At 58.0% G+C, this 112347-nt stretch carries 106 protein-coding genes and 3 tRNA genes; 62 read left to right on the top strand and 47 right to left on the bottom strand.

All coding sequences use genetic code 11. The features are described from left to right. Nucleotides 1-452 precede the first annotated feature (452 nt). Nucleotides 453-2906, top strand: a complete 2454-nt coding sequence (locus tag ACP7AJ_RS01620) for an SBBP repeat-containing protein (RefSeq protein WP_426058437.1) — start codon at nt 453-455, stop codon at nt 2904-2906. A gap of 21 nt (nt 2907-2927) precedes the next feature. Then, nucleotides 2928-3332 carry a hypothetical protein gene (locus tag ACP7AJ_RS01615; RefSeq protein ID WP_426058436.1) on the top strand — a complete coding sequence of 135 codons (405 nt, stop codon included), beginning with the start codon at nt 2928-2930 and terminating at the stop codon, nt 3330-3332. Nucleotides 3333-3668: 336 nt separating this feature from the next. Here the strand turns inward: ACP7AJ_RS01615 and ACP7AJ_RS01610 are convergent, their stop codons facing one another. Beyond that, nucleotides 3669-4493 (bottom strand): PA2169 family four-helix-bundle protein, encoded by an 825-nt coding sequence (locus tag ACP7AJ_RS01610; RefSeq protein WP_426058435.1) that lies wholly within the window; start codon nt 4491-4493, stop codon nt 3669-3671. Nucleotides 4494-4887: 394 nt separating this feature from the next. On the opposite strand from ACP7AJ_RS01610, the gene ACP7AJ_RS01605 reads away from it, so the two are divergent. After that, nucleotides 4888-5307 carry a hypothetical protein gene (locus ACP7AJ_RS01605; RefSeq protein ID WP_426058434.1) on the top strand — a complete coding sequence of 140 codons (420 nt, stop codon included), beginning with the start codon at nt 4888-4890 and terminating at the stop codon, nt 5305-5307. Between the two features lie 243 nt (nt 5308-5550). On the opposite strand, the gene ACP7AJ_RS01600 is transcribed toward ACP7AJ_RS01605, so the two are convergent. Beyond that, nucleotides 5551-5623, bottom strand: a tRNA-Phe gene (locus tag ACP7AJ_RS01600). A gap of 171 nt (nt 5624-5794) precedes the next feature. Between ACP7AJ_RS01600 and ACP7AJ_RS01595 the strand changes: the two genes are divergently transcribed. The 5 genes from ACP7AJ_RS01595 (at nt 5795) to ACP7AJ_RS01575 (ending at nt 12045) form a co-directional block, all read left to right on the top strand. Then, nucleotides 5795-7240, top strand: coding sequence for a 4Fe-4S dicluster domain-containing protein (locus ACP7AJ_RS01595; RefSeq protein WP_426058433.1), 1446 nt, complete (start codon nt 5795-5797; stop codon nt 7238-7240). A gap of 200 nt (nt 7241-7440) precedes the next feature. Continuing rightward, a complete protein-coding gene (locus ACP7AJ_RS01590; RefSeq protein WP_426058894.1) occupies nt 7441-8292 on the top strand; it encodes a (Fe-S)-binding protein in 852 nt (283 codons plus the stop codon). 177 nt (nt 8293-8469) lie between these two features. After that, nucleotides 8470-8982 carry a hypothetical protein gene (locus ACP7AJ_RS01585; protein ID WP_426058432.1) on the top strand — a complete coding sequence of 171 codons (513 nt, stop codon included), beginning with the start codon at nt 8470-8472 and terminating at the stop codon, nt 8980-8982. Between the two features lie 108 nt (nt 8983-9090). Beyond that, nucleotides 9091-11013, top strand: a complete 1923-nt coding sequence (locus ACP7AJ_RS01580) for an OmpA family protein (RefSeq protein WP_426058431.1) — start codon at nt 9091-9093, stop codon at nt 11011-11013. 183 nt (nt 11014-11196) lie between these two features. After that, nucleotides 11197-12045 (top strand): DUF4476 domain-containing protein, encoded by an 849-nt coding sequence (locus ACP7AJ_RS01575; RefSeq protein ID WP_426058430.1) that lies wholly within the window; start codon nt 11197-11199, stop codon nt 12043-12045. A gap of 105 nt (nt 12046-12150) precedes the next feature. Here ACP7AJ_RS01575 and ACP7AJ_RS01570 read toward each other — a convergent pair whose 3' ends face one another. Beyond that, the gene (locus ACP7AJ_RS01570) at nt 12151-12624 is read right to left on the bottom strand and encodes a DUF4293 domain-containing protein (RefSeq protein ID WP_426058429.1); all 474 of its coding nucleotides are present in this window, start codon (nt 12622-12624) and stop codon (nt 12151-12153) included. A gap of 88 nt (nt 12625-12712) precedes the next feature. Between ACP7AJ_RS01570 and ACP7AJ_RS01565 the strand changes: the two genes are divergently transcribed. Genes ACP7AJ_RS01565 through truA form a run of 3 tightly spaced genes read left to right on the top strand, consistent with a single transcriptional unit; the run spans nt 12713 to nt 15234 of the window. Further along, nucleotides 12713-13915, top strand: a complete 1203-nt coding sequence (locus ACP7AJ_RS01565; RefSeq protein WP_426058428.1) for a thiolase family protein — start codon at nt 12713-12715, stop codon at nt 13913-13915. Between the two features lie 23 nt (nt 13916-13938). Beyond that, nucleotides 13939-14466 (top strand): GNAT family N-acetyltransferase, encoded by a 528-nt coding sequence (locus ACP7AJ_RS01560; protein ID WP_426058427.1) that lies wholly within the window; start codon nt 13939-13941, stop codon nt 14464-14466. A gap of 9 nt (nt 14467-14475) precedes the next feature. Then, nucleotides 14476-15234: a tRNA pseudouridine(38-40) synthase TruA gene (truA, locus tag ACP7AJ_RS01555; protein ID WP_426058426.1), complete on the top strand. Its 759-nt coding sequence runs from the start codon at nt 14476-14478 to the stop codon at nt 15232-15234. A gap of 189 nt (nt 15235-15423) precedes the next feature. On the opposite strand, the gene ACP7AJ_RS01550 is transcribed toward truA, so the two are convergent. Beyond that, nucleotides 15424-15657, bottom strand: a complete 234-nt coding sequence (locus ACP7AJ_RS01550) for a hypothetical protein (protein WP_426058425.1) — start codon at nt 15655-15657, stop codon at nt 15424-15426. Between the two features lie 416 nt (nt 15658-16073). Then, nucleotides 16074-16319, bottom strand: coding sequence for a hypothetical protein (locus tag ACP7AJ_RS01545; RefSeq protein WP_426058424.1), 246 nt, complete (start codon nt 16317-16319; stop codon nt 16074-16076). A 191-nt stretch (nt 16320-16510) separates the two neighbouring features. On the opposite strand from ACP7AJ_RS01545, the gene ACP7AJ_RS01540 reads away from it, so the two are divergent. From ACP7AJ_RS01540 to ACP7AJ_RS01520, 5 genes are all read left to right on the top strand, one after another. Further along, nucleotides 16511-17005 (top strand): hypothetical protein, encoded by a 495-nt coding sequence (locus ACP7AJ_RS01540; protein WP_426058423.1) that lies wholly within the window; start codon nt 16511-16513, stop codon nt 17003-17005. 50 nt (nt 17006-17055) lie between these two features. Next, nucleotides 17056-17661 (top strand): DUF4291 domain-containing protein, encoded by a 606-nt coding sequence (locus tag ACP7AJ_RS01535; RefSeq protein ID WP_426058422.1) that lies wholly within the window; start codon nt 17056-17058, stop codon nt 17659-17661. 282 nt (nt 17662-17943) lie between these two features. After that, nucleotides 17944-18498 carry a hypothetical protein gene (locus tag ACP7AJ_RS01530; RefSeq protein WP_426058421.1) on the top strand — a complete coding sequence of 185 codons (555 nt, stop codon included), beginning with the start codon at nt 17944-17946 and terminating at the stop codon, nt 18496-18498. A gap of 316 nt (nt 18499-18814) precedes the next feature. Continuing rightward, on the top strand, nt 18815-20647 hold the full coding sequence (locus ACP7AJ_RS01525) for an ABC transporter ATP-binding protein (RefSeq protein ID WP_426058420.1): 1833 nt from the start codon (nt 18815-18817) through the stop codon (nt 20645-20647). Between the two features lie 39 nt (nt 20648-20686). Next, nucleotides 20687-21214, top strand: a complete 528-nt coding sequence (locus tag ACP7AJ_RS01520; RefSeq protein ID WP_426058419.1) for a hypothetical protein — start codon at nt 20687-20689, stop codon at nt 21212-21214. Nucleotides 21215-21293: 79 nt separating this feature from the next. Here ACP7AJ_RS01520 and ACP7AJ_RS01515 read toward each other — a convergent pair whose 3' ends face one another. Then, on the bottom strand, nt 21294-21683 hold the full coding sequence (locus ACP7AJ_RS01515) for a hypothetical protein (RefSeq protein ID WP_426058418.1): 390 nt from the start codon (nt 21681-21683) through the stop codon (nt 21294-21296). 712 nt (nt 21684-22395) lie between these two features. On the opposite strand from ACP7AJ_RS01515, the gene ACP7AJ_RS01510 reads away from it, so the two are divergent. Together ACP7AJ_RS01510 and ACP7AJ_RS01505 are read left to right on the top strand one after the other, a co-directional pair. Beyond that, on the top strand, nt 22396-23550 hold the full coding sequence (locus ACP7AJ_RS01510) for a zinc-dependent alcohol dehydrogenase (RefSeq protein ID WP_426058417.1): 1155 nt from the start codon (nt 22396-22398) through the stop codon (nt 23548-23550). Between the two features lie 11 nt (nt 23551-23561). After that, complete coding sequence (locus tag ACP7AJ_RS01505) at nt 23562-24083, top strand: hypothetical protein (RefSeq protein WP_426058416.1); 522 nt, start codon at nt 23562-23564, stop codon at nt 24081-24083. An 81-nt stretch (nt 24084-24164) separates the two neighbouring features. On the opposite strand, the gene ACP7AJ_RS01500 is transcribed toward ACP7AJ_RS01505, so the two are convergent. Both ACP7AJ_RS01500 and ACP7AJ_RS01495 read right to left on the bottom strand, forming a co-directional pair. Next, a tRNA-Pro gene (locus ACP7AJ_RS01500) sits at nt 24165-24238 on the bottom strand. A 102-nt stretch (nt 24239-24340) separates the two neighbouring features. Next, nucleotides 24341-24414 (bottom strand) — tRNA-Pro (locus tag ACP7AJ_RS01495). A 189-nt stretch (nt 24415-24603) separates the two neighbouring features. Here ACP7AJ_RS01495 and ACP7AJ_RS01490 point away from each other — a divergent pair. Then, nucleotides 24604-25086, top strand: coding sequence for a T9SS type A sorting domain-containing protein (locus ACP7AJ_RS01490; protein WP_426058415.1), 483 nt, complete (start codon nt 24604-24606; stop codon nt 25084-25086). A gap of 105 nt (nt 25087-25191) precedes the next feature. Here the strand turns inward: ACP7AJ_RS01490 and ACP7AJ_RS01485 are convergent, their stop codons facing one another. Then, on the bottom strand, nt 25192-26976 hold the full coding sequence (locus ACP7AJ_RS01485) for an ABC transporter ATP-binding protein (protein ID WP_426058414.1): 1785 nt from the start codon (nt 26974-26976) through the stop codon (nt 25192-25194). A gap of 214 nt (nt 26977-27190) precedes the next feature. Here ACP7AJ_RS01485 and ACP7AJ_RS01480 point away from each other — a divergent pair, with 214 nt between their 5' ends. From ACP7AJ_RS01480 to coaE, 8 genes are all read left to right on the top strand, one after another. Next, a complete protein-coding gene (locus ACP7AJ_RS01480; RefSeq protein WP_426058413.1) occupies nt 27191-28279 on the top strand; it encodes a Glu/Leu/Phe/Val dehydrogenase dimerization domain-containing protein in 1089 nt (362 codons plus the stop codon). 124 nt (nt 28280-28403) lie between these two features. Further along, complete coding sequence (gene nusB / locus ACP7AJ_RS01475) at nt 28404-29600, top strand: transcription antitermination factor NusB (RefSeq protein ID WP_426058412.1); 1197 nt, start codon at nt 28404-28406, stop codon at nt 29598-29600. Between the two features lie 139 nt (nt 29601-29739). Then, nucleotides 29740-30051, top strand: a complete 312-nt coding sequence (locus tag ACP7AJ_RS01470; RefSeq protein ID WP_426058411.1) for a YtxH domain-containing protein — start codon at nt 29740-29742, stop codon at nt 30049-30051. Nucleotides 30052-30212: 161 nt separating this feature from the next. After that, nucleotides 30213-31211: an isocitrate/isopropylmalate dehydrogenase family protein gene (locus tag ACP7AJ_RS01465; protein ID WP_426058410.1), complete on the top strand. Its 999-nt coding sequence runs from the start codon at nt 30213-30215 to the stop codon at nt 31209-31211. 136 nt (nt 31212-31347) lie between these two features. Beyond that, nucleotides 31348-31869 (top strand): DUF1573 domain-containing protein, encoded by a 522-nt coding sequence (locus ACP7AJ_RS01460; protein WP_426058409.1) that lies wholly within the window; start codon nt 31348-31350, stop codon nt 31867-31869. 54 nt (nt 31870-31923) lie between these two features. Continuing rightward, nucleotides 31924-32217 (top strand): preprotein translocase subunit YajC, encoded by a 294-nt coding sequence (yajC, locus tag ACP7AJ_RS01455; protein WP_426058408.1) that lies wholly within the window; start codon nt 31924-31926, stop codon nt 32215-32217. A 129-nt stretch (nt 32218-32346) separates the two neighbouring features. After that, nucleotides 32347-32952, top strand: coding sequence for a hypothetical protein (locus tag ACP7AJ_RS01450; RefSeq protein ID WP_426058407.1), 606 nt, complete (start codon nt 32347-32349; stop codon nt 32950-32952). 9 nt (nt 32953-32961) lie between these two features. Then, nucleotides 32962-33567: a dephospho-CoA kinase gene (gene coaE, locus ACP7AJ_RS01445; protein WP_426058406.1), complete on the top strand. Its 606-nt coding sequence runs from the start codon at nt 32962-32964 to the stop codon at nt 33565-33567. 57 nt (nt 33568-33624) lie between these two features. On the opposite strand, the gene ACP7AJ_RS01440 is transcribed toward coaE, so the two are convergent. Beyond that, nucleotides 33625-33945, bottom strand: a complete 321-nt coding sequence (locus ACP7AJ_RS01440; protein ID WP_046244304.1) for an ArsR/SmtB family transcription factor — start codon at nt 33943-33945, stop codon at nt 33625-33627. Nucleotides 33946-34218: 273 nt separating this feature from the next. Between ACP7AJ_RS01440 and ACP7AJ_RS01435 the strand changes: the two genes are divergently transcribed. The 3 genes from ACP7AJ_RS01435 to ACP7AJ_RS01425 all read left to right on the top strand — a co-directional run bounded on the left by ACP7AJ_RS01435 (nt 34219) and on the right by ACP7AJ_RS01425 (nt 37819). After that, complete coding sequence (locus ACP7AJ_RS01435; protein WP_426058405.1) at nt 34219-35448, top strand: Glu/Leu/Phe/Val dehydrogenase dimerization domain-containing protein; 1230 nt, start codon at nt 34219-34221, stop codon at nt 35446-35448. A gap of 335 nt (nt 35449-35783) precedes the next feature. Continuing rightward, on the top strand, nt 35784-36527 hold the full coding sequence (locus ACP7AJ_RS01430; protein WP_426058893.1) for a TIGR00730 family Rossman fold protein: 744 nt from the start codon (nt 35784-35786) through the stop codon (nt 36525-36527). A gap of 98 nt (nt 36528-36625) precedes the next feature. Beyond that, a complete protein-coding gene (locus ACP7AJ_RS01425; protein WP_426058404.1) occupies nt 36626-37819 on the top strand; it encodes a lycopene cyclase family protein in 1194 nt (397 codons plus the stop codon). Nucleotides 37820-37838: 19 nt separating this feature from the next. Here ACP7AJ_RS01425 and ACP7AJ_RS01420 read toward each other — a convergent pair whose 3' ends face one another. The 3 genes from ACP7AJ_RS01420 to ACP7AJ_RS01410 form a co-directional block, all read right to left on the bottom strand. After that, on the bottom strand, nt 37839-38510 hold the full coding sequence (locus tag ACP7AJ_RS01420; protein ID WP_426058403.1) for an ABC transporter ATP-binding protein: 672 nt from the start codon (nt 38508-38510) through the stop codon (nt 37839-37841). A 156-nt stretch (nt 38511-38666) separates the two neighbouring features. Then, nucleotides 38667-38888 (bottom strand): DUF2795 domain-containing protein, encoded by a 222-nt coding sequence (locus ACP7AJ_RS01415; RefSeq protein WP_035561220.1) that lies wholly within the window; start codon nt 38886-38888, stop codon nt 38667-38669. Nucleotides 38889-38990: 102 nt separating this feature from the next. Then, entirely contained in the window at nt 38991-40307 is a 1317-nt protein-coding gene (locus ACP7AJ_RS01410; protein WP_426058402.1) for a DUF349 domain-containing protein, read from the bottom strand. 338 nt (nt 40308-40645) lie between these two features. Here ACP7AJ_RS01410 and ettA point away from each other — a divergent pair, with 338 nt between their 5' ends. Next, a complete protein-coding gene (gene ettA, locus ACP7AJ_RS01405) occupies nt 40646-42310 on the top strand; it encodes an energy-dependent translational throttle protein EttA (protein ID WP_426058401.1) in 1665 nt (554 codons plus the stop codon). Nucleotides 42311-42495: 185 nt separating this feature from the next. Here the strand turns inward: ettA and ACP7AJ_RS01400 are convergent, their stop codons facing one another. From ACP7AJ_RS01400 to panC, 6 genes are all read right to left on the bottom strand, one after another. Next, a complete protein-coding gene (locus ACP7AJ_RS01400) occupies nt 42496-43350 on the bottom strand; it encodes an SMP-30/gluconolactonase/LRE family protein (protein WP_426058400.1) in 855 nt (284 codons plus the stop codon). 420 nt (nt 43351-43770) lie between these two features. Beyond that, the gene (locus ACP7AJ_RS01395) at nt 43771-44394 is read right to left on the bottom strand and encodes a DNA-binding response regulator (RefSeq protein WP_426058399.1); all 624 of its coding nucleotides are present in this window, start codon (nt 44392-44394) and stop codon (nt 43771-43773) included. Nucleotides 44395-44598: 204 nt separating this feature from the next. Beyond that, entirely contained in the window at nt 44599-45276 is a 678-nt protein-coding gene (locus ACP7AJ_RS01390; RefSeq protein ID WP_426058398.1) for a zinc metallopeptidase, read from the bottom strand. An 81-nt stretch (nt 45277-45357) separates the two neighbouring features. Continuing rightward, nucleotides 45358-45843, bottom strand: coding sequence for a D-glycero-beta-D-manno-heptose 1-phosphate adenylyltransferase (rfaE2, locus tag ACP7AJ_RS01385; protein ID WP_426058397.1), 486 nt, complete (start codon nt 45841-45843; stop codon nt 45358-45360). 81 nt (nt 45844-45924) lie between these two features. Further along, nucleotides 45925-46950 carry a lysylphosphatidylglycerol synthase transmembrane domain-containing protein gene (locus ACP7AJ_RS01380; RefSeq protein WP_426058396.1) on the bottom strand — a complete coding sequence of 342 codons (1026 nt, stop codon included), beginning with the start codon at nt 46948-46950 and terminating at the stop codon, nt 45925-45927. Nucleotides 46951-47000: 50 nt separating this feature from the next. Continuing rightward, entirely contained in the window at nt 47001-47855 is an 855-nt protein-coding gene (gene panC, locus ACP7AJ_RS01375; RefSeq protein ID WP_426058395.1) for a pantoate--beta-alanine ligase, read from the bottom strand. Nucleotides 47856-47973: 118 nt separating this feature from the next. On the opposite strand from panC, the gene ACP7AJ_RS01370 reads away from it, so the two are divergent. The 3 genes from ACP7AJ_RS01370 (at nt 47974) to glmS (ending at nt 52207) form a co-directional block, all read left to right on the top strand. Then, nucleotides 47974-48786: a glycogen/starch synthase gene (locus ACP7AJ_RS01370; RefSeq protein WP_092671354.1), complete on the top strand. Its 813-nt coding sequence runs from the start codon at nt 47974-47976 to the stop codon at nt 48784-48786. Then, nucleotides 48770-50293 carry a DUF4270 family protein gene (locus tag ACP7AJ_RS01365; RefSeq protein WP_426058394.1) on the top strand — a complete coding sequence of 508 codons (1524 nt, stop codon included), beginning with the start codon at nt 48770-48772 and terminating at the stop codon, nt 50291-50293. Before ACP7AJ_RS01370 ends, ACP7AJ_RS01365 begins: the two co-directional genes overlap by 17 nt. A 78-nt stretch (nt 50294-50371) precedes the next feature. After that, entirely contained in the window at nt 50372-52207 is a 1836-nt protein-coding gene (gene glmS / locus ACP7AJ_RS01360; RefSeq protein ID WP_426058393.1) for a glutamine--fructose-6-phosphate transaminase (isomerizing), read from the top strand. Nucleotides 52208-52354: 147 nt separating this feature from the next. On the opposite strand, the gene ACP7AJ_RS01355 is transcribed toward glmS, so the two are convergent. Further along, nucleotides 52355-53059, bottom strand: coding sequence for a 3-hydroxyacyl-CoA dehydrogenase family protein (locus ACP7AJ_RS01355; protein ID WP_426058392.1), 705 nt, complete (start codon nt 53057-53059; stop codon nt 52355-52357). Between the two features lie 48 nt (nt 53060-53107). On the opposite strand from ACP7AJ_RS01355, the gene ACP7AJ_RS01350 reads away from it, so the two are divergent. From ACP7AJ_RS01350 to ACP7AJ_RS01330, 5 genes are all read left to right on the top strand, one after another. Continuing rightward, complete coding sequence (locus ACP7AJ_RS01350; protein ID WP_426058391.1) at nt 53108-53491, top strand: Rid family detoxifying hydrolase; 384 nt, start codon at nt 53108-53110, stop codon at nt 53489-53491. Nucleotides 53492-53551: 60 nt separating this feature from the next. Then, nucleotides 53552-53743: a hypothetical protein gene (locus ACP7AJ_RS01345; RefSeq protein ID WP_426058390.1), complete on the top strand. Its 192-nt coding sequence runs from the start codon at nt 53552-53554 to the stop codon at nt 53741-53743. A 153-nt stretch (nt 53744-53896) separates the two neighbouring features. Further along, the gene (locus ACP7AJ_RS01340) at nt 53897-55192 is read left to right on the top strand and encodes an erythromycin esterase family protein (protein WP_426058389.1); all 1296 of its coding nucleotides are present in this window, start codon (nt 53897-53899) and stop codon (nt 55190-55192) included. Nucleotides 55193-55279: 87 nt separating this feature from the next. Continuing rightward, entirely contained in the window at nt 55280-56827 is a 1548-nt protein-coding gene (gene gltX, locus ACP7AJ_RS01335) for a glutamate--tRNA ligase (protein WP_426058388.1), read from the top strand. Between the two features lie 143 nt (nt 56828-56970). Continuing rightward, nucleotides 56971-57369, top strand: coding sequence for a hypothetical protein (locus tag ACP7AJ_RS01330; RefSeq protein ID WP_426058387.1), 399 nt, complete (start codon nt 56971-56973; stop codon nt 57367-57369). Nucleotides 57370-57393: 24 nt separating this feature from the next. On the opposite strand, the gene ACP7AJ_RS01325 is transcribed toward ACP7AJ_RS01330, so the two are convergent. Continuing rightward, on the bottom strand, nt 57394-57948 hold the full coding sequence (locus tag ACP7AJ_RS01325; RefSeq protein WP_426058386.1) for a hypothetical protein: 555 nt from the start codon (nt 57946-57948) through the stop codon (nt 57394-57396). Nucleotides 57949-58128: 180 nt separating this feature from the next. Between ACP7AJ_RS01325 and ACP7AJ_RS01320 the strand changes: the two genes are divergently transcribed. Next, a complete protein-coding gene (locus ACP7AJ_RS01320) occupies nt 58129-58911 on the top strand; it encodes a TIGR00266 family protein (protein ID WP_426058385.1) in 783 nt (260 codons plus the stop codon). A gap of 35 nt (nt 58912-58946) precedes the next feature. On the opposite strand, the gene ACP7AJ_RS01315 is transcribed toward ACP7AJ_RS01320, so the two are convergent. From ACP7AJ_RS01315 to lptB, 3 genes are all read right to left on the bottom strand, one after another. Next, a complete protein-coding gene (locus tag ACP7AJ_RS01315) occupies nt 58947-59159 on the bottom strand; it encodes a hypothetical protein (protein WP_426058384.1) in 213 nt (70 codons plus the stop codon). A 167-nt stretch (nt 59160-59326) separates the two neighbouring features. Continuing rightward, nucleotides 59327-60877, bottom strand: coding sequence for a GH3 auxin-responsive promoter family protein (locus ACP7AJ_RS01310; RefSeq protein ID WP_426058383.1), 1551 nt, complete (start codon nt 60875-60877; stop codon nt 59327-59329). Between the two features lie 168 nt (nt 60878-61045). Beyond that, nucleotides 61046-61777, bottom strand: a complete 732-nt coding sequence (gene lptB / locus ACP7AJ_RS01305) for an LPS export ABC transporter ATP-binding protein (RefSeq protein ID WP_426058382.1) — start codon at nt 61775-61777, stop codon at nt 61046-61048. Between the two features lie 151 nt (nt 61778-61928). On the opposite strand from lptB, the gene ACP7AJ_RS01300 reads away from it, so the two are divergent. Next, nucleotides 61929-63197, top strand: a complete 1269-nt coding sequence (locus ACP7AJ_RS01300; RefSeq protein ID WP_426058381.1) for an OmpP1/FadL family transporter — start codon at nt 61929-61931, stop codon at nt 63195-63197. Nucleotides 63198-63224: 27 nt separating this feature from the next. Then, nucleotides 63225-64703, top strand: a complete 1479-nt coding sequence (locus tag ACP7AJ_RS01295; RefSeq protein WP_426058380.1) for an SGNH/GDSL hydrolase family protein — start codon at nt 63225-63227, stop codon at nt 64701-64703. Nucleotides 64704-64781: 78 nt separating this feature from the next. Here the strand turns inward: ACP7AJ_RS01295 and ACP7AJ_RS01290 are convergent, their stop codons facing one another. Next, nucleotides 64782-65804 carry a YpdA family putative bacillithiol disulfide reductase gene (locus ACP7AJ_RS01290; protein ID WP_426058379.1) on the bottom strand — a complete coding sequence of 341 codons (1023 nt, stop codon included), beginning with the start codon at nt 65802-65804 and terminating at the stop codon, nt 64782-64784. Nucleotides 65805-65925: 121 nt separating this feature from the next. Between ACP7AJ_RS01290 and ACP7AJ_RS01285 the strand changes: the two genes are divergently transcribed. Next, on the top strand, nt 65926-66840 hold the full coding sequence (locus ACP7AJ_RS01285) for a class I SAM-dependent methyltransferase (RefSeq protein ID WP_426058378.1): 915 nt from the start codon (nt 65926-65928) through the stop codon (nt 66838-66840). A gap of 126 nt (nt 66841-66966) precedes the next feature. On the opposite strand, the gene htpG is transcribed toward ACP7AJ_RS01285, so the two are convergent. Both htpG and ACP7AJ_RS01275 read right to left on the bottom strand, forming a co-directional pair. Continuing rightward, entirely contained in the window at nt 66967-68790 is a 1824-nt protein-coding gene (gene htpG, locus ACP7AJ_RS01280) for a molecular chaperone HtpG (RefSeq protein WP_426058377.1), read from the bottom strand. A gap of 139 nt (nt 68791-68929) precedes the next feature. Further along, entirely contained in the window at nt 68930-69409 is a 480-nt protein-coding gene (locus ACP7AJ_RS01275) for a hypothetical protein (RefSeq protein WP_426058376.1), read from the bottom strand. Between the two features lie 119 nt (nt 69410-69528). Here ACP7AJ_RS01275 and ACP7AJ_RS01270 point away from each other — a divergent pair, with 119 nt between their 5' ends. The 7 genes from ACP7AJ_RS01270 to ACP7AJ_RS01240 all read left to right on the top strand — a co-directional run bounded on the left by ACP7AJ_RS01270 (nt 69529) and on the right by ACP7AJ_RS01240 (nt 77806). Further along, nucleotides 69529-69927 (top strand): hypothetical protein, encoded by a 399-nt coding sequence (locus tag ACP7AJ_RS01270; protein ID WP_426058375.1) that lies wholly within the window; start codon nt 69529-69531, stop codon nt 69925-69927. Nucleotides 69928-70133: 206 nt separating this feature from the next. Next, nucleotides 70134-72458 carry a TonB-dependent receptor gene (locus ACP7AJ_RS01265; RefSeq protein ID WP_426058374.1) on the top strand — a complete coding sequence of 775 codons (2325 nt, stop codon included), beginning with the start codon at nt 70134-70136 and terminating at the stop codon, nt 72456-72458. Between the two features lie 46 nt (nt 72459-72504). Then, complete coding sequence (locus ACP7AJ_RS01260) at nt 72505-73062, top strand: hypothetical protein (RefSeq protein WP_426058373.1); 558 nt, start codon at nt 72505-72507, stop codon at nt 73060-73062. Nucleotides 73063-73207: 145 nt separating this feature from the next. Further along, nucleotides 73208-74143 (top strand): NAD(P)/FAD-dependent oxidoreductase, encoded by a 936-nt coding sequence (locus tag ACP7AJ_RS01255; protein ID WP_426058372.1) that lies wholly within the window; start codon nt 73208-73210, stop codon nt 74141-74143. A gap of 509 nt (nt 74144-74652) precedes the next feature. Continuing rightward, the gene (locus tag ACP7AJ_RS01250) at nt 74653-75591 is read left to right on the top strand and encodes a cation diffusion facilitator family transporter (RefSeq protein ID WP_426058371.1); all 939 of its coding nucleotides are present in this window, start codon (nt 74653-74655) and stop codon (nt 75589-75591) included. A 135-nt stretch (nt 75592-75726) separates the two neighbouring features. Then, entirely contained in the window at nt 75727-76326 is a 600-nt protein-coding gene (locus ACP7AJ_RS01245) for a DUF4269 domain-containing protein (RefSeq protein ID WP_426058370.1), read from the top strand. Nucleotides 76327-76570: 244 nt separating this feature from the next. Beyond that, nucleotides 76571-77806, top strand: coding sequence for an MFS transporter (locus tag ACP7AJ_RS01240; protein ID WP_426058369.1), 1236 nt, complete (start codon nt 76571-76573; stop codon nt 77804-77806). A gap of 27 nt (nt 77807-77833) precedes the next feature. On the opposite strand, the gene ACP7AJ_RS01235 is transcribed toward ACP7AJ_RS01240, so the two are convergent. Then, nucleotides 77834-78295, bottom strand: a complete 462-nt coding sequence (locus ACP7AJ_RS01235; RefSeq protein ID WP_426058368.1) for a GNAT family N-acetyltransferase — start codon at nt 78293-78295, stop codon at nt 77834-77836. A 218-nt stretch (nt 78296-78513) separates the two neighbouring features. On the opposite strand from ACP7AJ_RS01235, the gene ACP7AJ_RS01230 reads away from it, so the two are divergent. From ACP7AJ_RS01230 to ACP7AJ_RS01215, 4 genes are all read left to right on the top strand, one after another. After that, nucleotides 78514-78861, top strand: a complete 348-nt coding sequence (locus tag ACP7AJ_RS01230; RefSeq protein ID WP_426058367.1) for a hypothetical protein — start codon at nt 78514-78516, stop codon at nt 78859-78861. A gap of 105 nt (nt 78862-78966) precedes the next feature. Beyond that, nucleotides 78967-79413, top strand: coding sequence for a DUF6526 family protein (locus ACP7AJ_RS01225; RefSeq protein WP_426058366.1), 447 nt, complete (start codon nt 78967-78969; stop codon nt 79411-79413). 124 nt (nt 79414-79537) lie between these two features. Continuing rightward, a complete protein-coding gene (locus tag ACP7AJ_RS01220; RefSeq protein ID WP_426058365.1) occupies nt 79538-79840 on the top strand; it encodes a DUF4286 family protein in 303 nt (100 codons plus the stop codon). A gap of 129 nt (nt 79841-79969) precedes the next feature. Continuing rightward, the gene (locus tag ACP7AJ_RS01215; protein ID WP_426058364.1) at nt 79970-80578 is read left to right on the top strand and encodes an arylesterase; all 609 of its coding nucleotides are present in this window, start codon (nt 79970-79972) and stop codon (nt 80576-80578) included. Here the strand turns inward: ACP7AJ_RS01215 and ACP7AJ_RS01210 are convergent. Continuing rightward, nucleotides 80541-81458 (bottom strand): DUF72 domain-containing protein, encoded by a 918-nt coding sequence (locus tag ACP7AJ_RS01210; RefSeq protein WP_426058363.1) that lies wholly within the window; start codon nt 81456-81458, stop codon nt 80541-80543. The two genes, ACP7AJ_RS01215 and ACP7AJ_RS01210, sit on opposite strands and share 38 nt — an antisense overlap. Before the next feature lie 345 nt (nt 81459-81803). Here ACP7AJ_RS01210 and ACP7AJ_RS01205 point away from each other — a divergent pair, with 345 nt between their 5' ends. The 3 genes from ACP7AJ_RS01205 to ACP7AJ_RS01195 all read left to right on the top strand — a co-directional run bounded on the left by ACP7AJ_RS01205 (nt 81804) and on the right by ACP7AJ_RS01195 (nt 86503). Continuing rightward, nucleotides 81804-82682, top strand: coding sequence for a septal ring lytic transglycosylase RlpA family protein (locus ACP7AJ_RS01205; protein ID WP_426058362.1), 879 nt, complete (start codon nt 81804-81806; stop codon nt 82680-82682). Nucleotides 82683-82820: 138 nt separating this feature from the next. Then, nucleotides 82821-85253 carry a penicillin acylase family protein gene (locus ACP7AJ_RS01200; RefSeq protein WP_426058361.1) on the top strand — a complete coding sequence of 811 codons (2433 nt, stop codon included), beginning with the start codon at nt 82821-82823 and terminating at the stop codon, nt 85251-85253. Nucleotides 85254-85435: 182 nt separating this feature from the next. Then, nucleotides 85436-86503 (top strand): energy transducer TonB, encoded by a 1068-nt coding sequence (locus tag ACP7AJ_RS01195; RefSeq protein ID WP_426058360.1) that lies wholly within the window; start codon nt 85436-85438, stop codon nt 86501-86503. A gap of 69 nt (nt 86504-86572) precedes the next feature. On the opposite strand, the gene ACP7AJ_RS01190 is transcribed toward ACP7AJ_RS01195, so the two are convergent. Both ACP7AJ_RS01190 and ACP7AJ_RS01185 read right to left on the bottom strand, forming a co-directional pair. Beyond that, on the bottom strand, nt 86573-86905 hold the full coding sequence (locus tag ACP7AJ_RS01190) for a hypothetical protein (RefSeq protein WP_426058359.1): 333 nt from the start codon (nt 86903-86905) through the stop codon (nt 86573-86575). Between the two features lie 377 nt (nt 86906-87282). Next, nucleotides 87283-87999 carry a C40 family peptidase gene (locus tag ACP7AJ_RS01185; RefSeq protein ID WP_426058358.1) on the bottom strand — a complete coding sequence of 239 codons (717 nt, stop codon included), beginning with the start codon at nt 87997-87999 and terminating at the stop codon, nt 87283-87285. A 329-nt stretch (nt 88000-88328) separates the two neighbouring features. Between ACP7AJ_RS01185 and ACP7AJ_RS01180 the strand changes: the two genes are divergently transcribed. Together ACP7AJ_RS01180 and ACP7AJ_RS01175 are read left to right on the top strand one after the other, a co-directional pair. Beyond that, a complete protein-coding gene (locus ACP7AJ_RS01180; RefSeq protein ID WP_426058357.1) occupies nt 88329-88691 on the top strand; it encodes an eCIS core domain-containing protein in 363 nt (120 codons plus the stop codon). Between the two features lie 443 nt (nt 88692-89134). Then, the gene (locus ACP7AJ_RS01175) at nt 89135-89887 is read left to right on the top strand and encodes a hypothetical protein (RefSeq protein WP_426058356.1); all 753 of its coding nucleotides are present in this window, start codon (nt 89135-89137) and stop codon (nt 89885-89887) included. A gap of 125 nt (nt 89888-90012) precedes the next feature. Here the strand turns inward: ACP7AJ_RS01175 and ACP7AJ_RS01170 are convergent, their stop codons facing one another. Next, complete coding sequence (locus tag ACP7AJ_RS01170; RefSeq protein WP_426058355.1) at nt 90013-90939, bottom strand: helix-turn-helix domain-containing protein; 927 nt, start codon at nt 90937-90939, stop codon at nt 90013-90015. A gap of 159 nt (nt 90940-91098) precedes the next feature. Further along, the gene (locus ACP7AJ_RS01165; protein ID WP_426058354.1) at nt 91099-92259 is read right to left on the bottom strand and encodes an acyl-CoA dehydrogenase; all 1161 of its coding nucleotides are present in this window, start codon (nt 92257-92259) and stop codon (nt 91099-91101) included. A gap of 210 nt (nt 92260-92469) precedes the next feature. On the opposite strand from ACP7AJ_RS01165, the gene ACP7AJ_RS01160 reads away from it, so the two are divergent. Continuing rightward, nucleotides 92470-92847 (top strand): DoxX family protein, encoded by a 378-nt coding sequence (locus tag ACP7AJ_RS01160; protein WP_426058353.1) that lies wholly within the window; start codon nt 92470-92472, stop codon nt 92845-92847. A 666-nt stretch (nt 92848-93513) separates the two neighbouring features. On the opposite strand, the gene recJ is transcribed toward ACP7AJ_RS01160, so the two are convergent. The 12 genes from recJ to pdhA form a co-directional block, all read right to left on the bottom strand. After that, nucleotides 93514-95253 carry a single-stranded-DNA-specific exonuclease RecJ gene (recJ, locus tag ACP7AJ_RS01155; RefSeq protein ID WP_426058352.1) on the bottom strand — a complete coding sequence of 580 codons (1740 nt, stop codon included), beginning with the start codon at nt 95251-95253 and terminating at the stop codon, nt 93514-93516. Between the two features lie 370 nt (nt 95254-95623). Beyond that, nucleotides 95624-97450 (bottom strand): tetratricopeptide repeat protein, encoded by a 1827-nt coding sequence (locus ACP7AJ_RS01150; RefSeq protein WP_426058351.1) that lies wholly within the window; start codon nt 97448-97450, stop codon nt 95624-95626. A gap of 301 nt (nt 97451-97751) precedes the next feature. Continuing rightward, nucleotides 97752-99878: a peptidylprolyl isomerase gene (locus ACP7AJ_RS01145; protein ID WP_426058350.1), complete on the bottom strand. Its 2127-nt coding sequence runs from the start codon at nt 99876-99878 to the stop codon at nt 97752-97754. 262 nt (nt 99879-100140) lie between these two features. Beyond that, on the bottom strand, nt 100141-100404 hold the full coding sequence (locus ACP7AJ_RS01140) for a hypothetical protein (RefSeq protein ID WP_426058349.1): 264 nt from the start codon (nt 100402-100404) through the stop codon (nt 100141-100143). A gap of 183 nt (nt 100405-100587) precedes the next feature. Continuing rightward, entirely contained in the window at nt 100588-101154 is a 567-nt protein-coding gene (gene lptC, locus ACP7AJ_RS01135) for an LPS export ABC transporter periplasmic protein LptC (protein WP_426058348.1), read from the bottom strand. 26 nt (nt 101155-101180) lie between these two features. Beyond that, nucleotides 101181-102518 (bottom strand): hypothetical protein, encoded by a 1338-nt coding sequence (locus ACP7AJ_RS01130; RefSeq protein WP_426058347.1) that lies wholly within the window; start codon nt 102516-102518, stop codon nt 101181-101183. Continuing rightward, on the bottom strand, nt 102505-103245 hold the full coding sequence (locus tag ACP7AJ_RS01125) for a type III pantothenate kinase (protein WP_426058346.1): 741 nt from the start codon (nt 103243-103245) through the stop codon (nt 102505-102507). Before ACP7AJ_RS01125 ends, ACP7AJ_RS01130 begins: the two co-directional genes overlap by 14 nt. Before the next feature lie 172 nt (nt 103246-103417). Next, the gene (locus ACP7AJ_RS01120) at nt 103418-105412 is read right to left on the bottom strand and encodes a pseudouridine synthase (protein WP_426058345.1); all 1995 of its coding nucleotides are present in this window, start codon (nt 105410-105412) and stop codon (nt 103418-103420) included. Nucleotides 105413-105609: 197 nt separating this feature from the next. Further along, nucleotides 105610-105993, bottom strand: coding sequence for a TraR/DksA family transcriptional regulator (locus tag ACP7AJ_RS01115; RefSeq protein WP_092671198.1), 384 nt, complete (start codon nt 105991-105993; stop codon nt 105610-105612). A gap of 183 nt (nt 105994-106176) precedes the next feature. After that, the gene (ribH, locus tag ACP7AJ_RS01110; protein WP_426058344.1) at nt 106177-106653 is read right to left on the bottom strand and encodes a 6,7-dimethyl-8-ribityllumazine synthase; all 477 of its coding nucleotides are present in this window, start codon (nt 106651-106653) and stop codon (nt 106177-106179) included. Nucleotides 106654-106772: 119 nt separating this feature from the next. Next, the gene (locus ACP7AJ_RS01105; protein ID WP_426058343.1) at nt 106773-107561 is read right to left on the bottom strand and encodes a tetratricopeptide repeat protein; all 789 of its coding nucleotides are present in this window, start codon (nt 107559-107561) and stop codon (nt 106773-106775) included. Nucleotides 107562-107624: 63 nt separating this feature from the next. Further along, nucleotides 107625-108656 carry a pyruvate dehydrogenase (acetyl-transferring) E1 component subunit alpha gene (gene pdhA, locus ACP7AJ_RS01100; RefSeq protein ID WP_426058892.1) on the bottom strand — a complete coding sequence of 344 codons (1032 nt, stop codon included), beginning with the start codon at nt 108654-108656 and terminating at the stop codon, nt 107625-107627. 209 nt (nt 108657-108865) lie between these two features. Here pdhA and recF point away from each other — a divergent pair, with 209 nt between their 5' ends. Together recF and ACP7AJ_RS01090 are read left to right on the top strand one after the other, a co-directional pair. After that, nucleotides 108866-109978, top strand: a complete 1113-nt coding sequence (gene recF, locus ACP7AJ_RS01095) for a DNA replication/repair protein RecF (protein WP_426058342.1) — start codon at nt 108866-108868, stop codon at nt 109976-109978. 71 nt (nt 109979-110049) lie between these two features. Next, entirely contained in the window at nt 110050-110358 is a 309-nt protein-coding gene (locus tag ACP7AJ_RS01090) for a DUF721 domain-containing protein (RefSeq protein ID WP_426058341.1), read from the top strand. A gap of 429 nt (nt 110359-110787) precedes the next feature. Here the strand turns inward: ACP7AJ_RS01090 and ACP7AJ_RS01085 are convergent, their stop codons facing one another. Together ACP7AJ_RS01085 and ACP7AJ_RS01080 are read right to left on the bottom strand one after the other, a co-directional pair. Then, complete coding sequence (locus tag ACP7AJ_RS01085) at nt 110788-111174, bottom strand: helix-turn-helix domain-containing protein (protein WP_426058340.1); 387 nt, start codon at nt 111172-111174, stop codon at nt 110788-110790. A 274-nt stretch (nt 111175-111448) separates the two neighbouring features. Then, a complete protein-coding gene (locus ACP7AJ_RS01080; RefSeq protein WP_426058339.1) occupies nt 111449-112318 on the bottom strand; it encodes a glycerophosphodiester phosphodiesterase family protein in 870 nt (289 codons plus the stop codon). Nucleotides 112319-112347 lie beyond the last annotated feature (29 nt).

Genomic DNA, 112347 nt, shown 5'->3' with positions numbered 1-112347 from the left:
TGAATTCGCACAGAAAAGCCTGACAGTTAGCCAACTGTCCAGGCAGCTACACCATTCTAATATACAAGTCTTTTCAACGATTAACAAGGGATATGACCCCAGGAGCACGGAAGCACTTCAGCTGACACTGGTTTAACGCAACGCAATTTCCCCGTTGCTGGCGCGCGTCTGCGACACACGCCAACAACGCCCCACGTAACAGCAGTTACTTAACTGTACTCATCAAACAAACATTTTACCTAAAAATACTATTAGATAAAGCTAAAAATTTATTAGATATGTAATGAATATCGGGATATATTTCGTTAGCTTTGATTGTCACTCTTGTACGGCTCAGGTTACCCCAATGACCCAGTGCAGCAGCGGATTGCATCTCCAGCCCAATATCTCTCGGACGGCACTACCATGCCGCCGGAAGACCTCTTATTCCTCCTTTCATTATCCGTCTGCGCATGAAAAAAATAACTACGCCCGCCCTGCTCACAGCAGCTGCTTTTCTAACCCTGAGTGCCCCGGTGGCCGGGCAGTCCCCATCGGCCCCGGCTGAGAGTGTGCGGCAAGAATGGGTCGCCAACTTCAATCTTGGTTTCGCGAGAAGGGTGGAAGCCCTGAAAGTCGGCACCGATGCCGCCGGAAACGTCTATACGTTGGGCAAGGAACAAGGCGGCCGATTGAACCGAACCACTTATTTGGTCACCAAATATTCGTCCGCTGGTCAGCAGCTCTGGCAAGAAAGCAATGGCTTCGGGGATTTCAGTGGCACCATCCCTACCGACATGGCCGTTGATGCGGCCGGTGATGTGTACATAACAGGGTGGTCTAATTTTTTTAGCTTTTTTGGCTACAACCATTCCGACTACACCACGGTCAAAATTTCCTCCGCTGGGCATCAGGTATGGGTATCCCGTTACGATGGTCCTCAATTCCTTAATCAACCGGCCGATGATTATGCCTCGGCCGTCGCCGTCGACGGGGCCGGCAACGTGTATGTTACTGGCACTTCCAATGGCGCTTACGCAACCGTGAAATACAACGCGGCGGGCCAGCAAGTGTGGGCCCGTCGCTACAACGGCGAGGGCAGCAACGCCACCGACGTGGCTGTGGACGCCGCCGGCAACGTGGCCGTAACGGGTGGCTCGGTCTACGACTTCGCCACACTGAAGTATTCGCCCACCGGGCAGCAGCTGTGGGCCGCTATGTATAACAGCCCTACCAACGGCGTCGACGTGGCCACCACCGTGGCCTTTGGCCCCACCGGCAACGTGGTAGTCGCGGGCAGCTCCGCCTCGGACTACGCCACGGTGAGCTACGCACCCGATGGCCAGCAGCAGTGGGCGAGGCGCTACAACGGGCCCGGCAATGGCGACGACGCGGCACGGGACCTGCAGATTGATGCGGCTGGCAATGTCTTCGTCACGGGGACATCGGAGGGCCTGGCCAGCGGCCAAGACTATGCTACCCTGAAGTATGCCCCAAGTGGGCAATTGCTCTGGGAAGCTCGCTACACCAGCGCGGGCGCCAACCCGGACCAGGCCAATGCCCTTGCGCTGGACGCCGCGGGCAACGTCTACGTCACGGGGGCGGCCAATGGAGTTTATGCAACCCTCAAGTACAATGCGGCCGGCCAGCAGCGCTGGTTCGCGACGTATCAAAACCCCGACAACGCCGGCGGCCCGGCTAGTGCGGCCGATATTGCCATCGACCCGAGCGGCAACGTGGTGGTGACCGGCAACGCGAACGGCAACCTCGGTTTGACGAATATTGCGACGGTCAAATACAAGCAAGAAGGCGGGCCTACTTCGCCCGCGTGCGCTCCCCTGCAGACGGAACCCCGCACCCGCCCCGACCAACTATCAACCAACGTTGGAACGGCGCTCACCTTCAGTTCGGCCGCGCTGGTGGCGAACGACACCGACCCGCTGGGCCGCGCGCTCCAGGTCGCCAGCATTGAGCCGCCCCGGGTGGGCACCCTGGCCCAGAACGCAAACGGCACATTCACTTACACGCCCCCCGCGGGCTTCCGCGGCCAAGTGGAGCTGACATATTTTGTGCAGGAAAGCGGCCCGGCCCTCGCCTCCCGCCGCACGGGGCATTACTACGAGTTTGTGAGTGCGCCCGGCATCTGCTGGTCGGCGGCCCAGGCGGAAGCAGCCGGGCGCACCTACCGCGGCATGCAGGGCTACCTCGCCACCATCACCTTCCAGGAGGAGCAGAATTTTCTGAAGGGGCGGCAAAATGGCGCGTACTGGTTCGGGGCCTCCGATAAGGACGTGGAAGGCGAATGGCGCTGGAAGACGGGCCCGGAAGCCGGCCAACTCCTGTGGAAAGGCGACGGCGCCACCGGCTACGGCCTGGCCTACACCAATTGGCTCACCGGCCAGCCCGATGACTACCGCAACGCGTGGCGGCCGCAGGGCGAGGACTACGCCATGCTGTACGGCCAGTCGGGGCTGTGGAATGACGTGGACGCGTGCGCCACGGGGGCTAGCATCGCCGGCTACGTGGTCGAATACGGCGGCCTGGAGCCCTGCCTGCCCACCTTGTATTCCTTGGGCACGGTCACGATTACCGTGGGGTCGCCTACGGAACAGCTGGCAACCATGTCTTCGGCCACGGCTGGCCGTGTGGGAGGTTCGGTGGAACCAGGCGGCTACGTCCTGGAAGCCTATCCAAACCCGAGCAATGGCACGTTTCAGGTGCGCCTGGCCGCGCCCGCCGATGGCCCGACGGAGGTAGCCATCTTCGACTTGCAGGGCCGTCGGGTCCGGACTGTGTTCGAGGGAACATTAGAAGCCGGCGCGCCCCGGGAAGTAACAGTGAAGGGCCTCGAGCTGGCCCCCGGCCTGTATCAACTGCGCATGCTGAGCGGCGGGCACCAGCAGTGGCAGCGCCTGATTATCCAGTAATCAGCACAGCTGCATCCGGCCATGAAGATTCTTCTTCCGTGCCTGCTTATGGCGAGTAGCTCTGCCTGGGCCCAGCCGGTGGCACCTACCTCGCCCCGGGAAGCCCTGCTCCTGAAAAGCCACAACCAGCGCACTGCCGCCCGGGTGCTGCTTATCGGCGGGGCGGTGGTGGCCGGCACGGTCATCTACGCCACGGCACCGGGCAAGTCCGTCTCTTTTGATGCCCTGCCGCTGGTAGGCGGTCTGGGGGTGGCAGGCGGTGCAGCAGTGCTCAGCAGCATTCCGCTGTTCGTGGCCAGTGCCCGCAACAAGCGTAAAGCCCAAGCCGCCATTTCGCTGCAGCTCCAGGCCTTGCCGGCCCCGCAGTGGGCCACGGCGCGGCGCGGGAGTATGTGTCCGGCACTAGGCCTTTGCCTGCCTTTGTAATCTACCGCAGCACCCGAGTTTAAAAATAATTTACTCCGGCCAAAAAGTGCAGTTCAAAACTGGCTGGCACGGTGTAGAGACGCGACACTTGGCTACGCCGACCTACGGTTCGCGTCTCGGCGTTGAACGGTGGTTGGAACGATGCCCAAACGGCGCGGACGACAAAACGCGAACCGTAGGTCGGCGTAGCCAAGTGTCGCGTCTCTACACCGTTCTTATACCTCCCCCGCAAATGGCGCTGCGCTAAACTCTCATCAGCCAGAGCTAGATACCAGAACGCCCCGCTTCCGGACCGGAAGCGGGGCGTTGAAGAGAAGGCATCGGGAGCTGCCCAGGCTACTCCTGCTGCTTGCGCTGCAGGTCCTGCAGGCGCTCGTAGGTTTTTTGCGACTGCGTGTACTGGCGCTGGATTTCGCTGCGCAGGGCCCAGTTGAGGCTTTTGTTTTGCAGGGCTTCCTCGTAAGCTTTCAGGGCCCACTCTTCGCCGTACACGTTGGAACCCAGGATGGCAGTCTCGCTGTAGCCGGTGATGGCCGCTTTCGAGTCCATCCAGGCCCGGTAGAACTTGCCTTTGAGGGTGGTGCTGGTTTCGGAACCGCCGTCCTGCTCGCCCAGGTAGAGGTTCAGCTTGCGCGAAAAGTCTTTGCTCTGCTGCATCAGGTGCTTGTAGTAGCTCTGCAACTCAGCGTCTTTGCTTTCGTCGGCGGCGCGCTGGTAGCCAGCCACCCGGTCGTTGACGAAAAGCAACAGCTCATGCAGGGCATCGGCCTGAGCCTGGGCAGTGCGCCGACGCTTGGTGGGTTTGGCGCCAGTGCCACTCAGCAGATACCAGCCGCCAGCGGCCAGCAGGGCACCGCCCAACACTTTTTGCGTGGTTGACAGCTGGCGCCAGCGGCTGCCCGCCTGGCTGGCCAGGTGCTTTAGCGGAGCGGGCACTTCGGAGAGGGTGGTTTTCAGGCCGCTATCCTGCAGCCAGCGCTGGGCCTGGGAGAGGAGCTGCGCGGCACCACCGGCTGGGGCAGCAGGCGCGTCAGTGGCGGAGCTGGCAGTTGCGCCGGCATCGGCGGTGCCGGTTGCCTGGGCTTGGTCGTCGCCAGCGTGGGAGAGAACTTGCGAAGCAGCAGAATCGGTGCTGACGCGGGGGGTGTTGGGATGACTCATAGGAAGTAGCTAGTATGAAAGCACATGGACATCGGAGAGCCACAAGCGGCCTCCGGTAGCTATCTCTTTCGCGGAAGCAGCCCGAAAGGTTACGAACGGCCCACATCGACAGTGCCGCGGCGCCTGATTGCCTCTGATGTACTACCCCTGACAAGTAAGTGCCGACTACTCCTGTTGGGCCAGAAAGCTTCCTTTTCATGTCTTTGCAGCCCAGGTCGGGGCCACCTTTCCTGAATAATTTCTCAACTCTCCTCGCCGCATGAAACATCCCATAGCGGCTCAGCGTCTTGCGAAGGCCTCTAACTCGTTAGATTAGCAATCAAATAGTCAGCCTGTTCCTCATCTCGCCGAAGCCGTGACCTGCGCTGTCCCAGGCGCGCTACTAACTTGTGTTATGCGTCTGTTGCTTTGCCTGTTGTTTTTGATAGGCTTTGGCCCGCCGGCCACGGCCCAAACGGCTGGGCCCATTTCTTCGCTCGCCCGGCACGACTACCTACTCAAGAGCTATAGCCAGCGCCGCGCCGCCAACGTTATGCTGGTAATGGGCAGCTCGGTGGCGCTCACCGCGGCCATAGGCATAGCCAGCTCCTTGCAAAATAGAAGAGTCAACCCCTCCTCCCTGGTTTGGGAGCAGCTGATGGTTGCCGGCATGGGCGTTGCGGTCGTGAGCGTGCCGCTGTATGTAGCCGCCCAACACAACCGGCGGCAAGCAGCTATCGCCCATAGCCTGCAGCTGGAAGCACACCCCGTAGTTCCTGTAGCGACGGGAAGGCGGGGCACCTTCCCCGCCGTAGGGCTGCGCCTTCGCTTTTAGAGCGGTCTCGCCATCAGTGTATCGTTTCAGCAGGGAACTAAAGTGGGAACCGTTTCAGGCCCCGACTGAATCCGAACGAGCTTTTTTATTCCACCAGACTTTAGCTAGACCGCCTCGGGAATCCAGTTCCAAGCCTAGTCAATGAGCGGCTTGACAACTACTCATTGCCCCGAACGCCGCCCCTCGATTTGGCTCCCTCCAAAAGCAAAAAACCCGTTTGCAGCGCGCAAACGGGTTTTTCTGTGGCAACAGTTGGAATCGAACCAACGACACCAGCATTTTCAGTGCTGTGCTCTACCAACTGAGCTATGTTGCCGTTTCCCCATTGCCGAAATGCGCTTTGGGGACCGCAAAGGTACGAAACCAAAACAATGCCGCAAGAATTATAGTAAAAAAAGTATTGGGCGCCGGGTCTTTCCTGGAAAAGTGTTCGGCATGCCGAGTATATTGCAGCCGCAAACGTTCCCACCTCCTTACCTTTACCCGCATGTTGGAGCAAATCGTTTTCTTCCTGCTGCTAGTGGCAGCATCCGGCCTATTCGTATGGCAAATCCGAAAAATCCGCGCTAATATCTTCGTTGGGCGCAGCCGCGATATGAGCGGCAACGCCGGCGAGCGGTTCAAAAAAATGGTGCTGGTTGCTTTTGGCCAGCAAAAGATGTTCAAGCGCCTCACGCCCGCCCTGCTGCACCTTATTGTGTACGTGGGCTTTCTGGTAATTAATGTGGAGGTACTGGAGATTGTGGTCGACGGCCTCACCGGCACCCACCGCTTTCTGCGCTTCCTGGGCCCGGGCTACGACGTGCTGATGGCCACCAACGAAATTCTTGGGGCGCTGGTGATTCTGGCCGTGGTCGCGTTTTGGTGGCGCCGCAACCGCGCCCAGCCTGTGCGCCGCCTCACCGGCGTGGAGTTGCGCGCCTGGCCCAAGCTCGACGCCAACATCATTCTCTACGTCGAAGTAGTGCTGATGGCCGCGCTGTTCACGATGAACGCCGCCGACCTCAAGCTGCACCAGCTGCGCGGCGAGGACTTGCCCGGCACCTTCCCCATCAGCGGCCTGCTCACGGGTTTGTTTCCGGCCAACGAAAGCGCCCTGCACGTGCTGGAGCGTGTGGGCTGGTGGGCTCATATCATCGGCATCTTCCTGTTTCTGAACTACCTGCCCAGCTCCAAGCACTTCCACATCATCATCACCTTCCCCAACGTGTGGTTTTCGCGGCTGGTACCCCAGGGCCAGTTCAGCAACGTGGAAAGCATCACCCACGAGGTGAAGGCCATGATGGACCCCAGCTACGTGGTGCCGCCCCCCGCCGTGGGCCCCGACGGCTCGGCCCTGGCGCCCACCTCCTTCGGTGCTAAAGACGTGGAAGACCTGCCCTGGACCGCCCTGATGAATGCCTATTCCTGCACGGAGTGCGGGCGCTGCACCTCGGTGTGCCCCGCCAACCTCACGGGCAAGCTGCTCTCGCCGCGTAAAATCATCATGGACACCCGCGACCGGATGGAGGAGAAGTACGAGTCGCCGCTTATTTTCCGGCCTAACATGTACGGCCCCGAGGCCAAGCACGAGCCCGTGACGGCTGGTGCTCATCAACGGGCTGTTTATGGCGAGGACACAGAAGAAAAATATAAAGGCCCAAACGAGGTCACCCTGCTCCGTGGCAAAGTGACGCCTGAGGAGCTCTGGGCCTGCACCACCTGCAACGCCTGCGTGGAGAGCTGCCCCGTGAACATTAACCCGCTCGAAAGCATTATCGAAATGCGCCGCTTCCTGGTGCTGGAAGAGTCGGCGGCACCCAACTCGCTCAACGTCATGTTCTCCAACATCGAGAACAACGGCGCGCCTTGGGCTTTCTCGCCCTCCGACCGGTTCAACTGGGCCGACGACTTGTTTGCAACGGAGAAGCAAGCCGCTGCTACGGTTGCTTAAATCAGTGAGTAGAAAATACGGTCATGCTGAGCTTGTCGAAGCATCTCTACCGTGTAAGTAATCCAATCGAATGAGTTAGTACTGAGGTAGAGATGCTTCGACCAGCTCAGCATGACGTTCTAGCTAGGGCGTTCTAACTATCCCCCATGTCCCCAACCACTCCCGCTGCCGGCGAAAAGCGCCAAATCAACGTTCCCGTCATGGCCGATTTGGCGGCCCGCAACGAGTCGCCCGAAATCCTGTTTTGGGTGGGCTGCGCCGGTGCTTTCGATGACCGCTATAAGCGCGTAACCCGCGCCTTTGTGCGCATTCTCGAGCACGTGGGCACCAAGTATGCCGTGCTCGGCCTGGAAGAAAGCTGCACCGGCGACCCCGCCAAGCGCGCCGGCAACGAATTCCTGTTTCAGATGCAGGCCATGCAGAACATCTCGACGCTGAACGGCTACGGCATCAAGAAAATCGTGACGGCCTGCCCCCACTGCTTCAACACCATCAAAAACGAGTACCCCGCGCTGGGAGGCGACTACGAAGTCATTCACCACAGCACCTACCTGCAGCAGCTCATCAACGAAGGCAAAGTGGGCGTGACCGGGGGCGAGAGCTTCAAGGGCCGCCGCATCACCTTCCACGACCCCTGCTACCTGGGCCGCGCCAACAACATTTACGAGGCCCCGCGCGACGTCCTGGCCGCCCTCGACGCCGACTTGGTGGAGATGAAGCGCAGCCGCGCCAACGGCCTCTGCTGCGGTGCCGGCGGCGCCCAAATGTGGAAAGAGCCCGAGCCCGGCAAAAAGGACATCAACGTGGAACGCACCCAGGAAGCCTTGGCCACCCTGAGCGGCGCAGCCGAGGCGCTGGCCAACCTGGGCGGCGTCGAAACCGAAAAGAGCGCGCCCAGCCGGCACGAGCTTGACAGCAGCATCATTGCCGTAAGCTGCCCGTTCTGCATGACCATGATGAGCGACGGCGTGAAGCACGAGGAACAAGAGAGCCGCGTGCAGGTGTTTGACATAGCAGAGCTAGTCGCTTCGGCCGAAGGCATCAACGCCTAAGAAATAGCAAAACATATTCGAGGGGTAATCCCCGCTCGAAATACAAGAACGTCATGCTGAGCTGGTCGAAGCATCTCGCCCGCAGTAGTAATCATTTACTCACGCGTAGAGATGCTTCGACCAGCTCAGCATGACGTTCTTGCGTTTCAAAACTCCAACCGCCAAAACTGCTGACTCATGTACGTTGCTTTCGACCAGCTGCCCCCCGAAACCCGGGTCTGGATTTATCAGGCCTCGCGCCAGCTCAGCGCGCAGGAAATTGTGGCCGTGCTGCCGTCTTTGGCGCGCTTTGCCGAGGAGTGGACCAGCCACGGCCGCAGCCTGCACGCCTCGGCCCAGTTTCTGCACCAGCAGTTCCTGATTATTGGCCTTGACGAAGGCATTGCCGGCGCCAGCGGCTGCTCCATCGATGCGTCGGTGCGATTTGTGGCGCAGCTCGAGCAGCACCTTGGCGTAGAGCTGCTGGATAAATCCCGGCTTGCCTTTTTGCAGGAAGGAACAGTGACTTTGCTAAAGCGCAGCGAGCTGAAGGCAGCGGTGGCCGCTGGCACCGTTGGCCCCGAAACTTTTTATTTCGACAACACCTTAGCTACTAAAGCGCAACTCGATACCCACTGGCCCCGCCCAGCTGCCGAAACCTGGTTGGCCCGCTACTTCGGGCAGGAAGAGAAAAGCCACCTGCCTGCCTGAGACGGCCTTGCCGTTCGAATGCTGCTTAAACCGTAGTATTATTGCTAACCCAAAAGTGCTTAATCGGAGATTCATTCCGGTCCCTTCCCTACCACCACCATTCGACCCATGAGGAACCTACTATTGGTCTGTGCCGCAGCTGGCTCTACCGCACTGCTAAGCAGTTGTGCTACTTCGGGCAGCGCAAGCAAGGGCGATAAACAGTTTGCCCGGGGCCAGTACGAGCTGGCCATCCCTCTCTATCAGGCCGACGTGGCCAAGGGCCGGAACGCCGCCCTGGCCAACTTCCGCATTGGCGAGTCCTACCGCCTCTCCAACCGGGTCGAGATGGCCGAGCCATTCTACAAGGCAGCACTGGATGGCGGGATAAAGAACGCCGAGGTGGGCTTCCGCTACGCCGAGGCCATGCGGGCCAACGGCAAATACGACGATGCAGCGGCCCAGTTTACCTCCTACGCCAACAGCGGCGGCAACCGCACCCTGGCCGCGCGTGCCGAAACAGAAGCCAAAAACGCCCTGGCTAGCAAAGAAGTAGCAGCCATCAAGAACAAGTACGAGGTGGCACCCATAGATGCGCTGAACTCGCCAGCATCTGATTTTGGCGGCACCTTGGTGGCCAGCACCGGTGACCTAGTATTTACCTCCGGCCGCGACGGCAAAAAGTACCTCGGCAACGGCGAAAATTTCAATAGCCTCTACGCCATCAAGTTCGATAATGCCGCGACCATGACCGGCGGCACTGCTCGCAAGTTGGAGGGTCCCTTCAACTCTGAAAACAAGCACGAGGCCAGCGCCACCTACACCCCCGACGGCAAGACCATGGTGTTTGCCCGCTCAAACGACGGCAGCAAAAAAGGCTACCTGAGCGTGGACCTCTGGATTTCCTACAACAAGGGCGGCGAATGGAGCGAGCCCATCCTGGCCAACATCAACGACCGTACCGCCGACGACTTCTCGCCGGCCTTCGGCCCCGACGGCACTACGCTGTACTTCGCGTCGGGCCGCAAGGGCGGTCAGGGCGGCAACGACCTCTACAAAGCCACGCTGGGCTCCAACGGCCGCTTCTCCCCTGCCGAAAACCTGGGCGAATCCGTCAACACGGCCGGCAACGAGAACTTTCCGGGCATAGCGCCGGATGGCACTCTGTATTTTGCATCCGACGGCCGCCCCGGCTTGGGCAAGCTCGACCTCTTTATGATGCAGGACGGAAAGGCAGTAAACATGGGCGCCGATGTCAACAGCATTGCTGATGATTTTGCGCCCATGCCCATGGGCAAAGACATGGGCCTGTTCAGCTCAAACCGCGCCGGTGGCAAAGGTTCGGACGACATGTACACGTTCAAGAAGAAGGCACCGAAGCTGGTGACGTTCTATGTTGATGGCACCGTGCTGGAACGCGACGACAAAGCCAAAACCACCGTCCCCCTGGCCAGCGCCCAGGTTACCATCATCGGCCCGAACAACCAGCGCCAGACCCTGACCAGCGGTCCCGACGGCAAGTTCTCAGCCCGGCTGGACTCGGTATCGAACTACACCATCCTCGCCGAGCGGCCCGGCGACTTCGCCGCCCGCACCACCTTGAGCACCGTGGGCCGCAAGCCCAGCCAGGACCAGCTTCCCAACCCGACCAACGACATTCGGCTGCCGGTGACCCTGACGCTGAACAAGATTATCCTAGCCCGGGCCATTGAAGTCAAAGACATTTTCTACGACTACAACAAGTTCGACATCCGCCCGGACGCGGCCATCCACCTCGACACCCTGGTGCAGACCTTGGTCGACAACCCCAAAATCTCCATTGAGCTGAGCTCGCACACCGACCAGCGCGGCAAGGACGCCTACAACCTGAAGCTCTCGCAGCAGCGGGCCCAGGCCGCCGTCGACTACATAGTGAGCAAAGGCATCGACAAGTCTCGCATCACGGCCAAAGGCTACGGCGAAACCCGCCCGATTATAGCAGCCCCCAAGTCGGAGGAAGAATACCAGCGCAACCGCCGCACCGAGTTCAAAGTGACCCGAGTGGCGCAATAACCGAGACAATTTTTCTCTGCCAAAGGCCCCGCAACTTGTGTTGCGGGGCCTTTTTCGTGGCGCTTATTTGTACCGAACGGGCGCGAATAGCCCTCGGCTGCCGAGGCTTCTAAACATGGCATAAGTTTTGAAAATAGCGAATCACCAACCCGCCCCTGTGGTTGGCTCTCACCTTTCTGCGCCATGAAAAAGGCTCTACTCCTTGCCCTGGTTGGCTTGTTTGCCACCGTGGCCCCTGCGCTGGCTTATCTGCCTCCGCCTGCCAATGTCAACTTTTCTTCGGAGCGCGGCGCGCCTTTTGGCCTCGTGCTCGACGGGCGCCCCCTCACCCGGGGCATGGCCCGGCAAGTGCGCGTCGACCAACTGGTGCCCGGCCTGCACTGGGCTGATTTTACCGTGCCCACGGCTTATGGTGGGGCCGTGCGGTTCCGAAGCCGCGTGTGGTTGGAGCCCGGCTTGGAAACTTCATTTGTATTGATTGCCCGCCCCGGGCGGCCCTTGGGCCTGCGGCAAGTAGCAGCCGTGCCATTATATGGCCCAAACCGGGGCCGAGCCAATGATTATTATGACAACGGTTATGGCCGCCAAGGCAACTACAACAGCCCCTTGCCCTATGGCCAGAACGGCAATGCACCCCACTACGGCGGCAACAACGGGTACGGGAACAGCAACAACGGCCCCGGCTACGGCAACACACCCAACGGCGGGGGCTACTACCCCGGCTCGGCCGCTAGCAGCTACCGCATTATGGCTCCGCAAGATGTTGACGCCTTAATACAAGCTGTGCAGCAGCGCCCCTTTGAGGCCAGCAAACTAAGCATTGCCAAAGAAGCCCTGGCCCAAAGCAGCCTGCAAACCGACGACTTGAAGCGCCTGCTCCGCACCATGGAATTTGAGGCTTCGCGCATTGAGCTCGCCAAGTACGCGCACTCACACCTCACCGACCCGCAAAATTTTTACCGGATTTATGAAGCGTTCGAGTACGATGCTAGCGTGCAGGAAGTGCAGCAGGCCGTGCGTGCTGACCAATAGAATGTGAGGCTCCTCTTGAACGGTGCTGCTTGAACAAGAAAAGGCCGCTGTAGATACTACAGCGGCCTTTTTTTTTGTATGCTTGCTTCTCTACTTAGCTCTCGTTTACCGCAAGCGGTCCATGCTGCGCACCAGCTGCTCATCGCGCCGGATGAAGCGGTTGGCCAGCAGGTTCAGCATCAAAGCCAGGGTTGGCAGGTAAAATCCGGCCATGTACTGGCCTGCCAGCTTTACGTTGAGCATCTGTTCGCCTTGGCTGGAGAAATAAAAGCCCGCTCCAATGGTGGCCGTAATCAGAAGCAGGTTGACGGTGCCGAGCAGCAGCTGTTTGCCGCGGTTGCGAAACTGAAAAATCTCGAAGATGGCCACTGCTGCGGAGCCCCCAGCCAGCAAGCCGATAAGCCAAACAGGGCCCGTAGAAGCCGGCAATTGCATGCCTTTGGGGGTGAAGCCGAAGGCCGTGAGGGTCAGCTCCTGATTGGTAAGGCCGTCAATTTTGTGCCATAGGGGCAACGCTAACATGCTGAGCATAGCCAGGGCCAGCAACAGTAAAAACACGCTTTGGATTCTTTGTATCATCTTTGCTGTTAGTAAAAAATGCCCCGCATCCGTGTCGGGGCCACAAATTTAGTCCCATCCGGCGTTTACGCCGCTATTGATAATTCGAATGCCAACTGCTTATATCGTGGACGCCGTGCGTACCCCGATTGGAAAATTTGCCGGCGCGCTCAGCAGCGTCCGCCCCGATGATTTGGCCGCCCACGTACTTCGTGAGCTTATGCGCCGCAATCCTTCCGTTGATAAAGCCGCCATTGAGGACGTCATCCTCGGAGCTGCCAACCAAGCCGGTGAAGACAACCGCAACGTGGCCCGCATGGCCGCGCTGCTGGCGGGCCTGCCCATCACCGTGCCCGGCAACACCGTAAACCGACTCTGTGCCTCGGGCCTGCAAAGCATCATGGACGCCGCCCGGGCCATCAAGTCCGGGGAGGGCGACGTGTACCTGGCCGGCGGCAGCGAAAGCATGACCCGCGCGCCGTTTGTCATGGCCAAGTCGGAGTCGGCTTTCGGCCGCGAGCTGACCGCCCACGACACCACGCTGGGCTGGCGCTTTATCAACCCGCGCCTCACCAAGCTGCACTACCCCTTTGCCATGGGTCAGACGGCCGAGAACGTGGCCAAGCAGTTCAACGTCACCCGCCAGGAGCAGGACGCCTTTGCCTTCGAAAGCCAGCGCAAGTATGCTCGGGCCCTGGAGAAAGGACGTTTCCGCAAGGAAATTGTGCCCGTGTTCATTCCGCAGCCCAAAGGCGACACGGCGTTGTTTGACACCGACGAGCAGCCCCGCTTCTCTTCGCTGGAAAAGCTGGCCACTCTCAAGCCCGCGTTCCAGCCCGAAGGCGGCACCGTGACGGCCGGCAACTCCGCGGGCATCAACGACGGCGCGGCTGCTGTGCTGCTCGTGAGCGAAGAGGCCCTCAAGCGCTACGACCTCAAGCCCATGGCCCGGGTAGTAGCCTCAGCGGTGGCGGGCGTCGACCCATCGGTGATGGGCCTGGGCCCGATTCCGGCCACTCAAAAAGTGCTGCAGCGGGCCGGTCTCACCATAAACGACATCGACTTAATAGAGCTGAACGAAGCGTTCGCAGCCCAAAGTATTGCCTGCGTTCGCGAGCTAGGCCTCGACATGGACAAAGTGAACGTGAACGGCGGCTCCATTGCCCTAGGCCACCCGCTGGGAAGCGCGGGCGCCCGCATCACGGCCACGTTGCTGCACGAGATGCACCGCCGCGACGGCGTGCGTTACGGCTTGGCCACCATGTGCGTGGGCGTAGGCCAGGGCGCTTCTGTGATTTACGAGAAGCTGTAGTTGCAGCTTTTTTCTCTGCCGCCATGCCAGTGCTGCCACTGCCCGAAGCGGGCGCGTTGCTTCGACCCTTCGCGCCCGCCGATGCGCCCAGCCTGGCAATGCATGCCAACGACCGCGGCATCTGGCTAAACCTGCGCGACCGGTTTCCGCATCCGTATTCCTTGGCAGATGCCGAAGCCTACATCGCCATGGTGAACAGCGAGGAAGGCCAGCGCGGCCTGCACTTGTGCGTGGAAGTAGCCGGCGAGGCCGTGGGCAGCATAAGCTTATTGTTTAAGCACGACGTGAGCCGGCGCTCGGCCGAAATTGGCTACTGGCTGGGCCGGGCGCACTGGGGCCGGGGCATTGCCACGGCTGCGGTGCGGGCGCTGGCAGACTACGGCTTTGCTCACCACGATTTGGCTCGGATTTATGCCGTAGTTTTTGCCCATAATGCTACCTCCGGGCGGGTGCTCGAAAAAGCTGGCTTTACCCTGGAGGCGTGCCTGCGGCACGCCGTCACCAAAGACGGGCACACCATGGACGGCATGCTATTCGCGCTGGTGCGCTAGTTTATTTTAATGCGTTACTTCCTCCATTTCGCCTACGACGGCACGCGCTACCACGGCTGGCAGGTGCAGCCCAATACCCTCACCGTGCAGGCCGAAGTCGACCGTTGTCTTTCGCAGGTGTTGCGGCAGCCCATCCACAGCCTGGGCAGCGGGCGCACTGACACCGGCGTGCACGCCAGCCATCAGGTAGCGCACTTCGATGCCGAACTGCCCGAAAACCTCACGCTGGACCTTCTGCTCTACCGCCTGCGCCGCGCCCTGCCCACCGACATTGCTGCCCTGCGCCTGCACCCCGTGGCCGGCAGCGACCACGCTCGCTTCTCGGCCGAAGAGCGCACCTACGACTACTTTGTGCTCACGCCGCAGCCCGACCCCTTCCGGCGCGACCACGCCCTGCACCTCGACCGCACGCCCGACGTAGCGGCCATGAACGAAGCCGCTGCTTGTATGATTGGGCAGTTCGATTTCACCTCCTTTTCCAAAGTAAAGGGCGGCGTCGACCACTACGTGTGCTACTGCTACGAAGCCGCGTGGCACCCCGCTCCTGGCGGGCTGGTGTTCCGTATTCGGGCCAACCGCTTCGTGCGGGGCATGGTGCGGCTGGTGGTGGGCACCCTGCTCGACGTGGGCCGGGGCAAGATGACGCCGCAGCAGTTTCAGGAGTTGCTCTGGGCTCAGCGGCGGGTAGATGCAGGCGGTGCGGCCCCGGCACGAGGGCTGTTTCTGAGCAAGGTGGCGTACGGGCCGGGAATTGTGCCAACGGAGTAAAACAAAAGGACCGTGGCTGTTGCAGAACTCTAAAGCGGGTTCAAAACTAGGTGGCAAGGGTTGCAGCGACGTGCAGAAATGCGCTTTACAGCCGGTTTGCGGCGAGACGCTTGCCGTAACAACCGCACTGGGTGTCCGGAACCGAGTTCTGCAACAGCCACGGTCGGAAAGGTAAAGGAGTGTTTAAGCTTATGCCCGACGCCTCAGCCACTCCAGCTCCTCCTGGGCGACCTTCGGGTCAATCGTGCTGGTAGCATGGCGCTCAATCGTTTCCATGCACAGCTGCCGGGTTGGTCCATCCGGGTAATGATGCTCCACGAGCAGGTGAGCGGCCCATAGATTGATGTAGTACTGGTATTCCTGTAGCAACCCGACAAATGCCTCCCCTTGATTGGCCCCGATAAATCGGGTGTATAATGCCACCAGTTTTTGTGGGCCGGGTTCTGCGCGTTGCGTAAGGTTGGCGGGGGTGACCCCTAGGAAAAAGTTCTCCCGGCACTGCCCCATAAACAAATACGTCAAGTTTTCCATGTTTTTTAGAGAGGAAACAAAGCTGAAATGCCGGCTGCTGTTGTCGAGGTGCCTACGACTACAGGCTCTGACCCGCAATGCTGTTCACGAAAACGGTCCGAATAGCAAAACGAGGATTATGTCAGCCGACTGGTCGCGCTAAGGCTACCTTCGCGCTGGCCTCTACGGGGAGGGTAACAAGCTCTTTGCTGGTAATAAACGGCCCCTAGTGCCTCATTTTGGGGAGTTTATGAAAATAAATACCCGCCAAAAAGCCGCTACGGCCCGGCAGGTGCAGCGGCTTTTTGGCGGGAGGCAATCCCTGGGGCTTACCCGGCGTCGCCGGACCTGGAAACGGTGGGCGCCGGGGCTTGGCGGGCCCGGGCCGAAGCCCGCAGCCGGCAAGCGTCGCGGTGTAACGCCGTGGCCGCGCGGGCCACCTGCTCGTTCAGTTCCACGCCCGGCAGGGCCCCACCCAGCACGCTGATGACCGCGAGGCAGGCCAGGGCGAGCCCCGCCGCGAGCAGCGCGGCCGCCCGGAACAACAGATGAGCATAGAACTGGAGCAGGGGCATAAGGCGGGGCAGCAAAAGCAGAAAGGGGAGTCCTTCCGGCGGGCTAATATATAGAAGAAAAATAGGCCAGCACCCGGGTGCGGGTGGCCTTATCCACCTGGCTGGTCGGCCTAGCAGAACTTGCGTTCAGGAAAACGGTCGGAATCGCAAAACGAGCGTAAGTTTATTAATTACCCACTTGAAGACATGTCATGGATTGTCCCTTATTAGCCGCTTACGAGGCGACGGGCCAGCTTTCGGAGCAGGCCTTAGCGGAACTGACGGATGAGGACGGGACGGGGGCTGGCCTACGCCTCTACCACGGGTACCGGCAACGCCCCAACGTTGCGTTTGCCCGTGCCCTGCTTGCCGAGCTGAGCGCCCGGTATATGCACGCGTATGCCCATGGGGGACCGGCCACGATGGAGGGGCTGCTCTTGGCGGGCTACCTCATCGGCCTGCATGGTGACGTGGGCGACGCGCTGGTGCTCTGGCGCACAAAGCAACTCACCTTTGATACCTACTGCGGGTTTGACATTCAACTCGTTGCCTTTGCCGGAATCGACCCCACCATGGCCTACCTCCAGGGGTTGCCTGACCCCGACGCCGCGGCGGCCGTGGCTTATCTTCAGCAATGCAAGGAAGCAGGGGATTTTGACCAGCTGGCGGACTATTTCTCCCCGGACCACCTGCCGTACTGGATTTGAGGGCCCGGGTGCGTAGGTTGACGATACCCTTCTACCCTGATTCTTCGCCTATGTTGATTCGCGCCGCCTACGACGAACACACGCTCACCGTGTACCAAGCCTACCACCCGCGGATTGCCCTTCCGGCAGTTGCCGAGCAGCGCTTGGCCCTGCCCGGGTTCAAGGTGGAGCGCATGACGTGGATTAAGCCCTCGTTCCTGTGGATGATGTACCGCTCGGGCTGGGCCACGAAGGAAAACCAGGAACGGGTGCTGGCCCTGAAAATCAAGCGCACCGGCCTGGACTGGGCCCTGCAGCATGCCTGTTTATCTCACTTCAATGCCACGGCCCACCCGAGCTCGACCGAGTGGAAAGAACACCTGCAGGCGGCTCCGGTGCGCATTCAATGGGACCCCGAGCGGGATGTGCAGTTGAACCCGCTGCCGCAGCGCGCCATTCAAATCGGGCTGTCCGGTGAAGCCGTGGCCCGGTACGTGCACGAGTGGGTGGAGGAGATAACCGACGTAACGGCGCTGGCCCACGAAATCCAGACCTTGGTGCAAGCCCGTCAAATACAAGCCGCCGTGGACCGATTGCCGAAGGAAACCGTGTACCCCACCCGGGCCATGCCACACTTGCTATTGGAACACTTGCTATTGGAACAGACCGCAAGCTGAGACAGCCTCTCTAAATAGCATATTGACCCGTTCAGGCAAACGGTCGTGGCTGTTGCAGAACTCCTCAAACGGGCAAATAGCTGCCTAGCTGATGAGTATCAACAGCTCACTCATCTTCTAAAGAGCCCTTTATAGCTAGGTGCGCTTTTTGGTGCTCGGTTGGTGATGGCCGATGGCAAGTTCTGCAACAGCCACGGTCCGAATCGCTTAAACGAGCCATAAAATGTCCTTACTTCGTCTCGGCGACGCCCGGTGGCGTCCTGCTGCTTTTGCCCACCTGCTATGAAGAACCTTCTCCACCGAACGCTACTGCTGGGGGGCCTGCTGCTTTTGCATAGTATGCACCCCCTGCGCTTGGTTGCCTTACCCCAGCCAGATGCCATCCAGCGGCCCGTAACCAGGGGCGCGGGTGTTGGCGGTCAGGAAACCGCCTCCGGAAGGGCAACCGCCAAGGGGGATAGCTGCATCACAATAGTCAATGAATTATCAACGATTCAGGTCGGATACAACGACCCGTTGAAGGTCCGGAACAGTTGCAACAGGCCTTTCTATGGCAAAATACGATTGGAGGTCTTTGACCCGAAAACGTCACGTTGGGAACGGCTATTATACGATGCCTCGGAGCGCGTACAGCCGCCACCCATGGAAGAGTATGGCTACGTGCGTATTGACGCGCAGGCGAGTAGAGTATTTGCTTTGTATGTGCCCCCAACGGTGGTCAAGCGGCATAAGAAAGGACGATTTCGTTTACGGGTAGACGGAACAGATGGGTCAGACAATAAATTGAGCGCTCTTTTTATCTCACCAAGTTTTGCCATTGCGGCAAGTAGCAAGTAAGGTGGGTTGACCGGTCGCTAAAAAGCCGTCCGGCCGTTCAAGAAAAGGGTCGTGGCTGTTGCAGAACCCTCCGCTAGGCCTGCTCAACGGGTCTATTGCGGCTGCAACGGCCGGAAAATGTCGTTTTCTTGGTCTTTTTAGGTGCTGAACACCTGCTATAGCGGCTTCTCAGTTCCTCGACAGAGTTCTGCAACAGCCACGACCCTCATGCTTCGACTCCGCTCAGCATGAGGGTCCTTTTGTTTTTGCATCAGCTTCGCACGGTCTGCACACTTTTCGGCCGCTCCGCTGTTTACTTCCGACCTTTGCCCTACTTATGGACCCTACCACTTCCGCTACCAAAACTGGTCAGGTATTCGACTGGACGGTGCTGCGCCGCCTGCTGTCCTATGTGCGGCCCTACCGGCGCGTGTTTATCGGCTTGATTTTTCTAACCGTGGCCACGGCCGTGCTCGGTACGCTCCGGCCTTTTCTTATCCAGCGCATGGTCGATGTTAGCATCGAACAGGGCGACACCCGCAGCCTGAACGCCATGTTTGGGCTGCTGCTGGTGCTACTGGTGGGCCACGCTGGCGTAAGCTACCTGCAGACGTACTACGGCGGCTGGCTGGGCCAGTACATCGTGCGCGACATCCGCACCGACCTCTACCAGCACCTGCTGAACCTGAAGCTCAGCTTCTTCGACCGCACGCCCATTGGCGTGCTGGTCACGCGTAATATCTCGGATGTGGAAACGCTGTCTGACGTGTTCAGCGAAGGCCTCGCGGCTATGGCGGGTGACATTCTGCAGTTGCTCTTCATCATGGCGTTCATGTTCTACATCGACTGGCGCCTTACGCTCATCAGCCTGTCGGTGATTCCGCCGTTGCTCTTCTCGACTTATGTGTTTAAGGAGAAAATCAAGAAGTCGTTTCAAGACGTGCGCAACGCCGTGGCCAAGCTCAACTCCTTCGTGCAGGAACACCTCACGGGCATGAACGTTGTGCAGATTTTCAACAACGAAGAGCGGGAGTTCCGCAAGTTCGAAGCCATCAACAAGGAGCACACCGACGCCCACATTCGCTCGGTGCTTTACTATAGCATCTACTTCCCGGTGGCCGAGGTGCTGGGCGCAATCGGGGTGGGTTTGCTGGTGTGGTACGCGGCCCAGGGCCAGATTGAGGGTACCATCTCAAAGGGTGCGCTCATCGCCTTCATCATGTACAACGCCCTGTTCTTCCGGCCCATCCGCCAGATTGCCGACCGGTTCAATACCCTGCAGCTGGGCTTGGTGAGCACCGAGCGCCTCCTGAAATTGCTCGACAACAAAGACTTGGTGGCTACCAGCGGCACCTATGCTCCCACCGAACTGCGCGGCGATGTAGAGTTCAAAAACGTCAAGTTCGCTTATAACGAGCCCGAGTGGGTGCTCAAGGACATCAGCTTCCACGTCAAGCCCGGCCAAACCATTGCCTTTGTGGGCGCCACCGGGGCCGGCAAAACCAGCATCATCAACCTGCTTAGTCGGTTCTACGACATTCAGGAAGGCAGCATTTGCATCGACGGCCGTGACCTGCGCGAGTACGACCTCAGTTTGCTGCGCCGGCAAATCGGCGTGGTGCTGCAGGACGTTTTCCTCTTCGCCGGCAGCATCCGCGACAACATCACCCTCGGCAACAAAACCATCACCGACGCTCAAATCTGGGAAGCTGCGGACCTTGTGGGCGCCCGCCGTTTCATCGAGCGCCTGCCAAACGCCCTCAATTACCCCGTGATGGAGCGCGGCGCAACACTCTCGGTGGGCCAGCGCCAGCTCATCAGTTTCGTGCGGGCCATGGTATACCAGCCCCGCGTCATCGTGCTCGACGAAGCCACGTCGTCGGTCGACTCCGAGACCGAGGAGCTGATTCAATCGGCCATCGAAAAGCTCATGCAAGGCCGCACCTCTCTGGTTATTGCCCACCGCCTGAGCACGATTCAGAAAGCCGACAAAATCATTGTCCTCGACAAAGGCGAAATCAAGGAAACCGGCACCCACGAAGAGCTGCTGCGCATCGAAGGAGGTTACTATGCCCAGCTCTACCGTATGCAGTACGTGGTGAGTGAGCAGTTACCAGCTGGTAACGAGGAAATAATTGTTGGCAAGAACCAACTGCCTAACGTATCCTAACCTGCCTCCGACTTTACCTGTTACCTGCCACCCGCCCGCATGACTCGTTACCTCTTTCTCGCCGTTATTCTGCTCACCCTGGTCGCGGCGGGCACCTACGTGTACCTGGGCGGTACCCACGACCCCAAGGTCACGCTAGAGACTACCGCCGCTCCGCTTTACCTGGCCGGCCAGCCCTACGATGGGTCGGTGAAGGGCGATGCCTTCGGGCAGCTTTTTCGCCAAGCCAAAGACGTGCAGACCAAGCAGCAATTTGGCGGCGACTTGACGAACCTATATTTCAACGACCCCGAAACGGCTCACGACACCATTAAAGCCTTCATTGGCCTCACCGTGGCCGACACCACGCGCAAGCTGCCGGCTGGCTTCCGTTACCGTTTTGTGCCCGCCGGACAGCGCGTGGTGGCCGCCCGCCTCACCGGCGTGAGCTACCTGCTGGCCCCTAACAAGCTTTATCCCGCCGCCCTGGAAGCCGTGAAAAAGCAGAACCTCACCCAACGGGGCGATTTTTACTTAGAGCGTTTTGGTGCCGATGATGCTTCCGAAGTGTGGGTCGGCGTGAAATAGCGTTAGCACTATAAACCATACGAACGCAAAAAGCCCCGGCTAACTACTGACTGAGGCTTTTTGTGAAAACAATTGAGCCTTAGCGGCCGAAATAGTACGTGCCGCCGAACTGCAACTCGTTGAGCCCAAAGTTTGCCCCGAAGGTGCTTGAAGAGTGCTTGTATCCACTTGGCACCGAATTGCCCGGCGACTCCGAGTATTCATTGCTGAGGTGATTATAACCGAGCGACCCAATGGAGGCACTGATGCCAAGCTTAGAAACAGGAAAAAAGACCATGCCCGGGGTCAGGGAGGCGTAGTAGCCTGAAGCCTTAAAGCCGGCCCCAATAGTGCTAGGGCCGTTGGTGCGCAAAGCTTGGTAGCCGCCGCTCAGCATGCCGGTCACTCCAAACTGCTCCACAAACATCTTGTAGTAACGACTGAAGGCTCCTACTCGCAGGTTGGTAACGACGTCGGTTCCGAGTTGCACGGCACTTGGTGAGGGCGTGCTGGGGTATGGCGTAATCGGAACAGGAAAGATTGTATATGGTCGGTAGGAAGCAGTATAGCTCAAGTGGACTCCCAATTCCAGGTTATCGACCACAAAATACCCCACTGCCGGCGAAAAGCTAAATTGGCTGTTTGTAGTGGCAATGATTGACGCGTGACTCGGGGGTAGGCTGGTTTCGCTGGTGGAACGGCTGTAGCCTATGCCGCCTCCGAGCGAAATTGTGCTGGCCGCAATGCTTTGGGCATTCCCAACTTGAGTACTGACGGCGAACAACGCGACAAGGCAAATTTTCTTCATTCAACTACTCTTTCTATATGATTATTCAAATATAATTTCCATTACTATAAACCAAATAAGTACGGCAGCAATAGGGCACTCAAATCGGTCCGCTTGCCTAACCTAGGCCCGAAGCAATGTGAAACAGTTGCTTTGGGCTCCGCCAACTTCCCGGCTTCCTCCAAACCCTAATATCGGTACTTTATATAATTCCCTACAGCAACTTGATAACCCGTATTTATACTTGTGAATAGTCGAAACAGGAGTGTATAACTACGTAATTAATATTTATACATCACCCAATTGCCAACCTTAGCCAACTCGACAAGTACAGCTAGAAGCTATGTCGACTACTACCAAAATGCCCTCATAGCAAGAGCAAGTTTCTTCCTTTCCACATCAAAGCAGGATTTATATGCTAGCTATGAATTACCGGGGCCCGAAGCGGGTTCGAGTCAGTCAAAAACCCATGCCCGAAATCAAGCATCCTGAGGATGCGATTGTGCGGGTGACTCGCTCCTGTATTTGCGGCTCCGACCTGCACCTGTACAACGGCAACGTGCCCGACACGCGCGTCGGAACCACTTTCGGGCATGAATTCACTGGCATAGTGGAAGAAATCGGCTCGGAGGTAACCAAGGTAAAAGTGGGCGACCACGTGCTGGTGCCCTTCAACATTGCCTGTGGCCGCTGCGTCTTTTGCAAGCAGGGCATGTTCGGCAACTGCCACGAGTCCAACTCACAGGCGACGGCCGTGGGGGGCATTTTTGGCTATTCGCATACCGCCGGTGGACACGAAGGCGGCCAGGCCGAATACGCCCGCGTGCCTTATGCCAACGTAGGTCCCACCGTAATTCCGCCCGGCATGGACCCCGACGATGCTGTGATGCTCACCGACGTAACCCCCACTGGCTACCAGGCCGCCGAGATGGGCGGCATTCAGCCCGGCGACACGGTGGTAGTATTTGGCGCTGGCCCGGTGGGCATCATGGCCGCTAAATGCTGCTGGCTGTTCGGTGCCGGCCGCGTCATAATTATCGACCAAGAAGAATACCGCTTGGAGTTCGCTCGCAACTACGCCAATTGCGAGGCATATAACTTCAGAGAGATGAACGACCCGGTGGTGTTCATCAAAAAAGCCACTGACTGGCTGGGCGCCGATGTTTGCATCGATGCCGTAGGCGCCGAAGCTGCCGGCAACACCATGCAAACCATCACCGGCCGCAAGCTGCTGCTGCAGGCCGGGTCAGCTACGGCGCTGCACTGGGCCATTAATTCCGTAAAAAAAGGCGGCGTGGTTTCCATTGTTGGCATTTACGGCCCCACCGATAACCTCGTACCCATTGGCAACGTGGTTAACAAAGGCATCACCATTCGGGCCAACCAAGCCTCGGTAAAACGTCTGCTGCCGCGGCTTATCGAGCACGTTCAGAACGGGGTGCTGAACCCCAAAGGACTCATTACGCACCGCATTCCTTTGGAAGAAGTGGCCGACGGCTACCGGATTTTTTCTGCCAAGCTCGATAACTGCATCAAGCCTGTGCTCATTCCCCCATCCGCCAGAATGTAAAGCCCAACCTCATGGAAAACACCTTGCAAGACCCAAAGCAGATAAAAGGCTGGGGCATCGATGCTGACCCCAAGAACGACCCTACTTACCCGATGCGGCATCGGGAAAATGAAGACACTAAAAGCTACGACTGGGAGCGCCCACCTCAGCAGCCTATTGACCAGGAAGTGCTGCATTCCATTGAGCGGCCGAACGTATCGGCCGTTTTCGGCACGGCCTCGCCTCCTAGCGGTCTCAGCGGCATGATTCGCCGCGTTGCGTTTAAGTACAGTGAGAACCATTATGGCCACTGGCTGCCTTTGATTTTAGCCGACCGGGTGAACGTGGTTGAAGGCATTATCGACGACCTGGCCCACGGGCATTTCCCCAACATTTTCGCTGAAAAGGGCTACCCAGCCGAGTGGAAGCACAGTAAGACTAGCCTGATTTTAAAGATGGCCACGCTGGCGGCCGTTGTTGGCGGAGCAGTCGTGCTTTTGAGCAAGAGCGGCGACAGTAAGCGTTTGCCTTCCCGCAAGGGCCGCTACCGGTAGCCCACAGGGCCAGCGCCCATCAAATAAAAAGCCCGCTGAACAGCTGTTCAGCGGGCTTTTTATTTGATTTTGATGCTAATGTCGGGGTGGCAGGATTCGAACCTACGGCCTCGTCGTCCCGAACGACGCGCGCTACCGGGCTGCGCTACACCCCGAAAGCAGGCCGATGGGGCGACCTGTTTCTATTTCCAATATTACGGCCGAAAAAAGCCTCCGAACCGTTAAGTTCGGAGGCTTTAAGAGCGGCTGCTCTTCCGTCGGAGTGGCAGGATTCGAACCTACGACCTCCAGCACCCCATGCTGGCGCGATACCAGGCTACGCTACACCCCGATTGGTATTAGAGTGACAAAGGTAAGGGCTTTTTCTTACTTGGTGCAACCAGAAAGCAAATAAAGTTTAACTAATTACCAATGAACACTAGCGCTGGCACGCGACTTGCAGAACCGCAGGCACTAGCGAGCCTCAGAATTTATTAGCTTTACGCTACCAATTTTAACCTCGGCAATTCGTATTCCCTTTATGAAGCATCTATTACTACTAGCCTTGGCCTGCATTTTGGCCCCCGCGGCCGCTTACGCTCAAGGTACCCCGGCGCCCGCAACCACTCCTGCCGCTACGCCTGCGCCCACCGTTCCGGAGTCCGCCCAAGAAGCCATCTTGCCCAGCGGCGTAATTGCTGCGCCCGCTAAGGCCCCTGCGGTAACTTCCGCTGCTAATGCTACCCTTATTGCACCAGCACCAGAAACCCCTGCGGCCGACCCCAACGCCATCAAAGTGAAGGCAGAGTCTGCAGCGGGCCGCCTCACCGTGAAAACTGATAATCCTGGCCCTACCCGGGTCGAAGTGACTGATGTGGGCGGACGCCCCGTGCTCACCCATACTATGATGAATGGCCAGACGCCTCTGGTTCTCAACGTGAGCAAGCTGCCTGCCGGTGCTTACATCGTGCGCTGCACGGCCTATGAGAAGACAGGTATGCGCCGGGTGAAAATCGGGATGTAGCCGTCCCTTCTGGTTTACAAGGACTTCTGTCACAAGAAAGCGCCGGCAAGTGGCCGTTTTTCGTAAGACGAACAGCTACCTGCCGGCGCTTTCTTGCATTGTGCTTTATGCTTCCTCGGTCTGCAGCTGGCGTTCGTAGAGGGCCCGGTACAGGCCGCTGGTGTCGCTCATCAGGTTTTCGTGAGTGCCGTGCTGCACAATCACGCCATCGTCGAGCACCAGGATTTCGTCGGCTAGCTTCACCGAGCTCACGCGGTGCGAGATGATGAGACTGGTGCGGTGCGCCATAATGCGCTGCAAGCTGCCCAGAATGGCATTTTCCGTTTTGGTGTCCACGGCCGAGAGGGAGTCGTCCAGAATCAGAATTTTAGGTTCCTTTACCAAGGCGCGGGCCATGCTCACGCGCTGCTTCTGGCCACCGGAAAGGGTGATGCCCCGCTCCCCCACTTTGGTATCGAAGCCTTCGGGGAAGGCCAGAATGTTTTCGTAGACATCCGCATCCTTAGCTGCCTGCAGCATCCGGGTTTCATCCGGCTCGTCGAGCCCGAAGTTAATATTGTTCCGAATAGAGTCAGAGAACAGGAACACGTCCTGCGGTACGTAGCCGATTTGGCCGCGCAAGGCACGCAACGAGTAGTCACGCACGTCGGTGCCATCGATGCTAATGCTCCCGGCCGTGACGTCATATAGACGGCAGAGCAGCGCGGCAATGGTGCTTTTGCCCGAGCCCGTGTTGCCGATAACCGCCAGTGTCTGGCCAGGCCGCACCCGAAAGCTTACGTCGCGTAGGGCCTGGATGCCGGTATCGGGATAGGTGAAGGAGACGTTTTCGAACGCAATGTCGCCTACCAACTCGCGCTGCACGTTCTGGCGGGAAACGATTTCTGTCTTCTGGTCCAGAAACTCATTGATACGGGCCTGCGAAGCTTCAGCTCGCTGCACCAGCGACGACGTCCAACCCAGGGCCGTAACCGGCCAGGTCAGCAGGTTCACGTAAATCAGGAACTCGGCAATGGTGCCCGTGGTGATGGTGCCGCGAATTACTTCCTGCCCCCCTACCCACACCGTGATGAGCGTGCTCAGACCAATGAGGAAGAGGATGAGCGGAAAGAACAGCGAGTTAACGAAGTTCAAGCTCAGTGATTTTTCCTTGTACTCGTTGCTGGCTTTGGCAAACTGCTCGTGTGAATTGGCTTCGCGCACGAAGGATTTCAGCACCCGAATGCCCGAAAAGGCTTCCTGCACGAAGGTCGTCATGCCCGACAGGGCCTTTTGTATTTCGTCGGACTTGCGCTCTATCAGATTGTTAACGTAAAAAATACTAACCGACAGCACCGGTAGCGGCAGCAGCGTGTACAGCGTCAGCTTCACGTTCACCATGAGCATGAGCGGCACAATGAGCAGAAACAGCAGCACCAACTGCAGGAAATACATGATGGCCGGCCCGAGGTACATGCGCACCCGGCTTACGTCCTCGGAAATGCGCGACATCAAATCGCCGGTGCTGTGGCGGCGGTAAAAGCTGAGCGGCAGCGACTGGTAGTGCTGATAAATCTGGTTTTTCTGGTCGTTTTCGATGTGCCGCGACATCACAATGAGGGTCTGGCGCATGAAAAACAAAAAGATGCCGCGCAGCAGGGCAAGCGCAATGATGAGCATACCATAGAATAGCACATTACGCCCAAACAGCTGATACACGCTGCTCTGGGCCTGCGTGCCGGCATAGAGGTGGTATAGGTCGATGCCCTCGTTCACCAAATCGAAGGCGTAGCGCACCAATTGGGCTGGAAAAATGGCCAGCAAAGTGCTCAGCGCCACAAACAGCACACCAGCTAGGAAGTGCCATTTATAGCGAAAAATAAAGGGATTAACAGCGTTTAGGGCGCGCACAGGCTGGGTGGAAAAGAGGCCGGTATAAGAAAATAGGGGTACTTTTGTGGCCTGAAACGGAAGGTCATCTTCAAACTATAACGTCGTGCGGCGGCTGACAGACGCCGGATTAAGCATGACGTTCCGGGTTTCCGTGCAGCCTTCGTATAGAATACAACAAAGTTACGCCACACTCTTCCCAACCCTAAATTCCCACCACTCTCAATCTCCTCCCATGATTGAAACCCAAACCCTGGCCCCAGAGGTCATCTTCGGTCAAATTGCCGAACACCAGCACGAGCAAGTAGTGTTCTGCCACGACCACGAAACCGGTCTGAAAGCCATCATCGGCATTCACAACACCGTGCTCGGCCCAGCGCTGGGCGGCACCCGCATGTGGCACTATGCCAGCGACATGGAAGCCCTGAACGACGTGCTGCGTCTCTCGCGCGGCATGACCTACAAGGCGGCCATTTCGGGCCTGAACCTGGGCGGTGGCAAAGCCGTCATTATCGGCGATGTGAAGATGAAGACCGAAGCCCTGCTGCGTAAGTTTGGCCGCTTCGTGAAGAACCTCAACGGCAAGTACATCACGGCCGAGGACGTGAACATGACCACCAAGGACATGGAGTACATCCGCATGGAAACCTCCCACGTAGCCGGCCTTCCCGAGAGCATGGGCGGCTCCGGCGACCCCTCACCCGTGACGGCCTATGGCACCTATATGGGCATGAAGGCCGCCGCCAAAAAAGCATTCGGCTCCGAAAGCCTAACCGGCAAGCGCATCGGCGTGCAAGGAGTAGGCCACGTAGGCACTTACCTGCTCGAGCACCTGCAGAAAGAAGGCGCCAAGCTCATCGTGACGGACTACTACGAAGACCGCGCCCTGGAAGCAGCCGCCCGCTTTGGCGCTACCGCCGTGGGCCTGGAAGATATTTACGACCAGCAGATGGACATCTATTCGCCCTGCGCCTTGGGTGCTACGCTGAATGACGAGACCATTGCGCGCCTGAAGTGCCAGGTGGTGGCCGGCTGCGCCAACAACCAGCTCAAGGTAGAAAACCAGCATGGCCCTGAGCTGGTGCGTCGCGGCATTGTGTATGCTCCCGACTTCCTCATCAACGCCGGCGGCCTCATCAACGTGTATTCCGAAGTGGTGGGCTCCAGCCGCCAAGGCGCCCTCACCCAGACCGAAAAAATTTACGACTTCACCCTTCAGGTTTTGGCCAAGGCCGAAGAAGAAGGCACGCACCCCCAGGCTGCCGCTATCAAGCAAGCCAAGGAGCGCATTGCCCACGTAGGCAAGGTGAAGTCGACCTACTAAGGAGTCATGAGTTAAAAGTTTTGAGTTATGAGTTGGTTGGGACGTTGGCTTGACCAGCTCATTCCCGACCGACTCATACTCCCAGCTCCTAACTTTTAACTCATAATATTTATAACTCAACTCAATGCTGAATCGCCGCCTTCTCCGTATCAAAGTCATGCAGTCGCTCTACTCCTACCACCAGGCGGTAGGGGCCGATTTGATGCTGGCCCAGGACCGCATCGCGGCTGCTTTTGAGCCCGACCTCACGGCCAAAGAGGCCCCCGACCGCCGCCAGCTCGAAGGCCAGCGCAAGCTGGGCGAAGCCCAGCTGCGCGAGTGGTACAAAACTGGCGTCCTGCCCGAAAAGACCGATGACAAAGCTGTGGACGCGGCTTTGTCGGATGCCATCAGCTTCTTTGAGGCCCAGGTAAAAAAGGACGCCACCTTCTTCGGTGGGCAGCTGCTGGCCGGTGCCGAAAGCATTCACGACCAGTACCTGCACCTGCTCAACCTGCCGGCTGCCCTGCAGGGAGTGTTGGAAGAGGAACAGAGCCGCGAGGAGCGCCGCCGCCTCGGCCCCAGCGAGAATGCGCTGAACGCTGACCGCCTGCATCAGAACCAGGCCATTGCCAAAATTATGGCCAACGAGCAGCTTCAGGACCTGACTATCCGCCGCAAGCTGGCTTGGGACAGCGCCGAGGAGATTGAAGCCCTTCGTGCCGCTTGGCAAGAAATGAAGGCCGACGGCCCGCTGCGCGAGTACTTGGCTGGCCAGCCCACTGGCATTGCCGAGGCCGACTACGAGGCAGACATGGAAATCCTGCGGCTTATCTACAAGGACTACGTGTTTAAGGGCGAAGCGCTGCCGCGCCAGCTGGAAGCCGACGACCTGAATTGGGAGGAGAATCGCCCCATCGTGCGCAACCTGGTGCTGAAGACCCTGAAGATGCTGCCCTTCGGCGCCGACGAAAAGCAGGAACTGATGAACCTCTCTGCTAACTGGGCCGACGACCGCGAATTTGCCGAAACGCTCTATAAGCAGACGCTCATCGAAGACGACAAGATGGAAAAGCTCATTGCCGGCTCGGTGCAAAACTGGGACGTGGAACGGGTTGCTCTGCTCGACAAAATTATTCTGAAAATGGCCCTCACCGAAATGCAGCTTTTCCGCGGCATTCCGGTAAAAGTCACCATCAACGAGTATATCGAAATCAGCAAACTGTACAGCACACCCAAGAGCAAGCAGTTTGTAAACGGCATTCTGGATAAACTGGCGCAGGATTTGGCCGCCAGTGGCGACATCCGCAAATCTGGCCGCGGACTACTCGACAACCAGTAGAGGCACGGCCCTGCAGTGCACGGCCCGATTGGTCAAATTTGGTGAATCCATCACTTTGGCCACCTTTGTATCTACTGCTGCGTTTCTCCGTACCATAAGTTCGAATCTTCTCCCACCTTACCTCCTCACCCCGACGACCATGGCCAGCAAAACCACCACCGGCATCTTGTGCTTCGCGGGCGGCGCCCTCACCGGCGCAGCCCTTGGCTTGCTTTATGCCCCTGAAACCGGTACCGAAACTCGCTCCTGGCTCAGCTACCAGTTGGAGAAGTACCGTTCCGTACTGGCCGACCTTACTGACAGCCTGGTAACCAGCCGCGACATGGCCGGTCCGTCCTCGGCCAAAACCGAAGGCCAGCGCGTGATTTCCGACGCCAAATCCAAAGCCGAGCAGCTGCTGGGCGATGTAGACCAACTCATCAATCAAATCAATTCCCGCAAGGGCGCATAGGTGAACTGGTGAGTTCATGAAATGATGAGTAGAAAACGCTTTGGTAAGCACGGCAGCTTCTCTTTTGGATTGAGAGCGGTTGTCGAGCGTTACCACTCATCATTACTTGTTGCACCCGTTGCCCGAACTCACCACTCCACCATTTTACTATTTCACCACATATGCACCTAGTAACCCTTATTCCCGGCGACGGTATTGGTCCCGAAATCACCAAGGCCGTAACCGACATTTTTGCCGCGGCACAAGTGCCCGTGCAGTGGGAAGAGCAGAACGCTGGCCAAACCACGTTCGACCAATCGGGCGAATTGATTCCGACTTCGCTACTCAAATCTCTGGAAAAGAATAAGGTGGCCCTGAAGGGCCCGATTACCACTCCTGTAGGCAAGGGCTTCCGCAGCATCAACGTGACGCTGCGCCAGAAGTACGACCTCTACCAGAACGTGCGCCCTAGCAAAACCACGGCCGGCATCAAAACTCGCTACGAAGGCATCGACCTGGTGCTGTTTCGCGAAAACACCGAAGGCCTGTACTCGGGCCTGGAGGTATACGACGAGCGCCTGGGCATTGCCGACTCCTTCAACCGCATCACGGTAGAAGGTTCGCGCAAAATCTGCCGTGCCGCCTTTTCCTACGCTGCCAAGCACGGCCGCAAAAAGGTGACCCTGGCCCACAAAGCCAACATTATCAAAATGGCGGGCACCTTGATGCTCAACGCCTGCAAAGAGGCTGCCACCGAGTTTCCGCAAATTGTGTTCGAGGATAAAATCATCGACAACATGTGCATGCAGCTCGTGAACAAGCCCGAGCAATTCGACGTGGTAGTAACCACCAACCTGTTTGGCGACATTCTCTCTGACCTATGCGCCGGGCTCGTGGGCGGCCTGGGCGTGGTGGCCGGCGCCAACATCGGCGACGAGATGGCCGTGTTTGAAGCCGTGCACGGCTCGGCTCCCGACATTGCCGGCCAAGGCAAGGCCAATCCCACTGCTCTGCTTCGCTCGGCCCTGATGATGCTGCATTACCTCGGCGAGCATGCCAAGGCCGACCAAATTGAGAAAGCTTTGGAAGCTACCCTCATGCACCAGGAGGAGTGCACAGGCGACCTTGGCGGCCAGGCCAGCACCAGCCAGTTTGCTCAAAACATCATCGCCAAGCTCTAATTGCGCAAAAGGAAGTTGCCCGCAGCCCCCTGCAAAGGAATGGCTGCGGGCACTCTCCTTTGCAAGGTCTTGTTGCTGAAGGCACCTAGTCACTACTGAGCCCTTATTGAAACGTGCGCCGCGCGTTTTCACTTGTATGAAATACCAGATTCTCCTTGCTGCAGCTTTGCTGTTCAGCGCCTGCAACCGCGACAAATCGGGTGAGGTGGGCACCGAAGGCATGAACGCCGCCGCTACCGACGCAGCCTCCGACGCCGCGGCCAACCCCACCGTGGACAACCCCAACGTGGTGAGCGAAGACGAAGCTCCCAACCCCAATGCGCCGGTGATGAAATTCACTGAAAGTGAGTTTGACTTCGGCGACATCAAAGCCGACAGCAAGGTGCGTCATACCTTCACCTTCACCAACACCGGCAAGTCGCCGCTGCTGATTCAGGATGCCATTGTGTCCTGTGGCTGCACCACCCCTAGCTGGACCAAAGCCCCCGTTCTTCCCGGCGCCCAGGGCACCATGGAAGTTCAGTTTGACAGCCGCGGCAAGCAGGGCATCATCAGTAAGCAGATTGCGGTGCGGGCCAACACCCAACCCAACATTACCACCATTCTCATCAAAGGCAACGTGTTGACTGTCGGCGCCGCAGCCCCCAGCCCGCTCTAAGCCATTAATTTCAGCACCATGTATTTGACCCTACTCTTGCAAGCTTCCGGAGGAATGGATTACACGCAGCTCTTCTTCCCGATAGCCATCGGTCTGGTGGTGTATTTCTTCATGATTCGGCCCCAGCAGAAGCGGGCGTCCGACGCCAAAGCTTTCCGCCAGTCGTTGGCCAAGGGCTCGCGCATTGTCACCATCGGAGGCCTGCATGGCCTCGTGGTCGACCTCACCGAAGACACTGTGGTGGTGGAAGTAGACCGTGGCACCAAGCTGCGGTTCGACCGCTCGGCCATCGCCCGCGAAGTGAGCAACAAGGCGAGCGCCGGCACCGACGGCATTGCCTCCGCTTAAAAGATGGACGGGCCGCTGAACCGGGCCAGCCGGCTGGTTAGCTGGTTTGTGCGGCCCTTCGCAGGCCAAGAGCCCAGTTTTTACCGGGCCATTACCGCTTGCTTGCTCGCGGCTGGTTTTTTCTGGCAAATGAACGCTCTGAACAAAACCTACACCACTCGCTTAAATTACCCCCTGACGTGGCGCTACGACTCAGTCCGATACGTGCCGATGCGCCCCCTGCCCAACGCCCTGCCGGTAACGGTGACGGGCCAGGGCTGGCGCTTGCTGCGGGCCAATCTGGGCTGGGGCACCCGCCCTGCCGTGCTGCGCCCGGTGCCCTTGCCCGGCACCCGCTACCTCCCCGCCGATGCCTGGCGCATCGGCCTGCAAAGCGCCTTGGAGGGCGTTCAGGTCACCGAATGGGCCGGCGACACCCTGCGCCTTACGTTTGACCGCTACGCCAGCCGGCAGCTTCGCTTGGCCCTGCCCCGCGATTCGGCGCGGCTCTACACCGCCCGCTTCTCCCCGGCTGTGGTCACCTTTCGCGGGCCGGCCAGCCTGATTGCTGCGCTGCCCGACCCCTACCCCGTGATGGTGCCCCATGCCGCCGACAAACGTGACGAGGAAGTGGAGGTAGCCTTGGAGCCCCCCACCCGCGTGCGTGCTTCGGTACCGAGCGTGCGCATGCACTGGAAGCCCCGCTTCGAACAAAGCCGCAACTCCCTGCGGCGCACTTCCCAACCCAATCAATAGTCAACTCTTATGCTGCGCATTGGCATCACTGGCGGAATAGGTTCGGGCAAGAGCATTGTCAGCCGCTTGTTTCACGCGCTGGGCGTGCCCATATATGACGCCGACACCCGCGCCCGCTGGGTGATGGAAAACGACGCGAAGCTACGCCAGCAGCTGACTGATGCCTTCGGCCCAACTACCTATGATGCCGCTGGCCGGTTGAACCGGCCGGTGCTGGCGGGCACAGTATTCAACAACCCTGCCTTGCTGACACAGCTCAACTCGCTGGTGCATCCACACGTGGGCACCGATTTTGAACGCTGGGCAAAGGCGCAGCAACAAGCCGGGCACCCGTATGTGCTGAAAGAAGCGGCACTGCTTTTTGAAGCAGGCTCTTACCGGCAGCTCGACCGCATTATTACTGTATTTGCCCCGGTAGCGGTGCGCGAGGCCCGCGTGCTGCGCCGCGACCTGCACCGCTCGCCGGCCGACGTGCAGGCCATCATGGCTAAGCAGCTGAGCGAGGAAGAGAAGGTGCACCGCGCCGACTACGTCCTGACCAACGACGAGGTACTTCCGCTCCTGCCTCAGGTGCTGGCCCTGCACACTACCCTCAGCGCTGGGTTGAGGGCATAAAAAAAGCCGTTTTTCGCAAAACAGCTTCTTTCACCATGTTTTAGCTCGTCGCTACGACTACAGCTTGCCCGAATAATCTTCGAGGGTATCAATCACCTTCAGCAGCTGAGGAACTGCCAGGGAATAGTAAATCTTCGTGCCAATTTTGCTGGATTTCAGCACACCGCGGTCCTTGAGAGTGATGAGGTGCTGCGAAGCAATGGCCTGGGGGAGGTCGAGGGCTTGGTAAATGTCGGTAACGGACATTTGGCTGTCTTTGCCTTTAGTCTTGCCTAATAAGTCAACGATAGCCAACCGCTTGGGATGGGAGAGAACCTTGAGCATAGCCGCGGCACGGTCCAACTGTTGCGCTTCTACACGCGAATGCAATGGTTTCATGAGTCGATAAAAAGTAAAATGGAAAAGGAAGAGTAGAATCTAAGGGCAGAAAATGGAAGAGTAGAATAACCGCAATACATCGGTGCTCCATGGGTAGTTCCGAGGGTTGATGTAAAATAGTTGGAAAGAAACCGATTACTTCTACAATACATGAGTATTCAAACCTCTTTATTTCTACGTTAAATGCAATTTTTGTGTTTCAGCGGCTTAAGGGTTGCGGTCTAACTTTGTACTCCTGTATATTATTCTGCATCCTTTCAGTAGCCCCACCCCATGCTCGACCTGCTTACCAAATTTGAAAACAAACGCCCCGAAATCGTCTTCGAATGGAAAGACTCGGAAACTGATGCCGAGGGGTGGGTGGTAATCAACTCTTTGCGCGGCGGTGCTGCCGGGGGCGGCACCCGCATGCGCAAGGGGCTGGATAAGCGCGAAGTGGAGAGCTTGGCAAAAACAATGGAAGTGAAGTTCACGGTGTCGGGCCCGGCAATCGGGGGCGCAAAGTCGGGTATCAATTTCGACCCCCAGGACCCGCGCAAGCGAGGAGTATTGGAGCGCTGGTACCGCGCAGTCATTCCATTATTGAAAAACTACTACGGCACCGGCGGTGACCTTAACGTTGATGAGATACATGAGGTTATACCTATTACTGAAGAATATGGTCTTTGGCACCCGCAGGAGGGCGTTGTAACTGGACATTACCACGCCACGGAACCCCAAAAAATCCAGAAACTTGGTCAGCTTCGGCAAGGGGTAATAAAAGTGGTAGAAGACGCTACTTTTTCCCCCAACTTAGCCCGCAAATACACCGTGGCCGACCTCATCACCGGCTACGGTGTAGCCGAGGCCGTGCGACACTACTACCGCCTCTGGCCCCAAACGGACTTGCGCGGGCAGCGCGCCATCATTCAGGGCTGGGGCAATGTGGGAGCCGCCGCCGCTTACTACTTGGCGGGGCAGGGCGTGCGCATCGTGGGCATTATCGACCGGGCCGGGGGCTTATTGAATCCCGAAGGCTTAGGTTTGGAAGAAATCCGGGCGCTGTTGTTGGCACGCCAGGGTAATGCCTTAACGGCCGGCAACCTCCTTTCGTTCAATGAGGTGAACGAGAAGGTCTGGTCCATGGGCGCCGACATTTTTATACCGGCCGCTTCCTCGCGCCTCGTGGCCCGGGAACAGGTAGAGCAGCTACTGGCCGGCGGCCTGAAAGTAATTAGCTGCGGCGCCAACGTGCCTTTTTCCGACCCGGAAATATTCTTTGGCCCCACCGGAGAGTTTGCCGACCGGCACACGGCCGTCATTCCCGACTTCATTGCCAACTGCGGCATGGCCCGCGTGTTTGCCTACCTCATGGAAACCGGCGCCGAAATTACCGACCAAGCCATTTTCGCCGACACCTCGCGCATTATTGGGGCCGCGCTGGAACGCACACACCAGGAAAACGCTCATCCCACGGGCATTGCTCAGCGCTCATTCGAGATGGCTCTGCGGCAATTGGTCTGAAGCATCAGCCCGCAAACCATTCATTTATCACATCTTACTGTAATCAAAAGCCGAAGTTGGGAATCTGTTCCGGCTTTGAACTAGTTCAGATGCAGTAATACATCAAGACATCACTGTTTTATCATAACAATTTGGTAACTTTGACGCCCTACTTTTAATCGCCCCTTTTTCGGGGCGATTTTGTTTTGGCAGGAATTCCCACAGCAACTATGTCTACAATCAAAAGAGAAAAAACCAGCAAGACCAAGATGTCGGACGACATGTTGAACGCTGGCAGCGGCAAAACCATCAAGCAGCCCAACGTCAACGACGACAAGCTGACTTCCATCAGCGAGATGCGGGAGCAGGGCGGCGGCCACCCGGCCTTGGCCAGCGAAGACGAGCAGCGCCTGCGCCGCGCCTTTGTGGATAAGGACTGGAACGAAATCAAAATCGCCGACAGCTGGCAGATTTTCAAAGTGATGGCCGAGTTCGTGGAAGGCTTCGAGAAGATGTCCAAAATCGGCCCTTGCGTCAGCATCTTCGGTTCGGCCCGCACCAAGCCCGACAACCCCTACTACCAGATGGCCGAAGAAATTGCGGCCAAGCTGGTGCGCCACGGCTACGGTGTTATCACGGGCGGTGGCCCCGGCATCATGGAAGCCGGCAACAAGGGTGCCCGCTCCGAGGGTGGCAAGTCGGTGGGTCTTAACATTGAGTTGCCCTTCGAGCAAACCCACAACATCTACATCGACCAAGACAAGTGCATCGATTTCGATTACTTCTTCGTGCGGAAAGTGATGTTTGTAAAGTACGCGCAAGCCTTCGTGGGCATGCCCGGCGGCTTTGGCACCCTCGACGAACTGTTTGAGGCCATGACGCTGATTCAAACCAAGAAAATCAGCCGCTTCCCCATCGTGTTGGTAGGTTCAGCTTATTGGAGCGGCCTGTTTAAATGGGTAGAGGAAGTGATGCTGCACGAGGAGCACAACATATCGCCCGAAGACATGAACCTGGTGCAGATAGTGGACGATGCCAGCGAGGCAGTAAAAATCATTGATGACTTCTATCACAAGTACCTGCTGTCGCCGAACTTCTAAGAAGCCCGCCAGTTTACCGGTAACAAAATCAGCCGAGCCGCGAGGTCCGGCTTTTTTTTGCGCCTGTGTGTGCCACTTTTGTAGCCTGCTCCTGCTCCATGCCTACTGCCGACGCCCGCTTCGATTATGACTACCTCCTCGTGGGCGGCGGAGCGGCGGGCCTCAGCTTGGCTTACTACATGGCCCAGGAGCCGCGCTTAGCCGGCAAGAAGGTCCTGATTATTGAGCCAGAAGCTAAGAACCAGAACGACCGCACCTGGTCGTACTGGGCCGATAAACCGATGGTATTTGATGGCCTCGCAGCTCACGATTGGGGGCAGATTGCTTTCCGCAGCCCCGACTTTGAGAAGGTGATAGACCTTGGTGCCTACCGCTACCGCATGATTCGAGGGCTGGAATATTACGACTTTGTCCGCCGGGCGCTTACTGCCAACGCTCAGTTCACACTCGTAAAAGGCACCGTTGAGCAGCTGCACAACACTGCCACCGGTGTGGAAGCCCATAGCAGCGCCGGCCAGTTCACAGCTCGCTACGCATTCGACAGCCGCCCGCCTGACCTCCGGCAACTGCAGCAGCCGCAGAAGCATCGTTACTTGTTGCAGCACTTCGTGGGCTGGGAAGTAGCCACCGATACCGACGTATTTGACCCGGCCGTGGTGGAGTTCATGGACTTCCGGGGCGAGCAGCACCACGAGGCGAGGTTTATTTATGTGTTGCCTTTTTCCAAGCGCAAAGCGCTGGTAGAATACACATTATTTTCAGAGACGCCTCTGGCGAAAGCCGAGTATGAAGCGGCTATCCGGGAATACCTAGAAGCAACGTTGGGAGTTAAGGATTACCGCATTGAGGCGGAAGAAATTGGGGCTATTCCCATGACTGACCACCCGCTGCCGGCCCGAGTTGGCGCCCGTATCATTAACATAGGCACTCGGGGCGGCAGGGCCAAGCCCAGCACGGGATACGCGTTCAAACGCATTCAGCAGCAGTCTGAGCGGCTGGTGGCGGCCTTGGCTGCTACAGGCCGGCCCCCAGCCGACCCCACGGGCGACAAGTGGCAATTTCATTTATTCGATACCCTCCTGCTCGACATTATGAAGCGGCGCGGCGAAACCACGCGCGACATCTTCCGGGAGCTGTTCGAGCGCAATCCCGTCGAGCGCATCTTCCGCTTTCTGGACGAAACCACTTCCTGGGCCGATAACCTCCGGGTGATGAACTCTGTGTCGCCGGGGCCATTTATGCGCTCTATTGCGCAAGTACTGCGCGGCAAGCCGGGCAGCCGGGCTCTTTAATTGGCAGCTACTGCCCACTTCACTCCTTTCTATGCGAAGCGTACGAGGGTGCTTGTTCCAGCACCTCACGAGCAGCCTGCACGGTGGCGGAGGACAGCACTCGCAGCTGCGGCTGCGGTTCAGATAGGTTAAGCAAATAACCTTTTAGCGCAGGCAGATTATCTAGGTCGTGCGTGCTGCAGAGCACGGTTTTCTTTTTTTCCGTCACCCAATCGTGCACGAGGCTAAAGACCTGACGGCGGTAGTACACATCGAGTTGCTGCGTAGGCTCATCGAGCAAGTACACTTGGGCATCTTGCAAGCTGAGCTGAGCCAGCCACACCAATTGCTGCTCGCCCCCGGAAAGCTCCGTGAAGTCACGCATTGCCAGGTGCCCCACGCCTACACGCAGCAAAGCAGCGTCGGCCAAGGCATAGTCGACGGGAGAATAAGCACTAAGCAGGCCGTGGTGCCGATAGCGGCCCATTACCACCAGCTCACGCACTGCGATGGAAAAACCTATGCTGCCGCGCTGGGGCAAGTAGCCCAGCAAGCCCGCCGCTGCCGCTCGGCGCAGCCCCCGCACCTCCTGGCCCAGCAGTTGCGCGCTGCCCTCATATGGCAACTGGCCCGTGAGCACCCGAAACAAGGTGGTTTTGCCACTGCCGTTGTGGCCTACAAGGGCCACAAAAGCCGGCTCTGGCAGGCACAAAAAAAGGTTGCGGACTAGTACCCTTCCGGGGTAGCCCGCAACCAGATTCTTTGCGCAAAGCGCAGGAGTTATGAGTTGTGAATTATGAGTTGTAAGTCCCTGTGATAAATCATCAATAGACTCATAATCCATAATTTACAACTCATAATTTAAAACCTAATACTCGTCCTCGTTGAACATGAAGTCCTCTTTGGTCGGGTAGTCGGGCCATACTTCCTCGATGTTTTCGTAGGGCTGGCCGTCGTCTTCCAGGGCTTGCAAGTTCTCAACCACTTCCATGGGCGCACCCGAGCGGATAGAAAAGTCAATCAGTTCGTCTTTGGTGGCGGGCCAGGGAGCATCTTCCAGGTAGGAAGCGAGTTCGAGTGTCCAATACATAGTGAGAAGGATAAAAAAAGGTTGGCGAAGGTAACGGTTTCCAGTTAAAACGCAAGCCAGAAAATACGTTGAAATTCGACAACGCAATAAGTGGGCGCAATGTTAGCCCGCGGTCTGGGCTTGCTGGCTGAATAAAGCAATTAAGTCGTTTTTCGTGCGGATTTTGCGCTCGAATGAACGGATTTTGGTTTGAAGCATCTGGCGGAAAGCGTCATTGGCGCTGCTGGGGCTGAGCTTGTCGAGGTTGTCGCGCAGCACTTCCAACTCCTGGTGGTCGTCTTTGAGCAGCTCCCGCAGGGTGTTGGCGCGAAACCGGGCGCGCTCAGCGGGTGAGCCGGTGGGCTCCCCGCCCACACGCTTGCGCAGGTGATACTCGAGGGCGCTCAGCTCAAAAATCTTATCACAAGCCACCATAAAGCGCTGCCAGATGCGGTCCGATTCCTCGCCTCGCACAGTGCCTACCTGTTTCCATTCGGCCTGCAGGGCTTTGGCCTGGTGAATGGCTTCCTGGGGCGGCACGCTCATCAAGGCCTCGGCACGGTCGGCCAGGGCGCGCTTGCGGGCCAGCAGCTCATCGGGAGAAGCCGGCGAACCTGGGCTACTGCTGGCCTGCTGGGTAGCAATGTGCACCTTGAGGCGCTCGAAGAAGTGGTTGTTGGCCGCCCGGAAGCGAGTCCATAGTTCCGAAGCCTGTTTTTTGGGCAGAGAGCCGTTCACTTCGCGCCACGCTTGCTGCAGCTGCTTGAGCTGGCGCGAAGTGGTTTCGAACTGGTCGGAGTTTTTGAGGTTTTCGGCTTGCTGAATGAGCTCACGGTAGCGGTTTTGCACCCGCGAAGTCATAGCTTTTTTATCGGATTGGAAAGCTTTGCGCCGGTCGAAAAACACTTGAATCGCCGTCTGGAAGCGGTGTTCCAGCTCATCGGTCATCTCCTTATCCACGGGGCCGGTTTTAAGCCATCCCTGGCGCAGGTCCTTCACCTTTTCGCTGGCCGATATCCATTCCACGCTGTCGCGCAGAGCCTCGGCTTCGTGAATGAAGCCGATTTTCGTGGCCAGGTTTTTCTCGCGGTTTCGGGCCACGGTCACGGCTATAGACTGCTCGGCTTCGATGAGGCGGCGTTGCAAGCCGGTGAAGTCGCCGAGGCCATCGTAGCTCAGCAGCTGCTCTTTGAGGTGCAGTGCCTTCATCAGAAACGAGCCTTTGTTCTCGCTGGCTTCCATTCGGGCAAGCAGCGTGTCAACTTTGGCGCGTAGGGCTTCAAAACGTTGCCCGAAATAAAGCAGCGCGGCATCGTCCGATTCTTTGACCAGGCCTATCTGGCGGGCGGGCTGGCCCAACACCGGGCGCAGCCATACACCGCCGGCTTCCACGTAGCCATAGCGCTTGGCTTCGGCCAGCAAGGGGTCGGTTGGTTCCATACAAAAATTAAGCTCGTGGGTAGGAGTGTGGAATAGGTATACGGCTGAAACGTGGAATGGGGAAAGGATTACAAGTTTACGGTAAAAACGCGATGAATTGCTGTGTTCTTTCAGTAATGAGGTGGTGCAGCAAAGAAGTTAAACAAAAACGAGCCCGCGAGGTGGCAAGGCCATAAGGGAGCCGGACGAGAAAAGGTGTGGTTTACCAAGGCGCCCCTGCCGTACTTTGCCCTTCAGCTGCTGTAGCAGGCAGTGCCCTGTTACAAGGCCTGGGTTTATTTACCTTCTGGTATTCATCTCATTCCCTTATCCTTTCCTTACCCCAACACCCAACCTCCATGAGCGACCAGACCATCATTTTCAGCATGGCCGGCGTGAGTAAGATTTACCCACCCCAGAAGCAAGTTCTCAAAAATATTTATCTCTCGTTTTTCTACGGTGCCAAAATCGGTGTGCTCGGCCTCAACGGCTCGGGCAAGTCGAGCTTGCTGAAAATTATTGCCGGCGTCGACAAGCAATTTCAGGGCGAAGTAGTGTTTTCGCCGGGCTACTCGGTGGGCTACCTGGAACAGGAGCCCCAGCTCGACCCCACCAAAACGGTGCGCGAAGTAGTAGAAGAAGGCGTGGCCGAAACGGTGGCCATGCTGAAGGAGTTTGACGAAATCAACGAAGCCTTTGGCGCCGAAGACGCCGACTTCGACAAGCTGCTTGACCGCCAGGGCAAGGTGCAGGAACGCCTCGACCAGCTCGACGCCTGGAACCTGGACTCGAAGCTGGAGCGCGCCATGGATGCTTTGCGCACCCCGGCCCATGAGGCCATTATCGGCAACCTTTCGGGCGGTGAAAAGCGCCGCGTGGCCCTCTGCCGCCTGCTGCTGCAAGAGCCTGATGTGCTGCTGCTGGACGAACCCACCAACCACCTTGACGCCGAAAGCGTGCTGTGGCTGGAGCAGCACCTGCAGCAATACAAGGGAACCGTCATTGCCGTGACCCACGACCGGTACTTCCTCGACAACGTAGCCGGCTGGATTCTAGAGCTGGACCGTGGTTCGGGCATACCGTGGAAGGGCAACTACAGCAGCTGGCTGGAGCAGAAAACCACCCGCATGGCCCAAGAAGAGAACACCGAAAGCAAGCGCATGAAAACCCTGCAGCGTGAGCTGGATTGGGTGCGTATGTCGCCGAAAGCGCGTCAGAGCAAAGGCAAAGCCCGCCTGGCCAACTACGACAAGCTGGCCAGCGAGGAAGCCAAGGACAAGGAGCAGAAGCTGGAACTGTTCATCCCCGACGGCCCGCGTCTGGGAGCCCAGGTTATTGAGGCCGAAGGACTGACGAAGGCGTTTGGCGACAAGCTGCTGTTTGAGAACCTAAGCTTCTCGCTGCCGCAGGGCGGCATTGTAGGCATCATTGGGCCGAACGGCGCGGGCAAAACCACGCTTTTCCGAATGATAACCGACCAGATGAAGCCCGACGCGGGCACGTTTGAAGTTGGTCCTACTGTGCAGACCGCCTACATCGACCAGCAGCACGACACGCTGGACCCTACCAAGTCGGTGTTCGACACCATCACGGGTGGCACCGAAACCATGCTGCTGGCCGGCCGGCCCGTGAACTCCCGCGCTTACGTGAGCAAATTTAACTTCGGCGGTGGCGACCAGGAGAAGAAGGTGGGCATGCTTTCGGGCGGTGAGAAAAACCGCGTGCACCTGGCCATGACGCTCAAGCAGGGCGCCAACCTATTGCTGCTCGATGAGCCTACCAACGACTTGGACGTAAACGCCATTCGGGCGCTGGAAGACGCGCTGGAAAACTTTGCTGGCTGCGCTGTTATCATCAGCCACGACCGGTGGTTCCTGGACCGGTTGGCTACGCACATCCTGGCCTTTGAGGGCGACTCGGAGGTGGTGTGGTTCGAGGGCAACTTCACGGACTACGAGGAGGCCAAGCGCAAGCGGCTGGGCGATGTTGAGCCCAAGCGCGTGCGGTATAAGAAGCTGGGCTAAGCCAGCCGTGCCCACAGCTTCATTGGAAGGCCTGCGCCAATAAGGCGTGGGCCTTTTTTGTGCCTATTCGGTGCAACAACATTATGGTTTCGCTGATAATCTTAATGTGCGAACCGAAATGGCTCCACTCAGGAAGTGGCTCAGCTGGATAGATAATAGGGCAGGCTCCTAGCGTTCAGCTTGCCTTACTGCACGCCTTTCACCCGCATGGGCAGGATAAACGCTGCCTCAGAGGCAGTGATAAACAACGTCTTCCGCTCTTTGCCACCAAAGCAGAGGTTGGCAGTCCAGCCGGCTGGCACGTCGATTTGTTGGATTTGCTGGCCCGCCGAACTGTAAACTGTGACGCCCTTGCCGGTGAGGTACACATTGCCTTCGTTGTCGATGGTCATACCATCAGAACCTTGTGCGACGAACAGTTGGCGGTTGGTGAGTTTGCCATCCGCGCTTATTTCATAACGGTAGGTCTTGTTGGCTTTGATGTCGGCCACGTAAAGCAGACGGCCATCCGGCGTGCCAACAATGCCATTGGGCTGCTGCAACTGGTCGTCGGCTACCACGGGCTGCGTCTGGCCTTTGGGTAGAAAGTATAGCTTTTGGCCACCCAGATTCGGGTCGGGCTCGGTGCGGGTCCAGTAGGGTCGCTGGTAGTAAGGATCTGTGAAGTAAATGCCGCCGTTGCGCGGGTGCGGCCAGAGGTCGTTGGGGCCATTAAGGCGGTGACCTTGCACGTTGTCTAGCAAAACGGTGACGTTGCCATCCGGCGAAATGGACCAAAGTTGGTTTTGCTCATCGGCACAGGCCAACAGGTTTCCTTGCTTATCAAAATAGAGTCCGTTTGAGCGGCCCGTCTTTTCGAGGAAGACGCTGAGTTTGCCGCTGGTGTCGAACTTCCAGATTTTATCGTTGGGCTGGTCAGTGAAGAATATATTGCCAGCCTTGTCAACAGCTGGGCCTTCAGTGAATTTGAACTGGCGCGCCACGAGTTGCGGCGTGGCCGAACCAGCGAGAATAGAATTGGATTTAGTGCTTTGAGCCATGACTATATCCATAACGCCGACACTGCCAACTAGGTATAGAAGTACAAAGCAGGGAGCAAACTTAAAATAGGACATTGTAGAGGAGGGAATTAAGGCAGCTCTTGAAAGGCCAGACTGGTATAGCGCCAAAAGGCAGTTAGAGGTTGAATTGGTTCTAAACCTCCAAACCGGTCGGCAGGAAGCCCTTTATCAATGGGCACTTTATTCCTCAGCATACGCAATAGTCCACCAGCATTGCCAATTGCGGGCGACTCAGTCATAAAAAAGACTGAACAACGCACGGACAAAACGTTAGCCATTGGTGAGTTTTCAACCCCTAAGCATAACCAGCCCCGTTCCTTATGCGCAACAGCATAAACGGGAGTACCTCAATGTTGCCAATGACTGTTTGTTATTCAAATCAATTTTAGCACTGAACTTTCAAGCAACCCATCCCTCCCGCACGGCTCGTGCCGCCAGCCCCACAAGCGTCTTGGTCCCAGCCTTTTGCAGCAGCATCCGGCGGTGGCTTTCTACTGTGCGAACACTTAGGCAGAGCTTATCTGCGATTTCCGCGTTGCAGTAGTCCGCCACTACCAAGCTGAGCACCTGTAGCTCGCGCGGGCTGAAGCCATTGCCCAGGCCGCCCGTGCCGCGCCAAGAAGATTTAGCCAGTGCAGGAGCCGGCTGGTCGCTGAGCCACGACTCCAATGCCGAAACCAATGCTTCTGCCAGCGCCTGCCGCGACACCAGCAACCTTGTATCGGACCATGGCAAGGGGGCTGCGGAGGTGCAGGTCTCCGGGCTGGTGAGCAACAGCACCCGCTGCCTTGGGCTGGCCCGGTGCAGCTGCGTCAGCAAAGGCACTAACTGCAAACCAGGCAGCAAGTCATCGAGAATGAGCAGCCCGTAGGGCTGACTGCAAACCAAGTAAGCAACTTGGGTGACGTCGGCGGTGAGGGAAAGCCGCTGGTGGGGCCATTGCTCGTGGAGCAATGCTACCAGGCCCTCGCGATACAGCGTAGGCGCGGCAGCCACCAAGACAGTCGGGGTAGACGTTGTCATGGAGGAAAGCAGAAAAAGATGAAAAGGACAATCTATGTAACCACCCGCGCTGACAGCAATTGATGTTGAGGTTCACAGGGCGGATAGCATCACCAATTTAGAATTTTAAATCAAGTATTCAATATTTCAATAAAAATTTGAATAAAATAAAAAAGCCGCCGCCCTGCAAGCAGGACGGCGGCTAAGCTAGGTGTGGTGACAGCCTTAGTTGCGGCGGCTACCGCTCATGAAAATAGAAACGTAGTACAGGAGCGTAGCCAGGGAGCTAATAGCGGCAACTACATACGTCATAGCGGCCCACCACAGCGCATCTTTGGCCATGCCGTGCTCTTGGGTGGTTACCACCCCACGCTTATCCATCCAGGCCAGGGCCCGGCGTGAGGCATCAAATTCCACGGGCAGCGTCACGAAGGAGAACAGCGTGGTAAGGGAGAAAAGCGCAATGCCTACACCAAGCGGAATCATGCTGCGATTAATCATGAAGACACCTGCTAGTAGTATCCACGGCATGTAAGTAGACACGGCACTGAGCGCCGGCACCATGGCCGAGCGGAACTGCAGCATGGAATAAGCCGTGGCGTGCTGCACTGCGTGGCCGCACTCATGCGCCGCAATGGCTGCCGCTGCCGCACTGCGCTCGGCATATACGCCTTCGCTCAGGTTCACGGTTTTATCGGTGGGGTTGTAGTGGTCGGTGAGGCTGCCTGCGGTGCTGATGATGCGTACATCGGTAATGCCGTGGTCGGCGAGCATCAGCTCAGCAACTTGCGCGCCCGACAAATTCGCTTTGAGGCCAACCTGAGAGTACTCTTTGAATTTGCTCCGCAGGCGCCATTGAATGCCGAAGCTGACCAACATGAGCAGAATGAGAATAAGATACATAGTTCTGGTGAAGTTACTGGTGGTAAATTCTCGTTTTTCAGCAATGCCCCAACTGCCCATATGGCAACCGGAAAACAACCACTAAAAACGCGAGACACTCTTTATACGCTCGACAATGCGTGAAGTGCTGTAGCCTGGCACTAATGGCACCGTACGCACCTCTCCGCCCCTATTTAACACCAATTCGTGGCCTACAATTCCGTCAATTGTGTAATCATCGCCCTTTACCAATACGTCGGGTTGTACCAGTTCGATTAGGGCTAAGGGGGTAGTCTCGCCGAACAAGACTACTGCATCTACGAATGACAACGACGCGAGGATGCGCGCACGGGCCTCTTCGTCCTGCACGGGGCGGCCAGGCTTCAGGGCTCCTACCGAAGCATCCGTGTTCAGGCCCACTACCAAGGCACCGCCCAGGTGCCGGGCCTGCTCGAGGTAATCGACGTGGCCTAGGTGCAGCAAGTCGAAGCAGCCATTGGTAAACACCACCTTTCGGCCCTGCGTCCGCCAGCCAGCCACGGTAGCAGGCAGCTGCTCCCAAGTCAAAATTTTATCCTTTGTCCACATGGCTTTACTTATTAGGCCCCTTAGGTATCCACTATTTGAAAGCACCGCTCCTGAGTTGATGCGGTCCGTTAGTTATCGGCCTTAACGGCTAACGGACATCTGTTTTTGAGCAGCCGGCTTGCCAGAGTGAATAGCGCTGACAATAAAGCTGATACCACCCATCAACACCACCAGCATTGTTTGGGCACCATGCACAACCAGCGCGTAAGCAATGCCGGCTTCTTTGCTGATTCCATACACCAGCAAGGTGCTCTGAACCAGCACGTGAAATACCCCGATGCCGCCCGAAACCGGTGCAGCCATGCCAAAAGCACCAAAGGTGAGCACCGCCAAGCCGGCTTTCATATCTAGGCTGTAGGTTTCCGGGAAACACATAAAAGCTAGGTAATCCATCAAGTAATATACCAGCCAAGTGAAGCCAGTATGAAACAGAAACAGGCTCTTATTCTCCATTTTGCGAATACTGAACACCCCTGCCAGAAGTCCCTTCACAAAGGCTATTACCTTAACAAATAAGGCGTTCTCACGTAGCTTGTCTAAATTGCGCAAGAGCAGATAGCCAAACACAAAAGCCAGCAGCACCGCGATGCCTGCCACCGACAGCAGCACGTCGCGGTTAGCGGCCAAGGAATCGTATTTATCGACGAATAAGCTCTCAATAAACGCCCAGAACTTGTTGAATTCCAGCATCAACACTACTCCCAGTAGCAAAGCCAGTACCAGCACATCAATCACCCGCTCAGTGATGACCGTACCCAACGATACTTCTACCGGAACGCCACTGGTGCGCCGCAGCACTGAGCAGCGAATGACTTCGCCCATGCGCGGCAGCACAATGTTGGCCAAGTAGCCCACCATCATGGCGTGGTACACATTCCAATAGGACACGGTTTGGTGCGAGGCCGTGAGTTGCATCTTCCAGCGGTAGGCACGGCTGAAGTAACCCAGCACCGACAAAAACATGGTGATGCCCAACCAGAAATAATTAGCCGAACGGATGTAATGACCAATGGTCGACAAGTCCTGCCCGCGCACGGCATACCACATCAGCACCCCCGAGAGGGCCAGCAAAAGCGCATACTTAAAGATAGTGAGAAGATGTTTCAACCAGCTACTGTTGATTAGTGAATAGATAAGGAGGGCAAAGGTAAACCTGACTAGGCACCAGCCCCTACCATCACGTTATCAATCAACCGCACGCCGCCCAGATGCGCGGCCAAGCACAAGACCACGGCACGGCCCGTCACGTACTTCTCGAGAGGTTGCAAGGTCTGTGCATCAGCCACCTCAAAGTACTCAGGCGTCACCAGGGGTTCGTGGGCAAGCGTCCGCTCGGCATCAGCCCGCACTTGAGCCGGCAACACACCTTGTCGCACGTGCTCAGCGGCTGCTTCCAGCACCTGGTGCAGGAGCGGCGCAGCGGCGCGGGCGTCGGCCCCTAGCCGGAGGTTGCGCGAGGACATGGCCAGCCCGTCGGCTTCGCGGATGGTGGGGCAGGCCACTATTTCCAGGTCAAACGATAAGTCTGCCACCAGTTGGCGAATCACGGCCACCTGTTGCCAGTCTTTCTGGCCAAAGTAGGCCCGGTGCGGGCGCGCCAAATGAAAAAGTTTGCTCACTACCGTGGCTACACCGTTGAAATGACCAGGCCGGTGGGCTCCTTCCATCACCTGCTCCAAAGCACCAAAATCGAACCGGAGCACCGTTGGTTGGGGGTACATTTCGGGCACCGACGGCACAAAAAGAGCCGTGCAGCCCGCCGGCGCCAGCAGGGCCGCATCAGCCTCGGGAAGGCGTGGATAGAGCCGAAAGTCTTCGGCGTTGTTGAACTGCGTAGGGTTTACGAACAGGCTGGCTATCACTTCATCACAATCAGCACGAGCAGCTTGCACAAGTTGAAGGTGGCCGGCGTGCAACGCACCCATTGTGGGAACCAAGCCCACCCGTTTGCCGGCTCGACGAGCCTGTTCGGTGTAGGCTTGCAACCCGGCGGCAGTAGTAAGTATCTGCATAGAAGAGGAAGGCAATTGAGGTAGCCTCCAAAGTAGCTTTTATTGATTTTCCGCTCAAAATTGTTTAATTTTGTGCACCCATAGCATGGCCTTGTCCCATTCTCTTCAATAATCCCTTATGTCGAAGCTACGAATCCTCTACGCGGCCACCGAAATTGACCCATTCCTACAGACTACGAAAGTAGCTGAAATGCTGCGTCGGCTGCCCGCCAGCATGCAGGAAATGGGATGCGAAATTCGCATTTTCGTGCCACGTTTTGGCATTATCAATGAGCGCAAGAACCGGTTGCACGAAGTAGTGCGCCTTTCTGGCATCAATATCGCCGTGGGAGATGATGAAAAGCCCTTGGTTATCAAGGTTGCTTCGATTCCGACGGCAAAGTTGCAAGTTTATTTTATTGATAACGAAGATTATTTCCACCGCAAGTCGGCTTTGGTCGACAAAAACGATAAGTTTTACGCCGACAACGACGAGCGCGCCATCTTCTTTTGCAAAGGTGTTCTCGAAACCGTAAAGAAACTCGGCTGGTCACCCAACATCGTGCATTGCAGCGACTGGATGACGGGCCTGATTCCGTTGTACCTGAAAACGACCTACAAAAAAGACCCGGTTTTCAAGGATGCCAAGTCGGTGTTTTCGATTTACAATAACGAGTTTGCCGACAAATTTGAGGGCAATATCCTGGAGAAAGCCAAAATGCTCGACATCGACGACGCCATGCTGGCCTCGCTGAAAACGGCGGACTTCAGCGGTTTCATCAAAATGGGCATGGAATATGCCGACACCGTGGTGCGGTCCGACGAGGACTTCAGCGACAACATGAACGGCATGTTCACGGAGTACGCGCTGCATCACCGGCTCAGCCAGGTTGCCACCGACGAAAACCTGCACTCTTCCTACCTAGCGCTCTACAATGAATTGGCTAACTAGCCGCTGTGCTCCCGTAGTGGCCTTGTCGGCGCTGGCCCTGGCCAGCTGCGATAAGGGCACCGATTTGAACGTTGACCTGCCCAATACCACGACCATCAGCACTGAGTACACGGAGTATAAAACTCCGCTGCTCGACGTGGCCACAGTACGCACCGCCTCGGTGCAAAGCCTGAAAACAGACCATTATTTAGTGGGCCGGCTGACCGATAACGTAGCCGGAACCACTGAAGCGCGCGCCTACCTGAACGTCGTAACCGCCAGTTCAAACGATTCGCTGCCTTCCAAACTAGGCCAGCCCGTTCTCGACTCGGTGGTGCTGGTGATGGGGTTCGATAAGGTGAATGGCAGCAGTGCAACGCCCGTGCGTTTCGACGTTTCTAACCTGCAAGCTCCATTAGATGAGCGGCAGCCTTACAACAGTGCCTCGGCTACGGCCAAGGGCGCTCTGTTGGGCCAAAACCTGATGAGCCGGCTCGACCGCACCACTGTGGTGGCGACGGACACCAGCACCCGACCGGTAACCACTTCCAAAGTAGCCGACCCAACGATACGTTTGGTATTGCAACGCAGCGGTGCCGTAGCATCCCCGTTTGCACCCGCACCCGCAGTATCCTCTGCCTTTTTCAGTAATTTATTTTCCACTCTGAAGGGCAGTGGCATGGCCTTTACCCAGGCACAACTCGACCGTGAACTGAAAGGCTTGGCTATTGAGCCCAGCCAGGGCTTTTCCTCGGCCATTGTCAGCTTCGGGCGGTCTTACAATGGCCGTCTCGCGTTCTTCTTTCATGATGCCGCCGTAGCTGCTCCTGTGGCACCGGCCCGCCGTCGGTGGCGCTCGTACTCGGTATTCCTTGGACCGATATACAGCAGTGGCGGAGCAGCCCCGGCACGGGACCCGCGCTACTACACTCAAATGAGCAGCAATCTGGCAGGCACTGATTTGAGCCGCTTGTCCGATGTGACGCAAGCGGTTGCATCTATAACCCTGAACGGGACCAGCTATGTACAAGAAGGCGTTGGGCTGAGCACCCGCGTTACGTTGAAAGGTCTGGAAACCCTCATGAACACGCCCGGCCTCATCATCAACCGCGCTGAGTTGCGAGTGCCAGTGAAGCCGTTCAGCAACGCACTGTTTCCAAATCCCCGCTACATCTACGCAGTAGAAGCCGATGCTAATAATAAGGTCTTGCAGCGTGTCGTAAATTTCCTTCCTACTGACCGCATTGTTCAAGCCGATGGCAGAAATCAGCTCCTGGTAGGCAGCAGAGCCCTGGGTGAACTGGAGGGGCCTTCCTCCCAGCAGTACTATACTTTAGTTATCACCAACTACTTACAGGCTTACCTTAACGATAAGTTAGGCGGCAATCCGGCTTCGTTGCTACTAGTGCCAGATAGTAGCCCCCTGCTTGCGAGCAGCACAGAACCTTCTACCTTGACCTTAGGACTAAACCGGGCAGTTATCGATGCTGCCAACGTGAGTTTGCGGGTTTATTACTCCAAACGATAAATTGCTAAGGGGCGGTATTTACTAGGTCCGCATATTCCCTTACCCTCAATTCTTTCAATTACTTAACCCCTTTCTGCCATGTGCGGCATTGTTGCTTATTTAGGTCACCGCGAGGCCTGTCCCATCATTCTCAAAGGCTTGCGCCGCCTCGAATACCGTGGCTATGACTCAGCCGGTGTTGCATTGCTTAATGGTGAGCTAAACGTCTATAAGAAAAAAGGCAAGGTTGCTGACTTAGAGAAATTTATTCTCGAGAAAGACACGCATGCCAACGTAGGCATGGGCCACACGCGCTGGGCAACCCACGGCGAGCCCAACGACGAGAACGCCCACCCCCACTACTCTACCTCGGAGCGGATTGCTATCATTCACAACGGCATTATTGAAAACTATGCTGCTTTGAAAACACACTTGCTGAAGCAGGGGCACACGTTTCAGTCGGATACGGACACGGAGGTATTCGTGAACCTGATTGAGGAAATAAAAAAGCAAAACTCCTGCTCGCTGGAAGAAGCAGTGCGGTTGGCCCTACACGAAGTAGTGGGCGCCTACGCCATTGTGGTACTCAGCAAGGATGCTCCTAACCAGCTTATTGCTGCCCGCAAAGGCTCGCCAATGGTAATTGGTATTGGCGAAGGAGAGTTTTTCATCGCCTCGGACGCTACGCCCATCATTGAGTACACGAACGAAGTTGTGTATGTGAATGACTACGAAGTAGTGGTTATCCGCGATGGGCAGCTGGAGATTCGCACCAAAGAAGATGTTAGCCAGACCCCATACATCCAGAAGCTGGAAATGGAGTTGGAGAGCATCGAAAAAGGTGGCTACGAGCACTTCATGCTGAAGGAGATTTTTGAGCAGCCCCGCTCAATCCTCGACTCCATGCGCGGACGCCTGGAACTTGAAGCTGGCCACCTGAACATGGGTGGAATCCGGGCCTACGAGCAAAAGTTTGTGAATGCCCAGCGCATCATCATTGTGGCCTGTGGCACGTCATGGCACGCCGGCTTGGTGGCCGAGTACCTGATTGAGGACTTGGCCCGCATTCCGGTGGAAGTGGAGTATGCGTCGGAATTCCGCTACCGCAACCCGGTCATCACGGAGCGTGACATTGTAATTGCTATTTCGCAAAGTGGCGAGACGGCCGATACATTGGCTGCTATTGAGTTAGCGAAGAGCAAAGGCGCTACCATCTTTGGGGTATGCAACGTGGTAGGCAGTAGCATTGCTCGCGCTACCGATGCGGGAGCTTATACCCACGCCGGCCCTGAAATTGGGGTGGCTTCCACCAAAGCCTTTACGGCTCAGGTAACCGTGCTGACCCTGCTGGCCATGATTATGGGTCAGAAGCGCGGCACTATTACCGACACCAAGCTGCGTGAGTTGATGGTGGAGCTGGACACGATTCCTTCGAAAGTGGAGAAGGCCTTGGAGTTGGACCATGAGATTCAGGCCATCGCCGAGATTTTCAAGGATGCTTCTAACTTCCTGTACCTGGGCCGTGGCTACAACTTCCCAGTAGCTCTGGAAGGCGCGCTCAAGCTTAAGGAAATCAGCTACATCCACGCCGAGGGCTACCCGGCTGCCGAGATGAAACACGGTCCGATTGCGCTGATTGACGAGAACATGCCGGTAGTAGTTATTGCTACCCGCGACAGCTCGTACGAGAAGGTGGTGAGCAACATTCAGGAGGTGAAGGCCCGCAAAGGCCGCATCATCGCCGTAGTGAGTGAGGGCGACAAGGTGATTCCGGCCATGGCCGAGTTCGTAATTGAAGTGCCCCACACCAGCGAAGTACTGATGCCATTGGTATCAGTGGTGCCGTTGCAGCTGCTGAGCTACCACATTGCCGTGTTGCGCGGCTGCAACGTGGACCAGCCTCGTAACCTAGCCAAGTCGGTTACGGTGGAGTAAGCTCTGAACAACGGATTTCGTGTCCGCTTATATCAAGGGTTAAAAACAGAAAAGGCCACTCATGCGAGTGGCCTTTTTCATGTTGCATGTTAAGCGACGAGATGCTTCGACTACAAAGTCCGTGCAATCCGAAGAAATCTCTGTGGTTCAAACAGCAAATGGTTCTCCGCGTAGCGCCTGCCGCTTAAGCAACGGGCATACTTTGTAGCGTTCATCGTGGGTATCATTCCACATGGCCTCTAGTACAGCGTATACGCGCTCCACGCCAATGGCATTGGCCCAGGCGAAAGGACCATGCGGGTAGTTAGTGCCGAGCTTCATCCCGAGGTCGATGTCCTGCATACTCGCGGTAGCTTCCTGTAAGGCGAAGCAGGCTTCGTTGATAATTTGACAGATGACGCGGGGCGTTACCAGGCCCACCCGGTCTTCCACTATGCGGTAGTTAGTGCCGAGGGCGGCGCAGGTCTCGGCCAGCTTCTGGCGGTTCGCTTCGTTATAGAGGCTAACTTCTAGTAGGGAGCGGTTGAGAAGGGTAGGCAAGCCACAAAAACCAAAAAGCATAGCGTCTGGTGCCACATCAGTCTCTCTCCATAGGTTTTCAAGCAGTGAATCGCACGATGCTTCCGCGAAAACGGGCAGGTTTGATGCGGAGAACAGCCGGAATGTTTGAGCGCTTTTAAAGCAAAAGACCACATCAGCAACCTGGGCAGCAACTTGGATTTCTCCGACCCGGAGGTTCTGTTCAGCAAGGTCGGCGTAATGGGTACTGAAGTACGTGTACTCGTGCCCCGGCCCAAACTTCTCGCGGAATTCCGCCTTTACGTGGTTGCCGTCGATGACCAGGATGTGCATGGTTTCGGTTGTTACTTTGGGCCAAAGATACCTTAACCAAACCCACCCATGCCCCACCAGATTATCCTGACCGACCAAGCCCCTGCTCCTATTGGCCCCTACTCGCAAGCGGTGAAAGCGGGTACTACCGTCTACGTTTCAGGTCAGATTCCGCTGGATGCTGGCGGCCAGCTTGTGGCAGGCGATGTGGCCGACCAAACCCACCAAGTGCTGAAGAACCTCACGGCCGTGCTGGCTGCTGCCGGCCTCGCCCTGACTGATGTGGTGAAATGCAGCATTTTCGTCAAGGACCTCGCCAACTTCGCCACCATCAACAAGATTTACGGCTCCTACTTTGACGAAGCCACAGCGCCGGCTCGCGAAACGGTAGAGGTAAGCCGCCTGCCCCGCGACGTGGAAGTAGAAATCTCCTGCATTGCCGTAGCTGCATAAGAAAGCGAGCGTATGCAGCGTTGATATGAAAAATCAACGTTTGCTTACGACTCTCGACGCATGAAAGAACTCGGACTCGGACTGTTCATCATTGGGCTGATTTCGCTGGCACTGCCGTTCATCAACCCCAATATCAAATCAGTTTTTTTGACCTGGGTTGACCAGTGGGGAACGACTGTGGCCTGGATAATTCGCGGTGGTATCACACTGCTGGGACTCGTGCTGTGGCTCAGCTTTAAGGATAGAGAATAGGCTTAGCAGCCAAGGCCACAGGTTTTTGAGAGGCTGAGCTTATCGCTAAGCTCCTCGTTAACCAATAATCGGGCAAGGGCGTAGGGTGGTCAAGGCCTACTGGCATGGGCCTGTCCGGAAGCGGGAAACTCATCCCGCTGATTGCTTTTGGCTATGGCTTCTTCCTTCCCCACTTATCCCCTGCAGCAAACAGCCGACCTGGCTCCCGTGCTCGACGCCATTGGCGATGCCCGTGTAGTGCTGCTGGGCGAAGCTTCACACGGTACCCACGAGTACTATACCTGGCGGGCCGCCCTGAGCAAGCGCCTGATTCAGGAAAAGGGGTTTCAGTTTATTGCTGTGGAAGGGGATTGGCCCGACTGCTTCGCGGTGAATGCCGCTATTAAGCAGGACGAGGTGAGCTACGGCTCAGCTGCTCAGCTGCTGCAAACCTTCGACCGTTGGCCGACCTGGATGTGGGGCAACTGGGAAATTGCGGCCCTGGTCGATTGGCTGCACCGGCACAACTTGCGCCAGCCCGCCGAGCAGCGCGTGGGCTTCTACGGCTTGGATGTGTACAGCCTCTGGGAATCGTTGCAGGCGGTGCTGCAGTACGTAGAAAAGCAGGGCGATGGCGCCGTAACGGCCGCTCGCCGCGCCTTTAGCTGCTTTGAGCCCTACAGCACCGACCCGCAGGAGTACGCCCGGGCCGTGGCCTTTGTGTCGGAAGATTGCCAGGATGAAGTGACCGCCGTGCTAAGAGCGCTGCGCACTCAGACTCTGCAGCAACCAGCGGTCGGCCTGCCCGAACGCGAGCTGGCTTTCGGAGCCGAGCAAAATGCCTTAGTGGCCGTCAATGCCGAGCGCTACTACAAGGCCATGCTGCGCGGCGGCGGCGCCTCTTGGAACGTGCGCGACGAGCACATGATGGAGACCCTAACCCGCCTGCTCGACTTGCACGGGCCGGACAGCAAGGCCATCATCTGGGCGCACAACACCCACATCGGCGATGCCCGCTTTACGGACATGCGCCGCGAAGACATGGTGAACATCGGCCAGCTGGCCCGCGAGCAGCTGGGCCGCGATAAGGTTTTCAGTGTAGGCTTTGGCTCATACCAAGGCAGCGTAATTGCCGGTAAAGCCTGGGGAGCGCCGCTGGAAAGCATGACCGTGCCGGCCGCTACCCGCGGCTCCTGGGAACATCAACTGCATAGCCAACTGGGCGGCGATAATGCGCTGCTTTTGTCCTCAGAGCTCAAGCAGATTGACAGCCTGAGCAAAGCCCAGGGGCACCGGGCCATTGGGGTGGTGTATCGGCCGCAGTTCGAGCAGTTTGGCAACTACGTGCCCTCGGTTATTCCGGAGCGGTACGATGCCTTTCTGTTCTTTGATAAAACCCGGGCCCTACACCCGCTTAATATTCATCCTGCCGAGAAGGGCCCGCCAGACCTGTATCCGTGGGGTGAGTAGAACTCGCAACGACTGCCTGCGCGCTACTGGTTACTGGCGTTACCTTTGCGGCGCGTTCCGAACTCCGGAACGCGCTTTTTTTGCGTTATGACTGAGAGAGAAGTTCGGGTGCGCTTTGCACCGTCGCCCACGGGGCCACTGCACATTGGCGGGGTCCGCACGGCCCTTTACAACTATTTGCTGGCCCGCAAGCTGGGCGGCAAAATGCTGCTTCGCATTGAGGACACCGACCAGAACCGCTTCGTGCCCGGCGCCGAAGACTACATTCTGGAGGCCCTGGCCTGGTGCGGCATCGTGATAGACGAAGGCGTGGGTCCCGGCGGTCCGCACGCGCCCTACCGCCAAAGCGAGCGCAAGCCCATGTACAAGCAGTACGCCGACCAGCTCATTGCCAGCGGCCACGCCTACTACGCCTTCGACACGCCCGAGGAACTGGACGCCATGCGCGCCCGCCTGCAGGCCGCCAAGGTGCCCAACCCGCAATACAACAGCATCACCCGCGCCCAAATGCGCAACTCCCTCACCCTACCCGAAGACGAGGTGAAGCAGCTGCTCGACGGCGGCACGCAGTACGTCATTCGCCTCAAAGTGCCCCGTAAAGAGGAAGTACGCTTCCAGGATTTGATTCGGGGCTGGGTGGTGGTGCATTCCTCCGCCATCGATGACAAGGTGCTGATGAAGTCGGACGGCATGCCGACCTACCACCTGGCCAACATCGTGGACGACCACCTGATGGAAATCTCGCACGTCATTCGGGGCGAAGAGTGGCTGCCCTCGGCGCCGCTGCACGTGCTGCTCTACCGCTATTTGGGCTGGGAAAGCACCATGCCGCAGTTTGCTCACTTGCCCCTGCTGCTGAAGCCCGACGGCACCGGCAAGCTTAGCAAGCGCGACGGCGACAAGCTCGGCTTCCCGGTGTTTCCGCTGGAATGGCACGGCATCGACAGCGAAACCGGCGAGCCTACCGTGAGCCGCGGCTACCGCGAAGACGGCTACTTGCCCGAAGCCTTTATCAACTTCCTGGCTTTCCTGGGCTGGAACCCCGGCTCGCAGCAGGAGATTTTTTCGATGGACGAGCTGATTGCTGCCTTCAGCATCGAGCGCGTGAGCAAGTCGCCGGCCCGCTTCGACCAGAACAAGGTGAAGTGGTACAACGAGCATTACCTCCGCGCCAAGTCCGACGCCGAATTGGCCCCCTACCTGCTCACGGCCTTGGCCGAGCACGGCATTGCCTGCAACCAAGCCAAAGCCGAGCAAATTGTGAGCGTGATGAAGGAGCGGGTGAGCTTTCCCAAGGACTTCTGGCAGGAGGCCAAGTACTTCTTCCAAGCGCCGGACAGCTACGATGAGCAGGTTGTGAGCAAGAAGTGGAACCCGCAGGTGAGCAACGTTTTGGCGGCTTATGCCGAGGCCCTGCCCGACAGCTCAGAACCCAGCTCCAACGCCGAAGTAGTAAAGGCGATTTTCAACCAAACCGTTGAAGAGCAAGGCATGAAGCCGGGTCAGGTGCTGCAAGCCTTGCGCGTGGCCGCAACCGGTGCCGCAGCCGGCCCCGACTTGTTTGAGACGCTGGCTATTTTAGGCACTGGCGAAGTTGCCACCCGTCTGCGTAAGGCGGTGGCCACGTTGGGGTAAACACTATGTGCTCCCTTCGCGATAAAGACAAAAGGCTGGCCCATGGTCAGCCTTTTTTATGATGGCCCCACTCCCGACTGACCACCCACGCCCGCAAATTCGCGTAAAGCCTACCACCGCTACCCAACTCAACTGCTTCCGCCATGGCCAAGAAACCTGTTAAACCGAAGTCGAAATCACAGCAAGACCCCGACAAGAAAGCCCGCGTCCACAAAGAGCTGGAAGGCTTTGAGATTGGCGTGAACCCACTGGGCGAAATCACGTCCAATTACAGCATCGAGGAAATCAATCAGTTTTTGGGGCGTCACGTGCGCGACAAAAAATTGGTGGACCGCGCCGGACAGTTCGGCGAAAAGCCCGAACCCGACGAAACTGAGGATGAAGCCTTTCCCATTGCCGATGCCGAGCACGCCCCCGAGCCCGAGGAGACCGAGGAAGACTTTATGAAGCGCACCAGCCGCGAGGCCAAGCGCAAAAAGGCGGCACTCGACCCCGATGCGGCGGCGGCGGAAACTCGCCTCGACTTGCCAGCCGACGAGTAAAGCGGTCTAACACCGGGTGGGCCGCTACAACGAGAGCGAAGCGCCGGTGCGCCGGCCATTCTCAAAGGTTTCCACCCGCAGCAAATTGCCGTCCTTGTACGTTTCGGCGCGTGTGACCTTGCCTGTGTTGTTGTGGATTTCAACGTGCGTGAGCTTCCCTAACTCGTACGTCTCGGTGCGGCTGACGGTGCCGTCGGTGTAAGTTTGAATGGATGTAATCTGGCCGTCTTCGTCGAAGCTTGTCCAGGGTCCGTACCAGTAGAATCGGGCGCCTTTAGCCCCCGTAACCCACTGCGCCGTACCCCGGCGAGCTACTTTTCCGCTGGGGTGCCAGTAGGTTACCTCGCACAAGCCGTCCTCGCCGTAGTGCTCCGAATGGTCGAGCGTGCCGGTGGGTGCATAATAACGGAAGGTACCTACCGGGCGTCCGTGGCGGTACTTCCCCGCGGTGAGTGGTTGCTTGTTGTTGGAGTCATAATAAATACGCCAGCGGCCTTTGGTCATACTGTTGCGGTCGTAGCGGTTACTAGCAGCACAGGAACCTAATAGCAGTCCGATGCTGAGGAGAACTAGGAACACAGAAATGCGCATAGAACGAGAACATTAGAGCGGATTATAAATTTAATTTCTATTTGAAAGCCAAACGTGTCTGCGCCAAAATTTCGTGTCTGCCTGCGCCTATACCCTATATAGTGAACGGCCAGTAGAAATCCCGCGCGCTTTTACCTTTGGCTGCACCAACCATCTTTCCATGCTGCTATGCTTTCTCACGACGTTGACTACCGCATCATTGGTTCCGATATCCAGGTGCTGGAAATTGAGCTCGACCCCAATGAAACCGTGATTGCCGAGGCCGGGGCCATGGTGTATATGGAAGAGGGCATCGCCTTCGAAACCAAGATGGGCGACGGCTCGGAGCCTGACCAGGGCCTAATGGGCAAGCTGTTCTCGGCTGGCACCCGGCTGATTACGGGTGAGTCTTTGTTCATCACCCACTTCACCCACCGCGGGGGCTATGGCAAAAGCCGGGTGGCCTTCTCGGCTCCGTATCCGGGCACCATCATTCCCATCAACTTGAGTGACCTGCCCAACGGCCTTATCGTGCAGAAGGACGGATTTCTGGCCGCGGCGCGAGGCACCAAAATCAGCATGCACTTCAACCAGAAATTCGGGGCCGGACTTTTTGGGGGCGAGGGGTTTATCCTCCAGAAGCTGACTGGTGACGGAAAGGCATTTGTGCACGCTGGTGGCACCATTATCGAGAAAAAACTAAACAACGAACTCTTGCGCGTAGACACTGGCTGTGTGGTCGCGTTCGAGCCGGGCATAGATTTCAGCGTGGCTCGGGCCGGCGGATTAAAATCGATGATATTCGGCGGTGAAGGGCTGTTGCTGGCCACCCTACGCGGCACGGGCCGCGTGTGGATACAGTCGATGCCGGTCAAAAAGCTCATTCGCGCCCTGGCCCCCGGTGGGGGCAACGCCCAAAAAGAAAGTGGCGGCGTGCTGGGCGGCCTGTTTGGGGGCGCTATGGACCAATAAGAAGCGGGCCCTGGGGTGCCAGGCCCCCAGGGCTCTTACCTGCTCATCCCCGTTTGAGCGAAGGTGCTATTGGTATCCGCTACCCCTTTGATGGCAAACCCGAGCGCCACCACAAGCACCAAGCCAACAGCAATGGCTACCCGAATCAAAAATTTAGAGTCTTTCGCCTCATCGTGTTTGCGGCGGTCGATTTCTCGACGCTGGCTGCGTGACTTATACGGGCGTTGAAAGGCCGATTTCTTGGCCATGGGAACAAGAGTTGAATAAGACATAGAGTGGGAATGTTACTGTAATATTACTAAGAATTCCCGAAATGCTATATCACCCGTTCTACAAAACCAAAAATTAACTCACAAGCTGTCTTTTTTCTGTTATTCTTATGACCATGCTCTCCTAATTATTGGCTAGCTGGCCATTACGCGCGGCTGGATTGGTACTTGGCAGCGGTTCGCAGCACGGCTTCCAGCACATCGCGCGAGTTGAGCAGGCGTGGTACTTTGTGTTGGCCGCCAAGCTTGCCTTGGCTGGCCAGCCACGCCTCGAATGTGCCGGCGGGCACGGCGTGCAGCCGTGGGGGTGCCAGCGCCAGGCTGCGGTGCCGCTTGGCAGCATAGTCCGAATTGAGCTCACAAAGCGTAGCGTCGAGCACGGCCCCGAACTTATCGAGGTCGGGCGTAGCGGTGGCCGTTGCGAATTCTATGGCCCACTCATGTCCTCCTCGCGACGAATTTTCGGCAACAAACCAGACCGGCGCAGCAGTAAAATCGCGGACCGCAGCGCCGGTAGCGCGGCTGGCCGCGGCCACGGCGGCTTCGGCGTTTTCGATGACGACTTCCTCTCCGAAAGCATTCAGAAAGTGCTTGGTTCGGCCGGTGATGCGCACCCGGTAGGGGTGCCGGGAAGTGAACCGCACAGTGTCGCCAACGATGTAGCGCCACAAGCCGGCGTTGGTGGTAATGACCACGGCATAAGGCCGGTTCAACTCCACCTCGGCCAGCGGAATGGGGCGCGGGTCGGGGCTGGCCCACTGGTCAGCGGGTAAAAATTCGTAGTAAATACCGTGGTCGAGCAGCAGCAGCAGGTCCTCGCTATCGGGCTGGTCCTGGAGGGCGAAGTAGCCTTCCGACGCGCTGTAGATTTCGAGGTAGCGCATGCGAGCATCGGGAATCAACTGCCGAAACAGCTCGCGGTACGGCCCAAACGCCACAGCACCGTGCAGAAACAGCCGCAAATGCGGCCACACGTGGGTGATGTCGGGCACTCCGGCCAGGGCCACCACGCGGCGCAGCAGCACTACCATCCAGGTGGGCACGCCGGCCAGGGTGCGCACGTCTTGGGTGAGCACGTGAGCCGCAATGCGCTCAATTTTTTCTTCCCACTCCTCCAGCAGGGCCAATGCGAGCGGGGGCGTGCGCATTTGCTCGGCCCACCACGGCAACTGCTGCATGATGACCGCCGAGACATCGCCGGTGCGGGAGGCGGGTTCCTGGGGCCGAAACGGATTGCTGGCGTGTGTGCCACCCAGCGAGAGTGTTTTGCCGGTGAGCAGCCGCTCCTGCGGATAAAACTTAGTGGCCAGGGCCAGCATGTCGCGGCCGGCGCGGTAGTGGCAGTCCTGCAGCGCTTCCCGCGAGACGGGAATGTACTTGCTGCGGTCGTTGGTTGTGCCGCTCGACTTGGCAAACCACTGCGGCCGGCCCGGCCACAGCACGTCGGGCTGGCCGCGCAGCACTTTCTCAATTTCCGGGTACAGCTGTTCGTAGGTGCTGGCCGGTACGCGCCGGCCAAATTCGGCGGCGCTCAGCCGCTCCTTAAAACCGTAGCGGCGGCCCCATTCGGTGGCCTGAGCCCGCGTGAGCAGCTGGTGCAGCACTTGCGCCTGCACGTGGTGCGGCTGCTCGCGGATGCGGGCCAACCGGGGCACGCTGGCCCACTGAACGGCGGGGGCAAGTAGCTGGTCGAACATTTTACTGTTGCATGATGAAGGGACGAAGTAATGGAGTGCTGCGCTAAAAAGCGATGCTCTCCGGCCAAGGGAGACGAGTGCCGCGAAGCCCCTGGCCGAGCTTCTCTCATCATTATGTGCTTCTTATTGCTTCATTATCTCTTTGCTCAAGCTCCCAAGCGCTGTCGTCTATACGGCGCGCTTTAACTCGAAATTTTTGCCCAGGTACACGCGGCGCACCGTTTCGTCGCTGGCCAGGTCTTCGGCAGTGCCGGCCTTCAGGAGCTTGCCTTCGAAAAGCAGATAAGCCCGGTCCACGATGCTGAGGGTGGAGTTCACGTCGTGGTCGGTGATGAGCACACCAATGTTGCGGTGCTTGAGCTTGGACACGATGCCTTGGATTTCTTCGGTCGCGATGGGGTCGACGCCGGCGAAGGGCTCATCGAGCAGCACAAACTTGGGGTCGACAGCCAGGGCGCGGGCAATTTCGGTACGCCGGCGCTCGCCCCCGCTCAGCACTTTGCCCAGGTTTTTGCGCACATGGGTGAGGCTAAACTCCTCGAGCATTTCCTCCACTTTGTTGCGCCGGGCCTCCTTCTTCATGCTGGTCATTTCGAGCACGGCCATGATGTTTTCTTCCACGCTCAGGTCGCGAAACACGCTGGCTTCCTGCGCTAGGTAGCCAACGCCCAGGCGAGCCCGCTGGTAGATGGGCATGGTGGTAATTTCGATGTCGTCGAGGTAGATGCGCCCCGCGTTGGGTTTCACCATGCCCACCATCATGTAAAAGCACGTGGTTTTGCCAGCGCCGTTGGGCCCGAGCAGCCCAACTATTTCGCCCTGCTCCACCGTGACCGACATGTCGTTGACCACGGTGCGGGCTTTGTATTTTTTAATCAGATGGTCAGCGCGAAGAATCATAGGGCAAAGGTAAAGGCTGGTGCCCGGGAAGGCGAAGACGTGCCACAAACGATTGTAATGCGATAAATTATTCGGCTTGCCTAATACTTCACTTGAAAAATTCCGTTACTTTTAGCCCCTACAACCTCACCACCTAAATCTTCTATATTGTATGACGGTAAAAACACTACTCCTTGCGGGCGGGGCTGTCCTGATGGGCGCGTCGAGCGCTAGCGCAGGCGGCTTTCAGGTTTACCTGCCCAGTCAGCAGAGCATTGGCATGGGCGGAGTAGGCGTTGGCCTCTCCATGGAACAGGCCGCGCAGTTTCTGAACCCCGGCGCCATGGCCATGCTGCGCCAGAGCGGCGTGCAAGTGGGCGTGAGTGCAACGTTTGCCCGGTTGGCCTTTCGGCCAGCATCGGGCGGGCCGCAGCGCCAGCTAGAGAATACCACCGTCACGCCGTTTAACCTCTACGCCAGTTTTGGCCCCAAGGAGGGCAAATTCCGGACGGGCATCGCGGTGTATACGCCCTACGGCTCTACGCTGAAGTACGAGAACGGGTGGGAAGGGCGTTTTTCGCTGAGTGAGATTACGCTGCGGGCCATTTATGTGCAGCCCACGGTGAGCTACGCGCTGACCGACAAGCTGAGTGTAGGCGCGGGCCTGATGATTCTAGCTTCGGGCTCGGTGAACCTGCAGCGCGCTGTTGCGCTGCCCTCGGCCGAAGGCAAGATTGAGTTGGACGGCAAGACCAAAACAGGCTTTGGCGTGAATGCCGGCATTTTCTTTAAGCCTTCGGACAAGCTCAGCTTGGGCGTGAGCTACCGCTCCAAGATTGATGCGCGCGTGGAAGGCGGCGATGTAACCGTGACGAACCCCATTCCGGCGCTGCAGTCGCGGTTTGTGGCTAATAAGTTTAATGCCACCCTGCCCCTGCCCGCTACCGTCAACCTCGGCATTGGCATTACGCCCACCGACAAGCTAACCATCGGTGTCGACGTGAACTTCACGCAGTGGAGCGAATACCGCGCCCTCCGCTTCGACTTTACCAAAGATGGGGCCCCTGCCCAAATAGGTACGGCCACGTTCTCGGAGTCGAAACGCTCGTACGAGGACGCGCTGACTTTCCGCCTCGGCGGTCAGTACAAGGTGAACGACAAGCTGGCCCTGCGCCTGGGCACGGCCTACGACATGTCGCCGGTGAAAGACGGCTACGTGACGCCCGAAACGCCCGACAATAACCGCATCATCGGCACGGCCGGTGTGGGCTACAACATCACCGAGAATTTTGGTTTGGATGCGTCCTTTATGTTCCAGGCCATTCTCAAGCGCACGCAAACCGAAGCCGACCTGCTCAACAACGGCACCACTGACCGGGTAGCCGGCACTTATCGCACCAATGTCAGCATCCCTGGCATCGGCTTCCGCTACAACTTTTAAGTCTCACTCCGCTAGTATTTCGTTTGTATGAACCTTATTTTCAAACGTTCCGCGCCCTTTCTAGCGCTGTTAGGTCTTGCGCTTGGCGGCTGCCAGCCCGACCTGAACGATGACCCCAAGTCCAGCGCCGGGCAAGCCGACTTCAGCCGGTACGTTTCTGTAGGCAATTCGCTCACCGCGGGTATTAGCGACGGCGGCCTTTACCGTGAAGGTCAGCTAAATTCTTACCCAAACATCCTGGCTCAACAGTTTAAGCAGGTAGGAGGCGGCGAATTCGTGCAGCCCTTGTTCAGCGAAGCTCAGCTTAATGGCTCGGGTTATTTGCGCTTAGCTGGCTTCACTGCTACCGGTGGGCCCATTACTGCCAACGTGACCACAAACTTAGGCGTGCGCGGCGCTGTACCAACTCGCACTAACCCCTTGCCTCGTCCCCAACCAATCTATACCAAAGACCTCAACGTAATTAACAATCTGGGTGTATCGGGCATCCGTATGTCGGACATTACCACAGCGGGCTTGGGCAACGTGAGCCAAACTGGGGGCACCGCGACCGCACCTACGACAATTTTTAACGAGTACTTCGAGCGCATCACACCCGATGGTAGCAATGAGACCTACTTAGAGCGCGTGCGCCGCACGGTAGACACAGTAAAGCCTACTTTCTTTACCTCCTGGCTCGGCAACAACGACGTTTTGGGCTTTGCCACAGCGGGCGGTGCAGGCAGCTCGCTCACGCCCATCGCCACTTTCACCGCCAACAACAACCAAGTGCTGGACGCCCTCACAGCAGGTGGTGCCAAGGGGGTAGTAGCAACCATTCCGGATGTTACCACTATCCCGTTTTTCACCACGGTTGGGCCGTCATTTAAAGCGACGTTGGCAGCAAACAATGTTCCTGGCATTGTGACCATGACCGGAGCTGCGCCAGGTGGCCCAGCTTCGGGCAACCGGAGGCAGATTGCTACTGTAGACATTCGAGATGCAGCTGGCGCTGGCCGCCAATTATTCACACTCACTTCCGCGCCCTTCCTGGGCTTGCTGGGACGGCCCACGGGCGCTCCATGGCGCTCCTTTGTGCCCCGGGCGAACCTTGCAGGATACTTAACGGCGTATGGTGTTGACACCTTGCAGGCTTTCGGCGCCACCGCAGGCAATCCCATTCCCAGTGCTTTCATCCTCGACGATACAGAACAAGCTCAGGTACAAACCGCTATAACGGCCTTCAATGCCGCACTTGTTAGCGCTGCTAATACTCGCAACCTAGCAATATTCGACGTGAATACATTCTTCCGTTCTATAGCAACCAATGGTCTAGTTGCAAATACGACCACCAATACGGCTGCTTACATATCCGGCAACATTTTCAGCCTGGATGGCGTGCACCCCACTCCGCGTGGCTATGCTCTCATCGCCAATGAGATAATTAAAGTCATCAATGCCAAATACGGGTCTTCGCTACCGGGCGTGGATGCCAGCGCCTACCGCGGCGTACTCTTCCCTCAATAGCCAGCCCCTTGATTTTTAATGAAAACGCCTTCCTCTTTCGGGGAAGGCGTTTTTTTTGTGATAGCGAGGCGGAGAAACTTACGCTGCTTCCTGCTGCTCTGCGCCCACGGCTTGCCGGGCGGCAACATGTGCAGCAATCAGCTGCGCGTGGTGCCGCCCGTTTTCGATAAACCAGCGGCTGGTGGCGCGGCCGCCGCACACGGTGCCGGCCACGTACAGTCCGGGGCGCGTGGTTTCGTGGGTGGTAGGGTCGAAGAGCGGGGCGCGGGCCTCGTCGGCCGGGTCGGGCTCTACGCCGAGACGGCCGAGCAGGGCCTCGTCGGGGTGGTAGCCGGTGAGGGCGTACACGAAGTTGGTGGCAATCGTGAGCGGGCCTTCGGGCGTCAGGATTTCGATGGCCTCGGGGGTTATGGCCGTGACCGTGGTGTTGAAGTAAGCCTTAATGCGGCCTTCGGCAATGCGGTTGACGAGGTCGGGGCGAATCCAGTATTTCACAGAATTGCTGACCTCCGGGCCACGCACGATGAGCGTGACTTTGGCACCGGCACGGGTGAGCTGCAACGCGGCTTTGGCCGAGGAGTTTTTAGCCCCGATGACCACCACGTTTTGGGTGGCGTGCTGGTAGGGCTCTTTGTAGTAGTGGCTAACGTTTGGCAGGTCTTCGCCGGGCACACCGAGCGGGTTGGGCAAGTCGTAGAAGCCGGTGGATACTACCACGGTACGGGTGCGAATCTGGCCCTTGTCGGTGTGCACCGTGAAGTCGCCCTGCTCGCCTTCTAGGGCCTCTACTTTTTCGTGCAGGCGCAGTTCCAGCTTCTCCGTGGCGGCTACGCGGTGGTAGTAGTCGAGGGCGTCTTCGCGCAGAGGCTTGTAGTGGTTGGTTGGGAACGGATAACCTCCGATTTCCAGCAACTCGGGCGTAGAGAAAAACTCCATGTTGGTAGGATAGCCCACGATGGAATTGACGAGCGCGCCTTTTTCTACTACTGCCGTGCGCAGGCCGCAGCGCTGGGCTTCGAGGGCACAGGCGAGGCCAACGGGGCCGGCGCCAATAATGAGAACGTCGAGCATATAGAGAACTCCGCTTTTCGGCTGGAGCATAATTGAGCGAAGTAGCGCGACCTTTGTGGTTCGCGTTCCCGCGTTGTTGTTACGAAATTGACCGTGCTGCAACGCGAACTACAACCGAAGGTCGGCGTAGTCCATCGTTCGCGCTACTTCCATGCGTACCTGCGACTTGTGCGGCAGCACCAAATTTAAAAAGCTGCCTTTCTACTACGAATTTGAAGGCCAAAAGCTGCAAGGCACCCAGTGCCAAAGCTGCGACCTGATGTTTCTGAACCCCCAGCCTACGCCCGCGCAGCTGGAACGGCTCTACGGTAAGGACTATTTCACGGAGCGACCCAACTACGACCGCACCCAGCAGGAGGTGGTTTTCATTGAGGAAGGCCAGAAGCGTGATGTATTAAACCAGGTCCGGCCCGACAAGTTCACTAACTACGTTCTGGCCAAGTACCCTGGCCGCAAGTTCCGCTATCTAGAAGTGGGTTGCGGCCCCGGCTACACTCTGAAAAGCCTGCAGGCCCTAGGCTGGGAAACCCACGGCCTGGAAATCTCCGAGCACGCCGCCGAATTTGCCCGCCGCGAGCTGCAGCTACCCGTGGTGACCGGCAACATCGAAACCACCGAGGACTTCCACGAAAATCAGTTCGACCTTGCCTATATGGGCGATGTGCTCGAGCACCTGCTCTCACCCAGCGCCACGCTGGCCAAATTCCACCGCATTCTGTCGAACGATGGCCTGTTGGTGTTGGCCCTGCCGTCGGTGTTGAACCTGCCCACGGTGCGGCTGGGCTTTACCGCTTACGGCCTATTGGGCAAAGAGCGCAAGATGGATATCCCGCCTTATCACCTCTTTGAATTCACGCCGGCTACCATAACCAAGATGCTCAAGAAGCAGGGTTTTGAAGTGGTGGAGCTGCTGAACCCCGTGAAGCCGCCCAAGAATATCCGCCTTGGAGGCAGCATGGTGGAGAAGGTGGGCAAGCTGGCCGGGCAGTACCCTACTTATTACTTGAATAAGATGACCGGGCGGTTTGGGGATAGGATGTTTGTGGTGGCGCGGAACGTGAAGTAGCGCGGACTTTTAGTCCGCGTCTCCAATGCTACAAACCCTTTCAGTGCATAAAAAAAACGACTGAAGCATCTCAAGCTTCAGTCGTTTTTTCTCGTATGGTCGCGGACTAAAAGTCCGCGCTACTGTTTACAGCAGTTCGGTGCTGCGCTTCACGAAGGCCGTCAGGGCCTCGCCTTTCAGCATACCCTGAGCCAGCAGCGCCAGGTCGAAGGCTTGCTTGGCCAGCTTCTCGCCGCTGCCGCCATCGGCCAGCACTTTCTGGGCTATGGGGTGGTTGGCGTTCACTGTCACGTCGTACGATTCGGGGAAGGCGCCAAACATCTGCATGCCGCCTCCGCCGCCGGTGCGCTGCATGTCTTTCATGCGGCGCATGAACTCGTTTTGGGTGATGACGACGGGCGCGTCCTGGGGCGAGAGAGCAGCCACTTTCACGTGCATGGTCTCGTTGGCAATGGCCGACTTGAAGAGGTCGGTGAGCTTGGTTTGCTCATCTTCGCTCAGCACGCTTTCGGTGGTGCTGTCTTTTTCGATGAGCTTGCTCACCGTGTCGGCATCGACGCGCTTGAAGCTGGTTTTCTCCAGTTTCTGCTCCAGCTGGCCCACGAAGTGCGGGTCTAGTACGTGGTCGAAGTTCAGCACGTCGTAGCCCCGCTCCTGGGCAGCCGCCACGAAGCTGTGCTGGTGCTCGGCATCGTTGGTGTAAAGCACCACGGTGCTGTCGTTCTTGTCCTTCTGGTTGGCCTGGATGTGCTCGGTGTACTCGTTGAGGGTGAACAGCTTGTTGTCCACGTTTTTCAGCAGCACGAAGTCCTTGGCCTTCTCATAGAACTTCTCATCGGAGAGCATGCCGTACTTCACGAACAAGCCAATGTCGTTCCACTTCTCCTCGTAGCCGGGCCGGTCCTGCTTGAAGAGGCTGCTGAGCTTGTCGGCTACTTTCTTGGTGATGTAAGTGTTGATTTTGCGCACCGCAGCATCAGCCTGCAGAAAGCTACGCGACACGTTCAGCGGGATATCGGGCGAGTCGATGACGCCATGCAGCAGCATTAGGAACTCGGGCACCACGTCCTTCACTTCGTCGGTGATGAACACTTGGCGCGAATAGAGCTGAATCTTGTTGCGCTGGAACTGCAGTTCGTCCTTCACCTTGGGGAAGTACAGAATACCAGTCAGGTTAAACGGGTAGTCCACGTTCAGATGAATCCAGAACAGGGGCTCCTCCATGCTCATGGGGTAGAGCTCCTGGTAGAATTTCTTGTAGTCCTCATCGGTCAGCTCCGAGGGCTGCTTGGTCCAGATGGGCGTGGTCTGGTTGATAACCTCGCCCTCGAACTCAATCGGGATGGGCAGGAACTTGCAGTACTTGGTAAGGATGGTGCGCAGGCGGGCTTCCTCCAGGAATTCGTCGGAGTCGGCGGCTACGTGCAGCACCACGTCGGTGCCGCGCTCGGCCTTCTCGGTGGTTTCGATAGTAAACGACGTGCTGCCGTCGCAGGTCCAGTGGGCACCTTCAGTGCCCTCCTGGTGGCTTTGCGAGAAGATTTCAACCTGCTCGGCCACCATGAAGGCCGAGTAGAAGCCCAAGCCAAACTGACCGATAATCTGGTCTTTGGTGGCGGCGTCCTTGTCCTTGTACTGCTCCACAAACTCGGTGGCGCCGGAGAAGGCAATCTGGTTGATGTACTTCTTGATTTCCTCGGCCGTCATGCCCAGGCCATGGTCGGAAATCGTGATTTTGCGGGCTTCTTTGTCCACGGTCACGCGCACTTTCAGCTCGCCCAGCTCACCCTTGAACTCGCCCAGCTGGGCCAGGCTTTTGAGCTTCTGGGTGGCATCGACGGCGTTGCTGACCAGTTCCCGCAGGAAAATCTCGTGGTCGGAATACAAGAACTTCTTGATGATGGGGAAGATGTTCTCGGTGTGGATGGAGATGGAGCCGGTTTCTTGCATGATAATTGAATAGGGAAACGGTTGAATGCAGACGGAATGGCCGGGCACAGGGCCGCGAGCCGCAGACCGAGCGGCATTCAAAGGACGTTCCAACGGGAGGGGCGCTGTCAGATTGACAGCGGCAAGACCGACAACGGACCTAGTTGAGGGACCGATAGAAGGTTGGCGACTCGGCTGTATTACCCGAAGCCGAGGGCAAGTTGGGTCCGTGCACGGCGTTCCACTCGGCCAGCAACATTGGCAGACGAGGAGAATAATCGCAAAGCCAATGCAGGGCAGGCACGGTTGTCAAAAAAAACTGGATGTCAAATTTGATAAGCGGACGCGCGGTTGCAATGAGGGAGTCGACGGCCAGCTGATTGTGCACCCGGCGGCGGTTAATCGCCAAAACCAGGCGCTCGATTGGCAGCTTCACCAGCTCGGGCATCCAGTTTGAACCCATCCAGACCTGGTCATAAACCGATATGTCCGGAAAACTATTCATGTCCAATAGGATATACCTTGTTTGTAACTGCCGAGCCAACGCTAAAACCTGCTCGGCACTGGTCCGGAAGATTCGCATGTCCTGGCCCGAAGCCCACTCAATGCGCAGCAAGCCCAAGGCTTCGTCGTACTGCACAGATAGGTCGGAGATTGTTGTAATTATCACAAAAGATTGCGCTTGAGACGCTTGAGGCAAAGACACTGGACAGGCCACGTAAAAGCTCGCCTCTTTGAATTGTTCTTAAACGACCGTGGTTGAAAAAGATTCTCCTCGACGCGTTTTATTTCTTTCCTCGCATCTTTGCACCCGTGTCCGCCCTGCGTTCCCATATCGCCCTGCTCCTGCTGCTCTGCCTCACGCGGACGCTGCTGCCCGAGACGTGGGTATTGGATTTGCATGCCCACACCCACACCACGGAAGAACCCGCCCAAGCCCCGGCTTTTCGGAGCAAGGGCAAGGCCTTGGTTAGCGCCCAGCATCAGCACTGTCCGGTAGAGCACTTCTACGATGTGCCGTTTCTGTTGAATCTGCCCGTGTTGCTGCCCCAGCCGGCGGCCCAACCGTGCTTTGCGATGGCCCCCGTGCCTACCACGGCCACTGCGCCTTGGATTGCCCGGCAACCGGCCCAACTGCGGGGTCCGCCGGCCGCATAGCGGCTCCCGGCTTTTCCTAATTTTAAAGCGATGCTTTGCCCTGACCCTGCCGCGGTCTGGGGGCTAGCTTGCGCTTATGTCGCCGTTGTGCGGCGCTGCTCATTTATTTCATGAGGGTAATTTTCTGCTTGGCTGGCCGCGTTGCGGTATGGCTGGCGATGGTAATGACAGGGCTAATGGCCCTGCCGGTTCGGGCGCAAGATACTTTGACACCAAGCACTTGCACCTTGGCTTTGGCTGGCCGCGTGGCCGACCACGAGTCGGGCGTGGTGCTGCCTGGCGCTACGGCCCGGCTGTTGGAAACAGGTGAAGTGAGCGCCGCCGACCCCTACGGCAACTACCACTTCCACGTGTGCGCCGGCACCTACCACCTCGAGGTGAGCTTCGTGGGCTTCCGCTCCGAAACCATCGAAGTGCGGGTGATGAGTTCTGTGGTACGCAACTTCCAGCTACATCCCGATGCGGTGATGCTGCAGGGCGCGATAGTGCGCGGGCATGCCCCGGCGCCACCCAACACCCAAGCCACTGCAGCCCTGAGTGGCGCCGACCTGGCGGCTACCCGCGGCCAGACCTTGGGCGAAGCCTTGCTGAAAGTGAGCGGGGTTTCGGCCATCCAAACCGGGCCCAACGTGTTCAAGCCCATGATTCACGGCTTGCATTCCAACCGCGTGGCCCTGCTCAACAACGGGGTGCGGCAGGAAGGCCAGCAGTGGGGTCAGGACCACGGGCCGGAAATTGACCCCTTCGTGGCTTCGCAGCTGACAGTGGTGAAGGGCGCGGCCGGTGTTCGGTACGGGGCCGATGCCATTGGTGGGGTGGTGCTGGTGCAGCCGGCTGCGCTGCCTGACTCAGCGGGCACAACGGGCGAGGTGCACGCGGTGGGGGCTTCCAACAATGGGCTGGGCGCCTTGTCGGCCACGGTGCAGGGCTCGCCAGCTAAGCTGTCTTCGCTCGCCTGGCGGGTTCAAGGCACGGTGCGGCGGGCCGGGCTTTCGCGCACACCGGATTACTGGATAAGCTCGTCGGCCCTGGCGGAGTACAACTACTCCGGCGCCGTGGGTTGGCAGCGGGAGCGCTGGGGGGTGGAGGCCTTTGTGAGCCAATACAACGCCCAGCTCGGCCTGTATCCGGTGCCGGAAAACTGGAACCTCACCGCCCGCACTGGCTCGGTGGCGCCGCTGCCGGCCACGTTCACCTATGCGCTGGACCGGCCTTACCAGGAAATTCAGCACACGCTATTTAAGCTCAATAGCTTTTACAGGCTGAACGGCTGGGGCGGACGCCTGAACCTGACGCTGGCCCAGCAGGCCGACCGCCGGGGCGAGTACGACAAGTACCGACCTCGTAATGAAAACGTGGCCCGGAAAAACCTGCCGGAGCTGGACTACCGCAACCAAACCAGTACCGCCGACCTGCGTTGGGAGCCCCATTCCCACGGCGATTTCAGCGGCGAGCTGGGCCTGAGTGGCTCTTACCAGGACAATACATATCGGCCGGGCAGCCGCTACTTCATCCCCTATTTCACCAACTTGGGCGGGGGGGCCTATGCCCTGGGGCACTGGCGGCCGGGCCCCTGGCTATTGGAAACCGGGCTGCGCCTCGACCGCCGCTACCTCGAAACCCGTCGGCCTACCCGCGCGAGTGGTGCCTTCGCCGTTGTTGAGGAAAGCTTTGCGTTCACCACGCCGGCGCTGTCGGCCGGAATAGCCCGGGAGCTGGGGCCGCACGTGACGCTGCGGGCCGATGCCAGCCTGCTGCAACGGGCACCGGCCGCCAACGAGCGCGCCAGCCAGGGTGTACACAACGGCATTTACGAAGAGGGCTACGACATCACCCGGCCGCCCGGCACGCCGGGCCTGGGCCCGGAAACGGCCCGGTCGGCGGCGTTCAGCATGAGCTGGCACGACCACCCGCGCCTCAACGGGGAGCTGACGTTGTACCAGACCCACATCCGGAACTACATTTTCCAGACGCCTATTCCGCCCGTGCTCGACATCCGGGGGCTGTTTCCCTCCTACCGCTTTCAGCAAACCGACGCTCGCTTCCAAGGGCTCGACCTGCTGCTGGCCTACCGGGTGGCCCGGCCCCTCACGCTGGGCGCGAAGGCAGCCACGGTGGTAGAACGGGATTTGCGCCGGGACGATTACCTCATTCTAGCTCCCGCCGACCGCCTCGAAGGCTGGCTGCGCTACGAAGCCGACGGGGCCCGCAACGCGGCGCGCCGCGTGCGGGGCTTTTATGCGCAGCTCGGAGCACAGGGCGTGCGCCGCCAAACCCGCGTGCCCCGCGACAATGACCAGCGCGATTACCAAGACCCACCGCCCGGCTACTGGCTGCTTGGTGCCGAACTCGGTGGCACGCTGCAGCTGGGACCCCGCACTCCGCTGGAAATCAGCCTGACCGGCACCAACCTGCTCGACCAGCGCTACCGCGACTACCTCAACCGCTACCGCTATTTCCTCGACGAAATAGGCCGCAACGTGACGCTGCGGTTGCGCGTGCCGCTCGCCTTCGGCACTTCCAAAAACTAAACTTTTCACCTTCTCCACATCTTTTCATTTTTCACCTTTTCTTCCCATGACTATTTTCCAATCCCGCTTCCGCCTGGCTGCTTTGCTGCTGGCTTTTCCGCTCGCTTTTTCGGCCTGTAAGAAAGACAAAGACCCAGAGCCCGAAGAAGACAACGAGCAAATCACGACCGTGACGTATGTGCTCACGCCCACCACCGCTGGTGCCGGCACTGCTACCGTAACCTGGCGCGACCTGGACGGAGCCGGCGGCAACGCCCCCACCATTGGCACTCTGAACCTGCGGGCTAATACCACTTATACCGGCGCCATTACCCTGCTCGACGAGACCAAGACCCCGGTGACTGACATCACCAAAGAAGTAGCAGAAGAGAGCGACGAGCACTTATTCATCTATCAGGGCACGCCCGCCAGCTTGCTCAACATTACGCGCACCGACCGCGACAAGAAGAACCTGGAAATTGGCCTCACTACGCAGGTAATTACCAATGCGGCCGGCACCGGCACGCTGAAAATCACCCTGCGCCACCAGCCCGGCAGCAAGAACGGCTCGGAAACTCCCGGCGATACCGATGTGGAAGTAACCTTCCCTGTGACGGTGCAGTAACCGCTGCCCTGTTTCTATCGGCCTTCGGGAAGCGAACTCTGGCTCAGTGCCGGAGTTTGCTTCCCGAATACTTGGTGAAGGAGACTTATTCCTGCCTTTGCCTGCACTCGCTATCAACTAATCTTTTCTGCAACTCTTATCCGTTATGCGTAGAATCCCCCGGCCGACTGCGGCTCATTACGACATGATAATCGTGGGCGCTAGCAATGCCGGCCTTAGTGCTGCCCTGGTGCTTGGACGTTCGCGGCGCCGCGTGCTGGTGCTCGACGGCGGTCCCTCCCGCAATGCTCCGGCCTTCCACTCCCATAGCTTCTTTACGCGCGACGGTGCAGCCCCTGAGGAGCTGCTGCGCATCGGCCGGGAGCAATTGCGGCCCTACCAGGTAGAAATTTGCGCAGACCAGGCCCGTGAAGCCCGCGTATCGGCTGCTGGTCATTGCGAGCTGACCCTCAGTAGCGGCGCCGAGGTGTCGGCCCTTGCGCTGATACTGGCGACCGGCGTCGTCGACGAGCTGCCCGCCGTGCCGGGCCTGGCCGAGCTGTGGGGCCGGGGCGTCTACCACTGTCCCTACTGCCACGGCTGGGAAGCCCGCTACAGCCAAGTGGCCGTGTATGGCCGTGGCGAAAGCGGCTACCAGCAGGCCGTGCACCTGCACCACTGGGCCCCCCGTCTGGCGCTGTGCACCGACGGACCCGCCGACCTTGCTCCGGCCCAACGCGAGCACCTGGCTCTGCTGGGCATTGCCGTGCTCGAAACGCCCGTAAAAACTATCGACGGCACGGCCAAGTGCTTGCGGGCCGTATTATTTGAGGATGGCAGCCGCCAAGCGGTAGACGCCCTCTTTGTGCGCCCTGTGCAACGCCAGCGCAGCGACCTAGCCAAGCAGTTGGGCTGCCATTTCACGGCCGACAACGTGTATGTGGAGGTAAACGATGCCGGCCAAACCAGTGTACCCAACGTTTTTGCAGTGGGCGACATGACTGGCCCCTACCAACAGGCAATTCTAGCGGCTGCTAGTGGCACCCGCGCAGCTACCTTCCTCAATAATGAGTTGATTTTGCAGGACTGCGTGCTGGCCTAGAGCCATTGCCTAATCGGAGCCAGTTTGCTAGTCCGGCTCACATCAAGAACCTTCTAAAGCTGAGCTAGTCTACATTGACTGCTCAGCTTTTTTTGTGCTTTGAGACATGATTTAATACGCTGGCAAGTGTATAGATAGGGCTGCAGGGAGGATTTACGGCTGTGTTCAATCCGTTTTTTCAAGGTGCTGTGCTCCCGGCGAAAGCAGACCCGGTGCTAACACCCTCCTCGTCCGCGGCTCTTCTGCGAGAGGAACTGCTCACCCACCGCGAACGCGCGCAGACGCAGCTTTACTGCCGGGCGTTTCTCCAGATGCGCCGGTATGGGGGCAGCCAAGGCGGCACCAAGTTATGCCTGCGGGCCCACAAAGCTGACGCGGCAGAATTTGGTTAAAGAGGCGCTGGCAACCACCACTGTTAGAATTAATTTTGAATTGCTCCGTAGCAAAGGCACAAACTGCACCGATTGCGCGGCTGTTGCGTTCTTGCGACAGTACTACGTGCTTCCTTCATGCCTCACGACCACGCCCATCACTCGCATGGCCACGCTGGCCACGCGCATGCGGCCCCACCGCCCGGGGGCGCCTTCAGCGCGGCCTTCGCCACCGGTATTGCCCTCAACCTGGGCTTCGTGGTGGCCGAAACCATTGGCGGCCTAGCGGCCAATTCGGCGGCCCTGCTCGCCGACGCGGGCCACAACCTGAGCGATGTGCTGAGCTTGGCTCTGGCCTGGGGCGCCGCCTGGCTGGCTGGCCGGCGCTCCTCTAGCCGCTACACGTATGGGTACAAAGGCGCTACCATTCAGGCGGCGCTACTGAACGCTGCTTTGCTCTACGCCGCGCTGGGCTTCATCCTCTGGGAAACCATCGACCACTTTCGCCACCCGGCCCCCGTGAACGGCACCACGGTAATGCTGCTGGCGGGCCTCGGGGTACTCATCAACGGCTTCACGGCTTGGTTGTTCCGGCACGGGCAAAAGAGTGACGTGAACGTGCGCGGTGCCTACCTGCACATGGTTACCGACATGCTCGTGAGCGTGGGCGTAGTAGCAGGCGGCGGCTTGGTAATGCTAACCGGCTGGACCTGGCTCGACCCCGTCATTGGCCTCATTATTCTGAGCCTGATTGCCGTCAGTTCCTGGAGCCTGCTACGCGACACCGTTCGTCTGGGCCTGCAAGCCGTGCCCAACGGCATCGACCTGGCGGCCGTGCAAACCTTCCTCCTGAGCCAGCCCGACGTGGTGAGCGTGCACGACCTGCACGTGTGGAGCCTGAGCAGCGGCGACCACGACACGGCCCTTACCGCCCACCTCGTGCGCCCCGGCGGCGCCGATGCCGCGTGGCTGGCCCGCTTGGCCAAGGGCCTGGAAACCGAGTTCCACATTCACCACAGCACCGTGCAGGTAGAGGACGGTCCCACGCCCGGTGGCTGCGCCAGCGGCTGTTCTTGAAGCAGAACGCTTCTATTGGTAGTGAAGAGTATCCAAGCGGCGTTGAAGAAAAGAGCCCAGCGCTAGGTGACTAAGCAGCCAGTGCGTCAATCTGGATAGCAGCACGGTCGTCGCTAAATAATAGCAGTGAGCCTAATGAATGATTGGAAAGACCTGCAGTATTTGAAAAAGGGCAATCTCTGCCAACAGCACGCTTATGTGCTCTTGGAGGAACTCGCGCTCTGGCCTACCCTGTATGGTTTCGACCCGGTACTAGCCGGTACTATCCCGCTGGCTATAGATGTGCCAACTAGTGATATAGATATTATCTGCGAGGTCACTCTCCCACGCCAAGCGTTCTTTGAGCAGTTGTTGCAAGACCACTACGGAAACTTGTCTGGCTTCCAACTAGGGCCCACGAGCAGCAGGGGGCATGAGGCCATTGTGGGGAGCTTTCACTACGCAGGTGTAGTTATAGAAGTGTTCGGCCAAGCGCTGCCCACTACGCAGCAGTATGCCTACCGCCATCTCGTGGTGGAGCAGGCTATTTTACAGGCAGGTAGCGAAGCTTGGCGCAGGACGGTGCAACACCTCAAACAGCAGGGATTGAAAACAGAGCCCGCTTTTGCTTTCCTGCTTGACCTACCAGGCGACCCTTATGAATCCTTGCTGGCGCTAGAAGGCAAGTCCTCTTCCGAACTAGCGGTACAGTTAGCTCAGTGCCCACTTCTAAGTATAGGAAACGAGGTCCATTAGGCGGTTCTCTGAGCTAAAGAAGCAGTACACAACCAATACTCCCGGCTAATGCGCTGCGACCAATAGTCAGCGTAGCCATGCTTGAGGGCATCGGACTTGCCCGTACTGACGGAGCGCACAGCGCATTTTCCGAAGCAAGAGAAATCTTGCTAGCTATCGCCCTTGTCGGTGTCATGCCTGCGCAACGGTCTGCTTTGATGCTGAGTATTGCAGCGCATTCTCCGCGTCCGCGCTACATTTCGCCATGCAAGCCACTCAAACCACGAAAGTCAATGTTTTTTCTGCGGCCGTCATCGTGGCGGCGCTGGGTTACTTCGTTGATATCTACGACTTGATTCTCTTCAGCATTGTGCGCGTCCAGAGTCTTAAAGACCTGGGCATCATCGATAAAGCAGAGGTGACTAACCAAGGTTTGTTCCTGATAAACATGCAGATGGGCGGCATGCTGCTTGGGGGGATTCTGTGGGGAATATTGGGCGACAAGCGCGGGCGGCTCTCGGTGCTGTTCGGCTCCATTCTCTTGTATTCGCTGGCCAACCTGGCCAATGGCTTCGTGACCTCGGTAGAGCAATACGCCTGGCTGCGGCTCATTGCTGGCATCGGGCTAGCTGGCGAGTTGGGTGCGGGCATCACGCTGGTGAGCGAAAGCCTGCCCAAGGAAAAACGCGGCTATGGCACCATGGTAGTGGCCACGGTGGGCGTGAGCGGCGCCATGCTGGCCTACTGGGTGGGCGAAAAACTGGGTTGGCGCAACGCCTACTTCGTGGGCGGCGGGCTGGGCCTGGCGCTGCTCTTGCTGCGCGTGAGCGTGTTCGAGTCGGGCATGTTTCAGCAGGTGCAGGCCCAGACGGAAGTGGTTCGTGGCAACTTCCTCAGTCTGTTTACCAACGGCGCCCGCTTTGGCAAGTACCTGCGCATCCTGCTCATTGGGGTGCCGCTATGGTTTGTGGTGGGCATTCTGGTAACGCTGGCGCCGGAGTTTGGGCGCGAGCTAGGCCTCACGGGCGAAGTCACGGCGGGGCTGGCGGTGTTCTGGTGCTACTTCGGGCTCGTCTTTGGCGACTTTCTAAGCGGGGCGCTCAGCCAGCTCTGGCGCTCACGCAACAAGGCCCTGCTGGTGTTTCTGGCCTTTTGCGCCGCCATGGTAGCGGTGTACCTGTTCGCCATCCAGGGCGCCACGCCAAAGGTGTTTTATGGCGTGTGCTTCGTGCTGGGCATGTCGGTGGGGTTTTGGGCGCTGTTCGTGACGGTGGCAGCCGAGCAGTTCGGCACCAACCTCCGGGCCACGGTGGCCACCACAGCACCCAACTTTGCCCGCGGCTCGGTGGTGTTGCTGGTGCCAGCCTTCAAATTCCTGAGTGCCCAGTTCGGCTTCGTGCCCGGCGCGGCCATCCTGGGGGGCGTGTCCTTGCTCATTGCCTTCTGGGCCGTAAGCACCCTGCCCGAGAGCTACGGCAAAGACCTGGACTATGTGGAATAATCAGCTCTTGCCCACTTGCTCGCTCACTCATATGCTTAGCCGCATTTCCAGCATGTGCGCTGCAAAGCCAGCCTTCTCGTAGGCCCGCAAGGCAGGCTGATTGTGGGCGTACACCTCCAAGCGTAGCTCCGTGAGGCCCTGTGCGGCGGCCCACTGCTTGAAGGCTTCCATAAGCAGGCCGTTGATGCCCTGCCCGCGACTGCCCGGCTCAACATACATGAAGCCCAAATAGGCATATTCCGTGTGCTTATGGTAGGCCTTGGCTTGCTGAATGCGAGCGTAGCCCGAGCCCACAATTTGCTGCCGGCGTTCGGCCACCAGTAATACTGCCCGGGGGCTGGCAAGTAGCTCGGGCAGGTTGTAGTAGCTGATGGGGTCTTCGCGAAGGGTTGAGTCAAACGGCCTCTCTGCCGCAATTACACCTTGCTCAAAACGCAAGAGTGCCTCAAGGTCATTAAGCGTTGCTGGACGGATATAAACTTCGTTCATAATGTATTAGCGAGTAAAAAGAACCAGCACAAGTAAATTACTACCCGTTTTAAACTACTGAAGTTATCGTCGATTCAACTTCCGGCCACCGCTTGCGTTTCAGGGGCTAATCATTACTCTATTGATTCCTAACGCTTATCATGAAAAATCTTATCCTTAGTGGCGCGCTCTTAGCCGCCCTTTCGTTTGCCACTGCAGCGTCAGCTCAAACTGCGCCGATGCCTGCCCCCACCACGACCACCGACCCCACCGCCGTGCCGCTCACCCCCGAGCAGCAAAACCAACGGGCCGGCGAAGCCAAAGCTGCCTACGAGCAGCAGCAGCGGCAAGCCAAATCCAGCGAACAAGCCGTTCGCGACACCAAAGAACAGCTTCGGGCCCAGGCCAACAACGAGAAAGACCTGAAACGCCAGCTCAAGGAGCAGCGCGAGCAAGAGCGTGCCCAGAAAGAGCAACTCAAACAGCAGCGCACAGCCGCCAAAGAAGCCCATAAGCAAGAGCAGGCCGCCAAAGAATTGGCCAAAGCCGAAAAGCGCCGCGCCAAGGAACTAGAAAAAGCCCGATAGCACGCCTGCATCGAAACCCAAAAGCCCCAGCCGCAACTGGGGCTTTTTTCTGACCGCTTCCGCCGGCCTGCTTTACCTTTCACCCCTGCTACTTATTCCTTGCCCATGGCCACCCCCACCAAAAACACCACCATGTACTACCCCTGGCACCATTTTGTGCTGGTGCCCCTGGCCCTGCTTATGGCGGGCTACACGATTCTGCGCTACACCAAAGTGGCGGGCGATGACGACCAAATTGCCCGCCTTTGGTTCAGCGTAGCGGCGCTGGCCATTATCGGCCTAGGAGGACTTATCATGCTGCGGCAGCACTACGCCCTGCAGCTGCAAGACCGCATTTGCCGACTTGAGGTGCGCCAACGGTATTTTGAAGTCAGCGGTCAGCGGTTTGCTGCCTTAGAGAAACAACTCAGTCTTAGTCAAATATTGAGCCTACGCTTGGCCGGCGACGCCGAACTTCCGGCTCTGGCCCAGGTCGCAGCTGCCGAAAAACTTTCGCCTAAAGACATTCAAGCCCGTATTACCGATTTTCAGTTCGACTCTATGCGCGTCTGATGCGGTGAGATGGTGAGAGGTAAGGCGGTGTCGTTGTTATTCAAATTGCGCACTCTGCGTGAACGAAACCTTTGCTTCCCTTTCACAAAATCACCATTTCACTCCCTCACTATTTGCCCGAATTATGATTCTCTACAACGTTACCAGCAGCATTGAGCCCGCCGTGGCCGACCAGTGGCTGGACTACATGCGCACCACCCATATGCCTGAGGTGATGGAAACCGGCTTTTTCCTGAAAAGCCAGCTCTGCCGCCTGCTCAATGAAGAAGACAACGGCATCACCTACGCCGCCCAGTACTATTGCATCAGTGTGGAGCAGCTGGAAGAGTACCAGCGCGTGTGCGCGCCCGCTCTGCGCGCCGACATGGAAGCTCATTTCGCTGGCCAGTATGTATCCTTCCGCACCGTGCTCGAGGTTGTGGAGTAGGCTTATCAGAGCTACAAGGCGGAAGCTGCAAGCTGCAAGTTGCAGGGGAAACTCAACTTGGAGCTTGTGGCCTACAGCTTAAACTTAAAGGGCACGAAAACGGCCTTGATGCTGTTTTAACAGCATCCTATGAAAAATCTTATCTTCTTTGGCGACAGCCTCACCGCGGGCCATGGCCTGCCCGCCCCTGCCAGTTTCCCAGCCCTTATCCAGCGGCGGCTCGACGAGCAGCAGCTTCCTTATAAAGCCTACAACTACGGAGTGAGCGGCGAAACCAGCGCCGGCGGGCGGCAGCGCCTCGCCTCGGTGCTGGCCCGGCACCCCGTCGATGTATTCGTGCTCGCCCTGGGGGCCAACGACGGCATTCGGGGCATCCCCGTGCGGGAAACCACCCAGAACCTGCAGTTCATCATCGATGCGGTGCGGCGGCAGTACCCGGAAGCGCAAATCGTGCTGGCCGGCCTGGAGTTCCCCTTCGACCTGGGTCCGCTGGGCGGCCACCGCCTGGCCCACTATGCCACCGAGTTCAAGGCCCTGTTCCGCAACCTGGCCGATAAAAACAGTTTGCCGTTCGTGCCCTTCCTGCTGCAGGGCGTGCTCGGTCGCCGCGACCTGAACCTTGCCGACGGCGTGCATCCCAACGCGGCGGGCCAGAAAGTTCTGGCCGAGAACGTATGGCAAATTCTGGGGCCGCTGCTTCTTACCCGAACAGATTCCCCTGTACCTGCTGGGGAATAATGAACGGTGGCGGCACCACTATGCCCGTGAGCGCCCGCATCTTGTCCAGGAAATAAGTGGCCAACACGGGGGCGTGGCGCACGTCTTTCTGGTGGATGAAAAAGTAAATGTCGTGTACGCCCTGGGCCACCCAGGCGGCCAGGCGTTCGGCCCAGGCATCGGCGCGCTGGTAGTCGGTGCTGTGCAGGCCGTGGCCATTGAAGCGGATGAAGGCTACGGGCGTGGTCAGGCGCATGGGCAGCACGTCGCGCCGGCCGGCCACGTCGGTTATCACCAGCGTCTTGTTGAGGGCTTCGAACGTGGCGTACACGGCATCGGCCAGGGCCCGGTCGGCAAACCAGCGCGGGTGGCGCAGCTCCACAGCCAGCGGCACGGTTTCCGGAAAGTCGAGCAGAAACCGTTCGAGGCGGGGCAGGTGCTCGGGCCCGAAATGTGGCGGCAGTTGCAGAAAGGCCCAGCCTAGGTTGTCGGCTAGGCTTTCATAGGCGCGGGCCATGGGCACAACCAGGTCATCGGCCTGAAACAGCTCTCGGTCGTGGCTGATGCTGCGGGGCAGCTTGGGACAAAACTTGAAGCCCGGCCCCACGGCCTCGCGCCAGCGCCGCACCGTGCCCGCATCGGGAATGCGGTAGTGTGTCGTGTTCAGCTCGATGCTGTTGAACTGCTGCGCGTAGTAGTGCAGGTAGTCGGGCTCTTTGATGCCGGCGGGGAAATACGTGCCCAGCCACTCCTTGTTGGTCCAGATAGGGCAGCCCACGCGCAGGCCTACCGGCGCGGGCTGGTTGGGGCGGGCACGGGCCAGCACCCGCGCCGTTTCGGGGTGGTCAGGTGGGAGTCGAAAATCGACGTAGCGCAGGTCGGGCAGGCGGCCAAAATCCATGTGGCAAAGGTACGGCTACCCCCTTGCAGCTCACTACTGCCCTTACGACAAAACTGGCAATTATGCAAACGGGTTTCCGAGGAAGTTAGGCCGCCGATGCCCAAATTTTACACGTACTGCATAATCTAATTCCGGCACCGACGCAACGAGTTGGTCGGATTTCCGCGAAATATACTTTGACGTCGCCTGACGGCTGCTTTTTATACTAGCAAATGAATGAATTAAATGCAAGTTTTAGCGGAAAAGGACAATTTTCAACCTAACTGGGTTAGTAGGTGTGGTGTAAGATTTAGCATCGCCCCGGGGGCGGGGCTATGTTTGTTCTGCTCACCATCGGCGAAAAGCATGATTTTATCCATTCCCTTTAAAGTACCCGTCCTTTCCAGCGTTCTATTTCTATTGCTGACTTTGTTGAGCGCTCCGGCGCATGCCACCACCTCCCCCGGCAACACCAAATCAGTCACTGAGCCGACCTCAAACGGCACTACGGTGCTGCGCGGTCGGGCCTCCTGGTACGGCAGCTACTTTCAAGGAAAAAAAACCACCAGCGGCGAGCGCTTCAACCGGTTTAAGTACACCTGCGCTCACAAAACCTTGCCCTTCGGCACCCGCTTGCGGGTTACGAATGTGAAGAATGGCAAGTCGGTAGTAGTGCGTGTCACGGACCGCGGCCCCTTCCGCCACCAGCGCATCATCGACCTTTCGGAAATTGCCGCCCGCCCCCTGGGCATCACCGAGAGTGGCGCTGCCACCGTAGTGGCCGAAGTGGTGGAAACCGAGACGCCCCTGGGCCCGGCCATCACCCCTGATAACCTGGCCGACCTCTACGCCGCCGACCCCGACCCCGACGCAGCCTTCACCACCTACTCGGTGCCCGACGAAGAGGAGCTTGCTGAGCCCACCGCCCAGCCGGCCTTGCTTGCTGCCTCCCCCGCCACCAAAGCCGCCGAGACGGCCGCCACCGAATTAGTGAACTGCCCCACGGGCTTTCTGATTCAGGCGGGCTCTTTCGTGGATGCTGCCAATGCCCAAACGGTGCAGGCCCGCATCAAGACCTTGCTGCCCGAAATGCAGGTGATGGTGTCGCAGTACTTACTCGACGGTCGGCAGCGCAGCCGCGTGCTCGTGGGCAACTTCGGCGAGCGCCCCGAAGCCGAAGCCGTCCGGAAACAGCTCATGATGTGGGGCATCGGCGGGCTGGTGCGCGAGGTAGCCCTTCGGTAATTTTTCATTTGACATTTAGCAATTAGCATTTAACAATTGAGCGCTTTGGTGCTCAAACAGCTGATGGTTGCCCGCATTGTTGTTATTTGCCGGCTCCTTCATTTGGTTGATTGTTGAATGATAACTGCTGATTGCTAAATGATAAAAGCCCTACTGGCGCTGGCCGTGAGCTTCACCCTTGTGTGGGCGCTAAACACAAAGCACGGCGATGTGCCGCCCTTCGGCAAGCTGCTAAGTCCCTACCGAGGCTTTTGGCAAAATGGCGAGCGGCCGAGTGATTTCCCGACCCAGCAGACGCTGGCGCTGCCCGGCCTGCAGCAACCCGTGACGGTGCGCTACGACGACCGCCGCGTGCCCCACATCTTCGCCCAAAACGACGCCGACCTGCACTTCGCCCTGGGCTACCTCACGGCTCGCGACCGGCTCTGGCAGATGGAGTTTCAGACCCACGTAGCCGCCGGCCGCATTTCGGAGATTGTGGGCGACAAAGCCCTCGAATACGACCGTTTTCAGCGGCGCATGGGCCTGCCCTTTGGAGCCGAGCGCTCGGCGCAGAAGATGCTGGCCGACCCCACTACGCGCGTCGTGCTGGGGGCCTATTCCCGTGGCATCAACACCTACATCGACCAGCTCACGCCCGCCACGCTGCCCTTCGAGTACAAGCTGCTCGACTACCGCCCTGAGCCCTGGAAGCCGCTGAAATGCGCCCTGCTGCTGCAGCTTATGGCCTGGGACCTGAGCGGACGCAGCGACGACCTGCGCATGAGCAACATCCTGGGCAAATACGGCAAGGCCGTGGTGAAGGACCTGTTTCCGGACTACCCCACCCGCGAAGACCCCATTGTGCCCACGGGCACGCCCCTGGACTTTAAGCCGGTGCCGCTTCCGCCCACGCCTGCCGATTTCCAAGCCGCTTACTCGGCCAACGTGCTACAGGCAGAACCTGATGCTGAACTGGGCTCCAACAACTTTGCCGTGAGTGGTGCCAAGTCGGCCTCGGGCTACCCGCTGCTGGCCAACGACCCCCACCTGCAGCTCAACCTACCCAGCATTTGGTATCAGGTGCAGCTGCATGCGCCCGGGGTGAACGTGTACGGCGTCACCATTCCCGGCGCGCCCGTGGTTATTATAGGGTTCAATGAAAACGTGGCCTGGGGCGTGACCAACGTAGCCGCCGACGTGCTCGACTTCTATCAGTTGAAGTTTCGCGACCGCACCCAGCACGAGTATTGGCACGACGGCCGCTGGAAGCCCATCCGCCGGGTGGTGGAGCGCATTAAGGTGCGCGGCCAGCCCGACCGACTCGATACCGTATTATATACCCACCACGGCCCGATAGTATACGACCGCCCCGAAAAGCCCTTCAACGCCCAAACGCCCATTGCCCGCGCCCTGCGCTGGACAGCCCACGACGGCGGCAACGAGGTAAAGGCCTTCTACCTGCTCAACCGCGCCCGCAACTACCAGGATTATGTTGCAGCGCTGCCTCACTACGGCGCACCGGCCCAGAATTTCATTTTTGCCAGCAACGAGCGTGACATTGCCATCTGGCCCAACGGTCACTTCCCGCTGAAATGGCGCAACCAGGGCAAGTTTGTGCTCGACGGCACCAGCCCGACCCACGACTGGCAGGGCTGGATACCGGCCAGTCACAACCCCCACCTCAAGAACCCAGCCCGCGGTTTTGTGAGCTCGGCCAACCAGTTTTCGGCCGGCCCCAACTATCCGTATTACCTCAACTGGGACTTTGCCAGCTACGAGCGCGGCCACCGCATCAACCAGCGCCTGGCTCAGATGACGCAGGTCACGCCCGACAGCCTGCGCCTTCTTCAAAACGACAACCTTAATCTCAACGCCCAGCTTATGCTGCCGCGTCTGTTGGCTTTGGCAAGCGGCACAGATGCCAACTCGCCGGCCGGAAAAGCCTTGGGCGAGCTGCGAAAGTGGAATTACTTCTACGACGCCGATGCCATCGGCCCCAGTCTGTTTGAGCTTTGGTACAACAACCTGGTAAAACGCATTTGGGAAGACGATTTCAGCCCCAAAGTGACCGGCGCGGAAATGCGCTACCCGGCCCGCGACCGTACCAACAACCTCATTTTGAAGGAGGACAACAGCCCCTGGATAGACGACCGCCGTACTCCCCACCACGAGACTCTTCCGGAGCTGGCCCGGCAAAGCCTGAACTTCGCTACCGACTCCCTCACGCGCAAGTTTGGCCCGCTCGGCCCGAAATGGCGCTGGGCCGCCCAAAAGAGCACCGACATTCTGCACCTGGCCCGCCTACCCGGCTTCGGGCAGTTGGATGTGGACTGTGGCGGCGGCGCAGGCATCGTGAACGCCACCTCCGAGCGCAACGGCCCCTCCTGGCGCATGGTGGTGGCCCTAGGCCCCCAGGTGCAGGCCTATGGCGTGTACCCCGGTGGCCAGAGCGGCAACCCCGGCTCGCCTTTTTATAACAACCTGCTGGAAACCTGGCGCGTGGGCCAGCTCGACGAGCTGGTATTCCTGCGCTCGGCCCAGGAGCAGCACCCGCGCGTGCCCACGGCATGGACGCTGCAGGGCAAGTAAGCTTGAGTCTACTAAACTTGCTTTTACAGGTCCACCCCTGCTTCTTTCTTTCGTAGTAAGTAGTTGTCCCCATCCAGCAAAGCCTTCTATAAGAGGAATAATAAATTTGTGGCATGAGCACCTGCTTTCCCTCGCTCCTTCACCTTTCTAGTCGTTGGTCTTTGCAGCGCTTAGTAGGAACAATGTTTCTGCTGCCGCTCACGGTGCTTTTTAATTTCGCCACGGCCCAATCCTACACGCCCTACCCCGCCGACACTACTCAGGTGTTCAGCTACGTAGAGCAAATGCCTGCTTTGCCCACCGGCGGCGGCAACCAGGCCCTGGTAAAAGCCATCCAGAAATTAGTGAAAATGCCCGCCGAGGTGCTCGAAGGCCGCACCGAAGGGCACGTCGTGGTGCGCGTGGTGGTTGGCGTGAGTGGCGTGCCCCGGCAAGCCGCCGTGGTAAAAAGCCTGAGTCCGGCCTGCGACGGCGCCGCCCTCGACGCCGTCAGGCGCATGCCGCGCCTTGTGCCGGGGCGCTACGCTGGCCAGCCTGTGCCGGTACTGCTCAGTGTGCCCGTGGTGTTCTTGTCGCCCCGCCACGTGTATGCAGCTGCCGAAGTCACGCGCCCGGCCCAGTTCCCCGGCGGCGAGGCGGCCCTGGAGCAGTACCTGCAGAAAAACCGCGCCACGCCCGCCGAGGTCAAGCTCCGCGACCTTAAGGGCCACGTTGCGGTGCGGTTTGTGATAAAATCCGACGGGCGCATTGGCGCTAGCGAAGTAGTTACCCCACTTTGCCCCAGCTGCGACGAGGAAGCCCTGCGCCTCGTGCGCAGCCTCCCCCGCTGGCAGCCCGCGCTGGGCTACGACGACCAGCCCGTGGCCGTGTACCAGACCCTCAACATCTACTTTCAGCCGCCCGCCCCGCAGGGCGGCACTGCCCCGCCCGTGCCGGAGCACCAGGTGTATACCCGAGTGGCGCAAATGCCTACCCTGCCCGGCCGGAATGACCCGGCTGCTATTCAAACCGCCCTGCAGGAGAGCATCATTTACCCCGAGCGGGCCACCAACGGCAACGGCCAGGTCAGCTTCGTGGTGGAGCCCGATGGCCGCGTTACGCGGCCCATCATGCTCAAAAGCATCAGCCGCCCCACCGACGAGGCCGTGCTAGCCGCCGCGTTGCGCCTGCCACGCTTCGAGCCCGGTCGCCACAATGGCCAGCCCGTAGCCGTGCGCCTGGTAGTGCCGGTGGTGGTTGAAATTCGCTGATGCCCGCCTTGCCAATGCACAAAAAAGCCGCTTCCTTGGAAGCGGCTTTTTTGTGCATTGCTGGCTCGACTATTTGTTGCCGTTGCCTTTTTCGCCGGCACCGGCCAACTGATGTTTTTCGTCTTGCTTGCTGATATCCTGGGCTTCGCCCTCTTCTTGTTCATTGTGCATTTCACGTCCGATGAGCACAATGGCTACCGTGGCTAGCGCAGCAACACCCAACACCATTTGGGTAGGTGTGAAACGCTGAGCCGCCTTACGCAACAACACGGCGCCGTTCTTTAGCAGGTCGTCCATGTGCTCATGTTGGCCTTGAAACAGTACGTAGTAAGCGCTTTCAAAAGTACGCGCCAGGTCTTCGGGCATGATTTTTTCGAGCTGCTGTTCAATTTGAGAGTCCATAAAGAAAGTTTAGAAAGGAAGGGTGAAAGGGACAAGGCGTAGGCCTCGAAAAGTGCTTTACGCAAAAGCCTTTGTCCGGGCTACCTTTTTCATCACATTCATTTAAAATTAACTCGTGGCACTATGGCTTTCCTGCTACTGACAGCCTGCAGCCTTGTGTCTTATTATCTGACATTTAGCTCCTTTATCAGACTACTGCGTTCGGCAAGCAGCCCTTGAGCGGGTTGGTCAGAGCGGTGTTGCCGGCACGGCAGGCGGGCATCTCGGTAATTACTCATCACAGAATAGCAGTGCCTGAACTCATGGCTAGAGCCACAACAAAAAAGCGCCCGGCCACCGGGGCCAGACGCTTTGCTTGCTTTCAGGTCAGGAGAGCCTTAGTTGTCTGAGGCATCAGCTTGCTCGGCCGCTCGCACGCGGCCGGCAGCGTAGAAGTTGCGCTGGTAGTAAGGCTGCTTTAGCGAACTCACCATCACGCCGCCATTGGTGGCGGAGTGGGCAAACTTCCCGTCCTTCAAATAGATGCCCACGTGGTAAATCGGCCCTTTGCCGCGACGGAAGAAAACCAGGTCGCCGGTTTTCACTTCGCTTTTGGCAATGTGCTTGGTGGAAGAGAACATGGAGCGCGAAGAGCGCTGCAGTGTGATGCCGTACACTTCGCGGAATACGCGGGTCACAAAGCCCGAGCAGTCGGTGCCCTGGCGCGAATTGTTGCCGTAGCGGTAGGGCGTCCCAATCCAGTCGGTCACGGTGCGCAGCAGGTCCTTGTTTTCGTCGAAAGCCAGGCGCAGGCCAAGGGTTTGGGCGTAGTAGTTATAAACCAACGAGTCGCGCGCAGCGGCCAGTTCGGCGGCGGTGGGCTCGCCGCCAAGCTTGGTGCGGGGCAAGGCAGCCCTTGTAATTGCAGGCGCGGCGGCAAGAGTCGGAATATCTAAGGCGGGCTCGTCCATCATCAGGTCCGAAAACAGTGATGCTTCGGCTACGACAGGCGCCACAGTGGCACGGGCCGTAATCGAAGCATCGGGTGAGCTTTCGAAGAAGAAGGAGAGGGCCAGCGAGCCGGCAGCGAGGCAATACAGAATGCTATGTTTCATTATCCGTCGTTAGGGGAGCAAAAATCCGGGTTTCTGTGAGCGGTAGAAAGAGCCGGCTAGTAGGTTTCTTAGGCGATAGGCAAGGCTAGTATTAGCCGAGAGAAGAGGTTGAAAAATGAGCCAGTATTCAGTAATTTATATTGACTATGACTTGTACCTTAGGGTAAAGCTAGGCCTAACTTTTTATAACCTCAGCATTTAAAAACGAAAAAACTCAAATTTTCTTTGTTAAACACAAATCAATCAACTTATAATATTTTATCGTCTTGCAACTGTGTTAGGCTGAACCACGTATTAGCTCGCCCAAAATATTTATATATCTTATCTCCATGCAAAGCCCTAGAACTTGGACTCGCTCGCCGCTCGCCCGCATCGCCTGCATGGTGCTGCGCAGCCAGCGCGTGGCCATGGTCGTCGGCCAAACGGTACACCTTAGCGGGGCCACCCGGGAGGAGTTTCTGGCCGATGCCGAATGGGTAGCCCACGAGCTGGTGCACCTGCGGCAGTTCAAGGAGCACGGCCTGCTGCCCTTCCTCTGGAAATACCTAGTGGAGTCGGCGCGCGTGGGCTACTACCACAACAAGTACGAGGTAGAAGCGCGGGAAGAAGCCCGCCGTGTGGTGCTCGCCAACCCCAACCATGTGCTCCGGCCTTTGCCGAAGCATTCGCAACCCAAGCCGCCTCGGGCCTAGCAACTGCTACGGCCTTGCCCAATGGCCGGCTCCTGCTTACTACCGACTGCAGACGACCGCCCTTACTTTCCAGCGGTGCTCCCTTTCACCGTCTGCCTGTACTGAAGCACCAAGGCACTGCCCGGCTAGTGGCAATATGCCCCCGTTAGAGCACGACTACGCCCGCCTTTGTGCTGCAGGTAACCAGCGTTTATAAGAGGACTTAGTTGCGAACTGGCAGGTTGTTTTGGTTAGCACCATAATATTGTCAGGATTTCAGCAAACCGTATTAAACGCAAAAATCACCTGGGTTCGTAGACTATAGTCAGCCCCCAACATTATGGTTTAGCTTTAAAATATTGAGGGTTAATGCAACTAATAGTGGGCGACTTACGAATAAAAGTGCCTGCAGCTTACTCACTGCAGACCAATTTCCTTTCCACTTTCATTTCCTTTCTTTCACTATGGATAACCAACAAAACCAACCCGGTAGCCCCATGCCCGGTGACGATGTTCGCGCTCAAAATGCTGGTACTAGCACTGGTAGCCCAGGCTTCACTGGTGCTGATACGGCTGGCGCGGGCTCTACCCGCAAAACAGGTGCTGCCCGTGGCGCAGCTTCGCAAGGCGTAGCTGGCGCTCTAGGCAGCTCGAGTGACCAAACCGACCAGCAGAGTGGCAGCCAGGGCGAAGGTCAGCAAAGCGATAACGTGCTCAACACGGCCCTGGAAAGCGGCAGAAAATGGATTGAGGACTCAGGCGTACTTAACAGTGTAAATCAGCTCCCCCAAAGCGTAAAAGATTGGAGCTCCCGGGCCGCTACCCGTGTAGGCGACCTCACTACTACCCAGAAGATTGTGGGCGGTGCTCTGCTTGCAGTAGGTATCGGCTACTTGGCTACGCGCAAAGGCAAGTCTGAGAAATCAGAATCGCGCTACGGCCGTCAGGGTGGCAGCAGCTACGGCCGTCGGTCGGGCTACGGCTACCAAGCACCGGATGCCTCCAGCAGCAGCCGTACTGGCTACAGTGGTAGCGGCCGCTCCGACAGCGGCGCGGCTTACGGCAACAGCGGCAGCAGCTACGGCAGCGGCAGTGGCAACACTGGCAGCAGCTCAGGGGCCGGATTCGGCTCGTCGACTCCAGGCGGCGACTTCGGCTCGCGTACCTCCGAGAGCAGCTACCGTTCAAAAAACGATGATTCCCGTAGCGTCGAATAAACCACTCGGTTGCCTTTAGGGCATAAAAAAAAGCCCCGCTTCGTCAGTACGAAGCGGGGCTTTTTTATAATTGTCCGTCGTCCATAGTTACCTGATAACGGTCAACTACGGCTAACTAAAACCTTTTAGATATTCATGGCCGACTCGCGGCGGCGCATCTTGCCGGCCGGGATGCCGAACATCATCTTGAAGCGGCGGCAGAAGTAAGCAGTGTCTTTGTAGCCCACTTCCTTGCCGATGTCGCGGATGCTTTTCTTAGTAGTGCGCAGCAAGAACACGGCGCGCTCCATGCGCTGGTATTCGATGTAGTCCTGCGGGTTGATGTTGGTCAACATTTTAAAATACTGGCCTACATAGTCCTCGCTCACATTGGCTACGCCGCTCAATACTTTGTTGCTGAGGTCGCCGCCAAGGTTCTCCTTGATGTAGTTGAACAGGTCGATGAGGCGCGGGTCCTTGAAGTAAGTGCTGTTGGTGGCCAGCTGCTCCACAAACATGTTGTTGCGCAGCACGTAGCGCACCACTTCCACCACAATGTTCTCGGTGTAGATGTTGATGAGACGTTCGCGGCCAGGTAGGTCCTGAATGCTTTCCTCTACTACTTTAATCACCAGGTTGGCCAGCTTAGGCTGCCCGCTGATAAGGAAGGCCGGCACATCGAGTGAGGCAAAGAAGTTTACCGAATCAAATACTTTGGCCTCGAAGCTCACAAAGCTGTGGCTTTCGTCGGCGTCGCCAATCAGGTCGAGGTCCTCGTTGGAGTGGAAGAACTTGTCTTTGTTGGTAATGAGGTCGTCATTGGTGATGACCCGGTTCTTCTGGTCTTCGCCGTAGCTCACGCGGGTGGCCCGGCCCCCGGGGATGAAGAGCATTTCGCCTTCTTCCACCACCATCTCATCTTCGCCGAAGGTGATGTGGCCTTTGTGTAATAGTATGAGGTTGTTGCCTACATCATAAGAATTGCGCACAGTAAAGGGCTGGTGCAGCACAAGGTTTTTCGCCTTGATGTATCGGACGCCCAGCGACTCGATAACTTTATTGTAATCTTCCATAATTCGTGTTGCCAGATTGGCCTGTGGGAGGGTGCGGACAGGGTAACTGGGAGGCTACCGCAGTGCAATATAACACCTTGAAATTCACAAAAACTAAAAACCCAGCCAAATAGTGGCTGGGTTTAGTGCAATGAATCTGAATTTTAGGCTATTCGCTACTTACTTGAGCAATTCCCGCGAAATCACAATTTTCTGGATTTCTGAGGTCCCTTCGTAAATCTGGGTAATCTTGGCATCACGCATGAAGCGCTCTACGTGGTACTCTTTCACAAAGCCGTAGCCACCATGAATCTGCACCGCTTCTACGGCCGAGTCCATGGCCACCTTGGAAGCAAACAGCTTGGCCATAGCGCCGGATTTGGCATAGTCGGCGTGGTTGTCTTTGTCGGCGGCAGCCTGCAGGCAAAGTAGGCGAGCCGCGTCGATATTGGTCGCCATATCGGCCAGCTTGAACTGAATGGCTTGATGCTTGGCAATCTCCACTCCAAAGGCCTTGCGCTCTTTGGCGTACTTCAGGCTGAGCTCCAGCGAGCCAGAGGCAATGCCCAGGGCCTGCGCGGCAATGCCGATACGGCCGCCGGCCAGCACCTGCATGGCGAACTTGAAGCCGAAGCCATCGTCACCAATGCGGTTTTCCTTGGGCACCTTCACGTCGGTGAACATCAGCGAGCAAGTATCAGAGCCGCGGATGCCGAGTTTGTTCTCTTTGGGGCCCTGGATGAAGCCGGGCATGTCCTTGTCGACAATCAGCACGTTGATACCGCGCGACTTCAACTCGGGGTTGGTTTGGGCAATTACGAGGTAAACCGAGGCCGTGGTGCCGTTGGTAATCCAGTTCTTGGTGCCGTTCAGCAGGTAGTAGTCGCCTTTGTCTTCGGCGGTGGTGCGCTGGCTGGTGGCGTCGGAGCCGGCTTCGGGCTCGCTGAGAGCGAAGGCGCCAATGATTTCGCCCGAGCACAGGCGGGGCAAGTACTTCTGCTTCTGCTCCTCGGTGCCGTACTTCTCCAGGCCCCAGCACACCAGTGAGTTGTTCACTGACATAATAACCGAGCAGGAGGCGTCCACCTTGCTGATTTCTTCCATGGCCAGCACGTAGCTCACGGTGTCGAGGCCGCTGCCGCCGTACTCGGGGCTCACCATCATGCCCATAAAGCCCAGCTCGCCCATCTTCTTGACTTGCTCGGTGGGGAACTTCTGGTGCTCGTCGCGCTCGATAACGCCGGCCCACAGCTCGCTCTGAGCAAAGTCACGGGCAGCGTCGCGCACGGCCAGTTGCTCTTCGGTCAGGGCGTAAATATTAGAGGAAGTGATGGTTTGCATGAACGGGGTGGGAAAGTTGAATAATGAAACAAAAGTACGCCCGGCGCGCGGGGCGGGCAAGGTGCCCGGTAGGCCTAGCCGATACGATGCACAACAACCTGACGGCCAAAAATCTTACCCGAAGGCGTAGATTTATTATGACCCGGTTCGCCGGGCTGCGGGCAGTGCAGCGTGCGGCATCGCGCCCGCCGTGCCACCTTTGCCTGCTCTATGATTTTCCCGGGATTTCGTTCGCTCAGCCACTATGTGCTGGCCTTGGTTTTTGTGGTAGCCGGCATTCTGCATTTTGTGCACCCGGCTACCTACCTCACCATTATGCCTCCGCAGCTACCGCAGCCCCGGCTGCTGGTGTACCTGAGCGGTGTATTTGAAATACTGGGCGGACTGGGGCTGCTGCTCCGCCCCACCCGGCGCCTGGCGGGCTGGGGGTTGCTGACGCTGCTGGTGGCCGTGTTTCCGGCCAACGTGTACATGGCCCTCATTCACCATCAGTTGGGCATTCCGGGGTGGGTAGCGTGGGGGAGGCTGCCGCTGCAGCTGCCACTTATGTGGTGGGTGTGGCAGGTAAGTCAGAGAGGGCAGCGATAATACTGCAGTATACCTTACGCTCTCTCTTCTACCACTCGATTTTTCTAATGAAGTTTTCTTGTCTTTCCAAGCCGCAGCTGTGGACCTTGGCGCTGGGCGTCAGCTCAGGGGCTTAGGCCCAATCAACCCCTACCGCCGGCGCGCCGCCAGCCAGCTCTTTTACTGATGACTATGCCCGGGCAGCAGTTGGCTAGGCGGCCCGCTACACGGCCGCCTACGATTCGCTGATGCGGTTAGTGGCCAATATTCACACTCGCTCCGAGGCCCGAATGGGATACTTCAAGGCCACTCACGGCACTTTCGGTGGGCTACGCCGCCAGACTCGAACGCACACGGGTTATAATGACAGTTTAATAAAACTATAGAAAGAGAAGCACCTCATCAGCACAACGCTTCAAAAGGTTCGCTACTACGACGAGAAGGGCCGCAAGGTGCTATCGGAGCGGCACGTAGGCCAACAATTGACCTCGCTAAAGCTCTCAGAATATACCGGCACGCTCAAAACTCCTACGGCGGAATGGGTGTATGCCAAAGGCGCTTTTTGCAATATGCCTCGCTGCCGCCATTTGGCCGTCGGCGGTACAGCTACTATACTAAATCCAAGCCAGCTACTGAATAGCGACCTCCAACCGCTTTGGCCAAGCTGGCACGGGAAAGACGTGTCGGCTACTCCCAGCGCACGTCCAGCAGGCGCAGCTGTACGCTTCGCTGCCCGCGGTACTCATTCAATTCCACGGTGTAGCAGGCGCTGAAGGGTTTGCCTTGCTCAATTTCGGGCAGGTAGTCGGCTAGCCCGAAGCCAATGGCATCCACGGCGGGGCCCTGGGCATCGGCCGAAGCCATGCGCAGCTTGAGGTGTCCCTGCCCTACCACACGGGCGCTATTCGGCACGGCCACCAAGCGCTGCGAGGCAAACACCGGGTTGGGGTTGCCAGGCCCGAACGGCTCCATGCGGCGCAGCTCAGCAAAAAAATCTTCGTTGATGCGGCTTAGCGGCAGCAAGGCGGCCACTTCCACGGGCCGCACCAGGTGCTCGGTGGTGAGGGTATCAGCTACTACCTCCTCAAACCGGCGCTGAAAAGCCGGCACATTTTCCACTTTCAGGGTGAGGCCGGCAGCGGCACGGTGCCCCCCAAACTGGTCGAGTAGCGGGGCGCAGGCTTCCAGGGCCTCGTGCACATCGAACCCCGCCACGGAGCGGGCCGAACCGGTGGCCTTGCCGTCGCGCTGGGTCAGAATGACGGTGGGCCGGTAGTACTGGTCGAGGCAGCGCGAGGCCACAATACCGAGCACGCCCTGGTGCCAGTCGGCCTTGTAGAGCACGGTGGCGCGAGCGTTTTGCAGCGTGGGGCTGTTGGCAATCATATCCAGCGCCTCCTGGGTGGTGTGCTGGTCGGAGCCGCGGCGCTGCTGGTTCATCTGGTCGACTACTTCGGCGGTGTAGCGGGCCTCCTGCTGGTCGGGAGCAAGCAGCATGGCCACAGCGCGGCGGGCATCGCCCATGCGGCCCGCCGCGTTAATGCGCGGCGCAAAGCCAAATATCAGGCTGCTGATGCCCAGGGGACCTTCGCGCAGGGTAGCTAGCTCGCGCAGGGCAGCCAAGCCGGGGCGCAGCAAGTGGGCATCTTCGTTGAAACGCCGCAGGCCGTGGGCTGCCAGAATGCGGTTTTCGCCCGTGATGGGCACAATGTCGGCGGCAATGCTCACGGTGGCAAGGTCCAGCAGGTCATGCAGCGGCGCTTCGGGCAGGCCCAGGTGCTCGCCCAGGGCCTGCATCAGCTTGAAGCCCACGCCGCAGCCCGACAGGTCTTTGTAAGGATACTCGCAATCGGCCCGCTTGGGGTCGAGCACGGCCACGGCGGCCGGCAGTTCGTCGCCGGGCAAGTGGTGGTCGCAGATAATAAAGTCTACGCCTTTGCTTGCGGCATAAGCCACTTGGTCCACGGCTTTGATGCCGCAGTCGAGCGCCACAATAAGACTGAAGCTGTTCTCCGCCGCAAAGTCGATGGCCTTTTCCGAGATGCCATAGCCTTCGGTGTAGCGGTCCGGAATGTAATCGCGCAGCCGCTCTTCGCCGAACAGAGGCGTGAGGTAGCTCATCACCGTAGCCACCGAGGTAATACCGTCTACGTCGTAATCTCCGAGCACCATCACCTTTTCACCTTCGTGGAGGGCCTGGGCTAGGCGGGCTACGGCGCGGTCCATGCTGCGCATCAGCAGCGGATTGGGCAGTTGGCGCAGGTCGGGGTGGAAGAAGCCGGCGGCGGCTTCAGGCGTGTCGATGCCGCGCTGCACCAGCAGGGCGGCTATTTCAGGAGCAATGAACAGAGCCTCGGTCAGGCGGTGGGCCCGCTGTGGGTCCGATTCAGGGATAAAATTCCAGCGCTTACCAGCGGATATTGACATCAGATACGTAGTAGAAATGGCCCCAAAAGTACGACCAAACCCCTCCCCGGGCCGACGGGCTTACCTTTGAAGTCCGGCCTCCCTCCTGCCGTGCCCTATGCATCAGCTACGAGAATTCTATCGCAAATACCGCCAGTACATCCTTTCCGATGGATTGATGTACGTGGTATTTATCCTGGCGCTGGCGCTGATGTTCTTGTTATTTGGGTAAGCTCGCTGTGCTGAGGGCGTGGACTGTGAGCAAAAAAGGCGGTCATGCGGAGCGCAGCGAGGCATCTTGCTTGCTGCATTGTATGCACTGATTACTATCATATGCGAGATGCTGCGCTGCGCTGCCTCTCGTTCTTCCCAATAAGTCTAACCGGCTGGGCTACACTCCATCGCCCCGCAGCTTGCGGAACCGCTTGCGCGCCTCGGCCACGTAAATACTACCCGGGTATTTCACTATCACCTGGTTGTATAGCTCCTGCGCCTTGGCTTTGTCCTTCAAGTCTTCCTCTTGGATGCGGGCTAGTAGAAACAGCGCATCGTCGCTCAGTACGTCGTATTTGGGATTATTTGTTATGCGTTCCAGCGTGGCAATGGCGGCGGGAAAATCGCCAGCACGCCGCTGTAGCTGCGCCTTCAGGTAGTAGGTATCGTCGGAAAGGGAGTGGCCGGGAAATTTCTCCAGCAGCTTATCTAAGCCCGCAATGGCCTCTTTAATCTTGTTCTGGAACACCAGCTGCTCCACGGCCGCGTAGGCGCGCAGGCCCAAGCCCAGGGTGTCCTCCACGGTGTTGTCCTGAATAAGCAGCGAGAGCTGCATGGCGTCGTTGGCAATTTCGCGGGTGGTGGCTTCCTTCAGGATGTCGAGGTGGCTTTGCGCGAGCTTGAAGTCGCCGGCGTAGTAGCTCAGGCGGGCGTTGCGCAGCTTGGCTTCGTAGCCCAGCGGCGAGTCTTTGTGTGACTTCTCCACCTGCGAGTACAGCAGGGTGGCTTCCCAGGGCTCGGCTTTCAGCAAGTACAGGTCGCCGAGGGTCACCTTGGCTTCGTCTATCATCTCTTTGCTGGCGCGGGGCATGTCGATGACATCTTGCAGCAAGGCCATCGCCTTGGCGCGGTCGTTGAGCTGGAAGGCGTGCAGGTTGGCCAGGTTACGCAGTACAGGCGCCGTGTCCGGCGTGCGGCCCAGCTCAGTTAGCAGCTGCTCGTATTCGGCCACAAGGGCGCGCACTTTGGCTACGTCGACGGGGAATGTTTCGCGTACCTGGGCCTCCCGCGCCTGCAGTAGGCGCTGGCGAGCAGCGTTGCCGTAAGGGCCATTGCGGTACTCCTTGACCACGTAGGCGAAGCCGTCGATGGCACTTTCGTAATCTTTGTTTTGCTGAGCAATGGAAGCCAGCTCCATCACCCGCACGCCTTCGCCGCGGCTGCGGCGGTCAAGGGCCCGCGCCTGCACCAAGGCCCCGCCGAAGTCCTTGCGTTGCATTTGCAGCCACAGCAGCAGTTCGCTGTAGGCAGATTGGTCGGGGTGCTGCTGCGTGGCAGTGAGCAACAGCTTTTCCAGTACTTCAAAGTCCTTTTCTTCGCGCAGGGCGTTTTGCAGCATGTTGCGCACAAAGGGCAGCTGCTGCTCATCCTGGGCCACCAAGCGCAGGGTTTCGGCCAACACCTGGGCCTGGTTCTGGCTTTGGGTATAAAGCTGAATGAGCTGCGGGGCGTACTCGGTGTCATTTTTGGCCAGGGCCCGGCCGCGCAGGTAGGTGCGCTCGGCCCACTCGGGTAGTTCGCGGCGGCTGAACTCTGCGGCCACCGGCAGCACTTGTGGCAGCGTGAGCTGGCTCAGCACCTTCTGCCACTGCTTCTCGGCAGCCGAAGCATCGCCTGCAGCCTGATACACGCTGCCGAGGGTCACGGCCATAGTAGCGTCCTCTGGGTGTAGCTTAACGGCTCTTTTGGCCAGCTTCTCAGCGTCTTTGTGTCGCTTCAGTGCTTGCAGCGACGCCAGGTACACCGAAAACACTGCCAGGCTGGTTTGTTCGGCAGCGGGCAGCTTTTCAAATAGAAACACCACTTTTTCATGCTCGCCGCGACGGGCATAGTCGGTGGCCAAGGCCACACCGCTCACCGGTGCCCAGCCCTTTTGAGGCTGCTGGGCCTGCGCCGGAAGGGCAAGGAGCAGAGAGGCGGCTACTAGCAGGGAGTACGAACGCATAAATCGTATTGAGTAGTCAGTATTGAGTAATGAGTATCCAGACCAAGTAGTTCAGCAGAAATACAGTGACGCTGCCGGACTCCTGACTCATCAGAATAGCCTTAAGGCCCATTGTGCGCTCTTGCTTTCTATAATACCACCCATTTACTTCCAAGCTTAACGTTGGGGTTTAGCAGGTTCGTTCATCCTCTAAATTCGGCGACGCAGGACACTTGTTTTGCAAACATTGCCAACAACACGTAAAAACGAAAAAGGGCCGCTCCCGAAGGTACGGCCCTTTTCAAACTAGGGGATTAATGCCCTAGAAAAACTTCGTGCGGTTGTCTTTCACATTAGAGTGGGCCTTGATGGCCTCGTAAATCTTACCGTCCTGCTGCTGGGCGCGCTGTTGCGCGAGCTGCTGCTGCACGGCTTTCAGGTCGGCAGCGGGCGTCTGGGGCGCCGCCACGCTCACCGGCTCAATCACCAGCACGCCTTGTTCACCTTTAATAGGAGCCGACTTCTGGCCGGGTTTCAGCGCAAAGGCTTTGCCCACGGCCACTGGCTCGAAGCCCACGTTCGCAAGGTTACCCTGGCCGAGTACCACGTCGGAGGCAGTGCCTACCTGCGCGGCGGGGCCGTACTTGGCTGCCATTTCTTCCAAGCTGCCACCGGTGCCAATTTTGGCCATGATTTGCTTGGCTTTCTCCTCGTTGCGCACCATGGCGGTAAGCTCGGGCTTGAGCGCGGCAATCGAGGCCGTGCCCTGGGCGCGCTGCTCGGTAAGGGCAGCAATGACGTACTGGTCGCCAATCTCATAAACCTCGGAGATGTCGCCCACTTTGGTTTCGCCACCAGTTTGGTTGAAGCCAAAGGCCCAACGCACCAGCTCACGCGCGTTCTGCAAGTTGTTTACGCTACGAGCCCCGCGGTCCAGGTTCTTGGCCTCCTGTTTCACCAGGGTCTTGTCTTTGGTCACCAGCTTGCGGAAGCTTTCCAAGTCGGTGGCTTCGCCTTTCAGTTGCTGGGCCTTAGCGTAGGCCGCCTCGCGGGTGGCATCACTGGGGGCAATGCTCTTTACCACTTCGGCCACCTGATAGGTTTGCTTGGTAGGAGCTGCCGTTACCTTGATAACGTGGTAGCCGAACGAAGTTTCCACTACGTTGGGCAGCAGACCGGGGGCAGTGGCCCCGAAAATAGCTTTCTCAAACTCGGGCACCATGCGGCCTTGGCCAAACCAGCCAAGGTCGCCGCCCTGGTCCTTGGTGCCATCCGTACCGAACTGACGGGCCATGGCTCCGAAATCAGCCCCGGCTTTGATTTTGTTCAGGATGTCCTGGGCTTTGGCTTTGGCAGCGGCTTTGGCTTCGGGCGTAGTACCGTCGGCCTTGATGAGGATGTGGCTGGCGCGGGCCGCCGACTGTGTGCCGGCCTTGGTGCCCGTTACCTTATAGAGCGAGTAAGTGCCGTTTTCGGCATAGGGGCCATACACCTTGCCTTGGGTCAGGGGCAGCTGCTTGCGCAGCTCCTCGGGCAGGTCGGCAGGGCTGCGGAACGCGTTGTTGTAAGGCTGGTCCGAATTAGCCGACACGAACAACGAGTCGACCGGAGCCGAAGCAAACTGCGTGGCCAGTTCGCCCATCGAGTTTTTCACGGATGTGCTGTCTTCCTGCAGCGCCACCACCGGAATGGTGATGTACTCAACCGAGCGCCCTTCTTCAACCTTGTATTTGCTCTTGTTCTTGTCAAGGTAGGCCTGCAGTTGCGCGTCGGTCACTTTCACGGCCGAGTCGGAAATGCTGCCGTAAGGTACGAACAGGTACTTCACCGTGGCCTTGGTGTTCTGCAGCTGGTTGAAGCGCTTGGCTTCGGCCGAGGTCACGTACACCGAGTTTTTCAACAGGGCAGTGTACTTGTTGGCGAGGCGCTCGGCGGGCAGGTTGGCTTCGAAGTTGTACCAGGCAGCCTGGTTTTCGGGAGGCAGCTTGTCGAGATTCTTCAGGTACTCCACCAGGCGGGCCTTGTCGAACTGGCCGGTTTGCTGGTCGGTGAAGGCTTGCTTAATGCCGGCGTTGATGTTCTCGCCCTGCACCATGTCCACCAGCTCATCGTCCGATACGGTCAGGCCCAGCTTGTCCCACTCAGGCTTGAAGGCCATGCGGTAAATGGTCTGGTTCCAGGCCTGGTCGCGCAGGTAGCCCAAGGCTTGGTCGTCGGGCTGGCGCTGCTGCTGGGCAATGAAGGCTTGCTTGGCTTGTTCGAGGGCGTTGTTGTATTCTGCCAACTCAACCTTCTGGCCAGCTACTTCCCCTACGGTTTGGTCGTTACGGTTAAACAGCCGGTTGTTGCCGCCTACCAGGTCGCCGCCCACAATGAAGAGCACCATGCCGACTGCCACGAGGCCGACTGCTATGCCTGATTTTTCTCGAATTGTGTTAATTAAAGCCATTTTTGGTTGTCAGTTGCTAGTTGTTGGTTGTCAGTTGTTGGGTGTCGGCTGCAGTACGTCAGAACTTTCTGACCGCTGCAAACAAACAACCGACAACGAGCAACCCTTTTAAGTAGGGTCAAAAGAGGCGCAAAATAACCAGAATTTGACCGGCAATCAAAGTTTTACCTGATTTTAAGTGCTTGAGCAAATTGGGTAAATCCTACCAATTGCCCGTTGGCCCGGCTACGGCCCTACCGGCACCGCGGCCCGGGCGCCATCCCTAGCGGCGTTTCTGGGTAGATTTGGCTGGAGTTTTGGCCCGGACCTGCTTGGCGAGCCTCGCTTCTTCCTCGGCAATTTTTGCGGCCAGTCGCTCCTGCTGCCGCCAGTAGAGCAGTGGCATCCAGCAGGCCATGGCTATCATAAAAATCCAGTAGTTGGCGGCCAGGTCATTGAAAAAAATGGTCTGGTAGATACCGATTACCATCGCCACCACGCCCACCGACAATAGTACGGTGCGCAGAAGAGCTTTATCGAAAATCATGGCAATGGGGAGTTAGTGATAATTAGAGTGGGCCGAACCAGCTGGTAGCGGCCTGAAACAGGCCGGCTGACCTGTGAGCAAGCTTGTTCTTAAAACCCGGCGTAGGCCGGTGCTTTCTGCCTGACAAACGAGGAGCGAAGCGCCGACGTTCCGTGCCGGCTTCTGACGCCTCAGGTGCATTGGTTACGGGGCCGGAGCCGATTGCGGCACCGCGAACACGCCCTTGGGATTGATGATGCTGTAGCGCGAAAAATCCTGGTTTGCCCGCAGCCCGTAGCCCGTCAGATATTCCTGGGGCGTGGTCACCTTCACAAACATGGCCGAATCAGTGTAAATCAACTGCTTGTTCATGTCAAAGAAAAGCTCCTCGGTGTTGAGCCGCTGCTCCTGCGGCACGTTTACCACGCGCACATCGCCGCGCATGATGTAGAGGTTCTTTGCCTTGTCGAGCTTGCCGTAGTTGGCGGTGAGCGTGTTGACCACCTTCTTCGTGTTGTCGGCCGAATAAAACTTCACCTCCACACCTTTAGGGTAACGCACGTCGCTGTTTTCGAACCGCTGCTCCAGCGGCGCCGTGAGTTGTAACTTCAGTTTGGCCGAATCGCTGTATAGCGTCCGCACATTCGTGGTTTCCATCAGCGGGCCCGTGTACTCCAGCCGGGGGCCGTTGGTCGCTTTCTTATCGCAGCCCGTCAGGCCCAGTACGGTCAGCAATGCTCCGCTGGCCCAGCTTTGCCGAAGTATTTGCACTACGCTTGGTGGTTTTGTAATGATGGCTACTGCAAGCGGCGCTTGATAAACCAGCGGTTGTTAAGCGTCACGCCCAACTGGCCCCGGATGTAGCTTTCCTGCACGTTGCTGGTGCCCGTGGCGGCATTGAGAAGGTCGGTGTTGCCGCGCACGCCGTAGGTGAAGCCCAGGCTGAACGTGGTAGACTCCAGCGGCGTGGCCGTGGGCAGCGGAAAGCCAAAGCCCCAACTGATGGCTCGGTCGTAGAGCGTTTTGCCATCTGGCTGATACGGCATCTGGGCCACATTCAGGCCCGCACGGTAAGTCACCCGCCGGAAATAATGGTCTACTGAACCCGGGTCGGGTGTTAGTTCGCCCCCCATGCCTACCCGCATGGTGTTGACCAATGGAGTGCCTACTTGGCCAAAGCTGTTGAACTTTGACCAATCCTGCCGGGAAGCATCAATATTGAAGCTCCAGTTTTTGTCGTTGTCGAAACTTACCCCTACCTGGGCAAGCGTGGGCACGTAGGTGGAGCCGCGCTGGTCGCTCACGGTGCTGGGGTTGCCGAAGGGGGTACCGTCGATATTTTCCTGCTGCTGCGTCACGGTCTGCTGCCCGTTCAGGCTATGGCCAAAGCTGTAAACGCCTGCTAGGTTCATGCTCAGCGTCTTGGCCACCTTGGCCCGGTAGTGGGCGCCGGCCCGGAAAGCAAAGTCTGAGTAGCGCGTGTGCGTTTGGTTTACCGAGTTCAGGGGCAGGGCCGTGCTGTTGGCAATTTGCACTACGGTGCCCGTGGTTTCGTCAATTACCCCAAATATGTACGAGGCAGTGACTCCCACCGTAAATGCCTTGGTAATGCGAAAGCCCTGACCAAAATAAGCTTCCGATACGCCGCCGGTGCCCCTGTACTGCTTCAATACCTTAGCCGGGTCCGTGGTCGGGGCCCCCACTACATCCTGAATAACGTTCGATTCGTAGTCCACGGAACTAACCGGCTTTAGGCCCACAGCGGCGCCCCACTTGGTGCCCAGTGGCACCGACATGGCGAGATAGCCCAGATTGGCACTGCCGCTTCGGGTGGCCGAGTTGGCATTGCTCACGGTTTTGTACTGCCCATTATAGCCGGCCTCGAAGGTGGTGCGGCCCGTGTAGTAGAGCAGCGCTGGATTCAGCTCGTTTATGTTGACCGAATTAGGTGCTGCCAAGCCTACCCCGCCCATGCCCATCTGGCGAACCCCGCCGGTGTTTGCGTTGAATTCGCCCAAGCCAATGCGCGAGTAGGGCGAGTTGCCTAGACCCTGCGCCTGCGCACCGCCTGCCACCAACACCCCTGCCAACACCACACCCAAACGCAGGCAACCCATCTCTTTATTTGACAACATGATAAGCTAAAATCCGATTAAGGCCGAGCAGCACCAGCTCAGGCACCACAAAGATACGAGCCGGGAGCCGGGCCGCCAGAAAAGCAGCATCGCCCCCCGTTAGCAACACCCCAACGCCGGGGTATAGTTGCTGGTACTGAGCAATGAAGCCCGTGATTTCGGCCACGGCGCCATTTACCACTCCGCTCAGCAAGCTACTCGTAGTGGAGTCGCCCGTGAGCGGAATCGTTGCATTGCCGCGTGGCAGTTCCAAAAGCGGCAGCCGCCCCGTGAACGTATGCAGCGCCCGAAACCGCATGTTCAGCCCCGGGCCGATGCTGCCGCCGTGGTAAGTGCCATCGGCGGTAATCAGGTCCATCTTCAAGGCCGTACCCGCATCGACGATGAGCGTGGGCTGGCCCGGCCGCAAGCCGGCCGCACCCACTGCTGCTGCCAGCCGGTCGGCCCCCAGCGTGTGGGGCGTGGCGTAAGCATTGCGCAACGGAATGGCCGTGGTAGCCGGAGAAAAGCTCAGGATTTCGCCGGGGACTACCCCTCGTAGTTCTTCGGCCCGCAATGCCGCGTCTTCTGCCACCGAGGCAATGATAACGTGCTGAGGCTGCCAACGCTGCACAACGGCCAGCACCTGCGACGCTGTGAGACCAGCCGTCATTTCGCACAGCGTCGTGCCGTCGAAACAGCCGGCTTTTACTGCGGTATTGCCAATGTCTAGCGCGAGGGTACGCAAGTAGGATTATTGAAAACAATGTTTAAAATAAACGTCATGCTGAGCGTGGCCGAGGCATCTCTGCCGCGCAGCAAATCCAACTGATTGGGTTTCACTGCTACGGTAGAGATGCTTCGGCTGCGCTCAGCATGACGTTCTTTTCAGGCTCTCCTAAACGTAGCCCTTGCCTTGCTTACAGGAAGTACTTCAAACGAATTACCTCTTGCTCGCTCAGGAAGCGCCACTTGCCGCGGGGCAGGTCTTTCTTGGTGAGACCCGCGTACTGCACGCGGTCCAGCGCCACCACCTCATAACCGAGGTGCTCGAAGATGCGGCGCACAATGCGGTTGCGGCCGATGTGGATTTCGATGCCTACGAAGTGTGGGTTGCCGGCCACTACGGCCACGTCGTCGACGATGGCTTTCCCGTCTTCCAGTTCGAGGCCTTCGGCAATCTTGCGCAGGTCGTCTTCGGCCAGGGGTTGGCTCAGTTCGACCTGGTAGATTTTCTTGTTTTTGTGCGAGGGGTGCGAGAGCTTCTGGGCTACTTCGCCATCATTGGTGAAGAGCAGCAGGCCCGTGGTGTTCCGGTCGAGCCGACCCACGGGGAATATCCGCTCCTTTGAGGCGCTGGCCACCAGGTCCATCACCGTGCGGCGGCCTTCGGGGTCTTCCGTAGTGGTGATAAAGTCCTTGGGCTTGTTCAGCAACACGTACACCGACTTCTCGCGGCTGAGGTTGGTTTTGCCGTATTGCACGGTGTCAGAGGGCTGCACTTTGTAGCCCATTTCCGTCACCACTTCGCCATTCACCCGGATTTCGCCGGCGGCAATCAGTGCATCGGCCTCGCGGCGCGAGCAAATGCCAGCGTTGGCGATGTAGCGGTTCAGGCGCAGCTCGTCGGTACCGAAATCCTCGTCTTCCTCGCGGCGACGCTTGTTGCCGCGGGTTTTGTCGTTTTCGTAGTGCTTGAGGTTTTTGTAGTCCGGTGCCTCGCCGGGGCGCTCGCCGTAGCGGGGCTTGTCGGCGCGGTTATCCTGAATGACCGGGCGGGCCGCCCGGGGCTTGTCCACGCTGGCACCGTAGCCAGTACCGGAGCGACGCACGCTACGTTCCTGGGCTTTCAGGGCCTCACGGCGCTCGGCGAAGCTGCCGGGCGCGGGCGTCCATTTCTCGTTGCTGCGCTTTTCGTAGCTGCCGCGCTCGCCCGTGCTCCGGCTTGCTCCGGCTGCATAGTTGGTGTTCTCGCGTTTGCCAAATGCACCGGGCGTGAACTTCCGGCCAAAGGCCGCTTCGTCGCCCCGCCGGTCGGCATCGCTGCCACCAGCGAAGTCGCCACGCTCACCACGCTCCTCGCGGGGCTGGGGCGGGTTGGCTTCAAAAGGACGCGCCGACCGGATGGGCCGGTTCGGGCCACGCTCCTCGCTGCGCTGGAAATCTTCCGTTTCGCGGGGGGTGCTGCGCCCAAAGCTGCCGCTGTTGCGGGGGGCGCTAGTCTCACCTGGCTCGTTGGGGTTTTGCTTCTGGAACTTGCGGTTGCGCTCGCCGGGTAGGCCGCGGGGTACCGCCTTCTCGCCTTCGCGGCGGTAGGGCTGGCCGTTCCAGTTCTCCTTGGGCTGGTACTCCCGAATAGGACGCGCCGGGGCCGAAGCCGGGCCGCGCTGCTCGCCCCGGTCGCTGCCAAAGCCACCACGCTCGCTACGCTCATTGCGCTCGGGGCGCTCAGCAGTGCGGCCGTAGCTGGTACCGGTGCGCTGCTCCTTGCCTAAGCGAGGACGCTCGGGCCGGTCAGCACCGGGGCGGAAGCCGCCTTGCTCGCGCTGGCCATACTCTCTGCCACCGCCAAAAGGCTTGCCGCCAAAGCCACTGCCGCTTTCGCGGCTGCCGCCAGACGGGCGCCTCTCGCCATCGCCGGAGCTACGGCCACCGCCAAAGGCTCCGCTTGAGGGACGGCCAAAGGCGCCGTTGGTTGCGGGGCGCCCGAAAGCACCGTTCGTGGCCGGACGGCCATTGCCGGGCCGGGATGCGGAGTAGCCGCCACGGTCGCCGCCGCGCTCACGGTCGTTGCCGCGGCCAGCTGCACCACCTGGGGCCGGCCGCTCGCTCTTGTTGCCGAAGCCACCGGGGCCTCCTGCATTGCGGCCGCCGCGACGGTCCGACTTATCTTCTGAATAATGTTTCTTGCCCATGGGGTCCTGAGTTGCTTGCCGTATCGCTACGGTATGATTAAAAACGTGGTTGTGGGGGTGAATCATTTCGTCCCACTGAGCGGCTAAAGCCTTCAGGCGGCAAAATGATTCACTTAAGTTAAAAGCAAAAGCCCGAACCTGCCAGCCGGTCGCCGTAGCGCCGGCCCACAGGTTCGGGCCTCAGGCCATCGCGAGGATTAGTCGCGGCGGGCCATTTTGGCTTCGATGGAATGCTGGGTGTGGGGCACTGCGCGCAGGCGCTCCTTCGGAATCAGCTTGCCGGTACCGATGCACACGCCGTAGGTACCGTTCTTGATGCGAACCTGGGCATTCTCGAGCTGCTGAATGAACTTCATCTGACGAGAGGCCAACTGGTTCATGCTTTCCTTCTCGGCCGTGTCGGCGCCGTCCTCCAGTACCTTGGCCGACGAAGCGGTGGTGTCGGTACCGGAATCGTTGCTGCGGTTCAGGGTCTCCTTGATGAATGCCAACTCCTTGCGGGCTGCCGTCAGTTTGTCCTGAATAATCTGGTCAAACTCGTTCAAGTCTTCCCGGGAATAGCGAATATTGTCGTCGTTCATCGAAAGGGGTAAAAAAGAGGTGTGGGCAATGGTAGGAAATCTCCAAGCAACGAATCGGCAACACGTCCGGTTGCTAAATAGTTTGGCAGGGCTTATTGCCCCACGCACCACAAGTCAAAGCTGTTGCATGCTTGTTTTTGCGGGTGCGAAGTTACAAACGTTAGGCCGCTTTTCCTTGGGCTGCTAAAAGCCTAACATTTGGATAGCAGCCACAGCGGCTTCTACTCCCTTGTTGCCGTGCTTGCCACCGGCGCGGTCCCAGGCCTGTTCCAGGGTATTGGTGGTGACGAGGCCAAAAATAACTGGCTTGTTGAACTTCAAACCAACTTGGGTGATGCCCTGGGCCACGGCGTGGCAGATGTAGTCGTCGTGTTTGGTTTCGCCCTGAATCACGACCCCCAGGCAAATCACAGCGTCCATTTCGTCGTGCTGCGCCAGGAACTGGGCACCCAGCGTGAGCTCGAAGCTGCCGGGCACGGTGTTGCGGTAAATATTATCGGCGTTGGCGCCGTGCTTGATGAGGGTATCGTAAGCACCGGCACTCAGCACGTCGGTTATCTCACGGTTCCAATCGGCCACCACCAAGCCGAAACGCATTTCGCTGATGTCAATGAAAGTAGAAGCGTCGTACTCGCTCAGATTTTGGAGAGAAGTTGCCATTGTGGGGTTAAATGCAGTCATCCTGAACGCAACGAAGGACCTTATCACGGTGGAACGGGTTTCGTTCGGGTGCGACAAGGTCCTTCGCTGTGCTCAGGATGACAAGGTAATGGTCCTGATTATTTCGCGCCTTCCAGCTTGGCTTTGTACTGGCGGGCTTCCGCTACTTCCTGGGCCGTGGGAAATTCGTTAATGATGCGGTCGTAGGCTTTGATGGCGCCTTCGTTGTCGTTGGCTATTTCGCGGGCCACACCTTCCTTTAGCAGGTAGCTGGGCGAGAAGTACTCGTTGGCGTTGTGGTCGGCTGCCTTGGCGTAGAGGTCGGCGGCTTCTTTGGGTTTGTTAAGCTCCAGTTGCGCATCGCCCATCAGGGCATAGGCCCGGCTTTGCACGAGGTAGTCGTCCGAACTGAAATCCTCGAGGTAGTCGAGCGCCTCTTTGTATTTGCCCTGCTTCAGCGAAGCCACGCCAGTATAGAAATTGGCGAGGTTACCGGCTTTGGTGTTGCCGTACTCCTGTGTCACGGTCACGAGGCCGGGTGCTTTGCCATCGCCCTTGATGGCTTTGTTCAGCGAGTCGGCTTCCCAATGGTTCACGGCGCGGAACATGGTGGCCTGAGCTTTTTCGTCCTGCTGGTTGCGCCAAGTGTAGAAAGCAAAAGCCCCCACTACCGCCAATACCACCGCGGCCAAGATGCCCAGCAGCAGGTTGCGGTTGTTGCGAACGAAATCCTCCGACTCAGCCAGCCGCGCTGCCAGTGCGTCCGGGTCTTCCAGCAGCGGGTTCTCAGCCGGCAAGTTTTCAGACGACAGGTTTTCGGCAGGCGCCAATGGGTCAGCCGAAACGTTCTGAGTGGGTTGCCCCTGGCGGGCCTGCTGGCTTTTGCCAGTGTAAGGAATCTTCGACATTACGGAGAGATTTTCAACAACAGGGCCTGCGAGCAAGCCGGGTGGCCGGGGAAGCCGGTTAAATTAGTCGTGGATGTAGGGATAGTCGGCCTGCACATAGACGTCCTTGTACAGTTCGTCGGGTGTAGGGTAGGGAGACGTTTCGGCAAATTCTACCGATTCGGCCACCTGCGCTTTGATGCGCTCGTCGATTGCTTCGAGGTCGGCCTCGGTGGCCATGTTTTGGGTGAGTAGGGTGTGCCGCACGCCTTCGATAGCGTCGCGCATGCGGTAGTCTTCCAGCTCTTCCTTGGTGCGGTACTTGGCGGGGTCGCTCATGGAGTGGCCCTTGTAGCGGTAGGTCTTGAACTCGAGCAGCGTGGGCCCGTCGCCCTTGCGGGCACGCTCAGCTGCGCGTGCCACTGCCTCGTGAACATCTTCCACGCGCATCCCGTTCACCGGCTCCGATGGCATGTCGTAGCTCAGGCCAATCTTGTAGAGGTCGGTAACGTTCGACGTCCGGGCTACCGAAGTACCCATGGCGTAGCCGTTGTTCTCAATTACGAAGATGACGGGCAGCTTCCACAGCATGGCCATGTTGAAGGCCTCGTGCAGGGCACCCTGGCGCACGGCGCCGTCGCCCATGTAGCAAATGCAGAGCTTGCCGGTCTTGTTGTACTTCTCGGCAAAGGCAATGCCGGCACCCATGGGCACCTGAGCCCCTACGATGCCGTGGCCGCCCATGAACCCTACTTCCTTGTCGAACATGTGCATGGAGCCGCCTTTGCCTTTCGAGCAGCCGGTGGCTTTGGCAAACAGCTCGGCCATGATGGCATTGGGCGATGTGCCCAAGGCCAGCGGATGGGCGTGGTCACGGTAAGCGGTGATGTACTTGTCGCCTACTTCGAGGGCAGACACTGCACCGGCTACGCAAGCCTCTTGGCCGATGTAGAGGTGGCAGAAACCTTTAATCTTTTGCTGGCCATATAGCTGGCCGGCCTTGTCCTCAAACTTGCGCATGAGCTGCATTTGCTCATACCAGCGCAGGTACGTCTCCTTGGGGAAGTTCGACTCTGCGGCTTGTTGTTTCGAGAGGTCGGTACCCGAGGCGGCCATAGTGGGCGCATCGGTGCCTGGCATCACGGGGTCGGGCTGGCCGCCAGTGGTGGTGGCGTTGCCTTTCGCTTTGGCCGCTGAACCATTGGCCGCAGGCGATTTTTTAGATGCAGCTTTTACTTTCGTATCTGCCATAGCAAGTTTAAGGAAAAGAATAATTCGCGTTGGGAGGGCGAAATTACGTAAAAGTGCTGGCAATACCGAACCTTATGACCCTTGACTCCCTCCAGCTTCTTTTTTTTAAGAACTACGACGACGCGGCGCTTCGTTTATCTCCGGGTCTTAACTGCTTCATTGGCGACAATGGCAGTGGAAAAACCAATTTGCTTGATGCCATCCACTACCTGTCGCTGACCAAGAGCGCCATCACGTCTTCTGACGTGCTTTGCATCAAGCAAGGCGCTGATTTCTTTGTAGTTAAGGGTAATTTCTCATCAGATTTGGGCTCTGGCCACGAAACTATACAGGTGAGCCTCCGCCAGGGCCAGAAAAAGACGCTCACGCATAACAAGCAGCCCTATGAACGAATGGCCGACCATATTGGAAAGTACCCGGCCGTGCTCATTTCGCCTTATGATACTGACCTAATCCGCCAGGGCAGCGAGGACCGTCGGAAGTATTTCGACAGCCTCATGGCCCAACTCGACCACGAGTTCTTGGAGTTGCTTATATCTTACAACGCCCTATTGCGCCAACGGAATGCCGTGCTCAAGCAAGGCGAACGCCCTAGCCACGGTTTCGACCGGGATTACCTTTTGGCACTCGATGAGCAATTGGCACCCATTGGCCAACTACTCACTGTTCTTCGCGAAGCTTTCCTGGCAGAGTATGTGCCCATATTCCAACGCCACTACCAGCAGCTTGCCGATGGCCGGGAAGTAGTCACCCTCACTTATAAAAGCCAACTACTAGGGGCCGACTTCGCTCAACTACTTCGGAGCAACGAGCGCCGCGACTTTGCTTTGCAGCGCAGCACCACTGGTTCCCACCGCGACGATTTCGTGTTCCTGATGGATGAAATGCCTGTGAAAAGCCATGCTTCCCAGGGTCAGCAAAAGTCCTTTGCCATTGCATTGAAGCTGGCCCAATTCGAGATGCTGGCATCGAAGCAGCGACACAAGCCCCTACTCCTACTCGACGACATCTTCGACCGTTTGGACGACAAACGCATCGCCCGCCTGTTGGAGTTGGTAGCCAATGAAACCTTCGGGCAGGTTTTTCTAACCGATACCAACCTGGAGCGCACTGACCAAGCTTTGGCTCGCGTTTCCATTCCCATCCTTCGCTTCCGGGTTCAAGACGGAACAGTAGCGCCAGTTTAACGACGTCTGTACCTACCTTTGCAGCATCAGAAAAGGGGCATTTCTGCCCTTTCTTTTGCCTTGACTGCCCTGTGAAAAAGCCCTTTTTCCCTTTCCGTTCTGGTGACATATCTCTAAAGGAGGGACTCGAAGCATTGGTTCGCACTTACCGGCTCCAGGGCAAACTCAACGAGGTAACTGTGGTTTCTAGCTGGGAGCGGGTGATGGGCAAGGCGGTTGCGTTGAAGACCCAGGAGGTATACGTTAACCAGGGCCGGCTCTTTGTCCGCCTCACCTCTGCCCCACTCAAGCATGAGTTAGTTATGGCCAAGACTCGGGTGGCCGAGCTTATTAATGCCGAAGTTGGCGAGACCGTAATAAAGGAGGTCATCTTCCTTTAAGTCGAACTTCCGAGCCTTTTGATTTTGGTGGGAACCGTACTGGATTTAGACCGTGGTTTCCCTGTGTCCTAACCAAACCAAGTCTAGATTCTTCATTGCGACTTTGCTCAGTTCAAGCTTGATTTAAGCCTTGAACCATGTGTCACTCCCAGTCGGTCCTGCATGGCGTCGTGCCCTCATTGAGAAGCCATCTTGCTTCTTTTATCGAGGTGCTCTTTCTAAAAATGAGGTCTGCATTCCAAATTAGGCCACGCCTCTCCCCTGCCTGTTCAAACCATTTTTATTCACTTCCCTGACGCTGGTGGATAGGAGCGGTAACATAGTTCGTGTGCAACTCCGAGGCAGTGACAACTACACCACAGGCACCCTCTTTACACCTGATTCATTGGAGTTGCCACGGACAAAAATGTTTCACGTGGAACATTTTTGTTACTTCGGACCATACACTTTTAGCAGGAGCTCATTGTAGGCCTCTAGAAGGCTTATATACTTAGCTTGAAGTAATAAAAGCTGCTTAGAAGCGTCTAAGTCTATACTTTGCGAAGATGTTACACGTGGTGTAACGACAGATGTAACAACAGATTTAGAAACAGGTGTTACAAATGGCAAAGAAGACTGTTGTATAACTGTAAAGTCGTTAGAAAAGTCGTGATTAATAATATCGCCGATGCGTTTTACGAAGTTGTAATCAATCGTTTCTTCTTTGAATTTACGATAAATGGTAGGGCGTGTAATACCCAGCTCGTCTACGATACGCGTAATGGAAATACCGCTGTTCTTGATGGCTTCTTGCAGGATTTCCCCTTGGTGTGGCATAATTAACGTATTACGTAACGCTTATACAAAGATGCCAAAAGTGTACGGATATAACAAACTTGTAAGAACAAATTAATTACAAACTGAGTGTAAATAAAGATACGTTACACATGATACAAATGTATCAATTAACAATAACACATGTATCGTTAACGCATTACAAATCATTTTTGTAACACAGACGAAACAACACACATAGAAACAAAATTGCCCTTCTCTGAATGCCTGAGCAGTTTAGAGAAGGGCAATTTTGTTTGTACTACGAGTGTATCTACTACCCTGGGGAAGCAAGCAGTTGGATAAGACGGTCGGGATAATCCGTTGTCATACCATCGACCCGCATGGAATGCAGGCGAAGCATATCGTTAAGTTCATTTACGGTCCAGGGAACGAGACGGACGCCAGGGAAGGCCAAACGAAGTGCATGAACAGCAGCCGGCGTGACCGTGCCGTAATCAGGGCCAAACGTAGTGGGAACGAACCCTAGCCGCTCGATGCTGTGAGCCCAGGGAAGGTCATCTTCGACCAACAGGCACGTCGCAAGATGCGGATGCTGTTCGTGCGCCACTCGGAGAACACGAGGGTCGAAACAGAGCAGTGTGGTGCGCGACATGACCCGAGCGGCGACGAGTTCAGCCACTACTAGGGAGAGAAATTTGGCCGGGGCTGGATGTGATATATTGTCTCCCTCCGGAGAGCTTTTCATCTCGATAGAGTAGCCGACAGGACCACGGCCGAGAGACTCTGTGGCGGCATCGAGCACGGCAAAAACTTCGCTTAGAAGGGGCTTGTAAGCAGGTGCTGAAAGCTGCTCGGGAAAGTTAGGGTGCTGCTGCTGGCCGCAGTCGCAACGACGAATGGCGGCGTAGGGAAGGTGGTAGAGGTTGTGTGACTGCGCGTGGTTGGGCGGTATGATTTTGCCGGTTGAGTCAAGGCAAATCTGGGGGTTTAGCCAGGGCTCGTGGGAAACCACCACTTGGTTGTCGGCCGAAACGACTACGTCCATTTCCATCACATCAACTCCCAGCGCCAGGGCATGGAGGAAAGAGGCCAAGGTGTTTTCGGGGCGTAGGCCACGGCAGCCGCGGTGGCCATGAACTTCCGGACGATAGCCGACTTGGGGAGAGAAAACAGAAGTAAGCATAAAATAAACAGAAAGCAGAAGAAAAGAAG

The organism is Hymenobacter sp. B1770 (assembly GCF_049896385.1).
GTDB lineage: Bacteria > Bacteroidota > Bacteroidia > Cytophagales > Hymenobacteraceae > Hymenobacter.
Note: the sequence above shows the minus strand (reverse complement) of the source record. Positions and strands in the feature narration are given on the sequence as shown.

Excerpts from the sequence above, each read along its gene's own strand:
- ACP7AJ_RS01620 (WP_426058437.1), top strand. The coding sequence starts at position 453 with ATGAAAAAAATAACTACGCCCGCCCTGCTCACAGCAGCTGCTTTTCTA.
- ACP7AJ_RS01615 (WP_426058436.1), top strand. The coding sequence starts at position 2,928 with ATGAAGATTCTTCTTCCGTGCCTGCTTATGGCGAGTAGCTCTGCCTGG.
- ACP7AJ_RS01610 (WP_426058435.1), bottom strand. The coding sequence starts at position 4,493 with ATGAGTCATCCCAACACCCCCCGCGTCAGCACCGATTCTGCTGCTTCG.
- ACP7AJ_RS01605 (WP_426058434.1), top strand. The coding sequence starts at position 4,888 with ATGCGTCTGTTGCTTTGCCTGTTGTTTTTGATAGGCTTTGGCCCGCCG.
- ACP7AJ_RS01595 (WP_426058433.1), top strand. The coding sequence starts at position 5,795 with ATGTTGGAGCAAATCGTTTTCTTCCTGCTGCTAGTGGCAGCATCCGGC.
- ACP7AJ_RS01590 (WP_426058894.1), top strand. The coding sequence starts at position 7,441 with ATGGCCGATTTGGCGGCCCGCAACGAGTCGCCCGAAATCCTGTTTTGG.
- ACP7AJ_RS01585 (WP_426058432.1), top strand. The coding sequence starts at position 8,470 with ATGTACGTTGCTTTCGACCAGCTGCCCCCCGAAACCCGGGTCTGGATT.
- ACP7AJ_RS01580 (WP_426058431.1), top strand. The coding sequence starts at position 9,091 with ATGAGGAACCTACTATTGGTCTGTGCCGCAGCTGGCTCTACCGCACTG.
- ACP7AJ_RS01575 (WP_426058430.1), top strand. The coding sequence starts at position 11,197 with ATGAAAAAGGCTCTACTCCTTGCCCTGGTTGGCTTGTTTGCCACCGTG.
- ACP7AJ_RS01570 (WP_426058429.1), bottom strand. The coding sequence starts at position 12,624 with ATGATACAAAGAATCCAAAGCGTGTTTTTACTGTTGCTGGCCCTGGCT.
- ACP7AJ_RS01565 (WP_426058428.1), top strand. The coding sequence starts at position 12,713 with ATGCCAACTGCTTATATCGTGGACGCCGTGCGTACCCCGATTGGAAAA.
- ACP7AJ_RS01560 (WP_426058427.1), top strand. The coding sequence starts at position 13,939 with ATGCCAGTGCTGCCACTGCCCGAAGCGGGCGCGTTGCTTCGACCCTTC.
- truA (WP_426058426.1), top strand. The coding sequence starts at position 14,476 with ATGCGTTACTTCCTCCATTTCGCCTACGACGGCACGCGCTACCACGGC.
- ACP7AJ_RS01545 (WP_426058424.1), bottom strand. The coding sequence starts at position 16,319 with ATGCCCCTGCTCCAGTTCTATGCTCATCTGTTGTTCCGGGCGGCCGCG.
- ACP7AJ_RS01540 (WP_426058423.1), top strand. The coding sequence starts at position 16,511 with ATGGATTGTCCCTTATTAGCCGCTTACGAGGCGACGGGCCAGCTTTCG.
- ACP7AJ_RS01535 (WP_426058422.1), top strand. The coding sequence starts at position 17,056 with ATGTTGATTCGCGCCGCCTACGACGAACACACGCTCACCGTGTACCAA.
- ACP7AJ_RS01530 (WP_426058421.1), top strand. The coding sequence starts at position 17,944 with ATGAAGAACCTTCTCCACCGAACGCTACTGCTGGGGGGCCTGCTGCTT.
- ACP7AJ_RS01525 (WP_426058420.1), top strand. The coding sequence starts at position 18,815 with ATGGACCCTACCACTTCCGCTACCAAAACTGGTCAGGTATTCGACTGG.
- ACP7AJ_RS01520 (WP_426058419.1), top strand. The coding sequence starts at position 20,687 with ATGACTCGTTACCTCTTTCTCGCCGTTATTCTGCTCACCCTGGTCGCG.
- ACP7AJ_RS01510 (WP_426058417.1), top strand. The coding sequence starts at position 22,396 with ATGCTAGCTATGAATTACCGGGGCCCGAAGCGGGTTCGAGTCAGTCAA.
- ACP7AJ_RS01505 (WP_426058416.1), top strand. The coding sequence starts at position 23,562 with ATGGAAAACACCTTGCAAGACCCAAAGCAGATAAAAGGCTGGGGCATC.
- ACP7AJ_RS01490 (WP_426058415.1), top strand. The coding sequence starts at position 24,604 with ATGAAGCATCTATTACTACTAGCCTTGGCCTGCATTTTGGCCCCCGCG.
- ACP7AJ_RS01480 (WP_426058413.1), top strand. The coding sequence starts at position 27,191 with ATGATTGAAACCCAAACCCTGGCCCCAGAGGTCATCTTCGGTCAAATT.
- nusB (WP_426058412.1), top strand. The coding sequence starts at position 28,404 with ATGCTGAATCGCCGCCTTCTCCGTATCAAAGTCATGCAGTCGCTCTAC.
- ACP7AJ_RS01470 (WP_426058411.1), top strand. The coding sequence starts at position 29,740 with ATGGCCAGCAAAACCACCACCGGCATCTTGTGCTTCGCGGGCGGCGCC.
- ACP7AJ_RS01465 (WP_426058410.1), top strand. The coding sequence starts at position 30,213 with ATGCACCTAGTAACCCTTATTCCCGGCGACGGTATTGGTCCCGAAATC.
- ACP7AJ_RS01460 (WP_426058409.1), top strand. The coding sequence starts at position 31,348 with ATGAAATACCAGATTCTCCTTGCTGCAGCTTTGCTGTTCAGCGCCTGC.
- yajC (WP_426058408.1), top strand. The coding sequence starts at position 31,924 with ATGGATTACACGCAGCTCTTCTTCCCGATAGCCATCGGTCTGGTGGTG.
- ACP7AJ_RS01450 (WP_426058407.1), top strand. The coding sequence starts at position 32,347 with ATGAACGCTCTGAACAAAACCTACACCACTCGCTTAAATTACCCCCTG.
- coaE (WP_426058406.1), top strand. The coding sequence starts at position 32,962 with ATGCTGCGCATTGGCATCACTGGCGGAATAGGTTCGGGCAAGAGCATT.
- ACP7AJ_RS01440 (WP_046244304.1), bottom strand. The coding sequence starts at position 33,945 with ATGAAACCATTGCATTCGCGTGTAGAAGCGCAACAGTTGGACCGTGCC.
- ACP7AJ_RS01435 (WP_426058405.1), top strand. The coding sequence starts at position 34,219 with ATGCTCGACCTGCTTACCAAATTTGAAAACAAACGCCCCGAAATCGTC.
- ACP7AJ_RS01430 (WP_426058893.1), top strand. The coding sequence starts at position 35,784 with ATGCGGGAGCAGGGCGGCGGCCACCCGGCCTTGGCCAGCGAAGACGAG.
- ACP7AJ_RS01425 (WP_426058404.1), top strand. The coding sequence starts at position 36,626 with ATGCCTACTGCCGACGCCCGCTTCGATTATGACTACCTCCTCGTGGGC.
- ACP7AJ_RS01415 (WP_035561220.1), bottom strand. The coding sequence starts at position 38,888 with ATGTATTGGACACTCGAACTCGCTTCCTACCTGGAAGATGCTCCCTGG.
- ACP7AJ_RS01410 (WP_426058402.1), bottom strand. The coding sequence starts at position 40,307 with ATGGAACCAACCGACCCCTTGCTGGCCGAAGCCAAGCGCTATGGCTAC.
- ettA (WP_426058401.1), top strand. The coding sequence starts at position 40,646 with ATGAGCGACCAGACCATCATTTTCAGCATGGCCGGCGTGAGTAAGATT.
- ACP7AJ_RS01400 (WP_426058400.1), bottom strand. The coding sequence starts at position 43,350 with ATGGCTCAAAGCACTAAATCCAATTCTATTCTCGCTGGTTCGGCCACG.
- ACP7AJ_RS01395 (WP_426058399.1), bottom strand. The coding sequence starts at position 44,394 with ATGACAACGTCTACCCCGACTGTCTTGGTGGCTGCCGCGCCTACGCTG.
- ACP7AJ_RS01390 (WP_426058398.1), bottom strand. The coding sequence starts at position 45,276 with ATGTATCTTATTCTCATTCTGCTCATGTTGGTCAGCTTCGGCATTCAA.
- rfaE2 (WP_426058397.1), bottom strand. The coding sequence starts at position 45,843 with ATGTGGACAAAGGATAAAATTTTGACTTGGGAGCAGCTGCCTGCTACC.
- panC (WP_426058395.1), bottom strand. The coding sequence starts at position 47,855 with ATGCAGATACTTACTACTGCCGCCGGGTTGCAAGCCTACACCGAACAG.
- ACP7AJ_RS01370 (WP_092671354.1), top strand. The coding sequence starts at position 47,974 with ATGTCGAAGCTACGAATCCTCTACGCGGCCACCGAAATTGACCCATTC.
- ACP7AJ_RS01365 (WP_426058394.1), top strand. The coding sequence starts at position 48,770 with ATGAATTGGCTAACTAGCCGCTGTGCTCCCGTAGTGGCCTTGTCGGCG.
- glmS (WP_426058393.1), top strand. The coding sequence starts at position 50,372 with ATGTGCGGCATTGTTGCTTATTTAGGTCACCGCGAGGCCTGTCCCATC.
- ACP7AJ_RS01355 (WP_426058392.1), bottom strand. The coding sequence starts at position 53,059 with ATGCACATCCTGGTCATCGACGGCAACCACGTAAAGGCGGAATTCCGC.
- ACP7AJ_RS01350 (WP_426058391.1), top strand. The coding sequence starts at position 53,108 with ATGCCCCACCAGATTATCCTGACCGACCAAGCCCCTGCTCCTATTGGC.
- ACP7AJ_RS01345 (WP_426058390.1), top strand. The coding sequence starts at position 53,552 with ATGAAAGAACTCGGACTCGGACTGTTCATCATTGGGCTGATTTCGCTG.
- ACP7AJ_RS01340 (WP_426058389.1), top strand. The coding sequence starts at position 53,897 with ATGGCTTCTTCCTTCCCCACTTATCCCCTGCAGCAAACAGCCGACCTG.
- gltX (WP_426058388.1), top strand. The coding sequence starts at position 55,280 with ATGACTGAGAGAGAAGTTCGGGTGCGCTTTGCACCGTCGCCCACGGGG.
- ACP7AJ_RS01330 (WP_426058387.1), top strand. The coding sequence starts at position 56,971 with ATGGCCAAGAAACCTGTTAAACCGAAGTCGAAATCACAGCAAGACCCC.
- ACP7AJ_RS01320 (WP_426058385.1), top strand. The coding sequence starts at position 58,129 with ATGCTTTCTCACGACGTTGACTACCGCATCATTGGTTCCGATATCCAG.
- ACP7AJ_RS01315 (WP_426058384.1), bottom strand. The coding sequence starts at position 59,159 with ATGGCCAAGAAATCGGCCTTTCAACGCCCGTATAAGTCACGCAGCCAG.
- ACP7AJ_RS01310 (WP_426058383.1), bottom strand. The coding sequence starts at position 60,877 with ATGTTCGACCAGCTACTTGCCCCCGCCGTTCAGTGGGCCAGCGTGCCC.
- lptB (WP_426058382.1), bottom strand. The coding sequence starts at position 61,777 with ATGATTCTTCGCGCTGACCATCTGATTAAAAAATACAAAGCCCGCACC.
- ACP7AJ_RS01300 (WP_426058381.1), top strand. The coding sequence starts at position 61,929 with ATGACGGTAAAAACACTACTCCTTGCGGGCGGGGCTGTCCTGATGGGC.
- ACP7AJ_RS01295 (WP_426058380.1), top strand. The coding sequence starts at position 63,225 with ATGAACCTTATTTTCAAACGTTCCGCGCCCTTTCTAGCGCTGTTAGGT.
- ACP7AJ_RS01290 (WP_426058379.1), bottom strand. The coding sequence starts at position 65,804 with ATGCTCCAGCCGAAAAGCGGAGTTCTCTATATGCTCGACGTTCTCATT.
- ACP7AJ_RS01285 (WP_426058378.1), top strand. The coding sequence starts at position 65,926 with ATGCGTACCTGCGACTTGTGCGGCAGCACCAAATTTAAAAAGCTGCCT.
- htpG (WP_426058377.1), bottom strand. The coding sequence starts at position 68,790 with ATGCAAGAAACCGGCTCCATCTCCATCCACACCGAGAACATCTTCCCC.
- ACP7AJ_RS01260 (WP_426058373.1), top strand. The coding sequence starts at position 72,505 with ATGACTATTTTCCAATCCCGCTTCCGCCTGGCTGCTTTGCTGCTGGCT.
- ACP7AJ_RS01255 (WP_426058372.1), top strand. The coding sequence starts at position 73,208 with ATGCGTAGAATCCCCCGGCCGACTGCGGCTCATTACGACATGATAATC.
- ACP7AJ_RS01250 (WP_426058371.1), top strand. The coding sequence starts at position 74,653 with ATGCCTCACGACCACGCCCATCACTCGCATGGCCACGCTGGCCACGCG.
- ACP7AJ_RS01245 (WP_426058370.1), top strand. The coding sequence starts at position 75,727 with ATGAATGATTGGAAAGACCTGCAGTATTTGAAAAAGGGCAATCTCTGC.
- ACP7AJ_RS01240 (WP_426058369.1), top strand. The coding sequence starts at position 76,571 with ATGCAAGCCACTCAAACCACGAAAGTCAATGTTTTTTCTGCGGCCGTC.
- ACP7AJ_RS01235 (WP_426058368.1), bottom strand. The coding sequence starts at position 78,295 with ATGAACGAAGTTTATATCCGTCCAGCAACGCTTAATGACCTTGAGGCA.
- ACP7AJ_RS01230 (WP_426058367.1), top strand. The coding sequence starts at position 78,514 with ATGCCTGCCCCCACCACGACCACCGACCCCACCGCCGTGCCGCTCACC.
- ACP7AJ_RS01225 (WP_426058366.1), top strand. The coding sequence starts at position 78,967 with ATGGCCACCCCCACCAAAAACACCACCATGTACTACCCCTGGCACCAT.
- ACP7AJ_RS01220 (WP_426058365.1), top strand. The coding sequence starts at position 79,538 with ATGATTCTCTACAACGTTACCAGCAGCATTGAGCCCGCCGTGGCCGAC.
- ACP7AJ_RS01215 (WP_426058364.1), top strand. The coding sequence starts at position 79,970 with ATGAAAAATCTTATCTTCTTTGGCGACAGCCTCACCGCGGGCCATGGC.
- ACP7AJ_RS01210 (WP_426058363.1), bottom strand. The coding sequence starts at position 81,458 with ATGGATTTTGGCCGCCTGCCCGACCTGCGCTACGTCGATTTTCGACTC.
- ACP7AJ_RS01205 (WP_426058362.1), top strand. The coding sequence starts at position 81,804 with ATGATTTTATCCATTCCCTTTAAAGTACCCGTCCTTTCCAGCGTTCTA.
- ACP7AJ_RS01200 (WP_426058361.1), top strand. The coding sequence starts at position 82,821 with ATGATAAAAGCCCTACTGGCGCTGGCCGTGAGCTTCACCCTTGTGTGG.
- ACP7AJ_RS01195 (WP_426058360.1), top strand. The coding sequence starts at position 85,436 with ATGTTTCTGCTGCCGCTCACGGTGCTTTTTAATTTCGCCACGGCCCAA.
- ACP7AJ_RS01190 (WP_426058359.1), bottom strand. The coding sequence starts at position 86,905 with ATGGACTCTCAAATTGAACAGCAGCTCGAAAAAATCATGCCCGAAGAC.
- ACP7AJ_RS01185 (WP_426058358.1), bottom strand. The coding sequence starts at position 87,999 with ATGAAACATAGCATTCTGTATTGCCTCGCTGCCGGCTCGCTGGCCCTC.
- ACP7AJ_RS01180 (WP_426058357.1), top strand. The coding sequence starts at position 88,329 with ATGCAAAGCCCTAGAACTTGGACTCGCTCGCCGCTCGCCCGCATCGCC.
- ACP7AJ_RS01175 (WP_426058356.1), top strand. The coding sequence starts at position 89,135 with ATGGATAACCAACAAAACCAACCCGGTAGCCCCATGCCCGGTGACGAT.
- ACP7AJ_RS01170 (WP_426058355.1), bottom strand. The coding sequence starts at position 90,939 with ATGGAAGATTACAATAAAGTTATCGAGTCGCTGGGCGTCCGATACATC.
- ACP7AJ_RS01165 (WP_426058354.1), bottom strand. The coding sequence starts at position 92,259 with ATGCAAACCATCACTTCCTCTAATATTTACGCCCTGACCGAAGAGCAA.
- ACP7AJ_RS01160 (WP_426058353.1), top strand. The coding sequence starts at position 92,470 with ATGATTTTCCCGGGATTTCGTTCGCTCAGCCACTATGTGCTGGCCTTG.
- recJ (WP_426058352.1), bottom strand. The coding sequence starts at position 95,253 with ATGTCAATATCCGCTGGTAAGCGCTGGAATTTTATCCCTGAATCGGAC.
- ACP7AJ_RS01150 (WP_426058351.1), bottom strand. The coding sequence starts at position 97,450 with ATGCGTTCGTACTCCCTGCTAGTAGCCGCCTCTCTGCTCCTTGCCCTT.
- ACP7AJ_RS01145 (WP_426058350.1), bottom strand. The coding sequence starts at position 99,878 with ATGGCTTTAATTAACACAATTCGAGAAAAATCAGGCATAGCAGTCGGC.
- ACP7AJ_RS01140 (WP_426058349.1), bottom strand. The coding sequence starts at position 100,404 with ATGATTTTCGATAAAGCTCTTCTGCGCACCGTACTATTGTCGGTGGGC.
- ACP7AJ_RS01130 (WP_426058347.1), bottom strand. The coding sequence starts at position 102,518 with ATGTTGTCAAATAAAGAGATGGGTTGCCTGCGTTTGGGTGTGGTGTTG.
- ACP7AJ_RS01120 (WP_426058345.1), bottom strand. The coding sequence starts at position 105,412 with ATGGGCAAGAAACATTATTCAGAAGATAAGTCGGACCGTCGCGGCGGC.
- ACP7AJ_RS01115 (WP_092671198.1), bottom strand. The coding sequence starts at position 105,993 with ATGAACGACGACAATATTCGCTATTCCCGGGAAGACTTGAACGAGTTT.
- ribH (WP_426058344.1), bottom strand. The coding sequence starts at position 106,653 with ATGGCAACTTCTCTCCAAAATCTGAGCGAGTACGACGCTTCTACTTTC.
- ACP7AJ_RS01105 (WP_426058343.1), bottom strand. The coding sequence starts at position 107,561 with ATGTCGAAGATTCCTTACACTGGCAAAAGCCAGCAGGCCCGCCAGGGG.
- pdhA (WP_426058892.1), bottom strand. The coding sequence starts at position 108,656 with ATGGCCGCCTCGGGTACCGACCTCTCGAAACAACAAGCCGCAGAGTCG.
- recF (WP_426058342.1), top strand. The coding sequence starts at position 108,866 with ATGACCCTTGACTCCCTCCAGCTTCTTTTTTTTAAGAACTACGACGAC.
- ACP7AJ_RS01085 (WP_426058340.1), bottom strand. The coding sequence starts at position 111,174 with ATGCCACACCAAGGGGAAATCCTGCAAGAAGCCATCAAGAACAGCGGT.
- ACP7AJ_RS01080 (WP_426058339.1), bottom strand. The coding sequence starts at position 112,318 with ATGCTTACTTCTGTTTTCTCTCCCCAAGTCGGCTATCGTCCGGAAGTT.